This is a genomic window from Gammaproteobacteria bacterium (assembly GCA_016705365.1).
Classification (GTDB): Bacteria; Pseudomonadota; Gammaproteobacteria; order Pseudomonadales; family UBA5518; genus UBA5518.
This window is the reverse complement of record JADIYI010000008.1, coordinates 1,775,982-1,891,324: the sequence shown is the minus strand read 5'-3', so window position 1 is coordinate 1,891,324 and position 115,343 is coordinate 1,775,982. Positions and strand designations below refer to the sequence as shown.

Annotated in this window: 102 protein-coding genes, 1 tRNA gene and 3 pseudogenes (2 of these 106 cut by a window edge); 48 read left to right on the top strand and 58 right to left on the bottom strand. The window is 65.0% G+C overall.

Annotation, left to right across the window (positions count from 1 at the left end; translation table 11 throughout):
• On the top strand, window positions 1-71 hold the final stretch of the coding sequence (locus IPF49_16275) for a nuclear transport factor 2 family protein (protein ID MBK6289157.1). Its footprint begins 322 nt before the window's first position; only the last 71 of its 393 coding nucleotides appear in the window; the start codon falls outside the window, past its left edge; it ends in the stop codon at window positions 69-71.
• A gap of 79 nt (window positions 72-150) precedes the next feature.
• On the opposite strand, the gene truD is transcribed toward IPF49_16275, so the two are convergent.
• Genes truD through IPF49_16260 form a run of 3 tightly spaced genes read right to left on the bottom strand, consistent with a single transcriptional unit; the run spans window position 151 to window position 3,676 of the window.
• Window positions 151-1,167 (bottom strand): tRNA pseudouridine(13) synthase TruD, encoded by a 1,017-nt coding sequence (gene truD / locus IPF49_16270; GenBank protein MBK6289156.1) that lies wholly within the window; start codon window positions 1,165-1,167, stop codon window positions 151-153.
• Between the two features lie 32 nt (window positions 1,168-1,199).
• Window positions 1,200-2,165: a pyridoxal-phosphate dependent enzyme gene (locus tag IPF49_16265; GenBank protein MBK6289155.1), complete on the bottom strand. Its 966-nt coding sequence runs from the start codon at window positions 2,163-2,165 to the stop codon at window positions 1,200-1,202.
• Window positions 2,165-3,676, bottom strand: coding sequence for a Ppx/GppA family phosphatase (locus IPF49_16260; protein ID MBK6289154.1), 1,512 nt, complete (start codon window positions 3,674-3,676; stop codon window positions 2,165-2,167). Before IPF49_16260 ends, IPF49_16265 begins: the two co-directional genes overlap by 1 nt.
• Before the next feature lie 181 nt (window positions 3,677-3,857).
• Between IPF49_16260 and ppk1 the strand changes: the two genes are divergently transcribed.
• A complete protein-coding gene (gene ppk1 / locus IPF49_16255; protein MBK6289153.1) occupies window positions 3,858-5,927 on the top strand; it encodes a polyphosphate kinase 1 in 2,070 nt (689 codons plus the stop codon).
• A gap of 61 nt (window positions 5,928-5,988) precedes the next feature.
• On the opposite strand, the gene IPF49_16250 is transcribed toward ppk1, so the two are convergent.
• Window positions 5,989-6,306 carry a BolA/IbaG family iron-sulfur metabolism protein gene (locus IPF49_16250; GenBank protein MBK6289152.1) on the bottom strand — a complete coding sequence of 106 codons (318 nt, stop codon included), beginning with the start codon at window positions 6,304-6,306 and terminating at the stop codon, window positions 5,989-5,991.
• Window positions 6,307-6,411: 105 nt separating this feature from the next.
• On the opposite strand from IPF49_16250, the gene IPF49_16245 reads away from it, so the two are divergent.
• Window positions 6,412-7,740, top strand: coding sequence for a tRNA 5-hydroxyuridine modification protein YegQ (locus IPF49_16245; GenBank protein ID MBK6289151.1), 1,329 nt, complete (start codon window positions 6,412-6,414; stop codon window positions 7,738-7,740).
• Window positions 7,741-7,744: 4 nt separating this feature from the next.
• Here IPF49_16245 and trxA read toward each other — a convergent pair whose 3' ends face one another.
• From trxA to IPF49_16215, 6 genes and pseudogenes are all read right to left on the bottom strand, one after another.
• Window positions 7,745-8,599, bottom strand: coding sequence for a thioredoxin (gene trxA / locus IPF49_16240; GenBank protein ID MBK6289150.1), 855 nt, complete (start codon window positions 8,597-8,599; stop codon window positions 7,745-7,747).
• 29 nt (window positions 8,600-8,628) lie between these two features.
• Entirely contained in the window at window positions 8,629-9,129 is a 501-nt protein-coding gene (locus IPF49_16235) for a thioredoxin family protein (GenBank protein ID MBK6289149.1), read from the bottom strand.
• A 36-nt stretch (window positions 9,130-9,165) separates the two neighbouring features.
• A complete protein-coding gene (locus IPF49_16230; GenBank protein ID MBK6289148.1) occupies window positions 9,166-9,477 on the bottom strand; it encodes a hypothetical protein in 312 nt (103 codons plus the stop codon).
• 110 nt (window positions 9,478-9,587) lie between these two features.
• Complete coding sequence (locus tag IPF49_16225) at window positions 9,588-11,741, bottom strand: enoyl-CoA hydratase/isomerase family protein (GenBank protein MBK6289147.1); 2,154 nt, start codon at window positions 11,739-11,741, stop codon at window positions 9,588-9,590.
• Between the two features lie 40 nt (window positions 11,742-11,781).
• Window positions 11,782-12,983 (bottom strand): annotated as a pseudogene (locus IPF49_16220) (acetyl-CoA C-acetyltransferase).
• Between the two features lie 169 nt (window positions 12,984-13,152).
• The gene (locus IPF49_16215) at window positions 13,153-14,271 is read right to left on the bottom strand and encodes an AraC family transcriptional regulator (protein MBK6289146.1); all 1,119 of its coding nucleotides are present in this window, start codon (window positions 14,269-14,271) and stop codon (window positions 13,153-13,155) included.
• Between the two features lie 102 nt (window positions 14,272-14,373).
• Here IPF49_16215 and IPF49_16210 point away from each other — a divergent pair, with 102 nt between their 5' ends.
• Complete coding sequence (locus tag IPF49_16210; protein ID MBK6289145.1) at window positions 14,374-15,096, top strand: hypothetical protein; 723 nt, start codon at window positions 14,374-14,376, stop codon at window positions 15,094-15,096.
• A gap of 3 nt (window positions 15,097-15,099) precedes the next feature.
• Here the strand turns inward: IPF49_16210 and IPF49_16205 are convergent, their stop codons facing one another.
• The gene (locus IPF49_16205; GenBank protein ID MBK6289144.1) at window positions 15,100-16,488 is read right to left on the bottom strand and encodes a HAMP domain-containing histidine kinase; all 1,389 of its coding nucleotides are present in this window, start codon (window positions 16,486-16,488) and stop codon (window positions 15,100-15,102) included.
• Window positions 16,460-17,152 (bottom strand): response regulator transcription factor, encoded by a 693-nt coding sequence (locus IPF49_16200; GenBank protein ID MBK6289143.1) that lies wholly within the window; start codon window positions 17,150-17,152, stop codon window positions 16,460-16,462. The genes IPF49_16205 and IPF49_16200 overlap by 29 nt, the downstream gene beginning before the upstream one ends.
• 180 nt (window positions 17,153-17,332) lie before the next feature.
• Between IPF49_16200 and IPF49_16195 the strand changes: the two genes are divergently transcribed.
• From IPF49_16195 to IPF49_16090, 22 genes and pseudogenes are all read left to right on the top strand, one after another.
• Window positions 17,333-17,815 carry an RDD family protein gene (locus tag IPF49_16195; protein MBK6289142.1) on the top strand — a complete coding sequence of 161 codons (483 nt, stop codon included), beginning with the start codon at window positions 17,333-17,335 and terminating at the stop codon, window positions 17,813-17,815.
• Window positions 17,816-17,906: 91 nt separating this feature from the next.
• Window positions 17,907-19,412, top strand: coding sequence for a leucyl aminopeptidase (locus tag IPF49_16190; GenBank protein MBK6289141.1), 1,506 nt, complete (start codon window positions 17,907-17,909; stop codon window positions 19,410-19,412).
• Between the two features lie 3 nt (window positions 19,413-19,415).
• Entirely contained in the window at window positions 19,416-19,859 is a 444-nt protein-coding gene (locus IPF49_16185) for a DNA polymerase III subunit chi (GenBank protein ID MBK6289140.1), read from the top strand.
• A complete protein-coding gene (locus IPF49_16180) occupies window positions 19,852-20,094 on the top strand; it encodes a hypothetical protein (GenBank protein ID MBK6289139.1) in 243 nt (80 codons plus the stop codon). Before IPF49_16185 ends, IPF49_16180 begins: the two co-directional genes overlap by 8 nt.
• 62 nt (window positions 20,095-20,156) lie before the next feature.
• Window positions 20,157-22,919 (top strand): valine--tRNA ligase, encoded by a 2,763-nt coding sequence (locus IPF49_16175; protein ID MBK6289138.1) that lies wholly within the window; start codon window positions 20,157-20,159, stop codon window positions 22,917-22,919.
• 280 nt (window positions 22,920-23,199) lie between these two features.
• Entirely contained in the window at window positions 23,200-24,633 is a 1,434-nt protein-coding gene (gene ccoN, locus IPF49_16170) for a cytochrome-c oxidase, cbb3-type subunit I (GenBank protein ID MBK6289137.1), read from the top strand.
• A gap of 98 nt (window positions 24,634-24,731) precedes the next feature.
• Window positions 24,732-25,340 carry a cytochrome-c oxidase, cbb3-type subunit II gene (gene ccoO / locus IPF49_16165; protein MBK6289136.1) on the top strand — a complete coding sequence of 203 codons (609 nt, stop codon included), beginning with the start codon at window positions 24,732-24,734 and terminating at the stop codon, window positions 25,338-25,340.
• 9 nt (window positions 25,341-25,349) lie between these two features.
• A complete protein-coding gene (locus IPF49_16160; GenBank protein ID MBK6289135.1) occupies window positions 25,350-25,523 on the top strand; it encodes a cbb3-type cytochrome c oxidase subunit 3 in 174 nt (57 codons plus the stop codon).
• Window positions 25,516-26,394 (top strand): cytochrome-c oxidase, cbb3-type subunit III, encoded by an 879-nt coding sequence (gene ccoP / locus IPF49_16155; protein MBK6289134.1) that lies wholly within the window; start codon window positions 25,516-25,518, stop codon window positions 26,392-26,394. The genes IPF49_16160 and ccoP overlap by 8 nt, the downstream gene beginning before the upstream one ends.
• A complete protein-coding gene (gene ccoG, locus IPF49_16150; protein MBK6289133.1) occupies window positions 26,391-27,803 on the top strand; it encodes a cytochrome c oxidase accessory protein CcoG in 1,413 nt (470 codons plus the stop codon). Before ccoP ends, ccoG begins: the two co-directional genes overlap by 4 nt.
• Window positions 27,800-28,318, top strand: coding sequence for a FixH family protein (locus tag IPF49_16145; protein MBK6289132.1), 519 nt, complete (start codon window positions 27,800-27,802; stop codon window positions 28,316-28,318). Before ccoG ends, IPF49_16145 begins: the two co-directional genes overlap by 4 nt.
• 40 nt (window positions 28,319-28,358) lie before the next feature.
• Entirely contained in the window at window positions 28,359-30,755 is a 2,397-nt protein-coding gene (gene cadA, locus IPF49_16140; protein MBK6289131.1) for a cadmium-translocating P-type ATPase, read from the top strand.
• Entirely contained in the window at window positions 30,748-30,954 is a 207-nt protein-coding gene (gene ccoS / locus IPF49_16135; GenBank protein MBK6289130.1) for a cbb3-type cytochrome oxidase assembly protein CcoS, read from the top strand. The genes cadA and ccoS overlap by 8 nt, the downstream gene beginning before the upstream one ends.
• A gap of 65 nt (window positions 30,955-31,019) precedes the next feature.
• Window positions 31,020-31,652, top strand: coding sequence for a sulfite exporter TauE/SafE family protein (locus IPF49_16130; GenBank protein MBK6289129.1), 633 nt, complete (start codon window positions 31,020-31,022; stop codon window positions 31,650-31,652).
• Window positions 31,653-31,853: 201 nt separating this feature from the next.
• Window positions 31,854-33,254 (top strand): oxygen-independent coproporphyrinogen III oxidase, encoded by a 1,401-nt coding sequence (hemN, locus tag IPF49_16125; GenBank protein ID MBK6289128.1) that lies wholly within the window; start codon window positions 31,854-31,856, stop codon window positions 33,252-33,254.
• A gap of 123 nt (window positions 33,255-33,377) precedes the next feature.
• Window positions 33,378-33,915 (top strand): annotated as a pseudogene (locus tag IPF49_16120) (helix-turn-helix domain-containing protein).
• A 79-nt stretch (window positions 33,916-33,994) separates the two neighbouring features.
• Window positions 33,995-34,588 (top strand): DUF1282 family protein, encoded by a 594-nt coding sequence (locus IPF49_16115; protein ID MBK6289127.1) that lies wholly within the window; start codon window positions 33,995-33,997, stop codon window positions 34,586-34,588.
• 102 nt (window positions 34,589-34,690) lie between these two features.
• Window positions 34,691-37,768, top strand: coding sequence for a PAS domain-containing protein (locus IPF49_16110; GenBank protein ID MBK6289126.1), 3,078 nt, complete (start codon window positions 34,691-34,693; stop codon window positions 37,766-37,768).
• Between the two features lie 403 nt (window positions 37,769-38,171).
• Window positions 38,172-39,407, top strand: a complete 1,236-nt coding sequence (locus IPF49_16105; GenBank protein ID MBK6289125.1) for an EAL domain-containing response regulator — start codon at window positions 38,172-38,174, stop codon at window positions 39,405-39,407.
• Between the two features lie 3 nt (window positions 39,408-39,410).
• The gene (locus IPF49_16100) at window positions 39,411-40,598 is read left to right on the top strand and encodes a response regulator (GenBank protein ID MBK6289124.1); all 1,188 of its coding nucleotides are present in this window, start codon (window positions 39,411-39,413) and stop codon (window positions 40,596-40,598) included.
• 40 nt (window positions 40,599-40,638) lie between these two features.
• Window positions 40,639-41,541 carry a hypothetical protein gene (locus IPF49_16095; protein ID MBK6289123.1) on the top strand — a complete coding sequence of 301 codons (903 nt, stop codon included), beginning with the start codon at window positions 40,639-40,641 and terminating at the stop codon, window positions 41,539-41,541.
• A complete protein-coding gene (locus IPF49_16090) occupies window positions 41,448-44,690 on the top strand; it encodes a PAS domain S-box protein (GenBank protein ID MBK6289122.1) in 3,243 nt (1,080 codons plus the stop codon). The genes IPF49_16095 and IPF49_16090 overlap by 94 nt, the downstream gene beginning before the upstream one ends.
• Before the next feature lie 167 nt (window positions 44,691-44,857).
• On the opposite strand, the gene IPF49_16085 is transcribed toward IPF49_16090, so the two are convergent.
• The 4 genes from IPF49_16085 to fliS all read right to left on the bottom strand — a co-directional run bounded on the left by IPF49_16085 (window position 44,858) and on the right by fliS (window position 49,598).
• Window positions 44,858-46,246, bottom strand: a complete 1,389-nt coding sequence (locus IPF49_16085) for a sigma-54-dependent Fis family transcriptional regulator (protein MBK6289121.1) — start codon at window positions 46,244-46,246, stop codon at window positions 44,858-44,860.
• A 16-nt stretch (window positions 46,247-46,262) separates the two neighbouring features.
• Window positions 46,263-47,462, bottom strand: a complete 1,200-nt coding sequence (locus IPF49_16080; GenBank protein MBK6289120.1) for a PAS domain-containing protein — start codon at window positions 47,460-47,462, stop codon at window positions 46,263-46,265.
• Window positions 47,463-47,614: 152 nt separating this feature from the next.
• Entirely contained in the window at window positions 47,615-49,048 is a 1,434-nt protein-coding gene (locus tag IPF49_16075; GenBank protein MBK6289119.1) for a sigma-54-dependent Fis family transcriptional regulator, read from the bottom strand.
• Window positions 49,049-49,166: 118 nt separating this feature from the next.
• Window positions 49,167-49,598, bottom strand: a complete 432-nt coding sequence (gene fliS, locus IPF49_16070) for a flagellar export chaperone FliS (GenBank protein MBK6289118.1) — start codon at window positions 49,596-49,598, stop codon at window positions 49,167-49,169.
• Window positions 49,599-49,802: 204 nt separating this feature from the next.
• Here fliS and IPF49_16065 point away from each other — a divergent pair, with 204 nt between their 5' ends.
• From IPF49_16065 to IPF49_16050, 4 genes are all read left to right on the top strand, one after another.
• Complete coding sequence (locus IPF49_16065) at window positions 49,803-51,281, top strand: flagellin (GenBank protein ID MBK6289117.1); 1,479 nt, start codon at window positions 49,803-49,805, stop codon at window positions 51,279-51,281.
• A 103-nt stretch (window positions 51,282-51,384) separates the two neighbouring features.
• Entirely contained in the window at window positions 51,385-51,807 is a 423-nt protein-coding gene (locus IPF49_16060) for a flagellar protein FlaG (GenBank protein ID MBK6289116.1), read from the top strand.
• Between the two features lie 49 nt (window positions 51,808-51,856).
• Window positions 51,857-53,311 (top strand): flagellar filament capping protein FliD, encoded by a 1,455-nt coding sequence (gene fliD / locus IPF49_16055; protein ID MBK6289115.1) that lies wholly within the window; start codon window positions 51,857-51,859, stop codon window positions 53,309-53,311.
• Window positions 53,311-53,670: a hypothetical protein gene (locus IPF49_16050; GenBank protein ID MBK6289114.1), complete on the top strand. Its 360-nt coding sequence runs from the start codon at window positions 53,311-53,313 to the stop codon at window positions 53,668-53,670. Before fliD ends, IPF49_16050 begins: the two co-directional genes overlap by 1 nt.
• On the opposite strand, the gene flgL is transcribed toward IPF49_16050, so the two are convergent.
• The 12 genes from flgL to flgB form a co-directional block, all read right to left on the bottom strand.
• The gene (flgL, locus tag IPF49_16045) at window positions 53,667-54,896 is read right to left on the bottom strand and encodes a flagellar hook-associated protein FlgL (GenBank protein ID MBK6289113.1); all 1,230 of its coding nucleotides are present in this window, start codon (window positions 54,894-54,896) and stop codon (window positions 53,667-53,669) included. The genes IPF49_16050 and flgL overlap by 4 nt on opposite strands.
• Before the next feature lie 24 nt (window positions 54,897-54,920).
• A complete protein-coding gene (locus IPF49_16040) occupies window positions 54,921-55,478 on the bottom strand; it encodes a hypothetical protein (GenBank protein MBK6289112.1) in 558 nt (185 codons plus the stop codon).
• Complete coding sequence (flgK, locus tag IPF49_16035) at window positions 55,448-56,920, bottom strand: flagellar hook-associated protein FlgK (GenBank protein MBK6289111.1); 1,473 nt, start codon at window positions 56,918-56,920, stop codon at window positions 55,448-55,450. The genes IPF49_16040 and flgK overlap by 31 nt, the downstream gene beginning before the upstream one ends.
• Complete coding sequence (gene flgJ, locus IPF49_16030) at window positions 56,913-57,890, bottom strand: flagellar assembly peptidoglycan hydrolase FlgJ (protein MBK6289110.1); 978 nt, start codon at window positions 57,888-57,890, stop codon at window positions 56,913-56,915. Before flgJ ends, flgK begins: the two co-directional genes overlap by 8 nt.
• Before the next feature lie 3 nt (window positions 57,891-57,893).
• Window positions 57,894-59,000, bottom strand: a complete 1,107-nt coding sequence (locus tag IPF49_16025; GenBank protein ID MBK6289109.1) for a flagellar basal body P-ring protein FlgI — start codon at window positions 58,998-59,000, stop codon at window positions 57,894-57,896.
• Complete coding sequence (gene flgH, locus IPF49_16020) at window positions 58,997-59,677, bottom strand: flagellar basal body L-ring protein FlgH (GenBank protein MBK6289108.1); 681 nt, start codon at window positions 59,675-59,677, stop codon at window positions 58,997-58,999. The genes IPF49_16025 and flgH overlap by 4 nt, the downstream gene beginning before the upstream one ends.
• Before the next feature lie 15 nt (window positions 59,678-59,692).
• Window positions 59,693-60,478, bottom strand: coding sequence for a flagellar basal-body rod protein FlgG (flgG, locus tag IPF49_16015; GenBank protein MBK6289107.1), 786 nt, complete (start codon window positions 60,476-60,478; stop codon window positions 59,693-59,695).
• Window positions 60,479-60,522: 44 nt separating this feature from the next.
• Complete coding sequence (gene flgF / locus IPF49_16010) at window positions 60,523-61,266, bottom strand: flagellar basal-body rod protein FlgF (protein ID MBK6289106.1); 744 nt, start codon at window positions 61,264-61,266, stop codon at window positions 60,523-60,525.
• Between the two features lie 14 nt (window positions 61,267-61,280).
• Window positions 61,281-62,669: a flagellar hook protein FlgE gene (flgE, locus tag IPF49_16005; protein MBK6289105.1), complete on the bottom strand. Its 1,389-nt coding sequence runs from the start codon at window positions 62,667-62,669 to the stop codon at window positions 61,281-61,283.
• Window positions 62,670-62,733: 64 nt separating this feature from the next.
• Window positions 62,734-63,414 (bottom strand): flagellar hook assembly protein FlgD, encoded by a 681-nt coding sequence (locus tag IPF49_16000; protein MBK6289104.1) that lies wholly within the window; start codon window positions 63,412-63,414, stop codon window positions 62,734-62,736.
• Between the two features lie 15 nt (window positions 63,415-63,429).
• Window positions 63,430-63,867: a flagellar basal body rod protein FlgC gene (gene flgC / locus IPF49_15995; protein MBK6289103.1), complete on the bottom strand. Its 438-nt coding sequence runs from the start codon at window positions 63,865-63,867 to the stop codon at window positions 63,430-63,432.
• A complete protein-coding gene (gene flgB / locus IPF49_15990; protein MBK6289102.1) occupies window positions 63,867-64,265 on the bottom strand; it encodes a flagellar basal body rod protein FlgB in 399 nt (132 codons plus the stop codon). Before flgB ends, flgC begins: the two co-directional genes overlap by 1 nt.
• A 269-nt stretch (window positions 64,266-64,534) precedes the next feature.
• Here flgB and flgA point away from each other — a divergent pair, with 269 nt between their 5' ends.
• The 3 genes from flgA to IPF49_15975 all read left to right on the top strand — a co-directional run bounded on the left by flgA (window position 64,535) and on the right by IPF49_15975 (window position 66,188).
• Window positions 64,535-65,257 carry a flagellar basal body P-ring formation protein FlgA gene (gene flgA, locus IPF49_15985; protein ID MBK6289101.1) on the top strand — a complete coding sequence of 241 codons (723 nt, stop codon included), beginning with the start codon at window positions 64,535-64,537 and terminating at the stop codon, window positions 65,255-65,257.
• A 99-nt stretch (window positions 65,258-65,356) separates the two neighbouring features.
• Window positions 65,357-65,662: a flagellar biosynthesis anti-sigma factor FlgM gene (gene flgM / locus IPF49_15980; GenBank protein ID MBK6289100.1), complete on the top strand. Its 306-nt coding sequence runs from the start codon at window positions 65,357-65,359 to the stop codon at window positions 65,660-65,662.
• Window positions 65,663-65,726: 64 nt separating this feature from the next.
• The gene (locus tag IPF49_15975) at window positions 65,727-66,188 is read left to right on the top strand and encodes a flagellar protein FlgN (protein ID MBK6289099.1); all 462 of its coding nucleotides are present in this window, start codon (window positions 65,727-65,729) and stop codon (window positions 66,186-66,188) included.
• Here IPF49_15975 and IPF49_15970 read toward each other — a convergent pair.
• From IPF49_15970 to arsS, 3 genes are read right to left on the bottom strand one after another with little or no spacing between them, the layout of a single operon-like run.
• Entirely contained in the window at window positions 66,175-66,792 is a 618-nt protein-coding gene (locus IPF49_15970; protein MBK6289098.1) for a TIGR04282 family arsenosugar biosynthesis glycosyltransferase, read from the bottom strand. The two genes, IPF49_15975 and IPF49_15970, sit on opposite strands and share 14 nt — an antisense overlap.
• 1 nt (window position 66,793) lies before the next feature.
• A complete protein-coding gene (locus tag IPF49_15965; protein MBK6289097.1) occupies window positions 66,794-67,471 on the bottom strand; it encodes a TIGR04283 family arsenosugar biosynthesis glycosyltransferase in 678 nt (225 codons plus the stop codon).
• 6 nt (window positions 67,472-67,477) lie between these two features.
• Complete coding sequence (gene arsS, locus IPF49_15960) at window positions 67,478-68,437, bottom strand: arsenosugar biosynthesis radical SAM protein ArsS (protein ID MBK6289096.1); 960 nt, start codon at window positions 68,435-68,437, stop codon at window positions 67,478-67,480.
• 130 nt (window positions 68,438-68,567) lie between these two features.
• Here arsS and IPF49_15955 point away from each other — a divergent pair, with 130 nt between their 5' ends.
• The 3 genes from IPF49_15955 to IPF49_15945 all read left to right on the top strand — a co-directional run bounded on the left by IPF49_15955 (window position 68,568) and on the right by IPF49_15945 (window position 69,706).
• Window positions 68,568-69,194, top strand: a complete 627-nt coding sequence (locus tag IPF49_15955; protein ID MBK6289095.1) for a glutathione S-transferase family protein — start codon at window positions 68,568-68,570, stop codon at window positions 69,192-69,194.
• An 18-nt stretch (window positions 69,195-69,212) separates the two neighbouring features.
• On the top strand, window positions 69,213-69,611 hold the full coding sequence (locus IPF49_15950; protein MBK6289094.1) for a PilZ domain-containing protein: 399 nt from the start codon (window positions 69,213-69,215) through the stop codon (window positions 69,609-69,611).
• 20 nt (window positions 69,612-69,631) lie between these two features.
• Window positions 69,632-69,706, top strand: a tRNA-Arg gene (locus IPF49_15945).
• Window positions 69,707-69,861: 155 nt separating this feature from the next.
• Here the strand turns inward: IPF49_15945 and IPF49_15940 are convergent.
• Window positions 69,862-70,530: a PEP-CTERM sorting domain-containing protein gene (locus IPF49_15940; protein MBK6289093.1), complete on the bottom strand. Its 669-nt coding sequence runs from the start codon at window positions 70,528-70,530 to the stop codon at window positions 69,862-69,864.
• Between the two features lie 323 nt (window positions 70,531-70,853).
• Here IPF49_15940 and IPF49_15935 point away from each other — a divergent pair, with 323 nt between their 5' ends.
• The 4 genes from IPF49_15935 (at window position 70,854) to IPF49_15920 (ending at window position 75,875) form a co-directional block, all read left to right on the top strand.
• Window positions 70,854-71,468, top strand: a complete 615-nt coding sequence (locus IPF49_15935; protein ID MBK6289092.1) for a cation transporter — start codon at window positions 70,854-70,856, stop codon at window positions 71,466-71,468.
• Between the two features lie 263 nt (window positions 71,469-71,731).
• Window positions 71,732-72,994 (top strand): HAMP domain-containing histidine kinase, encoded by a 1,263-nt coding sequence (locus IPF49_15930; GenBank protein MBK6289091.1) that lies wholly within the window; start codon window positions 71,732-71,734, stop codon window positions 72,992-72,994.
• Entirely contained in the window at window positions 72,984-73,538 is a 555-nt protein-coding gene (locus IPF49_15925) for a response regulator transcription factor (GenBank protein MBK6289090.1), read from the top strand. The genes IPF49_15930 and IPF49_15925 overlap by 11 nt, the downstream gene beginning before the upstream one ends.
• A gap of 102 nt (window positions 73,539-73,640) precedes the next feature.
• Window positions 73,641-75,875, top strand: coding sequence for a TonB-dependent receptor (locus IPF49_15920; protein ID MBK6289089.1), 2,235 nt, complete (start codon window positions 73,641-73,643; stop codon window positions 75,873-75,875).
• A gap of 16 nt (window positions 75,876-75,891) precedes the next feature.
• Here the strand turns inward: IPF49_15920 and IPF49_15915 are convergent, their stop codons facing one another.
• The 4 genes from IPF49_15915 to IPF49_15900 all read right to left on the bottom strand — a co-directional run bounded on the left by IPF49_15915 (window position 75,892) and on the right by IPF49_15900 (window position 79,865).
• Window positions 75,892-77,103, bottom strand: coding sequence for an acyl-CoA/acyl-ACP dehydrogenase (locus IPF49_15915; GenBank protein MBK6289088.1), 1,212 nt, complete (start codon window positions 77,101-77,103; stop codon window positions 75,892-75,894).
• A gap of 391 nt (window positions 77,104-77,494) precedes the next feature.
• Window positions 77,495-78,898 carry a sensor histidine kinase gene (locus IPF49_15910; protein MBK6289087.1) on the bottom strand — a complete coding sequence of 468 codons (1,404 nt, stop codon included), beginning with the start codon at window positions 78,896-78,898 and terminating at the stop codon, window positions 77,495-77,497.
• A 2-nt stretch (window positions 78,899-78,900) separates the two neighbouring features.
• Complete coding sequence (locus IPF49_15905; protein MBK6289086.1) at window positions 78,901-79,560, bottom strand: response regulator transcription factor; 660 nt, start codon at window positions 79,558-79,560, stop codon at window positions 78,901-78,903.
• Entirely contained in the window at window positions 79,560-79,865 is a 306-nt protein-coding gene (locus tag IPF49_15900; protein ID MBK6289085.1) for a PepSY domain-containing protein, read from the bottom strand. The genes IPF49_15905 and IPF49_15900 overlap by 1 nt, the downstream gene beginning before the upstream one ends.
• Before the next feature lie 134 nt (window positions 79,866-79,999).
• Here IPF49_15900 and IPF49_15895 point away from each other — a divergent pair, with 134 nt between their 5' ends.
• The 3 genes from IPF49_15895 (at window position 80,000) to IPF49_15885 (ending at window position 81,880) form a co-directional block, all read left to right on the top strand.
• The gene (locus tag IPF49_15895; protein ID MBK6289084.1) at window positions 80,000-80,437 is read left to right on the top strand and encodes a DUF1924 domain-containing protein; all 438 of its coding nucleotides are present in this window, start codon (window positions 80,000-80,002) and stop codon (window positions 80,435-80,437) included.
• Window positions 80,438-80,481: 44 nt separating this feature from the next.
• Entirely contained in the window at window positions 80,482-81,012 is a 531-nt protein-coding gene (locus IPF49_15890) for a diheme cytochrome c (GenBank protein MBK6289083.1), read from the top strand.
• A gap of 139 nt (window positions 81,013-81,151) precedes the next feature.
• The gene (locus IPF49_15885) at window positions 81,152-81,880 is read left to right on the top strand and encodes a cytochrome b/b6 domain-containing protein (protein MBK6289082.1); all 729 of its coding nucleotides are present in this window, start codon (window positions 81,152-81,154) and stop codon (window positions 81,878-81,880) included.
• A 276-nt stretch (window positions 81,881-82,156) separates the two neighbouring features.
• Here the strand turns inward: IPF49_15885 and IPF49_15880 are convergent, their stop codons facing one another.
• The 12 genes from IPF49_15880 to IPF49_15825 form a co-directional block, all read right to left on the bottom strand.
• Window positions 82,157-82,717 carry a hypothetical protein gene (locus IPF49_15880; protein MBK6289081.1) on the bottom strand — a complete coding sequence of 187 codons (561 nt, stop codon included), beginning with the start codon at window positions 82,715-82,717 and terminating at the stop codon, window positions 82,157-82,159.
• A 1,988-nt stretch (window positions 82,718-84,705) separates the two neighbouring features.
• The gene (locus tag IPF49_15875) at window positions 84,706-86,523 is read right to left on the bottom strand and encodes a sulfotransferase (GenBank protein ID MBK6289080.1); all 1,818 of its coding nucleotides are present in this window, start codon (window positions 86,521-86,523) and stop codon (window positions 84,706-84,708) included.
• 13 nt (window positions 86,524-86,536) lie between these two features.
• On the bottom strand, window positions 86,537-87,763 hold the full coding sequence (locus tag IPF49_15870) for a glycosyltransferase family 4 protein (GenBank protein ID MBK6289079.1): 1,227 nt from the start codon (window positions 87,761-87,763) through the stop codon (window positions 86,537-86,539).
• Window positions 87,744-89,681, bottom strand: a complete 1,938-nt coding sequence (locus IPF49_15865; GenBank protein MBK6289078.1) for a glycosyltransferase family 2 protein — start codon at window positions 89,679-89,681, stop codon at window positions 87,744-87,746. The genes IPF49_15870 and IPF49_15865 overlap by 20 nt, the downstream gene beginning before the upstream one ends.
• Window positions 89,678-92,323: a glycosyltransferase gene (locus tag IPF49_15860; protein MBK6289077.1), complete on the bottom strand. Its 2,646-nt coding sequence runs from the start codon at window positions 92,321-92,323 to the stop codon at window positions 89,678-89,680. The genes IPF49_15865 and IPF49_15860 overlap by 4 nt, the downstream gene beginning before the upstream one ends.
• Complete coding sequence (locus IPF49_15855; GenBank protein MBK6289076.1) at window positions 92,323-94,053, bottom strand: polysaccharide biosynthesis/export family protein; 1,731 nt, start codon at window positions 94,051-94,053, stop codon at window positions 92,323-92,325. Before IPF49_15855 ends, IPF49_15860 begins: the two co-directional genes overlap by 1 nt.
• 4 nt (window positions 94,054-94,057) lie before the next feature.
• Entirely contained in the window at window positions 94,058-95,152 is a 1,095-nt protein-coding gene (locus IPF49_15850) for a chain-length determining protein (GenBank protein ID MBK6289075.1), read from the bottom strand.
• A 65-nt stretch (window positions 95,153-95,217) separates the two neighbouring features.
• A complete protein-coding gene (locus IPF49_15845) occupies window positions 95,218-95,883 on the bottom strand; it encodes an ABC transporter ATP-binding protein (GenBank protein ID MBK6289074.1) in 666 nt (221 codons plus the stop codon).
• Window positions 95,880-96,671, bottom strand: coding sequence for an ABC transporter permease (locus IPF49_15840; GenBank protein ID MBK6289073.1), 792 nt, complete (start codon window positions 96,669-96,671; stop codon window positions 95,880-95,882). Before IPF49_15840 ends, IPF49_15845 begins: the two co-directional genes overlap by 4 nt.
• A 230-nt stretch (window positions 96,672-96,901) precedes the next feature.
• Window positions 96,902-97,939 (bottom strand): hypothetical protein, encoded by a 1,038-nt coding sequence (locus tag IPF49_15835; GenBank protein ID MBK6289072.1) that lies wholly within the window; start codon window positions 97,937-97,939, stop codon window positions 96,902-96,904.
• Between the two features lie 55 nt (window positions 97,940-97,994).
• Window positions 97,995-98,768 (bottom strand): hypothetical protein, encoded by a 774-nt coding sequence (locus IPF49_15830; GenBank protein ID MBK6289071.1) that lies wholly within the window; start codon window positions 98,766-98,768, stop codon window positions 97,995-97,997.
• A gap of 344 nt (window positions 98,769-99,112) precedes the next feature.
• Window positions 99,113-100,948 carry a hypothetical protein gene (locus tag IPF49_15825; GenBank protein MBK6289070.1) on the bottom strand — a complete coding sequence of 612 codons (1,836 nt, stop codon included), beginning with the start codon at window positions 100,946-100,948 and terminating at the stop codon, window positions 99,113-99,115.
• Window positions 100,949-101,152: 204 nt separating this feature from the next.
• On the opposite strand from IPF49_15825, the gene IPF49_15820 reads away from it, so the two are divergent.
• Window positions 101,153-101,485, top strand: coding sequence for a hypothetical protein (locus IPF49_15820; protein MBK6289069.1), 333 nt, complete (start codon window positions 101,153-101,155; stop codon window positions 101,483-101,485).
• A gap of 27 nt (window positions 101,486-101,512) precedes the next feature.
• On the opposite strand, the gene IPF49_15815 is transcribed toward IPF49_15820, so the two are convergent.
• Window positions 101,513-102,415 (bottom strand): NAD-dependent epimerase/dehydratase family protein, encoded by a 903-nt coding sequence (locus IPF49_15815; protein ID MBK6289068.1) that lies wholly within the window; start codon window positions 102,413-102,415, stop codon window positions 101,513-101,515.
• Between the two features lie 276 nt (window positions 102,416-102,691).
• Between IPF49_15815 and IPF49_15810 the strand changes: the two genes are divergently transcribed.
• Window positions 102,692-103,567: a hypothetical protein gene (locus IPF49_15810; GenBank protein ID MBK6289067.1), complete on the top strand. Its 876-nt coding sequence runs from the start codon at window positions 102,692-102,694 to the stop codon at window positions 103,565-103,567.
• Window positions 103,568-103,576: 9 nt separating this feature from the next.
• Here IPF49_15810 and IPF49_15805 read toward each other — a convergent pair.
• Together IPF49_15805 and IPF49_15800 are read right to left on the bottom strand one after the other, a co-directional pair.
• Window positions 103,577-104,418 (bottom strand): annotated as a pseudogene (locus IPF49_15805) (sulfurtransferase).
• Window positions 104,419-104,421: 3 nt separating this feature from the next.
• The gene (locus tag IPF49_15800; protein MBK6289066.1) at window positions 104,422-105,174 is read right to left on the bottom strand and encodes a hypothetical protein; all 753 of its coding nucleotides are present in this window, start codon (window positions 105,172-105,174) and stop codon (window positions 104,422-104,424) included.
• Between the two features lie 29 nt (window positions 105,175-105,203).
• On the opposite strand from IPF49_15800, the gene rimO reads away from it, so the two are divergent.
• Both rimO and IPF49_15790 read left to right on the top strand, forming a co-directional pair.
• Window positions 105,204-106,529, top strand: coding sequence for a 30S ribosomal protein S12 methylthiotransferase RimO (gene rimO, locus IPF49_15795; GenBank protein ID MBK6289065.1), 1,326 nt, complete (start codon window positions 105,204-105,206; stop codon window positions 106,527-106,529).
• A complete protein-coding gene (locus IPF49_15790) occupies window positions 106,526-107,242 on the top strand; it encodes a 16S rRNA (uracil(1498)-N(3))-methyltransferase (GenBank protein ID MBK6289064.1) in 717 nt (238 codons plus the stop codon). Before rimO ends, IPF49_15790 begins: the two co-directional genes overlap by 4 nt.
• On the opposite strand, the gene IPF49_15785 is transcribed toward IPF49_15790, so the two are convergent.
• On the bottom strand, window positions 107,236-108,009 hold the full coding sequence (locus IPF49_15785; GenBank protein MBK6289063.1) for a helix-turn-helix domain-containing protein: 774 nt from the start codon (window positions 108,007-108,009) through the stop codon (window positions 107,236-107,238). The two genes, IPF49_15790 and IPF49_15785, sit on opposite strands and share 7 nt — an antisense overlap.
• A gap of 294 nt (window positions 108,010-108,303) precedes the next feature.
• Between IPF49_15785 and IPF49_15780 the strand changes: the two genes are divergently transcribed.
• A complete protein-coding gene (locus IPF49_15780) occupies window positions 108,304-109,668 on the top strand; it encodes an exodeoxyribonuclease VII large subunit (GenBank protein ID MBK6289062.1) in 1,365 nt (454 codons plus the stop codon).
• A gap of 126 nt (window positions 109,669-109,794) precedes the next feature.
• On the opposite strand, the gene IPF49_15775 is transcribed toward IPF49_15780, so the two are convergent.
• From IPF49_15775 to IPF49_15750, 6 genes are all read right to left on the bottom strand, one after another.
• Window positions 109,795-111,093 carry a beta-lactamase family protein gene (locus tag IPF49_15775; protein MBK6289061.1) on the bottom strand — a complete coding sequence of 433 codons (1,299 nt, stop codon included), beginning with the start codon at window positions 111,091-111,093 and terminating at the stop codon, window positions 109,795-109,797.
• Between the two features lie 31 nt (window positions 111,094-111,124).
• Entirely contained in the window at window positions 111,125-111,697 is a 573-nt protein-coding gene (locus IPF49_15770; protein MBK6289060.1) for a YtfJ family protein, read from the bottom strand.
• On the bottom strand, window positions 111,690-113,063 hold the full coding sequence (locus IPF49_15765) for a cytochrome P450 (GenBank protein ID MBK6289059.1): 1,374 nt from the start codon (window positions 113,061-113,063) through the stop codon (window positions 111,690-111,692). Before IPF49_15765 ends, IPF49_15770 begins: the two co-directional genes overlap by 8 nt.
• A gap of 23 nt (window positions 113,064-113,086) precedes the next feature.
• A complete protein-coding gene (locus IPF49_15760; GenBank protein ID MBK6289058.1) occupies window positions 113,087-114,343 on the bottom strand; it encodes an MFS transporter in 1,257 nt (418 codons plus the stop codon).
• 4 nt (window positions 114,344-114,347) lie between these two features.
• The gene (locus IPF49_15755; protein ID MBK6289057.1) at window positions 114,348-114,797 is read right to left on the bottom strand and encodes a hypothetical protein; all 450 of its coding nucleotides are present in this window, start codon (window positions 114,795-114,797) and stop codon (window positions 114,348-114,350) included.
• A gap of 77 nt (window positions 114,798-114,874) precedes the next feature.
• Window positions 114,875-115,343: the 3' end of a tryptophan--tRNA ligase gene (locus IPF49_15750; protein ID MBK6289056.1), read on the bottom strand. The gene runs 542 nt beyond the window's last position; only the last 469 of its 1,011 coding nucleotides appear in the window; its start codon lies beyond the right edge, outside the window — the gene reads right to left on this strand; it ends in the stop codon at window positions 114,875-114,877.

The following is a 115,343-nucleotide window of genomic DNA, read 5'->3' as shown; positions in this document are numbered from 1 at the left end:
GTTACCTCGATCAGCTCGGACGCTACCCGGAGGGATGGAAGCTACAGCACCGGCTGGTGGCGATGGGATGACGTACTTCGTACTCAAATACGATATGCGCGCCCCGCAGCCGGGCACGCCGCGCGCTCCAGGGCCCTGAGACCGGCGCGTTCAGGCGCCGGGCGCCGCACCGGCGTCGGTGCAGTCCAGCACTTCGTCGAGCACGGAGGTGGCATAGCAGCCGGCGTTGAGCCGAAAATCGATGCGCAGGGTGGCCGGATCGAGCCACTCCCAGGCCAGATCATGCGGCATCAGGCGCAAGGCCCGGCGCTCCTGCTGCAGCCCGACACGCTCCAGTCCGCCCGCCAGATCCGCATGCTCGGCGGCCAGCCGGCACTCGAGTTCGCCAACCCGCCCGGCGCTAGCCGGCCGAGAGCGCCCCCACAACGCACCGCTGGGGTGGATCTCGCCACGCACCACACGTTCGAGCATCAGCGCGTCCGGCTCATCGAGCGCAAAAAAGCTGCCGCGACCCTCGAGCATCATCAAGTCGCCCGCCAACGCCATGCACCACGACCCGTCGACGACCCGCGCCGCCAGAATCGAGTTGAAGATCTCCGCACGCGCAGCCGAGATCAGCAGGCCGCGCAGCTTGCGCTCGCGCACCTCGGCCCCGCCACCGAACCAGGCGCGCGCCTGCGCAAGGTTGCCGTCACCGCGACCAAAACGCTGCACGCCGAAATAATTGGGCACCCCCTGCAGGCCGATCGCAGCGAGGCGGGTGTCGAGCAGCGCCCGATCGCCCGCAAAGCCGCGCACCACGATCCGGAACCGGTTGCCACGCAGTCCACCCACCTGCAATTTGCGCAGGCGCCGCACCGACTCGAGGATTTCCACCGTCGGCGGCAGGTTCCAGCGCGGCGGGTCCGCGCGCCCCGGCAACTGCACGCTGAACCACTGCGTCGCAACGGCATGTCTGTCCTTGCGCCCCGCATAACCGACCGCGCGCGGCGCCACACCGGCGGCCTGCGCCAGCAGTTGCGCCACGTGCCCGGTGTTCTCGCCCGTCTTGCGCACCCGCAGCCACAGATGCTCTCCGCTGCCCTCGGGCTGCATCTCGATCCATTCGTCGACCGCGAAATCCGCCGCCTCGCTGCGAATCCGGCCGCTGCCGGCGGCGGTGCCCACCCGCGGGCGCCGCTGACCGGACCCCGCGCTGCTCACTGCGCCTGCCACGGCAACTGATCGAGATCGACATTGCCACCGCTGAGGATCAGGCCAACGCGCATGCCCGAAAAAAGCCGGGGTTCGGCCAGAACCGCCGCCAGCGCCGTCGCCGAGGAGGGCTCGATGATCTGCTTGGCGATCTCCCAGAACAGCCGCATCGCGGCGATGATCTGCGCATCGCTCACCGTGATCACCGCTTCCACATGCTGGCGTATCAGCTGGAAATTCAGTTCGCCGAGCCCGGCGCGCAAACCGTCGGCAATGGTCTGCGGGCTGGTTTGCGGCAGGCGGATGCCCGCGGCAAGCGAGCGACAGGCATCGTCGGCACCCGCGGGCTCGGCCCCGAACACGCGCAGCGATGCGCGCAGGCCCCGGGCCGCGATCGCGGTTCCCGCAAGCAAGCCGCCACCGCCGACCGGTGCGATCACGGCATCGAGATCGCGTGCCGTGGCGAGCAACTCCAGGGTCGCGCTGCCCTGCCCCGCGATTACCCGCGCATCGTCGTAGGGAGGTATCACCTGCGCGCCACTGCGCGCCGCAACTTCGGCCAGCATCGCCTCGCGCGCCGCGAGCGTGGGTCCGCAATCAACGATACGAGCCCCGTAGCGCAGGATATTGGCGCGTTTCGCGGCATTGGCGTTGACCGGCACCACCACCTGCGCCTCGATCCCGCGCAAGCGCGCGGCCCACGCCAGCGCCGCGCCGTGGTTGCCCGAGGAATGGGTCACCACGCCCGCGCCCGCGCCGCGCTCATCGAGACCCATCACGGCATTGCAGGCGCCTCGCGCCTTGAAGGCACCGGTTTTCTGCAGATGCTCGGCCTTGAAGAACAGCGAGGCACCGCTGATCGCATCCAGCGTGCGACTGCGCAGCACCGGGGTGCGATGAATCCACGGCCTGATGCGCGTCCAGGCGGACTGCAACATGGCCAGGTCCGGCAACTCCGCATTGCCGCGCATCACCCGCCCCCACCTGCGTTCCTGACGGTTGCTATCTTCAACGTTGTCCCGATCGCAGCGAGAAACTCGCTCTCGGCACGCAGGTCTTCCTCGACCAGCGGATGCTTGCGCAGCCAGTCGGCGGGAATCTCGAGTTTCCAACCCTTGCGCGCCGTACGCAGGCGCAGTGCCGGCAGGCGCTGATCGACCCGGATACGGTTGAACAGGCAGGCAAGACGCAGCACCAGCACCAGCGCCCAGTCCGGTTTGAAGCGATAGGTGTTCACTTCGGGCGTGCGTGGCTTGCGCCGGTGATTGAGCACCAGGAAGCTCAACATCTTCTGCTCGCGGCGCGAGAAGCCCGGCATATCGGCGTTTTCCAGCACATAGGCCCCGTGCCTGTGGTAACCGCCGTGCGAAATCGTCAGACCGAGTTCGTGCAGTTGCGCCGCCGCGCCCAGCACCTGCTGGGCGAACCGGAGTTCCACGCCGAGCCGGTCCGCGACCTGTGGCAAAAGCGACTTCGCGACGCGCTCGACGCGCGCCGCCTGGCGCCGGTCGATATCGAACTGCTTGGAAAGGTAATCGATGGTTCTGCGCCGGGTGTCCTCGTGCTCGCCCTGGTCGGCCAGTTCATAGAGCACGCCTTCCTTCAGCGCATAGTCCGAGACGTGCATGCGCTCGATCCCCAGCTCGAGAAACGCCGCATGCAGGATCGCAAGGCCGCCCGGAAACACCGGAATCCGATCGGCGCTGAGGCCGAGACCCTGCAGTGCGTCCGTCTTTTTCAGACCGAGCATGTGCTCGGCCACGCACTCGATGCCTTCGCGGGTGACCAGGTGATCGCAGGGCATCAACTTGTCGATCGCACTCTCGACATAACGCACGGTGCCCGAACTCCCGACCACCTCGTCCCAGCGGCCCACGCCGTATCCATCCGCGAGATGCCGGATTTCCGCCCGCGCCAGGGTCAATGCGCGCCGATAACGCGCGCTGCTGATCTTGCGCTCGGGAAAAAAGCGCTCGCTGAGCGAGACGCAGCCGATGAACAGGCTCTCGACCCGCTTGGCGGTGCGCTTGCCGACGATGAACTCGGTCGAGCCGCCGCCGATATCGATCACCAGGCGCCGTACGCTGTTGCTGGCATGCCCCTTGACGACCCCGAGGAAAATCAGACGCCCTTCTTCCTGTCCGCTGATCACGTCGATCGGCACGCCAATCACGCGCTCGGCCCGCTCGAGAAACACATCGGCATTGCGCGCCGCGCGCAGCGTGTTGGTGCCGACCACGCGCACCTTGTCGCGCGGCACCTTGCGCAACTGCTCCGCGAACACGCCGAGACTGTCCAGCGCCCGCGCCATCACCGCCTCATCGAGCAGCTCGTCGGCTCCCAGGCCCTGCGCCAGGCGTACCGTGTCCTTGCGGCGATCGACGGTGACGATGCGCCCCGCATCCAGCCGACCGATCAGCAGATGAAAGCTGTTGGACCCCAGGTCGAGCACGGCGCAGACCGATTCGGCATTCTGACTCATAAGCGGGTTTTCGCTGGCTTCATGGCGATCGCTGTTATAAAAATGTCATGAAAACGTGCTATGTGACTTTGTGGATCCGCGAATCGCAGGCTTCGGCGACCGGGCGGCCAAGTGTAAACGCTGGGCGAGTATTTTCAATTACCAGGGTATCTCGATGCCGAAACGCAAGAAATCTCCTCCCATGCTCTCCAAGGAGCTGAGCTGGCTCTCGTTCAATGCCCGGGTGCTGCAGGAGGCCGAGGATCCGAACGTACCACTGATCGAGCGGGTGCGCTTCATGGGGATATTCTCCAACAATCTCGACGAGTTCTACCGGGTGCGATTTGCCGATGTGCGCCGGCTCGCCGCATTTTCCAAGGGCAAGGAAAAAGCCGGCTACGAGCGGATGCTCGACGATATCCGTGACTCGGTAGGCGATCTGCAACAGCGTTTCGACCGCGTCTATCTCGGCTGCATGGCCGAACTGCGCAGCAACAACATCTATCTTGTCGACGAGCGTCAGCTCGACCCCCAGCAGCGCGCATTCGCGACCCGCTATTTCTACAGCAAGGTGATGCCCGAGCTTGCGCCGCTCATCATTTCCGACTCCATGGCACCACCGCAGCTCGAGGATGGCGCAATCTACCTGGGCGCACGCATCGTGCTCGGGAACCAGAGCGTGCGCTACGCGATCGTGAACATCCCGACCGACCGGCTGCCGCGGTTCGTGGTGCTGCCCTCGTCCAGCGCCCAGCCGCAGCGCCAGGTCATCCTGGTACTCGACAACATCATCCGCGCCTGCCTGAGCGATATTTTCCGCGGCGTGTTCGAAATCGCGCAGGCGGACGCCTATACGTTCAAGGTGACCCGCGATGCCGAGATCGAGCTCGGCGAGGGCATTACCCAGAGCCTGGTCGATGCGCTGTCGAGCGGCCTGAAAAAGCGCCGCAAGATGGGCGATCCGGTACGCATGATCTATGACCGGCGGATGCCGAGCGACATGCTCGACATCCTGGTCAAGCGCCTGCGTCTCGGCAGTTATGACAATGTCCTGCCCGGGGCGCGCTACCACAACTCAAAGGATTTCATCGACTTCCCCAATCTCGGCTCGAAGGCGCTCGAGAACCGCGCGCTGCTGCCATTGCAGGTGCCACGCATCGACCATCACCCGAATATCTTCGATGCCATCAGCGAACGCGATGTCCTGCTCAATTATCCCTATCACTCGTTCCGCTACACCGAGCAACTGGTCAGCAGCGCGGCACTCGATCCCGCGGTGCGCTCCATTTCGATCTCGCTGTACCGGGTCGCGCGCGACTCGCATATCGCACGCTCGCTGATATGCGCGGCGCTGAACGGCAAGGAGGTGATCGCGATCGTGGAGCTGCGCGCGCGCTTCGACGAGGCCACCAACATCGGCTGGGCCGAGCGCCTGACCGATGCGGGGGTGCATGTCATATTCGGCATTCCCGGGTTGAAGGTGCATTCCAAGCTGATCCTGGTCAGCCGCCAGGAGGGTGCGCATCTACGCCACTATGCGCATATCGGAACCGGCAATTTCAACGAGAAGACCGCGCGTATCTATACCGACATCAGCCTGTTCACCGCCAACCAGGAGATTGCGGTCGACGTGCGCAACGTGTTCGATTTCATCCGTCATACCTACCGTCGCCACAAGTTCCGTCACCTCGCGGTGTCACCGCTGTCGAACCGCTCGACCTTTCTGCGCCTGATCCACGCCGAGGTGCTGAACGCGCGCGCCGGCAAGCGCGCCGAGATATTCCTCAAGTGCAACAGCCTGGTCGACGAGGAAATCATCCTGCGCCTCTACGAGGCGAACCAGGCGGGGGTGAAGGTGCGCGTGATCGTGCGCGGCATGTGCTCGCTGGTCGCCGGCGTGAACGGCTACAGCGAGAACATCGAGGTAATCAGCATCGTCGATCGCTTTCTCGAGCACAGCCGCATCTACATCTTTCACAATGGCGGCAGCCCGCGCTACTACATCTCGTCGGCCGACCTGATGACCCGCAATCTCGATCATCGCGTGGAGGTCACGGCACCGATCTACGACGAAGCCGCGCAGCACCGGCTCCAGCGCCTGATGGACACCCAGTGGGCCGACAACGTCAAGGCACGCTTGCTGGCCGGGGACCAGGACAACAACTACCGCGAGCGCGGAACCCGGAGACGGTTGCGCTCGCAGGAAGTGCTGCACCGCTATTACAGCGATGACCAGCGTCGCGAGCAGGCCGCGCTCGACAGGGAGCAGTGAGCGGAGCCGCAACCGCCCCGGGTCAGGGCGCTGGCACCGTGCTCGCCAGGTCCCCGACAGCTCAGCCGGTGCGCTTGCCCCCACCCATGCAGTCCGGTGAATCCGGGGCGCCCGTTTGCCCGCGCCATTCGGCGGGTGTGCAGGTGTGCAGGGCCAGCGCATGCACGCCGCCCTGGAGTTGCTCGCTCAGCGCCGCATAGACCTGCTGGTGGCGTTGCACGCTGCGCCGGCCCTCGAACGCGGCACTGACCAGCACCACCTTGAAGTGGGTCTCGGATCCCGCCGGAACATTGTGTCGATGACTCTCGTTCAGCACCTCGATGTGCTCGGGAGCGAAGGCGGCAACGAGCTTCGTTTCAATGATTTCGCGGGTCGGCATGGTTTCCTTCTCCTGGGACGGACGGACCTGTTTCACTGGTTCCACAGGCATCGTTCCATGATAATACCCGGCCTCGCGTATTCGTGCTAAGCAGGTTTGCACCTCATGCCAACACCCGAACTCCTTTCTCCCGCCGGCACTTTCAAGTCGATGCAGTACGCATTCGCCTACGGTGCCGACGCGGTTTACGCGGGGCAGCCGCGCTACAGCCTGCGGGTACGCAACAACGATTTCAGCCAGCTCGAGCGCATCGCCGAGGCGGTCGCCTACGCACATGATATCGGCAAGCAGTTCTTCATCGCCAGCAACGTATCGCCGCACAACGACAAGCTGCGCAGCTACCTGCGCGACATGGAGCCGGTGATCGAAATGCGCCCCGATGCACTGATCATGGCCGACCCGGGGCTGATCATGATGGTACGCGAGCGCTGGCCCGACATGCCGATCCATCTCTCGGTTCAGGCCAACGCGGTCAACTGGGCCACCGTGAAATTCTGGAAGACGATGGGGCTCACGCGCATCATCCTGTCACGCGAACTGTCGCTCGAGGAAGTCGCGGAAATCCGCCAGGAATGCCCCGACATCGAGCTCGAGGTCTTCGTGCACGGAGCGCTGTGCATCGCCTACTCGGGTCGCTGCCTGCTCTCGGGCTACATCACCCACCGCGATTCGAACCAGGGCGCCTGCACCAACACCTGTCGCTGGAAATACCAGGCACACGAAGCCGAGGAAACCGCTTCCGGCGATGTGCTCGCCGTCTACCAGCCACCACCCGTGCCAGAGCCTGCCGCGCCTGACAACCGGATCTACCTGCTGCAGGAAGAGGGTCGTCCCGGAGAGTACATGCCGGCCTACGAAGACGAACACGGCACCTACATCATGAACTCCAGGGACCTGCGCGCCATCCAGCACGTGCAGCAGCTGATCGATATCGGCGTCGATTGCCTGAAAATCGAGGGGCGCACCAAGTCACATTATTACGTGGCGCGCACCGCACAAGCCTATCGCCGCGCCATCGACGACGCACTCGCGGGCAAGGCCTTCGACATGGAGCTGATGAACGAACTCGAGAAGCTCGCCAGCCGTGGCTATACCGAGGGTTTCTACCGCCGCCATCCGCCCGGTGAATTCCAGAATTACGAGCGTGGCGTGTCGCGCGGGGACTACCAGCAGTTTGTTGGCGAGGTCGTCGCGATCGACCGCGACCGGGGCATGCTGAGCGTATCGGTGAACAACCGCTTCGAGGTCGGTGACAAGCTCGAGCTGATGACCACCGGGGGCAACTGCGTGTTCACGCTGAACGAACTCAGCAACGAAAAGGGCGAACGCCGCACCGATGCCCCGGGTTCCGGGCACGTGGTGCAGTTTCCGATTCCCGAGACGGCAGTGCTGGCACCCGGGGAGCGCTACGCGATGCTCGCGCGCTACCTTTGAGGCCTCAGTACATCAGCGCAAACAGCTTGCGCTGGTACTCGGCGGCCAGCGGATCGCCCTTGCCGAGGGCGCGGATGATATCGAGCAGCGTCTTGCGCGCCTCGCCGTCGCGGAATTCGCGATCCTTGCGCACGATGCCGATCAGCAGTTCCAGCGCCTCGCGCGCGCGACCCGTCTGGCTGTACTGCACCGCAAGCAGATACGCGGTATTCATGTCGTCGGGGTCGCGCGCCTGGGCTTCCAGCAGCGCCTGGATCTCGGGCGTATCGGCCGCCTGCTGCTTCAGCTCGAGCTCCGCGATCAGCCGCTCGTAGTCGCTGTCCTGGTCAACCATCGGGATCGAATCGAGCACGATCTGTGCCTCCTCGAGCCGCGACAGATCGAGCAGCACCTGCGCATACAGCCTGGCGATATCCGGGCGTTGCTTCGACTCTTCATAGGCCCCGCGCGCCGGCTGCAGGGCGCCGGCCACATCGCCCGCCTCGAACAAACGCAGCGCTTCGGCGAACAGCGTATCCCAGGGCTTTGGCAGATGTTTCTCGAGCAGGGCGCGCACCGCCGGCTCCGGCTGCGCGCCGACAAAGCCGTCTACCGGCTGCCCGTCCTTCATCAACATCACCGTCGGCAGGCTGCGCACACCGAACTGGCCCGCGATCGCCTGCTGCTCGTCGCAGTTGACCTTGGCAAGCAACACCTGGCCGGCGTATTCGCGCGTGAGTTTTTCGAGTATCGGCAGCAGCATCTTGCAGGGACTGCACCAGTCCGCCCAGAAATCGACCAGCACCAGACGCTGGTGCGACTCGTCGATCAGCATCTGCTGCGCATTCGCGGGTGTGATCTCGACCATCAGTTCAGGCATCCACAATGCTCCCGTTGGATCCGGTGTGTTCAGTTGACCCGGCCGGCGGCGGCCAGGCGGGTGAAAAAGTCCATGATTGCCGCATCGCTCATGGATGCCGCCGATGACAACTTCCCGTGATTGACGAACAGGGTATTGCCCTCGGGATCGAGCAGCACCACCGACGGGATTCCCTTGTCGATGGGATCCTCGTAACGCGCGGTGATGTCGAGGTTGCGGTGAGACATGCCCACGTCGATATGCAATTCCAGGAACTCGCGCTGCAGCAGCCCGGTCAGCGCGGGGCTCTGATAATGACTCTCCAGCGCGCGCGAATCCGTGCACCAGTTGGCACCGAAAGTCAGCAGCACACGCTTGCGTGCGGGATTGTTGGCCAGCAGCGCGGCAATGGCGGCGTTCGCGTCGGCCTTCTCGTCGTAGGGACGGAACTCGTCGTAGGTGGCACGCGCGCAGGCGGACAACAGCAGCACCACGGCGGCAGGCACCAGCAGGCGCCGCAGCGGCAGGATTGCGGTATCGACCACCGACATACACTGGAACTCCGTCAGGCCGGGATGTCCCCGGGTTCAGTCCTCGGAATCGTCCTCGACCGGCTTGCGGGTACGCGAACTGGAGGATTTCTGCACAAAATGGTGGCTCTCGACATAATCGCGCTCCAGCCACCAGGCGGTCTGCTTGACCGCGCGGGTACGACGCTCGCTGGCCTGGCGACGGCTGTCGCTTACCGGCTCCTCGTCCTCGCGCCGGTCACGACCACTGCGTTTCTCGCCAAATATGGCGCCCGGCCCATCAGGCACATCATCGCTCTTGCCGACCACCTTCAACCCGGGTCGGTTGGCGCTGGCGCCTGCTTTTCCATCGGTGATTTTCCTGGCCATCGGATACTGCCGGAGGCGAAGTTTCTGGCCAAATTATAAGCGCACAACCCAAAACCGCCACCCCCCGGCCCGGGCATTTGTCCGGCTTCGGCAACAAACGCCCAAACGGGTCAGACAAACGGTTCGCCGCGCGCCGCCTTGTCGAGCAACAGTTTCGGGGGCTCGAAGTCGGCACCGTAGCACGCGGCCAGTTCACGTGCGCGCGCGATGAAACGCGCCAGGCCGCAGGCATTGATGTACTGGAACACGCCACCCGTGTGCGGCGGGAAGCCGATACCCATGATCGAACCGATATTGCCGTCCGCAGCGCTGCAGACGACACCCTCCTGCATCGCGCGCACCGCTTCGGTGCACTGCGCGTACAGCAAGCGGTCCCTGATGTCCTCGAACGGAATCACGCGATGCCCATCTGGCGCGAAATGCTCGCGCATTCCGGGCCAGATCCGCTTCTTGCCGGATTCCGGGTAATCGTAATAGCCACCACCCGCGCGGCGGCCCTTGCGCCCGAAATCCTCGACCATGCGCCGGATGAGTTCACCGGCCGGCTGTTCCTGCCAGATCTCACCGCGCGCCTCGACATCGGCCTTCATCTGCAGGCCGTTGCGGTAAGCGGTCTCCTGGCTGATCTCGTCGATCGCGGCAAGCGGCCCCACCGGTGAGCCATTGGCCCGTGCCGCCGCCTCGATCAGCACCGGATCAATGCCCTCCAGCACCATCTCCGCACCCTGCGAAATCGTTTTGGCGATCACCCGCGAGGTGAAAAATCCCGGTGCGTCGTTGACCACGATCGGCGTCTTGCCGAGTTGCTGCGCCAGATCGAAAGCCATCGCCAGCGCCTCGTCGCCGGTCTGTTCGCCGCAGATGATCTCGACCAGCGGCATTTTCTCGGCCGGCGAAAAGAAATGCATGCCGATGAAACTGGCCGGGCGCACCGAAGCTTCGGCGAGTTCGGTGATCGGCAGCGCCGAAGTGTTCGATGCCAGCAGGGCACCGTGCCCGAGCACCGCCTCGAGTTCGCGTACCACCGTGGCCTTGATGGCGCGGCGCTCGAATACCGCCTCGATCACGGCCTCGCAGCCGCCGAGATCCTCATAGCTGTCGCTCGGGCGGATGCGTGCGAGCAGGGCCTCGCGGCCCGCATCGTCGAGCCGCTTGTTGCGTTCGCTGGCCGTGCGCGCATATTCCTTGCCACGTTCGGCCGCGGCCAGGTCCACGTCCTTCAGCACCACGTCCAGGCCCTTGCTCGCCGCCATATAGGCAATTCCCGCGCCCATCTGTCCGGCACCGATGATGCCCAGGGTGCGGAACGTGCGCCGCGCCACCGCGGCGGGCCGGCTCGAACCCTTGTTGATCGCCGACATCTGCACGAAGAACGCCGTCATCATGTTGCGCGCGGTCTGGTCGAGCAGCAGGCTCAGGAAATAGCGCGCCTCGATTTTCAGCGCGGTATCGAAATCCACCCGCGCGGTATCGGCCACCGCGGCGAAAATGGCCTTCTGCGCCGGCATCAACCCCCGGGTCTGGTTCATGACATTGACCGGGCCGAGCATCAACAGGCCCTGGTTCGCCTTGTGCTCGGGGCCACCGCCGGGCATCCGGTAGTCCTTCCGGTCCCAGGGCTGGCGCGCCTCGGGATTGGCAAGCAACCATGCCCGCGCCTGCGCGTGCATTTGCGCCTCGTCTGCAACCACTTCGTCGAGCAGCCCTTTTTCCAGCGCCTTGCGCGCCGCCAGCCGGCTACCCTGGCTGACCAGGCCGATGGCTTCCTGCATCCCGATCAGGCGCGTCGTGCGCACCACACCGCCGGCACCGGGCATCAGCCCGAGCTGCGCCTCGGGAAGTCCGACCATCACGCCTTCGATCGCGATGCGGTAGTGGCAAGCCAGTGCAATCTCGAAACCGCCGCCGAGTGCCGCCCCGTTGATGCCCACCGCGACCGGCACGCCGAGCATCTCGAGCGCACGCAGCGTCGCCTGGGCACCGAGAATGCCCTCGAACAGCTCTGCCTTGCGTACGGCGTCGGGCTCGAGATCCATCTCGAGTATTTCCTTGATGTCACCGCCCGCAAAGAACTGTCCCGGCTTGCCCGAGCGCAGATACACCCCGCGCACGCCGCCCGCTGCAACCAGGCGCTGCAATTCGGCAACGGCCGCGCGCATCGCCGCATCGTATTCCACGCCCATGGTGTTGACGCTGGCGCCCGGCTGATCGAAAACCAGTTCCACGATGCCGTCGCCGGTTTGTTCGAGTTTGATATATCCCATGATCTGCTGCTCTCTCCGCTGGGGGCCGCGCGTACGCGACTCAGACCCGTTCGATGATGGTTGCTATGCCTATGCCGCCGCCGGCGCACAGGGTGCACAGGCCACGGCGCAGACCGCGGCGCTCGAGCTCATCGAGCAGGGTGCCGAGAATCATCGCGCCGGTGGCCCCGATCGGGTGGCCCATGGCAATGGCGCCGCCATTCACGTTGATGCGCTCGTCGGGGATTCCCAGCAGCTGCTGGTAACGCAGCACCACCGCCGCAAACGCCTCGTTCAGCTCGAACAGATCGATGTCAGCGACCGTCAGCCCGGCTTTGGCGAGCACCTTGCGCGTCGCCGGGGCCGGCCCCTCGAGCATGATCATCGGCTCGGTTCCGACCAGCGCGGTCTGCACGATGCGCGCGCGCGGACGCAGGCCGAGCTCCTTGCCGGCGCGTTCGTTGCCGATCAGCACCAGCGACGCGCCATCGACGATGCCCGAGGAATTGCCGGGCGTGTGCACGTGATCGACGATCTCGAGCTGCGGGTAACGCAACTTCAGCAGCTCGTCCTGGCCCCACTCGCCAAAAGCCGCGAACGCGGGTTTGAGCCCTGAGAGATCCGCGGCCGTGGTTTGCGGGCGGATCAGTTCGTCATGATCGAGAATCGTGAGCCCGTTCATGTCACGCACCGGCACGATCGACCGGAAGTGGCCCGCGGCACGCGCCGCGGCGGCGCGCTGCTGCGACATCAGCGCATAGCGATCCACATCCTCGCGCGAGAATCCGTTCAGGGTGGCCACCAGGTCCGCGCCCACGCCCTGCGAGATGAACAGGTTGTGCATGGCCACCCAGGGATCGCCCTGCGCGCCGCCACTGGCACCGATGCCGATACGCGACATCGACTCCACGCCACCGGCGGCCACCAGGTCCTCGAAACCGGAGGCTACCTTGGCGGCCGCCATGTTCACCGCATCGAGACCACCGGCGCAGAAACGGTGCAGCTGGGCACCGGCTGTCGCATCGTCCCAGCTCGAATAATTGATCGCGGTGCGCGCGATGTCCTGCCCCTGCTCGCCGACCGGCTCCCGCAGGCGATCAGCAGATCGTCCACGCGCGCGGTATCGAGATCGTTGCGCGTCTTCATCGCCTCGAGCAGCGTGACCAGCAACTCGATCGGCTTGACCTCGTAGAGACTCCCGCCGGGCTTGCCCTTGCCGCGTGGCGTGCGGATCGCGTCAAAGATGAATGCTGCTTCTGCCATGATGTCACCGCGTATTGCAAAAAGGATCTGCGGGCCGGCCCGCTGTCCGGCCCGTACCACCCCACGCAAGGGGGGCCGTACGGCTTGCACAGGATAGCGTCGCGCCGCCGCCCCTCAATGGCAAAACGGTTCAAGATCGGATAGCAATAGCGGTCAACGGACAGGCGTTTCAGAGCGCCTGCTGGGCACGGAATTCACCGGGCGTCAGGCCGGTCCATTTCTTGAAGGAGCGATAGAATGCACTCGGATCAGTGAAACCCATCAGGATCGCCACATCGTTGATCGACAGCTCCGGGCGATTCAGGTACGCGATCGATGCGTCGCGCCGGCAATTGTCCTTCAGCTCCTGGAACGTGGTGCCCTCGCGCTTGAGGCGCCGGCGCAGGGTCGGCGCCGACATGTGCAGCAAATCCGTGATGCGCTCGAAACTCGGGAAGCCGCGGCTGAAGTCGTGGCCGATCAGCGAGCGCACCTGGTCGACCAGGCTGAGCTTGCCCGGATCCGCCGGCATGATCAGCAACTGGTAAGGCGCGGTGCGCAGGAAATCGAGCAGCGAATCCTCGTTGTGCACCAGTGGATAGGCGAGGTATTCGGAAGGAAAACTGAAACCCGGCACCGCAGCGCCAAAACCCAGATCGCAATTGAACAGCTGCTGGTAACGCAACCGCGACCCGGGGGCCGTGCCGCAGAGGCTGACATTCGCGAGCGGCAGCGGCCGCCCGATCAGCCAGCCGAAAAAGCGGTGCCACATCGACAGGCAACAGGCCGACTGCACCGCCGACATCATTGCCCCCGGCTCCTGTGGCCCATCGAGTTGCGCCTCGGGCGCGACGAGCACCTCGAAGCGCGCGCCATCGTCCTGCCGATGCAGGCGCATCACCAGCTTGTGATCGAAGAACACCCGGTGGAACTCGCACAGGCGCCGGATTGCGCGCCCGAGGTTCGGACAGCCGAGCACGCAGTAGCACATCATGCGAAACGCGCCGGGATTCATCCCGACATCGCGGCGCAGCCCGAAGGTCTCGTCCTGCAACGCCGTCATCACGCCGCGATACAGCCGGCTGTAGGCGATGATCGGGATCTCGCTGCGATAACCCGGCGCACCGGGATCGAGCGGATCGAAATCGAGACCCGCCGAGGCGCAGGCCTCGGCGACATCGAGCCCGTGATCGCTCAACATCCGCAGCAGGGAACACGCAAACTGCGTGGGTATCTGCTCGTTGGGCTGCAGCGTGTCGCGGGTCCGGGTCGGCACTGAATGGAGGCCTCGATGCGGGCGGAGCGGCATTATGCCAAAGCCCGTGCGCGCTTGTCGTGGGACGGGAGGGGACCGGCGCTGGCGGCTTGGCTTATACTGCAAGGCAGCTTTTGCGCAAGCACGGGGACCGGCATGAAAGAGCTGCGTTATGACATCCTGTTCAACGGCGAGCTGCTGCCGGGTTGCGATTCCGCCACGGTTGCCGCAAATCTCGCCCGCCTGTTCAAGGCGAGCCACGCAACCGTCAGCCACCTGATGGACGGCGCGAGTCACGTGATCAAGCGCGACTGCGACAGGGAGACCGCCACCAGGTACCGCGGCGCGATGGAGCAAGCCGGTGCCCGCGCGATACTGCGCGAGATCGCGTCAGCGCCGGCGCCAGCGGCGGCGATCGAAACTACACCAGCGCCAGCGAGCAACCCGGACACCTCGTTGACGATTGCACCCGCGGGCAGCGATGTGCTGGCCGCGCACGAGCGCAGGACGGTTGTCGCGGCGGAGGTGAACACCGCCCACATCAGCCTGGTTTCCGCATTCGGCGCCGCACCGCAGGTGCCGGCCACGGCACCGCCACCCGCACCCGATACAACGCATATCAGCATCGCGGAAGCCGGTGCCGACCTGCTGCCGCATCGTGCCGGGGTGCCACCGCCACCACCGCCCGACACCAGCGCGATCACGCTGGCCGCAGCGGGCGCCCCGATGGCACCGCCCGCCGAACCCGTGACTGTCGATCTGCCCGATATCAGCGCCCTCACGCTGGCGCCACCCGGAGCCGATCTGGAACCATTGCGTGCCGAGCACCCGCTGCTCGAACCGGACACCAGCGCGCTTGGCATCGAACCGTTGAAGTAGGTGCTACGCGGCGGGCAAGCGCGGCAAAATCACGCTCACGCGCAGACCCGGCGAATTGTCGCCGAGCGTCACGCTGCCGCCGTGGAGGTTGATCACCGCCTGCACCAATGACAGGCCGAGACCGTTGCCGGGATGCAGGCTGCGACTGCCCTCAACTCGGTAGAAGCGCTGAAATACCTTCTCTCGTTCCGCCTGCGGTATTCCCGGTCCGTCGTCGCAGACCGCCACGCAGTGCTGCTGCGCTTCCTCGGTCAGTCGCACATCGATATGAGCACCCGGTGGCGCGTACTTGATTGCGTTGTCGAGCAGATTGGCGAAAGCCTGGAACAGCAGGTCGCGATCAAAGCTGCCGGCGCACACGGCGGGCAGATCGAGCCGCACCTGCTGATCCTTGTCCGCGGCGAGCGGTTCGTAGAACTCGCAGACATCGCGCAGGATGGTTGCGAGGTCGGTGGCGGCAAACGCCAGGCGCTTGTTCCCCGACTCGATCTGGGCGATGCGCAGCAGCGCATTGAAGGTCGCCAGCAGCGCGTCCGACTCCTCGATCAGCCCCGCCACCTGCTCGCGGGTCTCGCCGCGCTCGTCGAGTTCGAGGCTGGCCAGATTGTTGCGCAGGCGGGTCAGCGGTGTGCGCAGATCGTGGGCGATATTGTCAGACAGCTGTTTCAGTCCTTCCATCAGTTGCGCGATACGATCGAGCATGTGGTTGAAATTGACGATCAGCCGCGTGTAGTCATCGTCGGGGTGGCCGCCGGTGACCGGTATGCGCCGGCTGAGTTCGCCCCCGAGTATGTCCGTGATGCTGCGGTTCACCTGGCGCAGGCGGCGTTCGGTGATCAACACCTGCACCACCGCGCCGACGCTTCCAAGCACGATCGTGGTCAGCATGGTCTGCGTCAGCACCGTCAGGGTGAGCCGCAGGTATTCGCTGATATCCTGGTAATGACGCGCGACCAGCAGGCGCTCGCCGCCCGCGAATTGCGTGCTGCTGCCGACGAAGTCGACATCCTCCGCGGAGTCGATCCAGCCACGCAAGCTGTGCCTGACGCCGGCCCATTCCTCGCGCTGCCCGAGGCGCTCGGGCCAGTGCGCAAGATTGCCGCCGATCTTGCGACCCTGCGCGTCGACCAGCAGATAGAACAGCCGCGGCAAGCGCGGCTCCTGGATCCGCCGCGCGATCTCCTCCGACACCGCGGCTTCGCCCCCGGCCGCGTAACGCTCGTTGAGCATGCGCGTCTCGGCGCCGATCAGCGCGTTCATCTCGCCAAAAAACCTGTAGGTGAGCGAAGCGTAGATCAGCGCCAGGACGACGAATACGGCAACGCTGACCCCGATCAGGTAGCTCAGCGTATAGAGAAAAAGATTAGCCCGGAAAATCCGGCTCAGGTTCATCGAGCATATACCCCGCGCCACGCACCGTTTTGAGCAACGGCCGTTCGAATTCCTTGTCGATCTTCTGGCGCAGGCGGCTGACATGCACGTCGATCACGTTGGTCTGCGGATCGAAGTGGTAGTCCCACACGTTCTCCAGCAGCATGGTACGCGTGACCACCTGGCCGGCGTGTTTCATCAGGTACTCGAGCAGGCGGAATTCGCGTGGCTGGAGGTTCAGCGATTTGCCGGCGCGCGTGACCTTGTGCGACAGCAGGTCCATCTCGAGATCGGCAACCCGCAGCCGCGTGATCGTGGCCGAGGATTCCTTGCGCCGCAGCAGGGCTTCGATCCGCGCCAGCAGTTCCGCGAACGCAAACGGCTTGACCAGGTAATCATCGCCCCCGGCCTTCAATCCCTTGACCCGGTCATCGACTTCGCCGAGCGCACTCAGGATCAGCGCCGGCGTGTTGTTGTCCGCGCCACGCAAGGTCCTGATGATGGTGAGTCCATCCACGCCCGGCAGCATCCGGTCGACCACCAGCGCGTCGTATTTTTCCGCGCTGGCCCGGTACAGTCCGTCCTTGCCATCGGCCGCCTGATCGACCGCAAAACCGCTCTCGCGCAGGCCCTTGCTGATGTAGTCGAGCACGCTGGCATCATCCTCGATCACGAGAATGCGCATATTTTCCACTCCCTGACATCGCCGCATCGCCGCAATGAACTGCACCGGCTCGCCTCCGCTCGACCTCCCCGCATTGTGCCGGTGGACGGGTAAACGGCGCTTTGCCCTGCCCTTACCTTTTGGTAACTTGGCGCTACACTTGCGCTTTGCTGAATATTCAGACGCGACGGCAAGTCTAGCATGGCATCCCAGACAATCGACCCTCGACCCGGGCAGCAGTTGCCGCCCGCCGGCCTGCGCCGCCGCCTGGCCGCGATGCTATATGATTCGTTGCTGCTGTTCGCGGTCACCTGGAGCGTGACCGCGATCGAAATCGCACTGCGGGTGGCCAGCGTCGGTGATGCGGCGGTGCGCGCGAGCGAGCACGGCGCGGTTGCCGGTCCGCTGCTGCAGATTCCGCTGGCCTGTGCGGTGGTGCTGTTCTTTGGCTGGTTCTGGACCCGCTCCGGCCAGACGCTCGGCATGCAGGCATGGCGGCTGCGCATCGAGACGCTGGAGGGCGATCGCATCGGCTGGAGCCAGGTTTTGCTGCGTATCGGCGGCGCGGCGATTTCGCTGGCCTGCTTCGGACTGGGCTACCTGTGGATCCTGTTCGATCCCGCGAAACGCGCCTGGCATGATCGCATCTCGCGCTCGCGGGTCGTGGTGCTGCCGGCAAAATGAGCCTCCGGCCACGCATTTCGCTGGCGTATAATCCCGAGACCTCATGGCGCCGCATGGCCGCGCCCGCACAGGATCACTGCCCGGAGACCTCATGCATCTTTCGCTGAAAACCATCGCCGACCCTGCTGCCCATCGCTGTTCCTGCCTGGTATTGCCGGTATTCGAGGAGGGCAAGTTGCCGCTCGCAACCGCGGCCGTGAACAAGGTCTGCAACGGGCGCATCACGAAACTGGTGAAGAGCGAGCATTTCAGCGGCGCTCCCGGCAAGAGCGTGCTGCTGCATGCGCCCGCCGGCGTTGCCGCCGAACGCGTGCTGCTGATCGGCGCCGGCAAGGCGCAGGGCAGCGACCCCGGCGGGTTTCGCAAGATGATCAGCCATGCATTCTCGGCGCTGAAGACCACCGGCAGCAGCGATGCGGTGTTCATGCTGAGCGATGTCGACACCATCGGCCGTGACGCACTCTGGCAGGCACAGCAACTCGGCCTGCTTGCCACCACCGGCGACTATCGTTACACCAGAACCCTGTCCAGGCCCGAGCCCGGCCCCCGCCTGAACCGCGTCGTGGCGGGTTTGAGCAAGCCGTGCAGCGCCAAGGTCACGCGCGCGATGGCACGCGCGTTGGTCGAGGGTGGTGCGATCGGCGCCGGCATGAACATGACACGTGAACTCGGCAACCTGCCGGCCAATATCTGCACTCCCTCGTACCTGGCAAGCCAGGCACGCGCGCTGGCGCGCGGCAATGCCGCCCTTGGCTGCAAGGTGCTGGATGAGAAAAAAATGAAGGAACTGGGCATGGGCGCCCTGCTCTCGGTTACCGCCGGGACCCGCGAACCGGCGCGGCTCATCGTGCTCGAGTACCGCGGCGGCGCGCGCCACGCAGCCCCCCAGGTGCTGGTCGGCAAGGGCGTGACCTTCGACTCGGGTGGCATCAGCCTGAAGCCCGGCGCGGCGATGGACGAGATGAAATTCGACATGTGCGGCGCGGCCAGCGTGCTCGGTACCATGAGCGCGATCACCCGCCTGAAACCACGCCTGAACGTCGTCGGCATCATCGCCGCCTGCGAGAACATGCCGAGCGGCAGCGCCACCCGCCCGGGCGATGTCGTGCGCAGCATGGCGGGCATCACCATCGAGGTGCTGAACACCGACGCCGAGGGACGCCTGATCCTGTGCGATGCGCTGAGCTATGCGGCGCGCTACAAACCTGCCGCGATCATCGACATCGCCACCCTCACCGGTGCCTGCGTGGTAGCGCTCGGCAAGCATGCCAGCGGCCTCTTCAGCAATGACGAGGAACTCGCCAGCGAGCTGCTCGCTGCCGGCAACCTCGCCCATGATCGCGCCTGGCAGATGCCGCTGTGGGACGATTACCAGGAACAGCTCAAGAGCAATTTCGCCGATGTCGCCAATATCGGCGGCCCCGGCGCGGGCAGCGTCACCGCCGCCTGTTTCCTCTCGCGCTTCGCGAAGAACCAGCGCTGGGCACACCTCGATATCGCGGGCTCTGCCTGGGACAACGGCGCGGCAAAAGGCGCGACCGGCCGGCCGGTCGGATTGCTGACCCGCTACCTGCTGTCACAAGCCGCCAGGAGCTGAGCGGTGACCCGGGTGGATTTCTATGTGTTGCCGGTCAGCGAACCTCACGGGCGCCTGAGCTTTGCCTGCCGCCTGGCCGAAAAGGCCTGGCTGGGCGGACACAAGGTCTATCTGCACGGCGAGGACGACGCCGCCGCCCGTTCACTCGATGAGCTGCTGTGGAGCTTCCGCGACACCAGTTTCGTGCCGCATTCGCTGCAGCCGGGGGCATCCGCCACGCCGGTGCTGATCGGCAGCGGGGACGATCCGGGCGATCATCACGATGTGCTGATAAATCTCGGCGCCGCGATTCCGGAGTTTTTCAGCCGCTTCGAGCGGGTTGCGGAGATCGTGCTGAACGACCCCGAGTCGCTGCGCGCTAGCCGGGCGCGCTGGAGTTTCTACAAGGATCGCGGCTACCCGCTCGAGCACCACGACATGCAGCATATGAGGAGCGCCGGTGAGTGAGGATCGCGACATTCCGCTGCTGGTCGATATCGTCGAGCTCGCCTTGCCCGGCACCCCCGGCGGCCCGCCGCCGGCACCCGATGTGCAGGCGGCGCTGAGCATCGAGGCATCCTTCCTGATCGATGAACTGGTCGATGAGTACCTGCCCCGGATCGAGGCCCGGCTGCGCGAGCGCCTGGAAGCCCGCCTGCGCGAGCTGAGCACCACCGCCTTGCGGGAGAAGCCCCCGCGCTGAGCCCCACCGGGTTGGCGCGCCCCGCCGCCGGCCCTTATCATTTTTCAATTTTGTGCGACACCATGGACAAGACCTACAAGCCCGAGGAAATCGAGAACCGCTGGTACACCGAATGGGAACAGCGCGGGTATTTCCGTCCGGGCGGAACCGGCACTCCCTACTGCATCGCGATCCCACCTCCCAATGTGACCGGCAACCTGCACATGGGGCATGCATTCCAGCAGACCATCATGGACGCCCTGATCCGCCATCACCGGATGCGCGGCCACAACACCCTGTGGCAGGGCGGCACCGATCATGCGGGCATCGCCACCCAGATGGTCGTGGAGCGGCTGCTGGCGGCCGAAGGCAGCGACCGGCTCACGCTCGGGCGCGAGGAATTCACCCGCCGCGTGTGGCAATGGAAGGAGCATTCCGGCGGCAATATCACGCGCCAGCAACGCCGGCTCGGCAACTCGGTCGACTGGTCGCGCGAACGCTTCACGATGGACCCGGAGCTCTCGGAGGCGGTACGCGAGGTGTTCGTGCGCCTGTACCGGGAAGGGCTGATCTATCGCGGCCAGCGGCTCGTCAACTGGGATCCGCAACTGCACACCGCGATATCCGACCTCGAGGTCATCGCCGAGGAAGAAGACGGCAGCATGTGGCACCTGCGCTACCCGCTGTGCGACGGCAGCGGCTACCTGGTGGTTGCCACCACGCGCCCCGAAACCATGCTCGGCGATGCCGCGGTCGCGGTGCACCCGGAAGATGAACGCTATCGTCACCTGGTCGGACAGCGGGTGCAGTTGCCGCTCACCGGGCGCGATATCCCGATCATCGCCGACGCCTACGTCGACCCGGCTTTCGGTACCGGCTGCGTGAAGATCACCCCGGCGCACGACTTCAACGATTACGAAGTCGGCAAACGCCACCAGCTAGAGCTGATCAACCTGTTCACGATCGACGCCGAAATGAACGCGAACGCACCGCCGGCGTACCGCGGCCTGGACCGTTTCGCGGCGCGCGCTCGCGTGTTGTCCGACCTCGAAGCCGCCGGCCTGCTGGAGAAAACCGAGAAGCATCGCCTGAAAGTGCCGCGCGGCGATCGCAGCGGCGTGGTGATCGAGCCCTACCTGACCGACCAGTGGTTCGTCGCCACGCAGGCCCTCGCCGAACCCGCGATCCGCGCGGTCGAGGACGGGCGCATCGAATTCGTGCCGCGGCAATGGGAGAACACCTATTTTGCCTGGATGCGCGAGATCCAGGACTGGTGCGTCTCGCGGCAGCTGTGGTGGGGCCACCAGATCCCCGCCTGGTACGACGCGCAGGGCAACGTCTACGTGGGTCGCAACGAGCAGGAGGTGCGCGACACCTACGCCATCGGTGCGCTGGCGCTGCGCCAGGACCAGGATGTGCTCGACACCTGGTTCTCCTCGGCGCTGTGGACTTTCTCGACGCTCGGCTGGCCGCGCGAGACTGCGGAGCTGCGGACTTTTCATCCCACCGATGTACTGGTGACCGGCTTCGACATCATCTTTTTCTGGGTCGCGCGCATGGTGATGATGAGCCTGAAGTTCATGGACGAAGTGCCCTTTCGCAAGGTCTATGTGACGGGCCTGATCCGCGACGAACACGGCCAGAAGATGTCCAAGTCCAAGGGCAATATCATCGATCCGATCGACCTGATCGACGGCATCGGCAGCGACGAACTGGTGCAAAAACGCACCTCCGGCATGATGCAGCCGCAGCTGGCCGAGAAGATTGCCCGCGACACGCGCAATGAATACCCCGCGGGCATCGCCGCGCACGGCACCGATGCCCTGCGTTTCACGCTGTGCGCGCTGGCTTCCACGGGGCGCGACATCAAATTCGACATGGGTCGCCTCGACGGCTACCGCAATTTCTGCAACAAGCTGTGGAATGCCGCGCGCTATGTGCTGATGAACACCGAGGGCCAGGATTGCGCGACGGCAGCGGATGCCGATTACGCGCTGTCGTTGCCGGATCGCTGGATCCTGTCGCGGCTGCAGCAGGTGAGCGCGGAAGTCGAGCGCTCGTTCGCGCTGTTCCGCTTCGACCTCGCGGCCCAGGCGCTGCATGAATTCACCTGGAACGATTACTGCGACTGGTACCTCGAGTTTTCCAAGCCGCTGCTGGCCGGGGCGGACAGCGAGCCCCGGCTGGCGCGCGGCACGCGGCGCACGCTGCTCGGCGTGCTCGAAACCCTCCTGCGGCTGGCGCACCCGTTCATCCCGTTCATCACCGAGGAGATCTGGCAACGGGTCGCGCCGGTGGCCGGTGTGCGCGGTGCGACGATCATGCTGGCGGACTATCCGGTAGCCGATCCGGCGCTGATCGACCCCGCCGCGGCGGCCGATGTGGCGTGGTTGCAGCAGGTGATCGTGGCGGTACGCAATATCCGCGGCGAGCTGGACATCGCACCGGGGAAGCGCCTCGAGCTGTGGTTGCGCAATGGCAATGCCGAGGATCACGCGCGCCACACCGCGCACCGGGCGTTGCTGCATGCGCTGGCGCGCCTGTCGGACAGCAACTGGCTCGAAGGCGCGGACGCACCTCCGGCCGCAACCCAGGTGGTGGGGCAGCTTGAACTGCTGGTGCCGCTCGCCGGCCTGGTCGATGCCGAGGCCGAGCGCGCCCGGCTCGGGCGCGAGGACGAGAAGCTCGGCAAGGAGATCGCGCGGCTCGAAGCCAGGCTGGCCAACCAGGGATTCGTGGCCAAGGCGCCGGCCGAGGTGGTCGCAAAGGAACGCGCCCGGCTCGATGAACTCGGTGCCACCCGCGCAACCCTCGCGCAGCAGCTGGGAAAATTGCGTGCGCTGTAGCCCGGGAGAGGAGAAGTCCGGGGGGTTCCACCCGCTTGGCGCGGTCCAGCCCGGCCCCTGCAACGACACCGGCCGGCCATGTTAATCTGCGCGCTCGCGGGAGCGATCCACCGGGCAAAAGCAGAGTGCCGGTTGCAGCTTGATGCGAGTCATGGATAAAGTCGTATTCTTCGCGGACAATGCGCGCGGCTCATCGATCGCGCCTCGTGCATGAATCAGGGGCGATCGGGACCCGCACTTGGGCGGTCTCCCGGAACCATCACACATACTGGAAGGCGCAATGAGTCACTCCACTGCTTCGGAACACCCGGCGTACAACTACACGGTGGTTCGCCAATTCGCGATCATGACGGTTGTCTGGGGGGTGGTCGGCATGATGGTTGGCGTGCTCATCGCCGGGCAGCTGGCCTTTCCGGTGCTGAATTTCGACCTGCCGTGGTTCAGTTTCGGGCGCCTGCGCCCGTTGCACACCAACGCCGTGATTTTTGCCTTTGGCGGCAGCGCGTTGATTGGCACCTCGCTGTACGTGGTGCAACGCACCTGCCAGGCACGGCTGCTTTTCGACCGGCTTGCGGCCTTCGTATTCTGGGGCTGGCAGCTGGTGATCGTGCTGGCCGCGATCACGCTGCCACTGGGCTATACCTCGACCAAGGAGTACGCGGAGCTCGAATGGCCGATCGATATCCTGATCGCCGTGGTCTGGGTGTCTTATGCGGTCGTGTTCTTCGGCACCATCATGAAGCGCAAGACCTCGCATATCTACGTGGCGAACTGGTTCTATGGCGCGTTCATCCTCACCATCGCGGTTCTGCATATCGTCAACAGCCTCGCGATACCGGTCACGCTGACCAAATCCTATTCCATCTACGGCGGCACCATCGATGCGATGGTGCAGTGGTGGTACGGGCACAATGCGGTGGGCTTTTTCCTGACCGCGGGCTTTCTTGGCATCATGTATTACTTCGTGCCGAAGCAGGCCGGACGACCGGTCTATTCCTACCGTCTGTCGATCGTGCACTTCTGGGCCCTGATCACGATCTACATGTGGGCCGGCCCCCACCACCTGCACTACACCGCCCTGCCCGACTGGGCCCAGAGCATCGGCATGGTGATGTCGCTGATACTGCTGGCGCCCAGTTGGGGCGGGATGATCAACGGCATGATGACGCTGTCCGGGGCTTGGCACAAACTGCGCTCCGACCCGACGCTGCGCTTCCTGGTGGTGTCACTGTCGTTCTACGGCATGTCGACCTTCGAAGGCCCGATGATGGCGATCAAGACCATCAACTCGCTGTCGCATTACACGGACTGGACCATCGGCCATGTGCATTCGGGCGCGCTCGGCTGGGTCGCGATGGTCTCGATCGGCGCGATGTACCACCTGATTCCGGTCCTGTGGGGCCGCAAGCAGATGTACAGCGTGTCGCTGATCAACACCCATTTCTGGCTCGCGACGATCGGTACGGTGCTTTATATCGCCTCGATGTGGGTCAACGGCATCATGCAGGGACTGATGTGGCGCGCCTACAACAACGACGGCACCCTGACCTACAGCTTTGCCGAATCGGTCGTGGCCAGCCACCCGGGCTATGTGGTGCGCCTGATCGGCGGCGGCATCTTCCTCCTCGGCATGCTGATCATGGCCTGGAATACCTGGAAGACCGTTGCACCCGGCATCGCGCCGCAGGCAGCAGCGCAGCCCCAGGCAGCCTGAATCACGGAACCGGGCAGCACCGATGCAAGCGGATGACACGAACACACTGAGCCATGCGCCGGCAGCGCGCTGCGCCTGGCAATTCAAGGAAACGCTCCATGCAGCATGAGAAGATCGAGAAGAATATCGGGCTGATGATCGTGCTGACCCTGCTCGCGATCAGTTTCGGCGGCCTGGTCGAGATCGTGCCGCTGTTTTTCCTGAAACAGACCACCGAGCCGATCACCGGCCTGAAACCGCTCACCGCCCTCCAGCTCGAAGGACGCGATATCTATATCCGCGAGGGTTGCGTTGGCTGCCACTCGCAGATGATCCGCCCGTTACGCGCCGAGACCGAACGCTACGGTCACTACTCGGTGGCGGGCGAGTCGGTCTACGAGCACCCGTTCCTGTGGGGCTCCAAGCGTACCGGCCCCGATCTCGCGCGCGTGGGCGGTCGCTACAGCGATGACTGGCAGCGCGCACACCTGTTCAATCCGCGCGATGTGGTACCCGAATCGAACATGCCGGCTTTCCCGTGGTTGTTCGAGAACACGCTCGACGGCGCGCACACCGCCGCCAAGATGCATGCATTGCGCACGGTCGGGGTGCCGTACACGGACGAGGACATCGCGGGCGCGGCACAAGCGGTTGCCGGGCACAAGGAAATCGACGCCCTGATCGTCTACCTGCAGCAGCTCGGCACCCTGCTGAAAAGCGAACGCTGAGGCACACGCATGGACCAGGGAGACTGGATGGGCATAGGCACGCTGCTGGCGTTTATCGCGTTCATCAGCATTTGCGTGTGGGCCTGGAGCGGCAAACGCAAGGCACGATTCGACGAGGCGGCGCAATTGCCGTTCGCCGACGAACACCTCGGCGGCATCAAGAAAGGTAAATCCGATGAGTAGTTTCTGGAGTGCATACATCGTCATCCTCACGATATTCACGATCGTGGCGACCGGCTGGCTCCTGTTTGCAAATCGCACCCGTCCCGCGGATTCGGAAGCCAAGACCGGGCATGTTTACGATGGCATCGAGGAATACGACCACCCGCTGCCGGCGTGGTGGTTCCATATGTTCGTCATCACGATCGTGTTTGCGATCGGCTATCTCATCGCCTACCCCGGACTCGGCAATTTCCGCGGCCTGCTCGACTGGACCCAGATCGATCAGTGGCAAAACGAGGTGGAGGCAGCCAAGGTCAGGTACGAGCCGGTGTTCGCGGGCTATCGAGATCTCCCGGTCGAGGAACTGGCGAAAACCCCCGCCGCCGTGCGCATGGGCCAGCGAATCTTTGCTGTCAACTGTGCCCAGTGCCATGGCGCGGATGGCCGTGGCAGCCGCGGTTTCCCCAATCTCGCGGACGGCGACTGGATCTGGGGTGGCAGCGTGGACGCCATCCACACGACCATCGAGAAGGGACGTCAGGCCGTGATGCCGCCCTGGGTGGCGGTGCTTGGCGAAGACGGCGTGAACAACGTCGCCCACTATGTACTCACCCTGTCCGGCACCCTGCCCGCCGGCGCCGAGAGCGCGGCCGGAGAGACACAGTTCAAGACCATCTGCGCGAGTTGCCATGGTCCCGAGGGTAATGGCAACCCGTTGCTGGGCGCACCCAGGCTTAACGACACCACCTGGCTTTATGGCAACGAACTGGAGCAGATCAAGCACACGCTCCGCGCGGGCCGCAACGGCAAGATGCCAGCCTTTGGCGAGCAGCTCGGCAGCGACAAGATTCACCTGCTGACCGCGTACGTGTACAGCCTGTCCGCACCATGAGCAAGGACAGGATTCCGGTGCACGAGTACGCACCGGCGGAGGTCGGTGACCTCGATCTGTACCAGAAGCGCGAGCGAATCTACACGCGCAAGGTCGAGGGCTTCTTCCAGAAGCTGAGGCTCTACACCGGCTGGCCCTTGCTGATCCTTTATTTCGCGGCGCCCTGGCTCAACTGGGACGGACGCCAGGCCATCTGGTTCGACCTGCCGGAGCGCAAATTCCATATCTTCGCGATCACGTTCTGGCCACAGGATTTTCCGTTGCTGGCCTGGCTGCTGGTGATCGCCGCGTTCGCGCTGTTCACGGTGACGGTGTTTGCCGGTCGCGTATGGTGCGGCTACACCTGCCCGCAAACCGTCTGGACCAGCATTTTCATGTGGGCCGAGCAGATCAGCGAGGGGACCCGCAACCAGCGTATCAAGCTCGACAAGGCACCCTGGAACGCCAGCAAGCTCGCCCGCAAACTCCTCAAGCACACGTTGTGGCTCGGCTTCGCGGCGCTGACCGGCATCAGTTTCGTCGCCTATTTCACGCCGGTTCGCCAACTGGTGCTGGATCTGCCGACCGGGCGCAGCGGATTCTGGGAGTATGCCTGGGTGATCTTCTTCACCCTGGCGACCTATATCAACGCCGGCTGGCTGCGCGAACAGGTCTGCATGTTCATGTGCCCCTATGCGCGTTTCCAGTCGGTGATGTTCGACCATGAAACGCTGATCGTCTCCTATGACGGCAAGCGCGGCGAACCACGCGGCTCGCGCAAGCGTGGCCAGGACCGCCCCGGCGGGCTCGGCGACTGCATCGACTGCGAACTGTGCGTGCAGGTATGCCCGACCGGCATCGACATCCGCGACGGCCTGCAATACCAGTGCATCACCTGCGCGCTGTGCATCGATGCCTGCGATTCGGTGATGGACCGGATGGAGTATCCGCGCGGACTGATTCGTTACACCACGGAAAATGCGCTCGAGGGCAAGCCCAGCCGGGTGCTGCGTCCGCGTCTCATCGGTTACTGCATTGCGCTGCTGGCGATGATCGCGCTGTTTTCCAGCGTACTGTTCAACCGCATTCCGGTCGGCATCGATGCCATTCGCGAGCGAGGACAGCTGTTCCGCGAAATGCCCGATGGCTCGATCGAAAACGTCTACACCCTGAAGATCCGCAACATGGGCGAACACGAGCGCAGCTATCGCCTCTCGGTCAGCGGCATTGCCGGGGCAACCATCGTCGGCACCAGCGAACTCACCCTGCGATCCGGTGACATCGTCGCCCTGCCGGTCGCCGTGCAGGTGCCGCGCGAAGCGCTCCCCGCCGCCAACTCCGCGCTGCTGTTCGGGGTCGAGGCTCGCGATGACGCGCAGATCCGGGCCAGTGCCGAGAGTCGCTTTCTCGCGCCGGTCCCGCCGCGTTGAGCAGCGCCGACGGAAAAATCGTACCCTGGTACCGACAGGGATGGCCATGGTTCCTGATACTGCTGCCGGCCACGGTGGTGGTGGCCTGTTTTTTCACGCTCTACCTCGCGATCCGCCACCAGGATTCGCTGGTGCGTGATGATTACTACAAGGAAGGCCTGGCAATAAACCGTGACCTGGCACGCGCGCAGTACGCGCGCGAACACGCCATCGCGGGCGTCCTGAGCTTCGATGCCGCAACGCTGGCCGTTGAATTGCAGCTCGACAACGCATTGCCGACGACGCCCGGCCTGCGTCTCGAGATACTGCACCCGACCGACCAGGCACGCGACCAGGTACTCACACTGCTGCGTGCCGGCGACAACATTTTCAGCGGCAAGGCCGCCGCTTCCCTCGACGGCAAATTCCATCTCCTGCTGGAGCCCGCCCGCGGCGAGGCCCACCTCTGGCGCCTGCGCGGCACCCTCGTGGCCGATGTCAGCGGCATCTCGACGGCACGCCTCGGCGCAGACTGAGCCAATGGAGCCAGCTGGCTGCTTTCACTGTGGATTGCCGGTGCCACCGGGCAGCAATTTCAGCGTGCTCATCGAGCAGCAACCACGACCCATGTGCTGCGCCGGCTGCGCCGCCGTCGCCACACTGATCGCGGCCGGTGGCCTGTCCGGTTATTACCGCCACCGCGACGCCCCTTCCGCGGTCGCCGCCGACACCGGCAGCGGCGCCGCCGAGTACGCATTGTTCGACAACCTCGACGCGCAGGCGGAATTCGTGGCCACGCAAACCGACGGCCATTGCCGGGCCGAACTGGCCGTGGATGGCATTCATTGCGCCGCCTGCACCTGGCTGCTCGAACACCATCTCGCGCGTCGGGACGGCATCGACAACATCAGCGTGAACCTGTCCGAGCGTCGCGCCAGCGTCCGCTGGCATCCGGAGGTACTGCCGCTGAGCCAGCTGATGGCCGCTATCCGCGAACTGGGCTATCGACCCCGCCCCTACCTCGGTTCCACCCGCATCCAGTCCGAGCGCGGCGAGAACCGCCGCGCGCTGCGCCGACTCGGGGTGGCCGGAATCGTGCAGATGCAGATCGGCATGTTCGCGATCGCGCTCTATGCCGGGGCCTTCGGCGACATGGAGCCGCAGTACCGGGATTATCTGCGATGGGCGAGCCTGCTCCTGTGTATCCCGGTGGTGTGCTACTCCGCCTCCCCGTTCTTCAGCGGCGCGCTGCGCGGGCTGCGCCACGCGGCACCCGGCATGGACCTGCCGATCGCGCTGGCGATCGGGCTGGCCTTTGTCAGCAGCGCCTGGTTCACGGTGCGCGGCGGCGGCACGGTGTATTTCGATTCGGTGGCGATGTTCACCTTCCTGGTGCTGCTCGGGCGTTACCTCGAAATGCGTGCACGCCATCGCGCCGGCATGGCCAGCGGCGACGTGCTGTCGCTGGTGCCGGCGGCCGCGACCCGGGTGCTCGAGGACGGACAGCGATTCGAGCTGGTGCCGGTCGGGCGCCTGCGCCAGGGTGACCGGATCCTGATCCGCCCGGGCGAAGCCCTGCCCGCCGACGGCCGCGTGGCCCTCGGCAGCAGCCATGTCGATGAATCCAGCATCAGCGGCGAATCGATGCCGATCAGCAAGACGGCGGGCGATACGGTGAGCGCCGGAACCCTGAATATGGAGGGCTCGCTGACCGTGGAGGTGAACGCCACCGGCCTGCAGACCCGCCTCGGCGCGATCCTGCATCTGGTGGACCGGGCGCAGCAGGAGAAGCCGGCGATCGTGCAACTCGCGGACCGCGCCTCTTCCTGGTTCGTGGTGACCGTGATCGTGCTGGCCACCCTGACCGGCTGGTACTGGTATGTGCACGACAGCGCACGGACGCTGGAAATCGTGCTCTCGGTGCTGGTCGTCAGCTGTCCCTGCGCCCTGTCCCTGGCAACGCCGGCCGCGGTGACCGCGGCGACCACCGCCTTGAAGACGCGCGGATTCCTGGTGACCCGAGGCCACGCGCTGGAGGCACTCGCGAACGCCGATACCGTGGTGTTCGACAAGACCGGCACCCTCACCACCGGCAGTATCCGGCTGGCCGCGGTGGAGCCGCTCCACGGCAATGCCGACGCCCTCCTCGACATTGCCGCCGCGATGGAGGCGCACTCCGAACATCCGATCGCGGGCGCCTTCGACACCCCGCCGACGTTGGCGGTCGAGGATTTCCGGGCATTCCCCGGCGACGGCATCGAGGCCCGCATCGAGGGCACGCGTTATCGCCTGGGCAGCGCCGCGTTCGCAACACCTTCCGGCCTCGCCCCGGGCGTTGCTCCGGGCGCGGGAAAATGGATCCTGCTGGCCTCGACCACCCGCGCGCTCGCGTGGTTTCGCCTCAGCGACAGCGTGCGCGACGATGCGCCGCAGGCGATCGCGGAACTGGCACGGCTCGGCCTGTCCGGCGCCATGCTGAGCGGCGACAACAATGCCGAGGCCGGGCGCATCGCCACGCTGCTCGGGCTGCAGCAATGGCAGGGCGAGTGTGCCCCCGGGCAGAAACTCGCCGCGGTGCGCGCGATGCACGCCGCCGGCAAACGCGTGGTGATGGTGGGCGATGGCATCAACGACGTGGCGGTCCTCGCCGGCGCCGGTGTTTCCGTCGCGATGGCCAACGCCGCCGACGTGACCCGGGCCAACGCCGACTGCATGCTGCTCGGCAGCGGCTTGCTGCGCATTCCGGAGGCGATCCGCGTGGCGCGCCACACCCAGCGCGTCATCCGCCAGAACATCGGCTGGGCGCTGCTGTACAACTTCAGCTCGATCCCGTTCGCGGCCGCGGGCCTGGTGCCTCCGTGGCTCGCCGCAATCGGCATGTCGGCCAGTTCGCTGGTGGTGGTTGCCAACGCGTTGCGGCTGCGCCAGCATGGCACATCGAGCAAAGCCGGGGAGCTTGCCGCGCATGGATAGTATCTACGTGCTGATACCCGTCACCTTCGTGCTGCTCGGCTTCGCGCTCGGCGCTTATCTGTGGTCGGTCAGCAGCGGGCAGTTCGATGATCTCGAAAAGGCCGCGCACAGCATACTTTTCGACGACGATATCCCGCCGGCTGCGGAGCTGCCCTCGCCAGCGCCCGGCAGCCAGGACAGCGCGCCGAAGCCACCGTGAACCACGCCCCCGATATCGCCGCCGCGCTGCTGCTCGGCCTGCTCGGCAGCACGCATTGCGTCGGCATGTGCGGTGGCATCAGTGCCGCGCTGGCCTTTGCGTTGCCGCGCGCCAGCGGTGCGCTACGGCGTCATGTGCTGCTGGGACTCTACAGTTGCGGGCGCGTGACGAGCTACGCCGCGATGGGCGCGATGACCGGGGCGCTGAGCGGCCTGTTGTCCGCCGAGCACAGCGCGGCGCTTGCCTGGATCCGCATCGCCGCCGGCGCGTTGCTGGTCCTGATGGGTCTGTATCTGGCCGGATGGTCGCAGGCACTGGCGCTGCTCGAGCGCGCCGGCCACGGGGTGTGGCGCCATGTGCAGGTACGTGCGGCACGCCTGCTGCCAATCGACAGCGCGCCAAAGGCCCTGCTGGCCGGTGCTGCCTGGGGTTGGCTTCCCTGCGGCCTGGTCTACAGCACCCTGGCCTGGACCGCGAGCAGCGCCAGCGCGCCACGTGGTGCGCTGCTGATGCTGGCGTTCGGCGTGGGTACCATGCCCGCGGTGATCGCGAGCGGGGTGCTGGCAGCGCAGCTGCGGGCGTTATTGCAACGCCGCGGGTTGCGCATCGTGGCCGGTTTGCTGGTAATCGCGTTCGGTATCTGGACCATGGCCGTCGTCCTGCTGGCCGGCGGCCATGCCGAGCACCACCATCACTGAGAATCCTGAGCAGACGACCCCCCACGCAAGTACGACGCAAGCTGATTGATCTCCATCAATATTCCATTGACCACACGATGGAAACGGGGAAAATTCGCAGTGCCCAAAGCGTTGACGTGTATCAACGACAAGATGGAGCGGCGGCGTAAACTCCTCTCAATGCAACCCGTTGACCCCATAATATGGCCGCACGAAATGGAAATGCCCGTCACCTATCGCGGACGTGATGACCGTGTAAGCTGGGACCCCGCGCTGATCCGCAAGTACGATATCGCCGGACCGCGCTATACCTCGTACCCAACCGCGCTCCAGTTCCACGACGCATTCGGATCACGCCAGTACGAACGCTACCTGCTCGAGCGCCCGCCCACGATCGGCCCGCTGTCGCTGTACGTGCACATCCCGTTCTGCCGCAACATCTGTTACTACTGTGCCTGCAACAAGATCATCACCCGCGACGCCGAGGTCGCGGAACGTTACCTGGTTGCGCTGGAGAAAGAGCTCGAACTGCTCGGACGCCACTTCGATCGGCGGCGGCGCGTGACCCAGTTGCACTGGGGTGGCGGCACACCCACGTTTCTCTCCAACTCCGAGCTCACCCGCCTGATGCACAGTCTCGCGGTGCATTTCAATCTCAATGATTCACCGGATCGCGAGTACTCGATCGAGATCGACCCGCGCAGCGTGAACACCGAAACCATCGCCCTTCTCAAGGGCCTCGGGTTCAACCGCGTGAGCATGGGAATCCAGGATTTCGACCCTGACGTGCAGCTTGCGGTGAACCGGGTGCAGCCCTATGCAATGGTCGAGACCCTGGTCGATGCGGTGCGCGGGCACCGCTTCAAGTCCATGAGCTTCGACCTGATCTATGGCCTGCCCAGGCAAAGTCCCGCGAGCATGGAGAAAACCCTGGCCCAGGTGATATCACTGGCCCCGGATCGCATCTCCTGCTACAGCTACGCGCATCTGCCCGAAGCGTTCAAGAGCCAGCGCAGCATCGACCGGCTGCAGGTGCCGGGCGCCGACGCAAAGCTCGAGATCCTGCACACCATCATCGAATCGCTCACCGACGCCGGTTATCTCTACGTGGGAATGGATCACTTCGTGAAGCCCGGGGACGAACTCGCGCACGCGCTGCACAACGGCACGCTGCAGCGCAATTTCCAGGGCTATTCCACCCAGCTCGCGCCGGAATTGCTCGGCATCGGCGTGTCCTCGATCAGCAGCACCGGCGATCTGTACAGCCAGAACGTCAAGACCATCGACGAATACTATGCCCGCCTGCACGAGGGAAAGCTGCCGGTGCAGCGCGGCCTGCTGCTGAGCGCCGAGGATCGGCTGCGGCGTGACGTGATCATGGAGCTCATCTGTCGCATGGGCCTCGATACCGGTGCGATCGGATTGCGTCACGGCATCGATTTCAACAGCCATTTCGCCCGTGAACTCGCGATCCTCGCCGGCATGGAGCAGGAAGGGCTATTGGCCAGCGAAGGCGATCGCATCGTGGTCACGCCCGCCGGACGGCCACTGGTACGTAATATCTGCATGGTATTCGACACCTATCTCGATCTATCAAGGCAACGTTTCTCCCGCACCATCTGAAGCGGGCGGACCTGTTGTTAATGCACGGCCAAGGTATTTATACTCTGGTTATCGGGGCGTTATTGCCCGTGACCAGCGGAGCCGTGTGTGAGCGAACCTGCGAACTATTCCGAACAGCCGGTCATCGGGCAGCGTTGCCCCCACGATTACCAGACCAACTGCGGTAATTGTCGCCTGAACAGCATCTGCCTGCCGCTCGCGCTCGATTTCCACGAAGTCGAGCAGCTCGACCGTATCATCCAGCGCAGCCGGCCCCTTCAGAAAGGCGAGCATCTCTACCGCCAGGACGAAATATTCAGCTCGGTCTACGCGGTACGCTCGGGCAGCGTAAAGGCCTATTCGATCACCGACAATGGCCAGGAGCAGGTGACCGGGTTTTACTTCCCCGGCGAAATTCTCGGCATGGACGGCATCGCCAAGAACAAGCATGCAAGCTCGGCGTTCGGCACGCAACAAGCGCCGCAAGCTCTCGGCCGCGAATTTCCGCCTGCCGATGTCGCGTACCGATATCGGCAACTACCTCGGGCTGACGGTCGAGACCGTGAGCCGGGTTCTCAGCCGCTGCCAGAAGATGGAAGTGCTGGGGGTCGACAACAAGGAGATCACCATCATCAACGCCGACGGTCTGCGCTCCATCGCGGACGGCAGCGAGGCTCTCTGATTTCCGCGCCCAGGCGCCTGCCGAGTTGTCTTGGCACGCTGGAAGGGCATTCTGTTTTTGCAACGATACGAGCACCAAGATGATAAATCACGCTGCAGGCCTGTTGTTCAGTCCCACTCGCGAATGGCAGAAAATCGAAGTCCGCGGGGACCGCGGCGGCAACATCTTCTACTTCCTGGTGCTGGCGTTGCTGCCGGCGGCCGCCTGGTATTACGGAACCACGCAGATCGGCTGGAGCGTCGGCGATGGCGAAGTCACCCGGCTGACCGCTGCCAGTGCGTTACGACTGATCGTGTTGTTCTACCTGGCGATGGTGATATCGATCGTCCTCATCGGCTACTCGATCCACTGGATGGCCATCAGCTATGGTGCCACATCGAGCCTGCTGCGCGGGATTTCAGTCGCGGGCTTTACCGCCACGCCATTGCTCCTCGGCGGGTTGATCGGTTTCAGCCCGGTGCTGTGGGCGGCACTGCTGATCGGCATCGTGACCGTGAGCTGGAGCCTCTATCTGCTGTATCTCGGCATCCCGATCGTCATGCACGTTCCCGAGGACCGCGGCTTCCTGTTCGCGAGCGCCGTGGTGGCCGTGTGCCTGGTCATCCTGATCGGGATCATGGGCGCCAGTGTGATCCTCTGGGACATGGGCTTTGCACCCGAGTACACCAACTAGCCGCTCACGGGACACCCTTCGCCAGCGGATCGGTCTCGAACCCCATGGACCACCGATATTGGCAGTCCATGGCGGACAAACCATGGGCCAGGCGACCTGCGCATGACTGAGAACAAAACAGACGCCAGCAGATTCACCCAGCATATGGGTGTTGTTTTCAGCCTCCTCGCGCTGCTGGTGGTGACGGGCTACGTGTTGGTGAAGCAGCCGCTGCGCGCAATACAGGGAGATTTCCAACTCACTCTGCAACGCCAGGGTGCACTGGATGACGCGCTGCATCATGTCGAGGCCGCACAACTGGCACAGCAGGCTTATCTGCTGACCGGACAGGAATCATACCGCGCAACGAGCATCTCGGCACTGGATGCGCTGGGTGGCCGCGCAAACGCATTGTCCCGCCCTGGCGGCGCAAAGCAGCCCGGTCATGCGACGCCGGAACTTTCCGCGCTGGTGGCGCAGTTCGGCGCCGCACTGGAAGCACAGGCGCACGCTTACCAACTCGGCGAGTTGCCGACGCAAGCACTGATGCAGATTCCCGAACCCGCGGCGCAACAGCTGGTGACCGTGATCAAGGGCCAGATGAGCCTGGAACGGGAGAAACGCGATGCCGAAACGCTGAAATTTCGTCGCAACGCCATCTGGGGCATGATCGGCCTGGTGGTGGTTTCGCTGCTGGCCATCGCCATGACCTTTCGCGATCTGTACCTGCTGCGACGCGAGATCGACGCGCGCACCAGGGCCGAACGCGCGCTGGAGCGCGCCAATGAGGAGCTGGAAAGGCAAGTCGAGGAGCGTACGGCGGCACTGTCCGCGAGCGCTGAGCGACTGCGTCACAGGGAGGCAATGCTCAACGATGCCCAGCAAGTCGCGGCGGTGGGCAGCATGGAATGGGACCCGCAAACGGATCAGATGGACTGGACCGACGAGCACTTCCGGCTGTGGGGGCTCGAACCGGGTTCGGTGCCTGTAACCAACGAGCTATTGTTTCAGTCGGTACACGCAGATGACGTCGTAAAAGTGAATGCAGCCTGGCAGGCTGCCCTGGCAGGCAAGCCGAAATATGACATCGTGTACCGAATTCACCGCGCCGACGGCGAGGAGCGCTGGATCCACACCCGCGGCAAGATGTCACTCGATTCGCGCGGCAAACCCGTGCGCTTCTCGGGCACCGTTCAGGACATCACGGAACGAATGCGGCACGAGACGCGTATCCGCGTGCTGTTGGAGCGGCTGCAGCTCGCGACCCGGAGCGCGAACATGGGCGTCTGGGAGCGCAATGTGCAGACCGGCGAGTTGTTCTGGGACGACATGATGTTCGAACTGTATGAGATGAAGCCCTGCGAAGCGCAACAGATCCATCGGGAATGGCGCGCGCGCGTTCATCCGGATGATGTCGATGCGGCGGCGAAATCCGTGCGTGACGCTTTGCTCGGCGAGCATTTCTACAACTCGGAATTCCGCATCATCCTGTCCGATGGCGCGCTGCGCTGGATAAAAGCCCGCGGTGGGGTGCACCGCGATGCGACGGGCCAGCCTTCGCACCTGATAGGTGTCAACTGGGATGTCACGGAGATGAGGAATGCGCAGCTCGAGGCCACGCATAGCCGTGATCTGGCGGTACGCGCCAATGCTGCCAAGGATATCTTTCTGGCGACCATGAGCCACCAACTGCGCACGCCCATGAACAGCGTGCAGGGGATGCTGGAACTGCTGAGCCTGACGCCGCCTGGCGCATCGCTGACCGAGATCGTGGGCGCCGCGACCGAAGCAAGCCACAGTCTGCTGCGTATTATCGATGATATGCTCGACCATGAAAGCATCGTTCGCGGCACTCTCGCCATCCGCCTGAGCCCGGTTTCCATCGCCGCCCTTTTGCAGCATATGCAGACCATGTACACCCCGTTGGCCAAGGCCAGCGGGATTACCCTGACACAGCACTCCGACCCGCACCTGAGCCCCGCCCTGCTGACGGATCCGGCGCGCCTTTCCCAGGTGCTGTTCAACCTGATCGACAACGCCATCAAGTTCTGCCCCGGCGCCAGCGTGGACCTCCGCGCAGAGTTGATCGAGACCGGCAGCGACTGCGACACCCTGAGCATTACCGTCGCGGACACCGGCTGCGGCATGGATGAACAAACCCTGCGCCGCGTGTTCACTGACGAGCAACCGTCGGACCTGAGCGCCGCGCGGCTCGAGGGTGGCGCCGGATTCGGTCTGGCACTGGCCCGCAAACTGGTGCACCTGATGGGTGGCACGATCACTGCCGACAGCTCACCGGGACACGGCACCAGGGTCCGCATCACCCTCGACCTGAACCACGCCGCAGACACCGGGAGTCCGCCCCACAGTGGCGAACCGCAGGCCACGTCTGCACCCTGTGCAAGCGCGGACACCGCGCGGGTGCTCGGCGTGGACGATCACCCCCAGAATCGCAAGTTGCTGGCGCACCAGTTGATGCAACTCGGCGTGCAACTGGAGATGGCCGAGAACGGTGAGCAGGCCCTCGGATTGTGGCGCGAAGGTCGGTTCTCGGTATTGCTGGCGGATCTGAACATGCCCGGCATGGATGGCTTCGCGCTGGCGCGCGCGATCCGTGAGATTGAAGCCAAGGGCGGGCTTCCCCGTACCCCGATCATTGGCTGGACCGCGAATGTGATTGACGGCACGCTGGAGCGCTGTCACGCCGCGGGGATGGACGAGGTGCTGAGCAAACCCACCTCGCTCGATACGCTGAAACGCACGCTGGACAAGTGGGCGCAGCCTGGGCAATCGGCGTCAACGAGCCCCGCGGAAGCCGCATCCGCCACACTGGCGACACCTGCCGCCGGTGCGGCGGCGGTGGACACTCGGGTGCTCGAGGCCCTGGTCGGCGATGATACCGAGGTCCTACGCGAGTTCCTGCTCGATTTTGGTGACGGCGCCGCAAGCATCGCGCGTGAAATCGCCACCGCCAGTGCCCAGACGCAGGCACAGGATGCCGGTTTGCTGGCACACAAGTTGAAATCCTCCGCCCGCGCCGTGGGTGCGCTGGTGCTCGGTGATCGCTGCGAGCTTATCGAACAGGCGGGCAAGGCCGGCGATAACCGGGCCGTGGCAGAACTACTGGCCGACTTCGATCGGGAGTTGGCGGCGGTACAAGCGTATATCGACCAGAACTGGGACAGGAAAGCGAGCAATTGAGCGGCATTCTTGGCTACCAAGGGCGAGTGTGGCAATGCCTTCTTGAAGGAACCTGATGTATTTCCGCTGCTCTAATGCTATAACACACGAACGGCGTCGGGAATGCGAATGCGAATTGCTCCGGAAATCGTGCTGACCGACGAGGAGCGAGCGGAGTTTACTCGCTTGGCAGGGTGTCCAGAGTTGGTGGGCAGGATCTACGTCTGCGCCGTAGTGTATTCACCAGCGTACCGGAACTGGTCAAAGCGATCGATGAATACATCGTGCATCACAACACCAAACCCAAGCCATTCATCTGGACCAAAAGCGCCCGCGGCATCCTGCAGAAGGTATGCAGGGCAAACAAGCGCTTAAGTTCCAAAAGGAATACAACACTACGCTGATATGGAGAACTGGAGAACTCATGATCGATACCCCGTCGCTGCGCGTTCTGATTCTGGATGACGAGCCATTCATGCTGAAGTTGCTCGCTCACCAGTTGACGATCCTTGGCTTCAGCGAGATTATCACCTGCGAGAACGGCTTTGCGGCGCTCGCGGTCATCGACGCCAGCGGGCCTGCAATCGGGCTCGTTGTTTGCGATCTGAGCATGCCGGAAATGGACGGTGTGGAGTTTATCCGTCACCTCGTCGCGCGGGATTTCCAGGGCGCCTTGATCCTGGCAAGCGGCGTCGATATCCGCATCCTGCAAGCGGCCGAACAGCTGGTGAAAGCGCATGGCATGACACTGCTTGGCGTGCTGCAGAAACCGGTTTCGCCGCAATCGCTGAAACTGCTGCTCGAGCAATCGTTGCCGAGTCTTCCGCGCAACCACATCCGGTCGCGCGCGGTTTTTACTGCGCCCGAAATCCGCGACGCAATCGATGACAAGCAGTTTATCAACTACTATCAGCCAAAAGTGGGAGTCCCCGGCGGAGAATTGCTCGGAGTGGAAGCGCTGGTGCGATGGAAGCACCCGATAAGCGGGCTGATTTACCCGGACCAGTTCATTGCCGAGGCCGAATCCCACGGCCTCATCGATGTGCTGACGAATCTGGTACTCGCAAACGCACTGAGCGATGCCGCTGCATGGCGCTGTTCCGGGCTGGCGCTGCCGGTCGCGGTCAATATTTCGATGGACAGCATGAGTGATCTGGACTTTCCGGACCGGGTGGCGCAACTGGCTGCCGACGCGGGCGTGACGAGCGGCGACATGGTGCTCGAGATCACGGAGTCGAGGGTGGCGAGAGATGCCCGTACCGCACTCGATGTTCTCACCCGGCTGCGTCTGAAGGGCTTTTCCCTGTCGATCGACGATTTCGGCACCGGGCATTCGTCCATGGCTCAGTTGCGCGACCTGCCGTTCAACCAGATGAAGATCGACCGCAGCTTCGTGCACGGGGCCCATGGCAACAGCACCACCCGGGCAATCTATACTTCGAGTCTTGCAATGGGCAAGGAGTTGAACCTCGATATAGTCGCCGAAGGGGTCGAGACCTTCGCGGATTGGACATTTTTGACGCGCACCGGCTGCCACGTCGCGCAGGGGTTTTTCATAGCCAGACCCATGCCGACCGAGGAACTGCCGAACTGGCTGATGGCGTGGGACGACCGTGTTCTACGGGAACTTTCCAACCCTATTGAAGCTGAAGCTGAATGAGACATGGCGACGACGTTCAATACCAAATCCAGGATACTGATTGCAGCGGACAGCGCAGCCAACGCATCGCTGGTCAAAAAGCTGCTCGAGGATGAATTCGGCACCATAGCGATATCGACCAATCCGGAGCGGATCGTCGAGGAATACCAGGAAGCCCAGCCCGATGTGCTGGTCCTCGCGTTCAACGGGATGGACAAGTCGCAGCGCTATTGCCTTGGTCTATACCGCCTCGGCAGCGAGATCCAGCAACGTCCCATCCGCATCATAATGCTGTGTACCAAGGAAGAAGTGCGCCATGCCTATGTGCTGTGTCGCGATGGCTTGTTCGACGACTACGTGCTGTTCTGGCCGGTCTCGAACGACGCCCCACGGTTGCTGATGGCAGTGCACCATGCAACGCACGAGCTGGCCTCAATGGCCACTCAGCAGCCACGGGCAGTGGAATTTCTGGCACAAGCGCGGCGCCTGGCGGAACTCGAAACCCTGCTTCAGGAGCGTATCGCCGCCGATGACGCGTCACTCGCATCAACCAATACTGCGCTGAAGAACACCGAGCACGATATCAGTGTGGCGCTCGACGGTTTTTCGCGCCGCATCACCAGCGGCGGCATGCACGGTATGCTCGAGGTAAAGGATGCCGCCGGGCTCAAGAGCGAGTTTGCCCACTTCAGGCGCGAGGCGATCAGCGCACCACTCGAGGCGCTGACGCAATCGGTTCAGCCCCTGGCACGGCAGGCAGAGCAGTTTCGCGCCTCCTGCACGCCGTATATGGAATCGATGCGCGCACTCTCTGCGCTGGCCGACCGGGTGCAGCCGACATTGCTGGTGATCGATGATGACGAGTTCCAGTGCAAGCTGGTTGCCAAGGCACTTGAAGCACAAAATTACGAGCTGGCCTTTGCCCACAGTGGTCGCGACGCGCTTGCGATCCTGCGCCGCCTGCGCCCCGACCTGATCCTGCTCGACGTGATAATGCCGCTCATGGACGGCATCGAGATGGCGCGCCAGATTAGGCTTGTCAACTGGCTTGCCAATATACCGATCATCATGCTGACCGGAAGAAGTGACAAGGACACGGTGCACGAATGTCTCAAGGCGGGCGCGAAAGACTATATCGTGAAGCCCTTTGACCGCTCCACGCTGGTGGCAAGAGTTGCGCACGCCTTGGGTACAGCGCCGACGGGCACTTAGCGGTGATTACATATCCGGCCTGAAGGGGGACGGTATTTGCATGGCACACAATGAGTCGCGCAGGCACCTGACCCGATGGGAGTGGGTGACCGTAACCTACAGCGTAGTGGCGATGCTCGTCGGCACACTGGTCTTGGCGGGCTGGATACTGGAGATCGATACGCTCAAGCGCGTGGTGCCGGGTCTTGTCTCGATGAACCCGGTAACGGCAATTGCGTTCATTCTGGCGGGCCTGTCACTCGGGTTTCGTTTTCGAACACCTGACCCGCAGGGCAGCGCTTGGGCGGCGCCGCGGCACGCCGTCTCGCTGCTGGGCGCGGCAATGGTGTCGGGCATTGGTGTGCTCGGCGTGATCAATGCCATTGATGGTGGCGACTGGGGCATCGATCGATTGCTGTTCGCGCAAAGACTCGCCCATGATCTCCCCGGGATCCCCAATCGGATGGCACCCAATACGGCGATCGGCTTTGTTTTCCTGGGGTTTGCTTTGCTCGTGCTCGACCAGACGACTCAGAATGGACGCCGTCCTGCCGAACTCTCGGCGCTCCCTGTGTTGTTCATTGCACTGATGAGCCTGATTGGATACATCTACAACGTCAGGGAACTGTCCGGCATAACTACGTTTATCCCCATGGCCTTGCACACGTCGGTGGTATTTTTGCTGCTCGCGATCGGCACGTTCAGCGCGCGCCCCCACGCAGGAATGATGGGCATAATCACCGGCGACCGCTTCAGTGAAGTCCTGTTGACCCGGATTCTCCCCCTCATAGTCATCGTGCTGACCACGCTGGGGTGGCTTTCCCTCGAGGCGGAATGGCGTGGACTCTTCGGCCACACACGCTTGTCGCGATGCGAACCCTCGCCACCATCATCATCGTCGGCGGGATCCTTGCGTGGAGCGCCGCGTTGTTGCGGCGCGCGGCTGCCGTTAGCCAGCGACTGAAAAATGAACGTACCCGCTTTTTCGACCTGACCCACGACTTGGCCTGTATTGCGGGGACGGACGGGTATTTCAAGCAGGTCAATGCCGCGTTTGTCACGACGCTCGGGTATACCGAGCACGAATTGCTGGTGCGCCCGTTTATCGATTTCGTGCATCCCGAGGACCAATTGGCCACCCGCGCGAAGGCGGATCATCCTGATGAATCGGCGGCGTGGTTTGTGAATCGCTATCGCTGCAAGGATGGCTCCTGGAAAACTCTGTCATGGTCAGCACGTGCCGCACCGGAGGACGGCGTTTTTTATGCTTCAGCGCACGACATAACCGAGTTGCAGGCGTTGCAAAATTCCCTGTACGCTCGCGAGGAAGAACTCGCGATCACGCTGCAATCCATAGGCGATGCCGTATTGTGCACCGACATCCATGGTCGGATCACGCGGCTCAATGTCATGGCCGAACTCCTCACGGGCTGGACGGAGCGCGAGGCCAGCGGCCTCCCGGTCGCCACGGTTTTCCGGATCATCAATGAACGGACCCGCGTGCCGGCGCCGATTCCCGTCCTGGAGACCCTGGCAAGCGGCGCTGTCCGCGGGTTGGCCAATCACACCGTGCTGGTGGCACGCGACGGCCTCGAGCGACCCATCGCGGATAGCTGTGCCCCCATCCGCAGCCGCACGGGTGAGGTGGTCGGCGCCGTACTCGTGTTTCGGGATATCACGGAGGAGCGCCGCGCCGCCCGGGAACTGCAGGATGCGCTTCGGTTTGCCAAGTCGGAAAGCGCCCGGCTGCAAATCATATTGGACACGGTGGTTGACGGGATCATCAGCATCGATATCGAGGGTTGCATCGACGCCTTCAATCCGGCGGCCGAACGCATTTTTGGCTATCACCGCGCCGAGGTGCTCGGGCGCAACGTCAACATGCTGATGCCTGAGCCCGACAGGAGCGCGCACGACGGCTATCTCCGGAATTACCGCGAAACCCGTCAACGCAAGGTTATCGGCACCGGTCGCGAGGTCACTGGCCTGCGCAAGGATGGTTCCCTGTTTCCGATGGAGCTGCACCTCGGCGAAACGAGCGACGAGAGCAGGTTCATCGGGGTGGTACTCGATGTGAGCGAGCGAAAGCGGTTCATCGCTGAACTGCAATCCGCCCGACAACGGGCGGATGCCGCCAATTCCGCCAAGTCGGCCTTCCTCGCCGCGATGAGCCACGAGATCCGCACCCCGATGAACGGGGTGATCGGCATGATCGATGTGCTGCATCAGACCAGCCTGAAAGGCTATCAGGTGGAGATGGTCGGTCTCATCCAGGATTCGGCCGCCTCCTTGCTCACGATCATCAACGACATTCTCGATTTCTCGAAGATCGAGGCGGGAAAACTCGCCGTGGAGCACGAACCGCTCGATCTGGCGCAGCTCGTCGAAAGCGTCTGCGTGATGTTGAACCGCCTGGCTGAAAAGCAAGGCGTCGAGCTGACCGTCTTTGCCGACCCCGCCATCCCTGGCGCGGCGCTGGGCGATGGCCAACGCATTCGCCAGGTGCTGATCAACGTGATCAACAATGCGATCAAGTTCTCGAGCAACCAAGATCACCAGGGGCTTGTTTCGGTGCGGGCCGAATGCGTCCGGGGTGACACCGAGGACATCACGATCGAATTCCGGGTGCAGGACAATGGCATTGGCATGGATCCGGATACGCAAGCCTTACTGTTCAGGCCGTTCATGCAAGCCGATACCTCGACCAGTCGACGATTCGGGGGGACTGGTCTCGGTTTGGCGATCTCCTACCAGCTAACGCAGCTCATGGGCGGCGAGATCCGGGTCGAAAGCACCCTGGGGGTCGGCTCCACGTTCTTCTTCCGACTGCCCCTGCGCTCCGTGCCGGACGCCCCGACAAGCCCTGACGCGACCAGCGATGCCGCCGGGCTGGCGTGCCTGGTCATCGGCACCGCCCACGGGCTGGCACCCGATCTGGCCACCTACCTGGTGCATGGCGGCGCGCGAGTGGAGCGCATCGAGGAGTTGAGTCACGCCCGGGAATGGGCGCGCCGCGGCGCATCGGGTCTGTGGGTGTGGGTCATTGATGCCGGGGATACGCACCCGAGCGTGGCGGAGCTTGAAGCCGCCATGGACCTGCGACTCAATCTGGATGTACGGTTTCTGGCGGTCGTGATCGAACGTGGCAAGCGGCGCAACCTGCGCCAAACGGGTGCCGGGGTTTTCACGGTCGATGGCAATGCGCTATGCCGGCGAACCTTGTTGCGTGCAGTCGCGGTCGCCGCCGAACGCAAACCATTGGCAGAAGAGCCGCACTCGTCGCTCGGTGCAAAATACGGCGAAGGCATCCGGCTGCTATCGCGGGAAGAGGCCCTTCAATGCGGTCGCTTGATCCTGGTGGCCGAGGACAATGAGACCAATCAGAAGGTGATTCGGCATCAACTGGCATTGCTCGGTGTAACCGCCGACATCGCCGACAACGGTTTGGAGGCGCTGGCGTGCTGGCGCCTGGGGCACTATCCATTGTTGCTGACCGATCTGCATATGCCGGGTATGGACGGGTATGAGCTCACGGCGGCGATACGCGCGGAAGAAGGCGACACGGCGCATATCGGCATTGTCGCGCTCACCGCAATTGCGGTCTCCAGCGAATCGGAGCAGTGCCTCGCCGCGGGCATGGACGGATATCTGAGCAAGCCCGCGCGGCTCGAGGAAATCGATGCCGTCCTTGGCAAATGGCTGCCGGCACTGGAGATCGAGCAGCCAGACGCCGCACAAGCCAGCACGGAGCTAGCGCGACCTGCAAGCGCTGCGCACGCGGCTGAACAGCCGGTGGATATCAGCGTACTGCAGGCGTTGGTGGGCGATGATCCGCAGATCGTGCGCGAATTTCTTGAAGATTTTCGGCGCAGCGCAGCGCCGATCGCGGCAGAAATGCACAACGCCCGGCAATCCGGCGAGCTCGCAGGCGTCGGTGCGGCGGCCCACAAGCTCAAATCGTCGGCGCGGACCATTGGCGCACTGGCATTGGGAGATTGCTGCGAGCGCATCGAAACGGCCGCCAATAACGGACAACACGCCGGGATTGACGAATTGCTGCCTCCATTCGACGCGACGTTCGCGGCCGTCAATCAGTTTCTGGATGCTTACTGAACTCTCCGATCGGCTTTCAGTGTGTGCGCTCGACCGAAACGTGATGCGCCGCCGAAACACTGATGCACACCATGGCGCACGTGACGGGCCGGACGGCATGCGTGGCACCTTCGAGCGCGCCGGCGCCGGCATGCTCGTGGCTCTCGGGTCGCGACGGTATTCGCGGCTCAGGACGCGGCGCGCAGCGCTTCGTCCACATCGAGGCCGCACTCGCGCATTTTCGCCAGCTTGTAGCGCAGCGTGCGCGCGCTGATCCCGAGGCGTTCGGCGGCGCCGCTCCTGCTGCCACGAGTATCCTTCAGCACGTTCACGATGATCTGGTATTCGCGCAATCGCAGATCGCTGCCCAGATCGCCGCCCTGCTCACCCTCGGCCAGGGCCGGTTCCGCCGCCGGTGCCTCGGCAAGCGCCGCCGCCGTGAGCGCGGGGAGCGAGCCACGCGGCGGCACGAGACGCAGATGGGGCGCCGAAATCACACAGCCGTTCTGCAGAATCAACGCGCGTTGCAAGGCATTGTCGAGTTCGCGGACATTGCCCGGCCACGGGTGGGCGAGCATCGCGCGCAGCGCCGAATCGTCGAAATACACCGCGCCGTGGTGCATCTTCGCGGCATGTGAACGCACCAGCCGCTCGGCCAGCGGCACGATATCGGCCGGGCGCTCGCGCAGCGCCAGGCAGTGCAACGGAAACACGCTGAGCCGGTAGTAGAGATCCTCGCGGAATATGCCGTCCTCGACACAGCCCAGCAGGTCGCGGTTGCTGGTCGCGATCACCCGTACATCCACCGCGATCGGCTTGCGCCCGCCGAGTCGCTCGACTTCGCGCTCCTGCAGCACCCGCAGCAACTTCGCCTGCAGCGAGGCATCCATCTCGGAAATCTCGTCGAGCAGCAGGGTGCCGCCCTCGGCCTGCTCGAACTTACCGGGCATGCTGGCGTAGGCCCCGGTGAATGCCCCCTTCTCGTGGCCGAACAGCAGCGCCTCGAGCATGTTTTCCGGAATCGCCGCGCAGTTGATCGCCACGAAAGCGCGCTCGGCGCGCAGCGAATGGCGGTGGATATAGCGTGCCAGCACTTCCTTGCCGCTGCCGCTCTCGCCGCTCAGCAATACCGTCGAATCGGTGCGCGCCACCCGTTGTGCGAGTTGCAGCAGCTCGACCGAGCCGCGCGCGACCGCGACCGGGTCTTCCTCGCCGAGCAAGTTGCCGGCACCGTAGCGCGCCACCGCATCGAGCAGCAGTGCCGGTGCGAACGGCTTGACCAGGTAATCGGCGGCGCCATCGCGCATGGCCTGTACCGAGCGCTCGATGCTGCCGAACGCGGTGATCAGCACCACCGGCACCTGCGGATGGATTTCGCGGATACGACGCAGCAGGGCGTGCCCGTCCATGCCGTCCATGTTGACATCCGAGACCACCAGGTCGACGCCCTCCGTGGCCAGCGCCTGCAGCGCCTGGGCACCACCGGCGACCGCGATCACCCGCGTCCCGGCCAGCTCCAGCGTATCGCTGATCGCCTCGCGCAGATCGGCATCGTCTTCCACCAGCAGTATCCGCATGCCACAGATTCTGTTGTCAGCCATGAACACTCGCCTCCGTGACGCCCGCATTGCGCAGCAACGGCAATACCACGCTCGCCCGCGTTCCCTGGCCCGGTCGCGACTGCAGCTCGAGTCGTCCCCCGTGGGCTCTTGCCACCGACCTGACCACCGCCAGCCCGAGCCCGGTTCCCTGTGCCTTGGTGGTGAAGAATTCCTCCTCGATCCGCGCCAGCAGGAGCTCGCTCATGCCCGGGCCATCATCGCCAACGGTGATCACGATCTGCTGCTCGCGGCGCTCGATCGCGAGTCCGAGCACGCAGCCCCGTCCCCCCGCCTCGAGCCCGTTGTTCACCAGGTTCAGCACCGCGCCGATCAGCGCCTCGCGATTGCCCTGCAGCACCAGCGTGGTATCGCAGCCGAGCCGCCACTCGCAGCGTGCCTGCGCCGCCGCCAGCGGCGCCTCGAGCGCGGCCTCGATACCCCGCACCAGCTCCTCGATCGTCACGGCCTGGGTCGGTTGGGCATCGCCGCGCACGAATACCAGCATGTCGCGCACCTGCTGCTCCATGTGGCTCAGGCGCGCCAGGATCCGCGCGGAGAATTTGCGGGTCTGCTCGGGCGGCAGATCCGCCTCGCAGAGATTCGCGGCGTAAAGCATCGCGGCGGCCAGCGGCGTACGGATCTGGTGCGCCAGCGCGGCCATCATCCGGCCCATGGCGGTCAGCCGCTGGTGGCGGCTCAGCCGATCCTGCAACTCGCGGGTCTCGGTCTGGTCGGTCAGCAGCACGACCTGGCCCCAGTCGCGATCGAGCGAGCGGGTCGCCACACTCACCCGGCGCCCGCTGGCAAGCGAGATTTCGTGACCATCGTCGGGGCGTGGCGCAAAGGCACGGCGGATCACGTCGACCCATCGCTGCCCCGCCAGCTCGACCTGCAGCATCTCGCGCGCGGCCGGGTTGCAGTCACAGACCACACCCTGCGGATCCAGCACCACCACGCCGCCCGGCAGCAGGTCGAGCAGACTGCGCAGGCGCTGTGACAGACGCTCCCGCTCCTCGAGTTCGCGCAACCGTGCACGGTCCACCTGGTCGAGTTCGGTGGAAAGCTGCTCCACCCGCTGCTCGAGCAGGCGATAGGAATCAGTGAGTTCGCCCGAGACGCGGTTGAACTGCGCAAAGGCGGCCTGCAATTCGTTGCTGTCACGAATTGCCGGCGCCCGCGCAGGGGCGCTCATGGCACCACCATGGGCAGCGGGATATTGTGTACAGCGTGCGTCACGCCGGGGGCCCTCCGGAATCTTGACGTTTCGCGGAGGCAAAGCAAATCTGATGCCGTATTTTTTTATTCTTTTAATTCAACAGGTTATTGATTGTAAAGTTCAATTCGTCAAGCTTCCGCCGCATCACCCCGATTGAGCAGATCGTATTTACGCATTTTCTCCACCAAGGTCGTGCGCCGCAGCTGCAACCGCTCGGCGGCGCGTGCGACCACCCCGACACAGTCATCGAGCGCCTGTTCGATCAGGCTCCTCTCGAGACCCTGCAGGTACTCCTTGAGGTCGAGTCCGCTGATCGGCAGCAGGCCCGATTGCGAGTCGAGAGCCGCGACAGGTGCCGGCGTACAAGGCACCGCGGGCACATGTGCGAAGTCTTCCTCCGGCTCCTCGACATGGCGAAACTTGAGCGGCAGGTCACGCGCCCCGACCACCGCGCCGGGATAGGTGATGGCCATCCGTTCGACGAGATTGGCCAGCTCGCGCACATTGCCCGCCCACGGGTGCCTGGCGAGCGATTCGATCGCCGAGGAGGTGAAGCTGACCGAGCCGCGTTGTTCGCGCTCGAGCCGCGCGACCAGTTCGTTGACCAGCAACGGCAGGTCCTCGCTGCGTTCGCGCAATGGCGGCATCTCGATCGGAAACACGTTGATCCGGTAGTAGAGATCCTCGCGAAAGCTGCCCTGCGCGATCATCTCGTCGAGATTCTTGTGGGTGGCACAGACGATACGCACATCGGCCTCGAGCGTCTGGTTGCCGCCGACGCGCTCGAAACTGCGCTCCTGCAGCACCCGCAACAGCTTGACCTGCATCGCGAGCGGCATATCGCCGATCTCGTCGAGAAACAGGGTGCCGCCGCGTGCCAGTTCGAAACGTCCGCAACGGGCACTCACGGCACCGGTGAACGAGCCTTTCTCGTGCCCGAACAGCTCGCTTTCGAGCAGCTCGGCCGGCACCGCACCGCAGTTGAGCGGCACGAACGGCCCCGCGCGGCGACGGCTGTTCTGGTGGATTCCGCGCGCCACGACTTCCTTTCCGGTCCCCGATTCCCCCAGCACCAGCACCGTCGCGTCGGTGTCGGCAACCTGCGCCATCAGGTGGCGCACCACCTGCAGCCCCGAACTGATGCCGACCAGCGAACGAAACAGTTTCACTTCCTGCTGGGCACGGCCACGGCTGGCCGCGTACTGCTCGCGGTAAATGCGCGCGCGGTGCATCTCGTCGATCAGGCGCCGGTGCTGCAGTGGCCATTCGAGCCGTCCGATCAGGTTTGCCGGGCTCGCCGACGCCCCGTCGGTGACCTCCTCGCCGCCCAGCAACAGCACCGGCAGCCCCGGGTCGCGGCGCTGCAGTTCGGCCAGCAGCACATCGATGTCGGCCGCCGCCTGGCCGGCGGCAACCAGTGCCATGGTGGGTTCGTTCAGCGCGGACTTTGGCAGTTGCGGATAGGTTTCGTGGTGTTCGCCGAGAAAGCGCAGGATGGTCGCGGCTTCACCGCGACGGGCCGGTTCCGGATCGATCACCAGTATGCGACAGCTGCTTGTCATGCGCCGAGAATCCCCTGCCTGCTGTTATATGCTTGCGGCGAGAGTATAGACGGGACAGACCGGGTTTCGACAGAAAAAAGACTGGCAATGGCAAATATCCAGTCAATAAAACGTCAATTCAGGCGATGCTGGCCTGCTCGCGAATGCCTTCCCAGCCGCTCTTGATGGTGCCGAGCAGACCGCCGACTTCATCCAGGGGGGTGGCCTTGCGCTCGCGGTGAACCGCCAGCAGGCGCAACGTCATGTAGTCGTAAAGGCGATCGAGGTTTTCCGCGATCTCGCCGCCGTCTTCCTTGTTGAGGGAGGCCTGCAGGCCGCTGATGATCCCCAGCGCCTTGCCGAGCGCCTCGCCCATCGCGGCCGCGTCACCGGCAGCGAGTGCACCCTTGGCCTGGGCGATACGATCCAGCGCGCCATCGAGCAGCAGCTGGATCAGGCGGTGCGGATCGGCGTCAACGATTCCGGTCTGGGCATTTATCTGCTGATACTGGGAAAGCGCGGACTTGTTGTACACGGACTGGAACCTCCGGGCGGACGATTGGTTTGGCATGGCATCGAGCGTATCGGCAGTCGGTGGCCACACTTTAACCCGGACTCGTCGCACAAGCCCGGAAAAACGATTTGAATAATTTTTCTAAAGTTTGGCGGGCAGGCGTCGATAACGATCACGAATGCCGAATTTGCCGGCAGGTGTTTCAAGACGGATATCAACCAGCAGCCCCGGGCACGGGGTGTTGTACCAAGGAGATGCACAATGCCCCAGATCATCAATACCAACATTCCTTCGCTCAATGCCCAACGCAACCTGAACACCACCCAGCAGTCGCTCTCGACCTCGCTGCAGCGGCTGTCCTCGGGTTTGCGTATCAACAGCGCGAAGGACGATGCGGCCGGTCTTGCGATCAGCAACCGCTTCACCTCGCAGGTGCGCGGCCTGAACCAGGCGGTGCGCAACGCCAATGACGGCATCTCCCTGTCGCAGACCGCGGAAGGCGCATTGTCGGAGACATCCGAACTGCTGCAGCGGGTTCGCGAACTGTCGATCCAGTCGGCCAACGGCACCCAGTCCAGCGTCGAGCGCTCGGCACTGCAGGCGGAAGTCGCGCAGATCCAGCAGGAAATCAACCGGATTGCCGAAACCACCACCTTCGGCGGTCGTAAACTGCTCGACGGCACCTTCGGCACCGAAACCTTCCAGGTCGGCGCCAATGCCAACGAGACCATCTCGATCAGCATCGCGAATGCCCGTGCCACCAATATCGGTGCCAATACCGTCACCAACACCGGCACCGCGAACGCGGCTGTCGCCTCTGCCGCCACCGCACCCGCCAACGTCACGGCAGCCCAGAACCTGACCCTGTCGGGCGCACTCGGCAGTTCTGTCATCGCGGTCGCCGCGGGCACCAGCGGCAACACGCTGGCGCAGCAGGTCAAGGCAGTCAATGCCAGCACCGGCGTCGATCTGACCGCGCGCACCACTGCCACCTTGGGCGCGATTTCCGAGGCGGGCACCGTGAGCTTTACCATCGGTACCCGCAGCGGCACCACGGCGAGCAACACCGCGTACACCTCCGCAATCAGCGTGCAGGTAACCGACGTGTCCAACCTGCAGGGGCTGGCCGATGCGATCAACGCCGGCTCGGCGGCGAGCGGCGTGTCCGCGACCGCCAACGGCGCGACCATCTCGCTGGTCAACGCCGAGGGCCGTGACCTGTTCATCCAGGACTTCAACAACAGTAGCGCCACCAAGACCGCCACCCTGACCGGCGGCTCAGGCGCAGCCGTTACCCTCACCGGCGCAGGCAACGACTCGAGCGCGGTCGGTGCAACCCTGAGCTTCACCAGCTTCCAGGCATTCTCGGCGGCCACCAGCGTGACCGGCACGATTTTCACCGCGGCCACCACCGCGAGCGCCCTGAGCAGCGTGGCTGCGATCAACATCGGTACCCAGACCGGGGCGCAGAGCGCGATCGCGGTTGCCGATGCGGCGCTGCAGTTCATCGACAACGCGCGCGGCAGCCTCGGTGCCGTTCAGAACCGCCTGCTCAGCACGATTTCCAACCTGAGCAATGTGGCGGAGAACGTGACCGCGGCGCGCAGCCGGATTCTGGATGCGGACTTCGCGGCGGAAACCGCCAACCTGACACGGGCCTCGATCCTGCAACAGGCCGGCATCTCGGTACTGGCCCAGGCCAATGCGCTGCCGCAGGCCACGCTGGCACTGCTGCAGTAAGAAGCAGCGCCCTGGTGACACCGCGGGAGGATGAGTCGTGACTCGGACTCCTGCGGTTATCGTTTTTTATACGCCATGATTTGGTACTGATGACATGGAGACAGTGCCTGTACAAAACCTGATTCGATCGCCCTCCCGCGATCCGTTGCCGGCCGCCTCGGTCAATGCCGCGGCAAGCGGCAACGGCCGTACCGCACCGGCGCAATCGGCGCCGGCTGCACAACAAGCCGCTCGCTCCGTACCCTTGGCAGATCAACGCGCACGCGAACTGAGCCAGGAGTCCCTGCAACAGCTGGTCGCGGAATTCGAGCAGCAACCCGCGGTGCAGAGCCGCTCGCTGTCGTTCGTGGTCAACGAGGACACCGGCCGCACCATCGTCTCGGTGTTCGACCGCGAGACCGATGAGCTGATACGCCAGATACCGTCCGAGGAAATCGTGCGCGTTGCCAAGGCCCTGCAGGATCTGCGCGAACAGAGCGGATCGAGCCTCGGCGGTAGCGGCCTGTTGCTCGAGGAGCAGGCCTGAGGTGTAATGTGCGCCAATGAGCGGTGCCCGGCAGGCGAGGATCCAGTAGATGGCAGTTGGCGCGGTAGGTGTGGGTTCGGGGCTTGACCTCGAGAGCCTGATCAACAATCTGATCGCGGCCGAGCGCACCCCGAAACTCAACAGCCTGGCGGCCAAAGAAGCCACGATCCAGGCCAATATCTCGGCCTTCGGCGGCCTCAGGAGTGTACTCGACCAGTTCAGGAACGGCCTCGCCGGCCTGCTCGATGCCGGGGCCTTGCAGGCGCGCACCGCGACCTCCAGCATCCCTTCGTACTTCTCGGCCAGCGCCGACAGCACCGCGCTGGCGGCGCAATACGATGTGCAGGTCCTGAACCTCGCTCGCGCGCACAAGCTGGTCAGCACCGCGAACTTTGCCAGCTCCACCGCCACCGTCGGTGCCGGCACCCTGGACATCAGCTCGGGCACCACCACCTTCCAGGTCACGACCACGGCCACCACGACGCTGGCCGAACTCGAGGGCCTGATCAATAGCGCGCCGGGCAACCCCGGCGTCACCGCCTCGCTGATCGTGGTGGCGGCCGACCCGCTCGATGCCGGTGCCGGAACGCTCACGCGCCTGGTGCTGGGCGGTGCGGGCACCGGCGCGGCCAACACCATCGGCATCGCGGTCAATGACGGCGACGGCAATCACACCGACAACCAGGGGCTGTCGCGCTTCCACTTTTCCGCCACGGACCTTCCCGGCAGCCAGCTGGCGCAGCAACAGGCCGCTGTCGATGCGCGGATCGCGGTCGATGGCTTCACCGCGTTCAGTAGCAGCAACAGCTTCAGCGGCGTGATCGCCGGAGTGACGATCACCGCCCAGCGCGAGCCCGCCGATCCGCTCGCTCCGGAGGTCGCGCAGCTCACCGTGGCGCAGGACCGCGCGCAGCTCACGAGCAAGGTGCAGGCCTTCGTGAAGAGTTACAACGAGGTCGTGAACACCATCAGCGAGGTGTCGCGCTACGACGCCGCGACCGGGACTGCCGGGCCGCTCAACGGCGATTCGACGGTGCGCGGCATCGCGTTTCGACTGCGCGGCATCATTTCCTCCAGCGTCGAGGGAACCAGCACGTTCGGCACGCTCGCCGAACTCGGCATCAGCACCCAGAGCGATGGCACGCTCAAGCTCGACACGACGCGCTTCAACACCGCGCTGGACAGCAACTTTGCCGATGTGAGCCAGTTGTTCGCCTCCGAGAACGGCGTCGCCAAGCGTCTCGACGACGCGCTCGAGAGCTATATCGGGCGCGACGGAAGTCTCGCCACGCGCAGCGAGGGCTTTGACCGCCAGATCAAGTCGATCGCGGACCAGCGCGACCAGCTGGAACTGCGGCTCGAGAAAATCGAGAAGCAGTACCGCGACCGTTTCACCGCGCTCGATGCGCTGGTCTCGCAGCTGCAATCGAGCGGCGACTTCCTGCTCGCACAACTGCAGACCACCGCCAACATCATCGGCGGCAATACCGGCGGCAATAACTGATGAGCGAACCCATGGCGCGGTTGCCCGCCAATCTGCAGGCCGCCTGGGAGCGGATCGAAGAGCTCGGCAAGCGGCTTGCCGCAGCGCTCCAGGACGATGCCGCGATGGACGCCCGCGACCTTGCCGTGCAGCGCCATCGCGAGGTCGTCGGATTTTTCGAGGCCTGGCCCGCCGATGCGCGCAGTGCATCGTTGCGGCTGTCGCTGCTGCACGGGCTGAATGCCGCCAACGAGAAACTCGTGCACCGCGGCAGGGTATTGCTCACCGAAGCCGCCGGCACCTCGGCGAGCACGCGCCACAAGCAGCGCGCGATCACCGCCTACCACGCCCAGGAACTCCAGCCCGGATCGCGGCCCTAACGCAGGAAGTTGAACAGACTGAGATTGGCGAACTTGGCAAAGCTCTGCTGTGCCGCCTGCAGCACGAAGTTCTGGAATGCCAGCCGGCTGGCCGCCTCATTGAAGTCCACATCGACCGTATCCGATAGCAGGCCCTGCTGGATCAGCGCAACATCCTGCTGCTCCGCGCGCAGATCATCGACCAGGTCAAGCCGCGTGCCCAATTCGGCGCGCGAACCAAACACGGATTGCTCGGCCAGATCGAGATTGTCGAGCGTTTCGGCCACCACGCGCGCGCGTTCCGCGGCCCCTGCCGTGGTATCGGGGGATGCCTTCAAGCCGTCGACGAATCGCTGTACGGTCTCGAGCAGGGACTGAGTTGGCGAGGAATTGATCCGGAACCGGTCACCCGCCGCCGGACTGCCGCTGATGCGGGTCTCGGTACCGGCCAGCGTGATGATCTGGCCGGTCACGAAGGGTTGTGCGGTGGCGAACACCGTCTGGGTGCCGTTGGCATGGTTGCGCCGCACCACCGAGTAGGTGGTGGGCGGGTTGTCGAAGATCAGCAGCAGGTCATCGGGGTAGAGCGCATCGAACGCGGCCTGGTCGACGACGCGACCGGTGCTGATATCCCCGGCACCGGAGTTGGCCCCTGTCCTGTGCGCGGTAAAGTTCTGGTTCGCGGCAGGCACGTCGACGAACAGCTTTTGTCCGCTGTCGCTCACCGCGACTTCCACGCCCGGCGCCACCGCGAGCTTGCGCTGGCCCTGGTCTCCGGCATAGGTCACCGCGCCATTGTCGCGCTCGACAAACGGCATGGTGCCACCGGACGCGCCGGCGAACATGTAGTCGCCGCTCGCGGTGCGGGTATTGAAAATCCCCAGCAGCTGCTCATGCTTCTGCTCCGCCTCGATCACGATCGCGCCGCGCTCGGCCACCGATAGCGCGCCGTTGCCGGCCAGCACCGCCAGTTCGCGCAACCGGAACAACACGTTCTCAACCGCCTCGAGCTGGGTTTCCTCCTGGCGCAGGTCGCGCTCAGCGAAGTCGGCATTGCGCAGATACTGCTCGTTCAGCGCCAGGCTCTGCTCGATCTGCAGCGCCAATGCCGCCGCGGACGGATCGTCCGCGGGCGTGATCACCCGCTTGCCGGAGGAAATCTCGGCCTGCGAGCGTTGCACCGCGGCCTGCGCATCGTTCATCTGGCGCACGCCCGCGTTGTATACCTGCAGCGAGGATATTCTCATCGTACGATCCCCGACCGCGCTCGCTCAACGGAACGCATCGAACAGCGACTCGATGGTGGAGCGCGCAATCGCAATCACCTGCGCGGAGGCATTGTAGGCCTGCTCGAAGCGGATCAGGTTGGCGGCCTCCTCGTCCAGGTTGACACCGGAGATCGACTCGCGGGTCTGGCTCGTCTGTTCGAGCAGCGCCTTGCCGGCATCGGTCTCGATCCGCGACTGACGCGTCACCGTGCCGACGAAACCCGCCAGCTCACCATAGGCGCTCTGGTAGCTCGCACTGCCCCCGGCCAGTCTATCGGCCGTTTGCAGCGCGGCTAAAGCCAAGCCGTTGCTGTTATCCGCGGTCCCGCCGGTGTTGTACTGGACATTGAACAGATCGCCGGCAACCGGGCTGCCGCTCAGCGTGAGCTGGAAGCCGAAATAATCGGGGTCTCCGGGGTTGGTGCTGAACAGCGTGTTCGTGGTACCCGGCGAATAGGGCAGGTTCGACGCCAGCACGATCGGGGCTCTCGCATCCCGCACCTCGTAACTGGTCGCGCTGGTGAAGCGGATCAGCAACGGCGGCGTGAGCGCGCCCGGCACGGCAAAATCGGCGTTGTCACGTCGAAGGTCGTATCGGTCGCAATGACGCCGTCGCCGATATTGCCGATATCGTTGCCGGCCCGTACCGGCTGGGCGAAGGCGAAATCCTCCGGGCGCGTGATCACAGCGCGGAAGGTATCGCTGCCGCGCCGCGTCGGCTCGATGATGAAGCTGTCGCCGGCAACGAAATTTCCCGGCGGTACTTCGCTCAGGTTCAGGTCTACGGTAAAGCCATCGACCGTCACCAGGGTGTCGGTGAGCGGGCCGGCACCGCTCGCCACGATGTTCGAGTCCGATAACCGGAACAATTGCCAGGAGCCGCCAGCACCGATGTCGAGCTGGTAGTTGCTGGTGGTGAGCAACGCGGGATCGTCGATGAAGATCCGTACGCCGCCGGTCGAGGCGGGATCGTTGTCCGCGGCGGCGCGGGCACGAAACCGCGCCGCTTCGGGATCGTTGACGTCACTGAACACCAGTGCGCCGAGATCGCCGTCGAGATCCATGCCGAGCTGGTTCTGGCGGTTCACATCGTCGGCAATTCCGATCGCCACCCGCCCGATTGCGTTGAACGACTCGTCGAGCACCTGCTCGCGGAACTGCAGCACGCCACCGAGCTTGCCACCGGTGGTGTCATTGGTGACCACGCGGCTCGCGCCATTGAGCACCAGCGCCAGCTGCTTGCGGGTCGGGTCGAAATTGTCGGTCACGCTGACCGCCTTGTAGGCCAGTGAGCCGACCACCAGTGCCTGGCCCTTGCCGAGAAACAGGTTGGTCGATTTGCCCTGGGTCACGACCTGCACATCGACGATTTCCGCGAGTTGCTGGATATAGCGCTCGCGCTCATCGAGCAGGTCGTTGGGCTGATCGGCCACCACCCCGCCGACCGCAACCTCTATCTGCTGATTCAGCCGTGCGATATTGCCCGCGAGCCCGCTGATATCGTCCGCAAACGTGTCGATACGGGCGTTCAGGCTGGAGTTGATATCCGCGAGTCGCGTATAGAGCGCGGAGAAGCGCGACTGCAATGCCACCGCTTCGCTGACCGCGACCTGGCGCCCGGGCAGCCAGCGCGGATCGGCGGATGCCGCCTGCACGCTGTTGAAAAAGCTGTCGATGCGCTTCGACAGGCCGACATCCGGATCGGCCAGGATGCTGTCGATCTGTTCGTTGTAGAAGCGCAGCGTATCCGCCTGGTTGTAGACCCAGGCATCGGTGCGCAGCTGGCTGGTCACGAACTCATCGACCACTCGCGTCACGCTGTCGAGCAGCACACCGTTGCCGATGTAGGAACCGCTGAGGAACTGTGCCGGCTGGGTGGCGAATTCCGCGCGCTGGCGGCTGTAGCCCTCGACGCTGGCGTTGCTGACGTTGTGCCCGGCGGTCGCGAGCGCGCCTTGGTAGGCAACCAGCCCCGAGGTGGCGATGCGCAGCAGATCAGCCATCGTGCCACTCCGTACCCGAAATCGCGTTGTCGCGCAGCAGGCTCATGACCTTGGTGGCATAGGCCGGGTCGGTTGCGTAACCGGCGCGCTGCAGGCCCTGGATGAACAGACCCGGATCGCCGGCGTTGGCCAACGCGCCCTGGTAACGACCGTTTTCGCGCAACAGCCGCGCGTAATCCGTGAAACTTTCGGCAAACGACGAGTAGGCGCGAAACCGTGCCTGTTGGGGCCGCGGGATGCCATTGCGGAATTCCAGCGTGCGTACCCCGACACTGCGCCCCTCCCAGAAACTGCCGGCCTTGATATTGAACAGGTTGAAGCTGCTGCGCCCGGCCGAATCACGAATCACCGACTGACCCCAGCCGGTTTCGAGCGCCGCCTGTGCCACCAGCACCCGATGATCGACCCCGAGTTCCGCCGCTACCCGCCGCGCCTCCGGCAGCACCGCGCGCACGAAGCTCGCCTTGTCGGTGAATTCGCCCGGCGCCTCGGCGCGAGCGCGAACCTGCTGCACGATCGGCTCGATCAGGTTCAGTGCGTTGCGCACCACCGTTGGCACCTTGCGCGTGCTGGCGTGCATCGGTGCGCGCTCGATACGACGCTCGCCGAGACCGCTCTGATCGAGTGCGTGGCGCACATCGGGCTCGGCATCGGCCCCGAACTGCTGGCGCAGCTGGCGCTCGAACACGCTCGCCAGCCCGAGTCCTTCACCTGCGGTCAGCGAAACGCTCAACTGCTGGTCGAGCATCTCCTGGCGAAACTGCATCTCGTTCGTGTTCATCGGGTCACCGTCGGCGAACAACTCGTTGGCCGCGCGCATCCCCTTCAGCAGCTGGGCCACGAAAAACGACTCGAACTGCCGTGCCACCTGCCCCAGCGCGGCGCCGCCGTCGGTTTTCGCCAGCGTGTTGATCGACTGCAGACCGCGCAACTCGCTGAAGGTGTTTGCCGCGCTGACACCCGGGTTCATGACTCAGATCACGATCAGGTCGGCACGCAGCGCGCCGGATTGCTTCAACGCTTCGAGGATCGCCATCAGATCACCCGGCGCGGCACCGACGGCATTGACCGCCTGCACCAGCTGGTCGAGCGTGGTGATCGAGCCCATCTGCCACATATGACTCGATTCCTGCTGCACATCGATATTCGATTGCGTCGTCACCGTGGTCTGCCCCTGCCCGCCCAGCATCCCCGGCTGGCTGACCTGGGTGTTCTCGGTGACCACCACGCTCATGCTGCCATGGGTGATCGCCACCGGCTCCACCGTCACGTGATTGCCGACCACGATGGTGCCGGTGCGCGAATTGATGACCACGCGTGCCGGCGCCTCGCCGGGATCGACCTCGAGGTTTTCCAGCAGCGACATGTAGGAGACGCGCTGGTCGATATCCTGCGGCGCCTGTACCCCGATCGAACCCGCATCCAGCGCGTTGGCCACGTCCGGTCCGAGCAGCTCGTTGATGCGCGCGGCCACGCGCTTGGCGGTGGTGAAGTCGGCCCGCAACAGATTGAACACCAGCTCGCCGCCCTGGGTGAACGAGGTCTCGACGCTGCGTTCCACCGACGCGCCGTTGGCGATGCGCCCCACGCTCGGCACATTCACCGTGATTTTCGAACCATCCAGACCCTCGGTGCCGAAACCTCCGACCACCAGGTCACCCTGCGCCAGTGCATACACCTGGCCGTCGATGCCCTTCATCGGCGTCAGCAGCAGCGTGCCACCGCGCAGGCTCTTGGCATTGGCGAGCGAGGAGACCGTCACATCGATGTTCTGCCCGGGCTTGGCGAAGGGCGGCAACTGGGCATGCACCGCGACCGCGGCCACGTTCTTCAACTGCAGCCGCACGCCGTCGGGCATCGCGATGCCAAACTGGCGCAGCATGCTGAGGAAGGACTGCGAGGTGAACGGCGCCTGGGTGGTCTGGTCACCGGTACCGTCGAGACCCACCACCAGTCCATAGCCGATCAGGTGGTTGCCGCGCACGCCCGCCAGGGTGGAAATATCCTTCAGCCGCTCGGCCTGTGCCGTGACACTGGTGAACAGCAGGACGACGGCAAGAAAGCCGCGCAGGGTGCTCATAACGGCCACCAGCCGCCGTTGAAGAACTTGCCCAGCCAGCCCATATTGTTCGACTGCGCCAGTTCGCCGGTTCCGCTGTAGCCGATCCGCGCATCGGCGAGTTGGGTCGATGCCACCGAGTTGTCGGGTCCTATGTCTTCCTGGCGCAGCAGGCCGGTCAGGCGGATATACTCGTTGCCACGGTTGAGCTGCAGCCACTTCTCGCCGCGCACCCGCAACAAGCCGTTGGGCAGCACGTCGATCACGCTGACCGCGATGCTGCCGGTCAGGCTGTTGCTCTGGGAGCTGGCGGCCTCACCCTTGAAATCGCGTTTCTGCTCGAGGTTGGTCTCCAGGCTGTGGTCACCCACGTTGACGCTGTCGCCGAGCAGCAGGCCCTCGTTGAACTGGACCCCGCTGTCCTTGTTGATCTGGGTGTCGGCGTCCTTGCTGGCCTGGGTCTTTTCCTGGAGGCGCACGGTGATGATGTCGCCGATCTGCGCGGCACGACGGTCCGAGAACAACGAGGTGCCGAAGCGCGCGTACTGGATGGAACCCTTGGATTGAAACTCCGGCAGTGCCGAATTTGCCTCGAAGGGCGCGTAATTCGGATCGTCCGGCATCTCGCGCAGCACCGGCGCCGCGCAGCCCGCGAGCAGCACGAAGCCCGTCAGCGGAATCAGCAACAACAACTTCATGACTCAGGGCGTCCTTCAGAGATTCTGCGTGATGTAGGCCAGCATCTGGTCGCTGGTCGAGATGACTTTGGCGTTCATCTCGTACGCACGCTGGGTGGTGATCATGTTGACCAGCTCCTCGACCACCTCGACATTGGAATTCTCCAGCGAGCCCTGCACCAGGGTGCCGAGACCGTCGAGGCCCGGCGTCCCGTTGGTCGGGCTGCCCGAGGCCGTTGTCTCCAGGAACAGGTTGCCGCCGATCGCCTCGAGCCCCGCCGGGTTGATGAAGTCGGTGACGGTGAGCGAGCCGATCTGTTGTGCGGCCGCCTCACCCGGCAGCACCACGCTGATCACGCCGTCGTTGCCGACCGTGACCGAGCGCGCACCTTCCGGGATCGTGATCGCCGGCTGGATCACCAGGCCGTCGGCATTCACCACCTCGCCATCGCGGCTCAGCTGGAACTGGCCATTACGGGTATAGGCGGTGGTGCCATCGGGCAGCAGCACCTCGAAGAAACCGCGGCCGTTGATCGCGATGTCGAAGGCGTTGTCGGTCACCTGCAGGCTGCCCTCGGTGAACTCCTTCTGGGTCGAGACGATGCGCACACCGGTACCAATCTGCATGCCCGATGGCAGCTGCGTGTTCTCGGAGGATTGGGCACCCGGCTGGCGGCGGATCTGGTAGAGCAGATCCTCGAAGGTCACGCGATCGCGCTTGAAACCGACGGTGGCCACGTTGGCGAGGTTGTTCGAAATCGTGGCGAGCTGGGTGTCCTGCGCACTCAGCCCGGTCTTGCTCACCCACAGGGCGGTCATCATGTGCGCTTACTCCTTGGCAACTGCAACGAACGGCATCCGGCACATCAAGCGACCTGCAACAAGCGTGCCGCGGCTTCGCTGTCCTCATCGACGGTCTTCATCAGCTTGACCTGCATCTCGTACTGGCGCGCCAGGCTCAGCATCTCGGTCAGTGCCTCGACCGCGTTCACGTTGCTGCCCTCGAGAAAACCCGAGACCACGCTGACCTGCGCATCCACCGGCGCGCGCTCGCCGTTGCGGTAATACACCAGCCCGTCCTCGCGCTTGACCAGGTCCCGCTCGGGGGGATTCACCAGGCGAATGCGATTGATCTCCGACAGCGATTCGGGACCCTGACCCAGGGCGCGGACCGTGATGGTGCCGTCGCCGCCGATCTCGATCTTGCTGGAATCGGGGATCGCGATCGGACCGCCGTTGCCGCGCACCGGCAAACCGTTGCCGGTCAACAGTTGTCCGAGTGGCGTGATCTGCAGGTTGCCGGCCCGGGTGTAGGCTTCCTTGCCGTCCGGCGCCTGCACCGCGATCCAGCCCTCGCCGCTCACCGCGATATCCAGATCGCGCCCGGTTTCGCGCAGCGTGCCGACTTCGAAATCGGTGGCCGGACGTTCCGCCAGCGCATGCGCGCGGGTCGGAAAGCCGTCGCCGTAATAGATCCCCATGCTGCGCGCCGTCACGTAATCGCGGCGGAACCCGTCGGTACTGACGTTGGCCAGGTTGTTGGCATGCACCGTCTGCGCGATCGTGTTGTGCTTCGCGCCGGTCATGCTGGTGTAGAGTGCCTTGTCCATCGCAATGCCCCGGATCAGCTCCTGATGTTGATGATGGTCTGGGTGATCGCGTTGTTGGTCTCGATGGTCTTGGCGTTGGCCTGGAAATTACGCTGCGCGATGATCAGGCCCACCAGTTCCTCGGAGATGTCGACGTTGGAATCCTCGAGCGCACCCGATTGCAGCGCACCGAAAACCCCCGCCGTCGCCAGCCCGCGCACGGCCTGCCCGGATTCGAAGGACTCGCCCCACTTGGTGTTGCCGAGCGGTGTCAGTCCCTGCGCATTCTGGAAATCCGCGAGCAGGATCTGCCCCAGCGTCAATGACTGGCCGTTGGTGTAGCGCGCGAACAGGATCCCGTTCTCCGACACCTGGGTGCCGACCAGCTGCCCCGGCCCATAGCCGTTCTGGGAGACCTGGTCGATATTGAAATCGTCGCCGAACTGGGTCGAACCGGAAATATCGATCATGAAATCCGAGGTCCCCGCGTCCACCACGCCATTGAAAGTCGGGGTCGCCGCGCCACCGAGCGGTCCCAGCGGCTCGGCGTTGGAATCGAACACGCTTTGGATCTGCAGCGCCGGTACCCAGTCATCGACCATCAGGTGGTTGGTGGCGGGATCGAGCTTCCCATCCTCGTCAAAGCGCACCAGGTAGGCACTGTTGTTGCCATTGATATCAAGCGGCGCGTTGACCGGGTTGGCCGGGTTGCCCGCATTCACCAGCGTGCCATCGATTTCCAGCCATACGAACCAGTCATTGTTCACCCCGGTTTCAATGGCCGGGTCGGGCTGGTCCTTGCGGTAGTACATGGTGCCCACATGCGGGATACCTTCGGAGTCGTACAGGCTCACGGAGGAGGCGTGGTTGAAGGTGCGCTGGTCATCGGGGTCGAAGGCCGGAAACGTCGCTCCGTCCGGTGCCGCGGCGGAGGCATCGAGGTTGAAGCCGAGCCGCACTTCGGAGGTCTGCAGCGGCGGCAGGTTGAAGGCCTGGATGCGCAGATCCACCTCGTTGCCCAGATCGACCTCACCCTCGCTGTTGGCGGCATAGCCGACCAGGCGGCCACCGGTGTTGCTGGTGACGTAACCGTCCTTGTCGACCCCGAACACACCGGCACGGGTGTAGGTGCGCTCGCCGTTTTCGTTGAGGATGAAAAACCCGCGCCCGTTGATCGCCAGATCGAGCTGGCGCTGGGTGAAGGAGATATTGCCCTGGGTGAACTGCTGCGCCACCTTCTGCAGCAGCACGCCGGCACCGATGGTGCGCGAACCCGACTCCGAGAGACTGGCCGCGTACACATCGCCGAATTCCGCCCGCGACTGCTTGAAGCCGACCGTGCTGGCATTGGCGATGTTGTTGCCGGTCACGTTGAGATCCGCGGTTGCGGCCCGCAGGCCGCTCAAACCGGTGTTGAATGACATGGTCGTTCTCCTTCTTGCTGTCTCGGTGGTCTACGGTTGCTTGAATATTCGTCAGGGGCGTCGATCAGAGAATTTCCTTGACCGCATCGATACCTAGCGGGCCAACGCCATCCACGTTGAGCGTCATGTCGCCGTTGAGCCCGATCGTCACGCTGTTCACATTGGCCCCAAGCGTGGTCACCAGGCCGCTGGTCGCGCCCTCGATCAGGCCGAGCGCCTCGAAGTGGTACAGACCGGGTGGCTGCGATTCGCCGGCCTCGTTGCGCCCATCCCAGGCAAAGCGCAACTCGCCCGGATCCTGCCTGCCGAGCAGTTCCTGGCGCACCAGCACACCGTTCGAATCAAAGATGTTGAGCAGCGTGTCGTCGGTGGCCTTGTCGATCGTGATCGAGCCGAGAATCTCGCCGGCGTTGTTCAGCCGTGCGGTGGGGGTATCGACGAACACGGTGTGTCCGACCAGCGCCGAGGCCTGGATCGCCTGGTTCGACTTGAGGCTGTTGTTCATCGAGATGAAATTGCTGTTGAGGTCCTCGACGCCCTGTACCGTGCTGAACTGCGCCAGCTGCGCCACGAACGCGGTATTGTCCATCGGCGACAGCGGATCCTGGTTCTTGAGCTGCGTGATCAGCAGCTGCAGGAAGTCTGCCTGCCCCAGCGACTTGTTCTCTTTTTTCGCCGGCTCGGTCTTGAACGACAACTGCTCGAAAACGCTGTCGCTGACCTTGAACCCGTTGAATTCATTCATTGCTGCGGTTACCGGTTATTGCCCGAGCGCGAGCACGCGCTGGGCGAGTGTCTTGGCGGCCTCGACGATCTGTACATTGATCTGGAATGAGCGCGAGGCCGACATCATGTCGGCCATCTCCTCGACCACGTTGACATTGGGGTAATAGACATAGCCATCGGCATCGGCCAGCGGGTGATGCGGCTCGTAGCGCGGCTGCAGCGGCGCATCGCTCTCGACGATGCCAAGCACCTGCACTCCGGCCCCGGCCTCGGCGGAGGGATCGGCGGTGAACCCGTCAGCAAGCGCGCTGCGATAGAGCGGCGCGAACACCGGATGGCGGCCGCGGTAAGTGCTGTTGATGCTGCTGCTGGCGGTCTGGGCGTTGGCGATATTGCTCGCCACCGTGTTGAGCCGGATGCTCTGGGCGCTCATGGCCGTCGCGGCCACGTCAAATATCGCGTTGATCGACATCATTCACCCCGGATCGCGGCTTTGAGCCCGCGGAACTTGCTTTGCAGGAAGGTCAGGCTGGCCTGGAAATCGAGTGCGTTGCGCGAGAACTCGGCCATCTCCATATCGCTGTCCACGGTGTTGCCATCGAGCGAGGGCTGCATCGGGGTGCGATAGAGCAGGGCACCGGGATCACTGAAGGAGGCGTTGCCGATGTGGCCGCTGCGGGTGGTCTCGAGCACGGCGCCATTGCGTTGATCGAGCGCCTGGTTCACCAGCGCGCGAAAATCGAGATCACGGGCCTGGAAGTACGGGGTATCGGCATTGGCCAGGTTGGTGGCCAGGATCTCGGCACGGCGTTCACGGATGAGCAATGCCTGCTCATGAACGCCCAGCGCGGAGTCGAAACTGATTGCCATCTGTGATTGCCGCCGTTGCGCAGTGTTGCCATGGACCGCTCGAAATAAAGCAACGCCTGTGCCACCCGAAACAAATTCTTTTTTATCATGGTGTTGGGCTATTTTTCAGGCTACCGGTGGCCACCTGGGCGGCAATCACTGGCCGCTGCCTGCCGCCCGCAACGAGGCGCGCTGCGGCAAAAAGCCGCCATGCCTGCCGCTGGGGCAAGCGGCACGGGAATTGCTGCCTTCTGCTCCCGAAGCCCGCAACCGCCGGAAACCTGTCGCCGATGCTCGCCAGACCCCCTGCCATCCTGATGCTTGGCCTCGCGCTGTTGCTCGTGGTCTCGAGCGGCGCATCGCGGGGTGCCGAAAGCAGCATCGGGCCGACCGCGATCGTGGACCTGGTCGAACAGCGTGTGCTAAGACAACTCGAAGAGGCACCGATGGCCCAGGACGCGTTGCGCCTGGAAGTGGTCGCGGGCGCACTCGACTCGCGCCTGCGGATGACGGCCTGCGATCACCCGATCCTGGTCGAGGCCGATCTTGGCCGCGAGCAGAGCCGGGTCAATGCCAAGGTCAGCTGCGCCGCCCCGACCCCGTGGTCGATCTATGTACCGGTGGAACTGCGCATCTACCGCAACGTGGTGGTGGCGGCGCGCGCCCTGCAGCGCGGCGACTCGCTCACGGCCGATGACCTGAAGATCGAAGCCCGTGACGTGCTGGCGCCGGGCTCTCCCGCGCTGACCCGACTCGACGATGCCATCGGCAAGAACCTGCGCCGACCGCTCGCGGAAAATACCGTACTCACCGCGAGCGTGGTCGAGTTCCCGATACTGATACGGCGCGGCGACCGCAGCAGCATCAGCTCGCACAACGGCGGCATTGCGGTGCGCGCCAATGCCGAGGCCCTCGACAACGGCCGCTACGGCGAGCGCATCCGGGCACGAAACCTGCAATCCGAAAAGGTCATCGAGGTCACGGTGACCGGGCCCGGCGAGGGTGAAACATAGCAATTGACGGTAACCGGCGCTAAAGATCTAGAATGGGTGGCCGATACAGGTATCGATCACCCGAGTCCGGGGATCGGCAACATACGACGACAAGGTGTCATGGTTTCAGATATCAAGGGTTTGAATTCGCGCGAGACCACCGCTGCCCGGCAGGGCGAGGCCGGTGCGGTTCGTGCCGATCAGCGCGCCCGCAACACCGCCCGGACCGGCGATGTGGCACGCGATGACACGGTGGAACTGAGCGGTCTGGCCGAATTCATCCGTACCACGGCCAGCAAGCTGGCCGCGCAACCGGCAGTCGACGAGAACCGGGTGCGCGATATCCGCAATGCCATTGCCAGCGGGGAGTACCAGATCGACTCCCAGCGTGTCGCCCGGAAGCTGATCGAAGCGGACAACCTGTAACAGGACGAAGCGGTTTCCAGGCGGCGATTCCCCGTCCGCGCAGACCGCTCGAGAGGGTGATCGAATGCCAGCCGATGCTGAACTGGCCGCGCGTGCCATTATCGAATCCGACCGCCACGGCGTGGAACAACTCCGCGAGCTGCTGCTCGAGGAGCGTGCCGCGCTGAGCGCGCGCGATGCCGCACAGCTCGAAATCACCGTGCAACAGAAACTGCTCTGCCTGCAGGCGCTCGATGCCAACGAGGCGCAGCGCCGGCAGTTGCTCGCGCGCCAGCACGCCAATGACTGGCCCGAGTTGCTGCGCGGCATGGACGCGGCGCTGGCCAAGGACTGGAGCATGTTGCTGGAGCGGCTGCACGAAGTCGCACAACTCGGGGAAATCAACGAGCGCATCGTCAACCGCAGCAGCCGCACTACCAGCCGCATGTTGGCGCTGTTGCGCGGCCAGATCGCCCCGGTCGGAGTCTACGACCGCAGCGGGCGTACCCACGCCTGCGGCGACAACCGCCCGATCACCAGCGCCTAGCGAAATCCTCACCGAGCTGCCAAAGGTCCTCGGGCCGATCGATATCGGCGCGCGACGGCAGTTCTTCCCAGCCGAGTCCGAGCGCCTGCAGCCGTGTGCGCTGCACTGCGAGCACGTTGTCGCTGCCCCAGCGCGGACCCTCGAACACCGCCTCGTGCATGCGGCTGAACCCGATCAGCACATAACCGCCGTCGCGCGCCGGTCCCAGCACCGCATCCGTGCGCGCGAGGATTCGCGTGGCCTCCAGCAGGTAAGCAGGGTCGTAGCCGGGGCAATCGCTACCGATCAGGATCGCTGCCGGGTAGTCGCGCAACGCATGCGCCAGCGCCCGCTGCATGCGCTGCCCCAGATCGCCCGGGCCCTGCTCATGGACAACGCGGCCATGGCGCGCCGCGAGCTCGCGCAGGAACGGATCTTCGGGCTCATCGGCAACGAGACAGACATCCCAGCCGCACGGCGCCGCATCCAGCGCCGAAGCAACGCGCGCGCTCAATGTACGGGCCACCGCAGCCGCGCGTGACGGCGTCAGGACCGGTTGCAGACGGGTCTTGACCGCCCCCACGCGCGGCGCCTTGGCAAACTGCAGAAAACAGCCTTGCTGCATCTCAGGTCCGGTAGTAACGGCGGTGCAGCGCGGCGGGGCTGGCACCGAGAAAATAGCGCAACCGCAGCCACCACATCAGCACGATGGTGCGCAAGGCGCCATCGCGATCCCAGCGCCGCCCGGAACCCTGCAACTCGATATCGATTGCCCGCCCCGGCATCACGGCACCGAGACGCCGGCAGATCTCGATATCCTCCATCAGCGGTTGCGCGGGGTAGCCACCCACCGCAGCGAACAATTCGCGGCTCACGAACAGCCCCTGGTCGCCGGTGGCGATGCCGCTGATACGCGAACGCCACCACATGCAGCACGCCACCACCGGCAGCAGCCACGAATGCCCGCACAGGCGCACGCGGAAAAAGCCCCAGCCTCCGTCGCTAGCGCCGAGCGCCGCGATCGCGCGCGCCGCGGCGGGCGATACCCGGGTGTCGGCATGCAGAAAAACCAGCGTTGCGGCGTGCGTACAGGCGGCTCCGGCAGCGAGCTGGCGCGCACGCCCTGCTTCGCTCGTCAGCAGCTGGTCGGCAAGACCCTCGGCCCGGGCGAGCGTTGCATCGCGGCTGCCGCCATCGACCACGATGATCTCGACATCGGGCGCGCGCAGGCACTGCAGGTCGGCGAGCAGCAGCGGCAAGGTCTCGGCCTCGTCGCGCGCGGGGATCACGATGCCGAGGCGCATCGGCAATCAGGCCGCCAGGGCCCCCGAGCAACTGCTGCCCTGCCCCGCCGTGCAAGCGAAACAATGCTCGCCGGTGGTAATCGACGCGCCGAGCGGCAATTCGTCGAGCAGGTCGCGCAGATGCAGGCGCCGGTCAGTGGCGAGCAGCGGCAGGTCGAGCATCTGGTTGAAATCGCAGTCGTACACGAAACCGCGCCAGTCCACGCTGAGCAGGCGCCGGCACATCACCTCCGCGAGGTTGTGCTCGACATAATTATGCTTGAGCAGCGCGATGTAATCGTGAAACTGGTTCTGCGCCAGCAGCACCGCGCCGAAGCGGCTGACCGGCAGGTTGGTCAGCGTCAGCAGGCGATCGAACACAATGCCGAAGCGCGCCAGCAGCTCGCGCTTGTAATCCTGCTCCAGCACCTGCTGCGGCGGCGGCAGCACCGGCCCGAGCGGGTTGTAGACCAGGTTCAGCACCAGCTCTCCACCCTTGCCGTAGCCGAGCTCGTTGAGACGGCGCAAACCCGCGACGCTGCGCGCGTAAACGCCGTGCCCGCGCTGGGAATCGACATTGGTCTCGAGATAACAGGGCAACGAGGCCGTCACCGCGACCCGCTCGGCGGCGAGAAATTCCGCGAGGTCTTCCTGCCCCGGCTCCTGCAGGACCGTCAGGTTGCTGCGATCGATCACCGCGATCCCGCTGGCGCGTGCCGCGCGCACCAAGTGGCGGAAACGCGGGTGTCGCTCGGGCGCCCCGCCGGTGACATCGACCGTCTTTATGCCGTGCCGGCGCCCCGCCGCGAGCGCCCGCTCGATCTGTTCGAGCTCCATCGTCTCGGTGCGCGTGGGCCCGGCATTGACGTGGCAATGGGTGCAGCTCTGGTTGCAGCGATAGCCGAGGTTCAACTGCAGCGTGTCGACCGCGAGCCGTTCGATGGCCGGAAACGCGGAAGCGAGCAGCAGCGGGCGGGTATCCTGCATCGGTGAACTCTCCTCGATAAAGCGCGCAGAACATCACGATTCGGCATCACGCGCAAGCGTCGCGACTTGATCTCGCGCCGCGCGCTACCGCAGAATCACCCGCTCTCATCCGCAACCGCGAGCCGCATGCATGAAACTCTACCAGTCCATTGGCCCCAACCCCCGCGTCGTCAACATGTTCATCGCCGAAAAGGGCGTGCATATCGTGCGCGAGGAAATCGACATCATGAAGGGCGCCAATCGCCAGGCCGAATACCTGCGGGTCAACCCGGGTGGACAGTCGCCGGCACTGGTGCTGGATTCGGGGCAGGTGATCAGCGAGGTCACCGCGATCTGCGAATACCTCGAGGAGCTTCACCCCGAGCCGGTGCTGATCGGCTCCGACGCCGCGCAGCGCGCCCTCACCCGCATGTGGACCCGGCGCATCGACCTCAATATCACCGAACCGATGACCAACGGCTTTCGCTTTGCCGAAGGCCTGCCGATGTTCAGGGACCGCATGCATTGCATTCCGCACGCAGCGGCGGACCTGAAGGAAATCGCCCAGCGCGGGCTGCGCTGGCTGGACGCCCAGATTGGCAACGCGCCATTCATTACCGGCGAGCGATTCTCGCTGGCCGATATCCTGTTGTTCTGCTTCGTGGATTTTGGCGCCAGTGTCGGCCAGCCGCTCGACCCGAACAATCGCAACATCATGCGCTGGTACGACAGCGTCAAGGCGCGTCCGTCCGCGGCGGCAAGCGTGCACCGCGCCTAGCGCACCGACCGGGCCGCGGTGGCGCTGCCCCCGACCGATCGCCGCTTCGCTCCGCGTTTCGCTGTTGCGATCGAGGCGCGGCTGCTGCGCGCCGATGGCAAGGGCTTCGCGGCAACGGTATGCAATATCTCGCACTCCGGCCTGCTGGCGTGCGTAGCGGCCGCCGATGTCGCCGCGCTGCTGCCAAACGTCGCCCGCGAGCTGCGCCATCTGCCGGTCGGGTTGCAGGTGGGATTCATGGCGGGCGCGGCCCGGATTCACGTCGAATGCGGCATCGCGCACCTGCGGCGCATATCCGCAACGGGCTGCGAGATCGGGCTCGAGTTCCGCGAGTTCCGCGATGACGGCGCCGCGCGGCTCGAGGAATTCTGCCTCCAGCTCGGCGCCGCGTTTGCGCACCCCGAAGCCGATCCCTAGAATGGCGCCCGGCGCGCCATGTCCCCATAGTTCAATGGATAGAACGGGGTCCTCCTAAGACTCAGATGCAGGTTCGATTCCTGCTGGGGGCACCAGATAATTCGTAACCGTCACCGGTGAGCGCAGCCCGAGACGCAAGGCGCTTGCTGCGTCGTGCCATCCGCTGATTTCAGGTTCGCTGAAGGGCTATTCGTGACGAATTCTTTAAAAAAAACCCGCCGAAGCGGGTTTTTTTCAGCTCGGACCGGCCTCAGGCGTGCTTCTTGCGAACCGCGCCGAGACCAACCAGGCCCAGACCGAGCAATCCGAGGGTGCCGGGAAGCGGTACTTCGGACACGCTGATGCGTGCGACCGAGAAATCGCTCCGGGCATTGCTCGTGGTGAAGAAGCGCAGCGTCTGCCCGACAACCGGCTGGGAGAGACTGAACATCAGGTAACCACCGATGCTGTCGCCACTGCCATCAGCCGCGCCGCGGAACGCATCGAAGATCGAACCCCCATCGATGCTGAACTGCGCATGCTCCGACTTGCCACCCTCGTTCGCGTTGTTGAAGACATCGAGAAACTCGACGCTGTTGACGCGATAGGCCTTGCCGAGATCGACCGTCAGGACTTCCCGTCCGAAGGTCACTTCGTCATCGCCGATGCCAACGCCGTCACCAAGGCACGCAAGACCCGCACCCGCCGCAACGCAACCGCTGCGCTCGCTGGCACTGGTATTGCTGGTGACGTTGCCACCAAACGCCGACACGCTGACTGCACCAAGCGATGCCGGGTCGGTCAGGTCAATGTGGCTGGCCATTACCGCAGCGCTGGCCATAGTCAAAGCGACTGCGACGGTGTGCTTGAGGTAGTTGAACATCTGCGTATCTTCCCTTCGGTTCCATGACGTCAAACTCACCCTAAACAAAGCAAGCATCAGGCCATAAAAGGAAAATGTTTATAAACCAGATAGATAGAGAATGTTTCAGGTTTCTCGTAGAACCCATATGTAAAATTTTTCGACGTGCTTACTATGCCCCGAAACCGCGCATTTGCGGCTGTGATCAGCCTTCGCGCCACCCGTTCCGGCGCCCGCCCCCCCCTTTTTGCACTGTTTACATTCAGAATCAGTTGATGATTTGTTTCTACCGCGTAGCGGCTTGGTTCAACAACTCGTTCCAGCCGACGTCGGTGTCGTCGCTTCGCTCCTCGGCCGCCGCGGCTGAGCTTAGTCGTTGGGTTGCCAATGAGGTTTAGGAAATGAGTGGTTGCTGTAATGACAGTTGCGCTGTTGACGCCCTTGGCGAGAGACAGCGGGGAACGCTGAGAATTGTGCTCGGCGTCAATGCCATGATGTTTCTGGTTATTGCGGTGGCCGCGCTTCATGGAAAGTCAACGGCACTGCTCGCGGACAGCCTTGATAACCTTGGAGATGCTTTGACATATGGTCTTAGCCTGTACGCTGTTTCCAGGGGAGCCGCCGTAAAGGCCAAGGTCGCGCTGTTTAAAGGCGGCTTGATTTTCTTGGCAGCATGTGTCGTGGCTGCCCAGGTTGCCTACAAGGGTTTCGTTCCAAGCGTCCCCATCTTCGAGATCATGGGCGCGTTCAGTCTTCTCGGTCTCGTCGCAAACGCACTCTGTCTTTACCTGCTTTGGCGGCATCGGCACGACGATGTAAACATGAGTTCGGTGTGGGAGTGTTCACGAAACGATATCGCAACAAATCTCTCGGTTTTTGTCGCGGCTGGAGCGGTTTGGATCACCGGTTCGGGTTGGCCCGATATTTTGGTTGCACTAGGTCTCGTATGGTTGTTGATACGTTCTTCGATTCGAGTCATTTCATCAGCCACGGCAGAGCTTCGTGCAGTAAGCTGACGAATCAGGATAAATCCCCTCCCTGCATTCCCCTCCCAGCACGCCAAGCCAGCCGCACGGCGCAAGGCGGTTGCTGCGTAGCGAACATAAAGGACCAGCGCCGAGCGAGGGACAGAGACTGCGCAGCAGGCTCGGGACTGAGTGAGGGTAGCCCGGAGGGCCGCCAGTCCAGTGAGCGGAGCAGCAACCGCCTTGCGTCGGGCCGCTCGAAAAAATAAATCTGTCCCCTTTTAGAGCCCTACAATGCGTCGATGAGCCTGCCAATGCCCCCATCGAGCAACGCAATCAACCTCCGGCGCCTGAACGGCGCGCGGATGATCGTGCTCGGCGCGGAAATGCTGATGGCCTGGCTCGTACTGACACGGCTGAAGCTCATGCTGCCGCTGCGGCCGCTGCTCATGCTGTTCGCCGCGGTTGCAGTGCTGGCCCTGCTCACAGCGCTGCGCCTGCGCCTCCAGCGCGCCGTCGCCGATGGCGAATTGTTCCTGCACCTGACGCTGGAAGTGCTCGCGCTGACCGTACTGCTGTATCTCACCGGCGGGGCCAGCAACCCCTTCGCCCCGTTCTACCTCCTGTCGCTGACGCTCACCGCGATATCGCTGCCGGGCTCCTACGCTTGGGCGATGGTGGCGCTGACGATGAGCTGCTACGCCCTGCTCAGCTATTTTCACCTGCCCCTGCCGGCGGTGCATTCCGGACACGGCGGGGGCGCGGTCGGGCTTGGCCTGCACGAGCTCGGCATGTGGTTCGGCTTCGCATTCAGCGCCCTGCTGATCGCCGGCTTTGGGGTGCGGATGGGACGTTCGGTGCGCGATCGCGACCACATGATCGCCGCACTGCACGAACAGCAACTGCAGCAAGACCACGTACTGGCGCTGGGAACGCTGGCCGCGGGTGCCGCGCACGAACTCGCGACACCGCTGTCGACGCTGGCCGTGGTGCTGAAGGACGTCGAGCCCGGCGAAGCGCTGGGCGCACAGCGCCTCGAACTGCTGCGCGGACAGGTCGCGCGCTGCAAGGAAATCCTCGGCTCGCTGGCCGCGAGTGCCGGCGGCTGGCGCGCCGAATCGGGCAGCGCGCGCGATCTCGAGCACTGGCTGCGCGAACTGCTGGAGCGCTGGCGCGGCGGGCGCCCCGAGGTGCAGCTCGAAGCGGTTCTCGAAGGCACACGGCCGGCACCGCGGCTGGTGATCGAACAGACCCTCGAGCATGCCCTGCTGAACGTACTCAACAATGCCGCCGACGCCTCGCCGCAGGCGGTGACGGTGACCGCGCACTGGAGCGCCGACGAACTCGCCATCGAAGTCTGCGATCGCGGCAGCGGCGTGGCGCCCGAACTCGAGGGCCGCATCGGCACCGCGGGGGTGAGCACCAAGCACGAGGGCATGGGGCTCGGGCTGTTCCTGAGCCTGCACACACTCGCGCGCTTCGACGGCGAGGCCCGGCTGATCGAGCGCCAGGGTGGCGGCACCTGCTGCCGGGTGCGGCTGCCACTCGCCGCGCTGCGGATCGTCGATGAACGCTGAGCAAGCCGCGCTCGAGCGCCCGAGCCTGTTGCTGGTCGATGACGACGAGATCTTCGGCTCGGTGCTGGCGCTCGCCTTCGAGCGCCGCGGCTACAACGTGCGCGTCGCCCTCGACAGCGGGCAGGGAATCGCCCTGGCGCGCGAGGATCCGCCCGAGTTCGCGGTCATCGACCTGCGCATGCCGGGCGCCTCGGGGCTGGAACTGGTGCGCGCGCTGAAGGAGCTCGACGAGAACACCCGCATCGTGATGCTGACCGGCTATGCCTCGATCGCCACCGCGGTCGAGGCGATCAAGCTCGGCGCGGTGCACTACCTCGCCAAGCCGGCCGATGCCGACGAGATCCAGGCCGCGTTCCACCGCGACCAGGGCGATGCCGGCGTCGACATTCCCGAGCGCCCGCTGTCGGTGAACCGCCTCGAGTGGGAACATATCCAGAAGGTGCTGCAGGAGTGCGAGGGCAATATCTCCGAGACCGCGCGCCGCCTGAACATGCACCGCCGCACCCTGCAGCGCAAACTGCAGAAACGCCCGCTGCGCAGCTGACAACGCAGCGACGCGACAAAATGTCGCATTCCCGGGACGCAGTTCTTCGGCCACACTCGCGGCCTTTTTGAACGTCGGGGAAATAGCATGCAAATCAAGCGGATGAGCTTTCTGATCGCGATCGCGCAGATTCCGGGCGCGCTGGCCGATCCTGCGGCCACGAGCGAGCTCGAGGAAGTCGAAGTGCGCGGCACCCGGCTCGAGGCACCACGGGCGGTCGGGGCCTACACCGTCGATGGCGCGAGTCTCGCGCGCATGCGCGCATCCTCCAGCGACACCGCGAAGATGCTGCAGAACATCCCTGGCGTGCACGCCTACGGCGCCGGCGGTGTGTCCAGCCTGCCGACGGTGCACGGTCTCGCCGACGACCGGCTGCGGATCAAGGTCGACGGCATGGACCTGATCGCCTCGTGCCCGAACCACATGAACCCGGCCCTGTCCTACCTCGACCCGGCACAGGTCGGCACGCTGCGGGTCTACGCCGGCATCGCGCCGGTCAGCGTCGGCGGCGACAGCATCGGCGCGACGATCGTGGCCGATACCGCGGCGCCGCTGTTCGCCGCGCCCGGCGAGGGCAATCTGCTGCAGGGCGAGGTCGGCGCGTTCTACCGCAGCAACGGCAATGTCAGATCGGGCAACCTCGCCGCGACCTGGGCCAGCGAGAACGTCTCGGTGTCTTACGGCGGCGCGACCTCGAAGGCGGACAACTACGAGGCAGGCGACGCATTCAAGACCACCTACGAGACCGGCCGCCCCGGCCATACGCTCGATCTCGACGAGGTCGGCTCCACCGCCTGGGAAACGCGCAACCACAACCTGAGCGTTGCGCTGCGCAACGAGGATCATTTGCTGCAGCTGAGCCTCGGCTACCAGGACATGCCCTACCAACTCTACCCGAACCAACGCATGGATCTGCTCGACAACGATCAGCGGCGCCTCAACCTGCGCTATATCGGCGAGTTCGACGGCTTCACGCTGGAGGCGCGCGCGTATCGCGAGAAGGTCGAGCACTTCATGGATTTCGGCCCCGACAAGCGCTTCTGGTACGGCACCAGATCGGGCATGGGAACGCCGTGTTCGCCGATCGGCTTCTTCAACGACCCCACCGGAACCTGCGCCGGCGGGATGCCGATGCACACCGAGAGCGAGACCACCGGCGCCTCGGTGCGCACCGACATCACCCTCTCGCCCAATGATCTGCTGCGCGTCGGCGCCGAGTACCAGGGCTACGATCTCGACGACTGGTGGCCGGCCTCCGGCGGCGGCATGGGTCCGGGAACATTCTGGAACATCCATGACGGCGAGCGCGATCGCAGCGCGCTGTTCGGCGAATGGGAGTCACATCACGGCAGCCGCTGGATGAGCTCTCTCGGGCTGCGTTACGAGCGCGTCGCGGCGGACGCGGGCGATGTCCAGGGTTACAGCACCGTGCCGAGCGCGCCCGGGGGCCAGTACCTCGAGAGCACCGCGTTCAATGCCCGCGACCATGATCGCGACGACAACAACTGGGATGCCTCCGCGCTCGCACGCTACAACGTATCCACGACGCTCGATCTCGAGTTCGGTTATGCGCACAAGGTGCGCTCGCCGAACCTCTACGAGCGCTATCCGTGGTCGAGCTGGGCGATGGCGGCGACGATGAACAACTTCGTCGGTGACGGCAACGGCTACATCGGCAACCTCGACCTCGATCCCGAGCAGGCAGACACCTTCTCCGCAGCGCTCGACTGGCACTCCGGCGACGGGTCGCGGCAACTGCGGATGACGCCGTTCTACACCCGCGTGGATGACTACATCGACGCGGTTGCACGACCCGGATTCGTCACCGAGCGCTTCAACGTGCTCGGCTACGAGAACCAGTCGGCGCGCCTCTACGGCATCGACGTCTCCGCACGGATGACGATCGCGCAAACCGGCGCCGGTGAGCTCGGCATCGAGGCGATCGTGAACTACACCGACGGCGAGAACCGCGACAGCGGCGACGATCTCTACAACATCATGCCGCTCAACGCCAGGCTGGCGCTGACCCAGCGCCTCGGCGGCTGGGACAACTCGATCGAGGTACTGATCGTCGACGGCAAGGACGATGTCTCCGATGTGCGCAACGAGATCCCGACCGCGAGCTACGAGCTGCTGAACCTGAACGCCAGCTACTCATGGTCGCGGCTGCGCGTGGACCTTGCGATCGAGAACGTGTTCGACGAGTTCTACTCGATGCCGCTCGGTGGCGCCTATACCGGCCAGGGCATGACGATGAGCATGAACGGCATCCCGTGGGGAATCGCGGTTCCCGGAATGGGCCGCTCGCTCAACGCCGGCATCACCCTGAAGTTCTAGCAGCCTGGCGGGCGGCTCAGTGGCCCTGGAGCCGCGCGCCGGCGATCAGGCCCAGCATCTCGTTGCAGCCGTCCTCGATCATCGAGGCGCGCGCATCGCGCAACAGCTTCTCGACCGGGTACTCGCGGGTCAGCCCGTTGCCCCCGAAGATCTGCAGCGCCTCGCTGGCGACCTCGAACGCGGTGTTGGTGGCGAACACCTTGGCCGCGATCGCGTGCTGGATCGAGGGCGGCTTGACCGCGAGATAAAGCGCCGTGCGACGCGTCAGCGAGCGCGCCGCCTCGACCTTCATGAACATCTTGAAAAGCCGGGCCCGGACGCTCTGGTGGCGCGAGATCGGCAGTCCGCCCTGCACCCGCTGCTCGGCGTATTCCAGCGCATGATCGAGCGCCGCGCGTGCCACGCCGATGAACAACTGGCTCATTCCGGCGTTGCCGTGGCAGAGCATTCCCTCGAGTGCCATCGGGTAGAACTCCGGTCCCACCACGAGGTGCGAGGCCGGAACACGCACATCACTGAAGAACATCTGGCCCTGGTTCAGCGAGCGCTGGCCGATCTTGTCGAGCGGAGCGGGGCGATCGACGCCGGGCGCATCGAGCGGCACCAGTATCACCGCCCCGCCGCTGAATCCCTGCGCGGGATCCAGGGTGCAGAACAGCACCGCGATATCGGCGATGCTGCCGTTGGAGACCCACGCCGCCTTCTGGCCGTTGATCACGTAGTGCTCGCCGTCCTTGCGCGCGATGCAGTTGGCGCGCACCGCGGGATTGGTGACGCAGGGTTCGGTGAATGCGACCGTATCGCTGCCGTGGTCAGGTTCGGTGAGCGCCCAGCAGCCGATCGTGGGCCGCGCCGGATCGCAGAAGCGCGCGTGCAGCGCCGCATCGCCGCTCTGCTCGATCCACGGCTGGTGAAAATGCGACAGCCCTAGGCTGATCGCGAGCCCCACGTCGCCCCATGACAGCTCCTCGTTGATCACGCACATCATGCGTGCCTTTGCGAGCGAATCGATCGTGGTGTCGGCGAAGACCGCGCCGAGCCCCAGTTCGCGGTACTGGCGAAAGACATCCCAGAGCAGCGAATCGCTCGCGATGACCCGTGCGGGATCCTGCAGGCGGTCGAGCTCGCGGCCTGCGGGGCGCAGCACCTCGAGTGCGAACTTGTGGCAGGTCTCGCGGATCGCTAGGTCCTCCTCACTCAATTCGACATCGATATCGGGCAATGTCATCACCGTCTCCCCTGATCGTGATTGCCGCCGCAGGGTGTGCCGCGGTACTGGTTGCATCGTCGGCCAGAGGCTACGACGCCCCGCGGCAGGTGGTCAACCGCAATTCGCGATGGCAATGAATCGGTAATCTCCCAAAAGGGGACAAGCAAAAAGGGGACAGCAAAAAGGGGACAGATTTATTTTCTTCAATACGCCAAGCCAGCCGCACGGCGCAAGGCGGTTGCTGCGTAGCGAAGATAAAGGACCAGCGCCGAGCGAGGACCGGAGACTGCGCAGCAGGCTCCGGGCGGAGAGAGGGCAGCCCGGAGGGCCGCCAGTCCAGTGAGCGAAGCAGCAATCGCCTTGCGCCGGGCCGCACGCAGTAAATAAATCTGTCCCCTTTTTAGAGGGCTCATGCCGCCGCCGGTAGGCGGATCACCACCTGCAGGCCGCCCAGCGGCGACGGGTCGAGCGCGATCGTGCCTCCGTAGGCGATCACCAGGTCGGCCACGATCGCCAGTCCCAGGCCCGAACCGGGTACCGACTCATCGATGCGCGCACCCCGCGCAAGCACCGCGTCGCGCTGCTCCGGTGCGATGCCGGGCCCGTCGTCCTGCACCGTGATCAGCAACCGTGCGGGCAGCGCAGCGCTCTCCAGCCGCGCCTCCATCGACACCACCGTGCGCGCCCATTTGCAGGCGTTGTCGAGCAGGTTGCCCAATATTTCCTGCAGATCCTGTTCCTCGCCGGCAAACACCAGGTCGGCGCCAATGGGCGCGCAGCGCAGCTCGAGCGCACGCGCCGCGTGCACCTTTTCCATCACTCGCAGCAACGCGCGCAGCACCGGCTCCAGCACGACGCGCTGGCCTGGCAGCCCTTGTCCACCGGCGGCGCGGGCGCGCGCAAGGTGCCAGTCAACCTGGCGCCGCGCCAGTACCACCTGCTCCAGCACCAGCCGCGCAAGACCACCATCGCTTGCCGCGGAAGCGGCGTGCGGCGAGCTCGCGACGAGCGCTTCGGCCGCCTGCCCCAGCACCGCCAGCGGCGTCTTGACGGCGTGCGCCAGGTTGCCGGCCTGCTGCCGCGCACGCTGCATGACCTGATCGTTGTGCTCGAGTACCGCGTTGAATCCGTCGACCAGCGGCTGCACTTCGGCCGGCGCCGGCCCTTCCAGTTTGCGCGTGCGCCCCTCGCGAAGCGCCACCAATGCACGCTGCAGCGCACGCAGCGGCGCCAGACCCAGTGCCACCTGCGCCCACGCCGCCAGCAACAGCAACGTCAGCAGCACGGCCAGCGACAGGGCCAGCACGCCGCGGAATCGCATCACGGAATCCTGCACGGCCCGGGTGTCGGCCGCCACCAGCAGATGCCAGCGCAGACCGGCAAATTCCACCGGCCGCACGACGCGCTCCAGCACCAGCAAGGGCGCCCCCTGCGGCCCCGCTGCCGCATGCGCATGCACCGCACCGTCACCCGGGTCGTCGGCGGCGTTGGCCAGGCTTGCGTCCCACAGCGAACGCGAACGCAACAAAGCCGCCTGGTCGGCATCGTTGATCTGCCAGTACAGCCCGGAATACGGTCGTTGCCAGCGTGGATCGGACAAGCTGGCCTCGTCGACCAGCGGCTGACCGCGGGCGTCGAATCCCACCCGCGCGGTCAATTGGTCCAGCTGTTGTTCCAGGGAGACGCGGAACTGGCGCATCACCTCGGCGCGGAACAGCTCGCCGAGCATCGCCCAGGCCAGCAGCAGCGCCAGGCTCAGGCCGAGCGCCGTCAAGCCCAGCAGCCGCAACCGCAGCGACGCTGCCTGGCGCATCATCACGGCAGCGCCAGACGGTAACCCAAGCCGCGCACCGTCTCGATCATGGCCGGTGGCAGCTTCTTGCGCAGCCGTGCAATGAAGACCTCGATCGTGTTGGAGTCGCGGTCGAAGTCCTGGGCGTAGATGTGTTCGGTCAGTTCGGCGCGCGAGACCACGGTATCGGGATGGTGCATCAGGTAGGCCAGCACCCGGTATTCATGGCTGGTCATGGGCACCGGGTGGCCATCCAGCGTGACCCGGCTGCTGCGCGTGTCGAGGCTCACCGGACCGCAATGCAGCACCGGCGAGGCCAGGCCCCGGGCGCGCCGGATCAGCGCACGCAGCCGTGCCAGCAGTTCCTCGCTGTGGAAGGGCTTGGCCAGGTAGTCGTCGGCCCCGGCATCGATTCCCGCGACTTTCTCGTGCCACTGGTCGCGAGCGGTCAGTACCAGCACCGGAGTGCTGAGGCCCTCGAGACGCCATCGTTTGAGCACGCTCAGGCCATCGAGCACCGGCAGACCGAGGTCGAGCAATATCGCATCATAAGTCTCCACGGCGCCCATCTGCCAGGCATCGCGACCGTTGGCGGCCGCATCCACCGCGTAGCCGGCGTCTTTCAGCGTCTGGCGCAATTGCGCCGCCAGCCGCGGCTCGTCCTCCACCACCAGGATGCGCATCAGTCGTGTTCGACGCTGTGTTCGAGAACGGTTGCGTCGCTTGCATCGACCTCCAGTTCGACCAGCACACCGTCACTTTCGAGCAGCTTGAGCTCGTAGATCCAGCGGCCGCGCTCGTGTTCGAGTTCAACCCCCAGCACCTGGCCCGGGTGCTGCTGCGCGACGCGCTCCAGGATGGTGGTCAACGGCAGCACCTCACCGGCCTCCAGCGCAGCGCGCGCGCGGTCATGGTCGCGCTCCCCGCCGGCGACACCACCCGCGGCCAGCGCCAGCACCGCAAACAACACGGCAAAGGTCCTGCGCATCGGGCGATTCCTCCCGTGGTTGATGTCCCCACATGCTGCGCGCTGGCGCCTGAACGCCGGATGAACGCGACTTTCAGCCCCGGTACAGGCCCGCGGGCCCAACATTTGCCCCGTCCCCATCAACCGGAGTTCCCATGACAAAGCTTCTTGCCACCCGATCGGCCCGGATCATCCACCCAAGCCTGGCGCTGCTGCTCGGCGCGGCCGCAGCCACCTTGACCCTGCCTGCCATGGCGGGCGACACCAGCGCCGCGCAACAGCTCGAGCGCTGGAGCGCGCAGGCCGGCACGCCGGGCAATGCCGAGCAGGGCCGCGACTTCTTCAACGCGCGCCACGGCGGCGAATGGTCGTGCAGTTCCTGCCACGGCAATCCGCCGGTCAAAAGCGGGGAACACGCCAGCACCGGCAAGGATATCGCACCGCTGGCGCCGGCCTTCAACGCCCGCGCATTCAGCGACACGGCCCACATCGACAAATGGTTCCGGCGCAACTGCAACGATGTTCTCGAGCGCGAATGCAGCACTGCCGAGAAGGCCAATGTCTTGGCCTACCTGATCGGACTCAAACCCTGAACCGCCACCGTGCATTTTTTTCCCGCTCACCCAGGAGCCAACCCATGAAGCCCGAATCTTCACACTCGCATATTCGCACCCGCCTGGCATTCGCCGGCGCCCTGTCGCTCGGCCTGCTTGGCGTGGCCCACGCCGACGGCAAGCACACGCAGCCACGCGAGGTGTTGCCAGCCTACCAGCAGGAATGTGAATCCTGCCACCTCGCCTACCCCACCCGCATGCTGCCGGCCAGTTCGTGGCACCGCATCATGGGCGGCCTGGACCAGCACTACGGCAGCGACGCTTCGCTCGATGCCCCGACCGCGGAGCAGATCGACGCCTGGCTGCAGGCGCATGCCGCCACCAGCCGCCGTGCCAGCCAACCACCACCAGAGGACCGCATCACGCGTTCGGCCTGGTTCGAACGCGAGCACCGCGAGATCGACCCGGCAGTGTGGCAACACGCCAGTGTCAAGAGCGCGGCGAATTGCGCCGCCTGCCATGCCGGGGCCGCCAGGGGTTCCTTCGACGACGATCGCCTGCGCATCCCGCCCGGGCTGGACAAGCGCTACCAGCGCGCCTTCCACGACGATTGAAGCCGCCGGATTCCCCATTATCAAAAAGGGGACAGATTTATTTTTCTGGAAAACGGAAAAATAAATCTGTCCCCTTTTTGGGAATCTGTCCCCTTTTTGGGTCCCCTTTTTGGTCCCCTTTTTGTTTCAGGAGTTGTACATGAATACTTCCAGCCCCACGCTACCCTTCCCGAGCCGGGCCACGGCCGCCCCGACGCGCAGGGTCATCGACGCGCCGATGCGCATGTTCCACTGGCTGTTCGCGCTGTGTTTCGTCGGCGCATATGCCAGCGCCGACGGCGAACACTGGCGCATGCTGCATGTCACGCTGGGTTACACGCTGGCCGGACTGCTGGCATTTCGCCTCGTCTACGGCCTGGTCGGTCCGCGCCAGGCGCGGCTGGCGCTGCTGGGGCGCAGGCTCGGCGGCCTGTCCGGATGGGTGTCATCGCTCAGGACCAGCACGCCCGGCAACCTAAACTGGCGCAAGGGCCAGAACCTGCTGATGGCGCTCGCGCTCGTGGCGCTTCTGGCAGCCGTGGTACCGGTGACCCTGAGCGGTTACGCCATCTACAACGACTTCGGCGGTGAATGGCTGGAGGAACTGCACGAGTTCGCCGGCGAAGCCTTCCTGTGGCTGGTACTGAGCCACCTCGCACTGCTTCTGGGCCTGAGTGTGCTGCGGCGCAGGAACCAGGCGCTGCCGATGCTGAGCGGGCGTATCGAAGGCGCGGGAACGGACCTCGCAAAACGCAATCACGGTGTTCTGGCAATGTTGTTGCTGAGCGCGGTGCTGGTCTTCATGGCCGCGCAGTGGCAACAAAGCCCCAAGGGCCTGCTGCCCGGCTATGCCTCGATGATCTCGCGCGCTCACGCACATGACGACTGAGAGCGATCGCCTCCAAAAAGGGGACGAAGCGCAAAAAGCGCGCAAAAAGGGGACGGATTTATTTTTTCTGGCGCAAAAAGGGGACGGATTTATTTTTCCAAGGCACCAACAGAAAATAAATCTGTCCCCTTTTTAGTCCCCTTTTTAGCCCGAAAATAAATCTGTCCCCTTTTTAGCCCGTTTTTGCTAAAGCCTAGACGCTAACTCGTTGATTGCAAATCGATGTTTGTGGGGATACATCAGAATCTGTCCCCTTTTTAGAGGCAAATCCGGCTATCAGGCCAGGAAGCTGTATCCGAAACGCTCGATATCCTCGGCGAAACACTGGGCCACGATGTCACGGGTCGGGGCGTCGTAGAACTCGCGCCAGGATCCCGTCGGGCGGGCCGAGGCTTTTGCGTGCGGCAGCTCCAGGCGCTGCCCGAGGTGCAGGCACACCGTGGCGAAATCGCGCTCCAGGTGCTCGAAGCGACAGACCTGGTCGACCAGGATGGTGCCATCGTTGTCGGCGATCCAGCGCAACTGCGGCATGAACATCCGCGGCGCATCGTAGAAGCGCAGATCGTGTTCCGCGTAGGCCAGGCGCACCCAATCGCAAAAGCCCGGCGTCGCCTCGCCGAGCCCGCTCTGGTTGGTCGCCACGCGGTAATGGTAATGCGAGGCTACCTTGTCCCAGGGATTGCGCACCACCGCGAAGGTGAAACGCCGCTCCCAGTTGCGCCGCCCCAACTCGCGGATCTTCTCCAGCGCGGTGCGGTGTTCCAGCGGCAAGCCCAGCGCCCGCTCGACACTGCTGCCGCCGGTCTTGTTGATATGGATGAACACGAACTCGCGGATCGCCACGCGCGCCTCGGGATCGGTGCTGAAACGCGCCTGCGCCGCGGGCGGCGCACTGCCGGTCCAGGTCTCCAGAAATGCATTGACGCGCGCCGCGACGCCGGGCTTTTCATCCGCCTTGCCGGCGAAGCGGCTGCCCTGCTGCGCATCGCGCGAGACCGCCGCGGCGAGTTCCGCACGCAGCGGTGCCGGCAGCTCGGCGCTACCGGTCAGCGCGCCGAACACCAGCTCCGGCTCCGGCGCGAAATCCTCGTAGCGCAGCGCCACGTAGGGGATGCGCGCGTTCTCCAGCGCCAGCAGCGCGCGGTGCGCCGCGAGCAGCGAATTGTGCAGCTGCTCGCGTGACCAGTTGAACTTCGCAATGAACGAATGGCTCCAGTCACGCAGGTTGCGGCTGAGAAAGATGTAGCGCGCCTGCGGGAATGCCGCGATGAATTGCGCGATCGCGCCGTTGGTGCCCGAGCGCAGCTTGATGCAGACGCGCTCACCCGCCACCCCCGCGTGCGCAACGAACGCACTCATCGCGCAATGCAGGATATCCGCGGTGCGCGGATCGTCGCGGTAGCGCCCCACGCCGGAAAAGATATCCGGTTCCGAATAACTCACCAGCCCCGAGACCGCTCCGAGACGGCTGAACAGCGTGCTGCCGCAGCGACCGATCGAGAACACCAGCACCGGGTCCTGGTCCCCGGCACCGGCTGCGCCTTCGGTGAGCGTGCGCATCAGCGGCAACGGCACCCGCAGCACCGAGCCCGCGAGGCGGAACTGGGCCTGGTACAGGAAGGGCTCGTCGAGTGCCGCGCGCGGCGTATCGACCAGCAGGAATTCACCGCGCTCGTAGTCGAAGCAATAGGGCAAAAAAGGGGACAGATTTATTTTCTCGGAAAATAAATCTGTCCCCTTTTTTGCGAGTGGTATCGGCACCCCGGGTGCGAGCCCGAAATCGCCGGGCGCGGCCTGCGCCAGCGGCGCCTTGGCGCGGGCGTGGATCTCGTGACGAGTACAAAAAGGGGACAGATTTATTTTCTCCTCGAAAAATAAATCTGTCCCCTTTTTAGTCGTCCCCTTTTTAGTCCCCTTTTTATGGTTGCGGGCGAACCAGTTGGTTATGCCCTGCTGCAGGAGTGCCTGCACCCGCGCATTGTGGGTGGCGTCGGTGCCGCAGGTGGCGTGGCGCGCAAGGCGGCGCAACTCCCCTGCCCCGTTCAGCACCGCGCCGAGCTTGCGGCTGAAAGCCTGCTCGAAATCATCGGCATACAGCGCCGGATGCACCACGCAACCATCGGGAATCTCGGCCGCCGCATCGGGCCACAGGTACGGGAAGCGCACCGAGAAATGCTCGAAGGCAGCGGGCTGCACGGCGCACAGGTCGGCGCAGCTCAGCCCGAGTTTCATCGCCGCGGTGGCGACGAAGGATTCGTCGTTCGGATAGACCGCGGCCTTCAGCCCGGCGCCGCCGAAGCGCCCCGAGAGTTGCTGGCGCTCGAGCAGTAGGCGATCAATCGCGCCGGCGCCGAGACGCGAGAGCGGGAACGCGCAACCGTGGACCTGTTCGGCAATGATCAGCGCGGGGACGTACCAGTCCCAGCCGCGCTGCCGCTCGCCGAAGCGGCACAACAGCACCGCAGTCGGATCGCGCTCGAAGGGTGCAAAGAAATCATGCAGCCGGGCGTGGGTAAAACGCAGGTCCGGCTCGATCAGCCAGTAGTGGTCGGCCGCGACCGCCGCGCGCAGCGCGTAGTAAAAATAATCGCCGCATAGCCAGCCGATGCGCGGATGTTCGGCGAACAGCGCGCGCGCCTCGAGCGCTGCACGATCGAAAGCGACCTTGTTGAACTCCGTCGGGACGCTGACGTGCTGCTCCGTTTCGTCGAGCACGATGAAGATGTCCTCGGCGTGAAAGCACTCGCGCAGCGCGGCGTACAGATCGCGCTCCGCGCGCCCGAAACGATGACTGCGAATCCCGACACAGACGCGCGGCACCTCCGTCATGCCTGTTCCGTCGCCATCAGCGTGGCAATTTCGCGCACCAGGAGCGTCAGCATTGCATCGGGCGGAGTCGCGGCGACGTTGCGCTGCATCACCTGTTGCGCGAGGCTCCAGTCGTAGCTCCCCTCATCGAGGCCAAGATGCGCGAGCATACTCGCCGTGACTTCCCGCGGTGCGGATACCAGGCGCTCGTATTCAACGATCAAACCGGCCGCGGGCCGCTTCTCCAGGAATTCGTCGTAGGCGCGATACTGGGTGTCGATCTCGCCCAGCATGCGACGGATGCGGCGGGTTTGTTCCGCGGGCGGGAAGCGCTCCCAGTTGGACTCCTTCACGAAGGCGTGCACCTTGCTGCGCGTGACCTCGAGGCGGTCGCGTTTGACGAAGATGAAGCGCCCCTGCGGAAACAGCCGTGCCAGCGCCACCAGCACGGCAGGCGCGTTGTAGAGGATTTCCTTGAAACCCCAGCGCTGCCCCGGCGCCAGCCGGCCGGCGAAATAGCCGCTGATGAACTGGCGCAGCTGGGTGGCGAATTCTTCCGCCGAACAGGGATTCACCCACTCCAGCGCCGCGCCCGGATCAACGAGCGTCGGCACCAGCTGCCTCCACGCCTGCTGGCCGGGTGCGAACATCGTCGCCTGGCGGTGCCCCGGTTTGCTCATCTGCGTGTAGGCGCCAAGCAGGCTGGCGAGAAAGCCGTGATGCTCGCCCCACACCACCAGCGCCGGATGGCAGTTCAACAGACGCTGCACCAGGGTGCTGCCGCTGCGGCCGGTGGAGATCACGAACACCGGGCGCAACGCTGCGGCATCGGGCGCGCGGGCGCCGGGTTGCGCGGGGCTGGGGCCCGCATGCTGCTCGAGTTCCGCGAGGCGGCGCGCCTGCTGCGCGGTGTGCTGCAGCGAGAGCTCGAGCACCCGCTCGACATCGATCGCCGGTGGCGTTGCCGACAGCGGCGCATCATCGAGCGGCGGCTGGCCGCAGTCCGCGAGAATGCGGTTCAGCGCGGCGCGGTCAGTGGCCATGTGCGCGCGCACCGCCGCCAGTTCCTCGGCGCCAGGCAGCAGCTTTTCGAGGACCGTCGTCAGCGCCGCCGGCGCGGCTCCCCTGCCCGCGGCGCGATCGTTCTCGAGCACCCGCAGCAGCAGTTCCTCGGCCGAAGGCGCCTCGTTGACGCGCACGCTCTCGAGACCCGCGCCATCGAGTCCGGTGAGTTGCTGGAAATCCGCGACCACGTCAGCGATCGCATCGAAATTGCGCACCGCGCAACGCTCCGGGAAACGCTCGATCCACGGCGCAAGCTGGGCGGCAAATGCCATCGCCTCGTATTTCAGCCACTGCGCGAACGGGCGCGTTTTGCCGGGATAGCGCTTGTCCTTGATGCCCCACTGGATATAGGCCGAGCGGGCCCAGGCATCGTGGCGCCGCACATAGGAGACGATCTGCACCTCCAGCCCGGATTCGGCCAGCGCGCTGACGGTGTCGATCACGAAACCGGTGCGCTGCAGGAACCACTCGTTGCTCCAGACGATGGTATGGCAGCCCGCCTCGCGGATCGCCGGCAGGCTGGCGCGGAACACTTCCAGCAGCTGGGCGTTGGCGAGCTGTTTGTCGAGGGCCACGAACTCCGGCGTGCCGGTGATCTTCTGCCAGTGGTAGCGTTGCACCGGTGCGTGCTCGAGCATCATCCCGAGATACCAGCAGCCCTGCCCGAGCAATGCGTCGCGGCGCGCGCGCAATGCGCTCTGGATCGCGGTGGTGCCGGTCTTGCCGGGGCCGAGGTGGAATACCAGGCGAAGAGCTTGCGCGGCGTTCATCTAACGGGGCTGCTCAGGACGCGGCGTAGAGCGCGAGATGGGAATCGACGCATTGCTGCCGCGGCGCCACGGCGGGCAGCGTATCGAGCACCCGATCAAATTTCGCCGGATCCTCGACCAGGGTGCGGATCAGGCCCGCCAGCGCGACCGGATCGCTGGCGCGGTAGTGATAACCGCCGCTGCCATCCTGCACCTTTTCCGCCATCCCGCCGATACCGGGGCAGATCACCGGGCGCCCGGCGCGGAATGCCTCCTGGATCACCAGCGGCGAGTTCTCCCACCACACCGAGCCCATCAGCACCCAGTCGATGCCGGCCAGCAGGTGTTCCATCTCGTGCGGTTCGTAGGCGCCGTGCAGGCGCACCGTGCGCGCATTGTCCGCGAGCAGTTCCGTGACCCGCTCGCGGTAAACCGCGGGCTGGCTGTCGAGCCCCGAGCCGAAGATATCGAGGCTCATGCGCCGGCGCACGCGTTTGGGCAGCAGCGCGATCGCCTCGAGCAGCACATCGACGCCCTTGAACGGATTGATCTGCCCGAAATAGGCAAAGCGCCCGCGCGCCTCGTCGGCGGCGAGTGTGCGCGGCGGCTGGCGTTGCCCGTCGGGGATGCCGTTCTCGAGCACCTCGATGCGCACCGCGGGAAGGCCCCAGGCCACGTAGCGTTCCTTCAGGAAGCGGCTCGGCGAGATGAAGCGGTCGACGAGATCGAAATGCGCCTTGATGTAGCGCTCGCGCAGGAAGAAATCCTCCGGCGCGCGCTCGGGAAAACACTGCGCGCATTCGCGCGGGCTGTAACGGTGGCACAGGCGTCCGTCGGTCTTGAGCATCTGGCCGCTGTTCATGCAGATCGCGATGTACTCGTGCAGCGTCAGCACGATTTTCGCATCGGGGCAGGTGCGGCGCGCGGCGCGGATCATCTCGAGGCCGAGATGCACGTAGTGCTGGAAGTGGATCACGTCGGGGCGGATCGTGCGCAGCAGCGCGGCGAAATCGCTGTCCGGACCGAGCGCGATGGTGGCGCAGAGATCAGGAATCTCGGCGTTGCCGCCGATCAGGTACTCGCGCTCGTTCAGGGCCGCGACCGGGGTGCCGGGATGCAGCATCTCCCTTGGGGCGCGCGCGATGAACCAGGCCTGGTGCGCGCCGCCGGCATTGATGCCTTCGAACAGATGCCACGCGGCCAGCTCGCCGCCACCCTTGCTGAAGCTCGGGTGGCCGTGGCTAAAGATCGCGATGCGCATCGGCGGTTCCATCGGTTTCGGGGTTGGCGATGATCCCCGCGCGGATCCTGCCCTGGTAACGCCAGCCGTTGAACAACGTCAGCAGCTGGCGAAAGCCGGCGCTGGCGTTGGCATTCTGCGACTGGCGCTCGAGATGCCACAACCGCGCGCGCGGCACCAGCCACAGCGTGCGCGCGCGCTGGCGCAGCGCCAGGCACAGGTCGCTGTCCTCGAAATCCCCGACCAGGTAGCCCTCGTCGAGACCACCGCAGTCGAGGTAATCGGCCTTGCGCAGCATCAGGCAGGCCGCGGTCAGCAGCTCCTGTTGCGCGGGCTCCTCACCGCCGTTCCACATCTGCCCCTTGCCGGGATGCACATTGAGCAGGAAACCCGGCACGAAGGGATCGCGTTGGGGGCACATGCCGGCGTGCTGAATCGAATCGTCGCAGTACTGCAGCAGCGGCCCGACCGCGCCGGCACCGGGCAGTTCGTCGAGCGCGCGTTGCAGTGCGCCGAGCCAGCCACGGGCGCGCGGTATCACGTCGGAATTGAGCAGCAGCACGGTGTCTGCGCGCGCCAGCGACACGCCGACGTTGTTGGCGCCGGCAAAGCCGAGATTGCGCCCGTAATGCACGAGGCGGAACGCCGTGCCAAGCAGCTCGTGGTACGCGACGGCGGTATCGAGCGCCGCGAGTGTGATCGCGGGATCGTCGACCACGTAGATCAGGTCGACCGCGACAAAATCCGGGTCGTCGGCAAAATGCACCAGCTGGTGACGCAGGAAATCGTAACGCCCGTACAAGGGCACGATCACGCTGACCGTGGGGTTGGCGGGCGGCGTGCCGAACTGCTGGCAGACGGGCACGGGCGGCGTGCCGCGATCCGCGCGCGCGGTGGCCTCGATCGCCGCGCCGAGGCCGCGTTCGTAGATCGTGTGCAGCTGGTGGCGCAATTTCTCCGGCGAGGGAATCGATTCGAGAATCTCGCGCACCAGCGCGAGCCCGCTGCGATGCGGCTCGTCGGTCGGCAGTTTCAGCCACACTTCCTGCTCGTCGGCAAAACGCAGGCACAATGCGCGCGCATCGCCCGGGAAGGTCGCCAGCGGCACGAAACCGAAGAAGCCGCGCATCTCGCCGACATCGGGGTAACGCTGGTGCAGCTGCTCCAGCACATCACGGCGCTGCAGCGCATACAGCGCATCGCTGACATCGCAGCTCAGGCCCGCGGGTCCGTGCACGCTGATCGAGGCCAGTGTCGCGGCCGGCTCGAAATGCCAGCCGAAGATCACCAGCCCGGCATCGCCGAGACAGAACGCCTGATCCATCGCCGCGAAAGCGCGGCGCGGATCGCGCAGGAACCGCGTCATCGAGGGATACAGCTCGTCGAACTGCGCCAGCTGGAACTGATCGATCAGCGCCAGCAGCGCGGCATCGGCGCCCAGACACATGCCGCGCACGCTGGCGCCGGCATGCGGCCAGCAGGCACGCAGGCCATTGGCCAGTTCGGCCGGGCGGGTTTCGAGTGTGAATCCGAGCGTGCCGGCCTGCTCGTCGAGCAGCACCGCGAGGCTGTACTGCTCGAGACGCCCCGGCAACAGGATCACGAAACCGTGCTGGTGCGTGGACGTCTCGGCGGCACCCATCGCGGCGCTGACATCGGGCCGCGCGGTGGTGACGATCCGCACCCCGTCCTCGCCGTCGCGCAGCGGGATCGCGACGCTCTCGCCGCGACCCTTCGCGCCGAGCGCCGCCAGTCGCGTCTTGTTGGCGCCCGGATCGTACAGCCAGCCGATGATGATGCGCCCGCGCTGCGGCCCCGGCGAAAAGGCCAGTTCCACGTGCGCGCGCACACCGGAGCCGAGTTCCTCGAGCGGCTTTACCTGGTCGCGGGTGTAGCTCGTGACGGAGCTTCCGGGTGCGGTTTTCTGCTGCATCGTCATGCCACTCCCACCGCGGGCAGTTCGCTACAGCGCGCGCGAAACGCGAGCAACCGACTGTTGATCGCGCGCGGATTGCGCTGCAGCGACAGCGGCAGCAGGTTGGCCTGCTGGCCGATTGCGGCGAGACGCCGGCCGATCGCGCCGATGTCGAAGGCAGACACCGGGTAGCCGCCCTGCAGCGCCAGCGACAGCGTGTAGCTGTAGGTCTCGGGCCACAGCGAGGGCAGCCACACGAGGTGCGGGTGCAGTGCATCGAGCTTGTCGTGGCCCTCGTGCTCGAGGTAGCGGCCGCTGACCTCGACGCCTGCCTGCAGCAGCTGGGCATCGTTCATGCTGTAGCCGAGCACCGCGAAGCGCAGCGGCAGGCGCCGCTGGCGTGCATCGCGCGCGCACTCGAGCAGCACCTCGAAGCCCTTGACCAGGCTGATCGCACCGATCACCACGACCCGCAGCGGCTCGTCGGCGTGCAGCAGCGGCTCGCGCAGCTGTACCGTTTCGGCGTTGATCTCCTCGTGCGGCGCCACCGCGATGCGCAGCTCCGGGTGATAGCGGTGCAGGCGCTCGCTGACATCGGGGTCCGGCACCCAGATCCGGTCGGCGGCGCGCAACAGCTGCGCGTTGGCCTCGCGCCAGTCGCGGATGCTGCGCGCGGCGTGCCGGTTGCCGAGCGCTCCGAGGCAGTTGTCGCAATCGCGCTCGGCGGGTTCGCCGCAATAACGGCCGCTGTCGTCGGCGAGATTGATGCGCGGACAGATCACGTGGTAGTCGTGGATATCGAGTTCGAGCGTGGCACCGAGCGCCTCGCCGAGTTGCACCAGCTGGCCCGGCGCAGCGGCGGTGAAATCCACCGTGCCATGCACGTGGATGCTGCTGATGCGCAGTTGCGCGAGCGCGCCGGCCAGCAGCGCGGTGTTCTCGAGCGCGAACACCGGCTGGTTGGGCAGCAGGATGTTCCGGGCCGCGTTGATGCGCACGTGGTGCGGCTGGCCCGCGACCGGGCGCAGGTAGAACACCCCGTAGCCTTCCTCGAGCAGCCGGGCGCTGTCCTCGCGCAGGTGGCGCTCGGCGCCGCCACCGCGGTTGTGGCAGACCATCAGCACGTTGCGCTCGCGCGCGAGCAGCGCGAGCCGGGCCCAGTCGAGCTTCTGGCGCGCGCCGGCGACGGGATCCTCCTCGATGAATTGGCGCACATCGCGCTGGTAGCCGGGATGACGCCGGTCCATCACGCCCATCGCCGCAGCCACGCGCTTGGCGCGCTCGCCCTGGAACGACACGCTGCCGAGATGGTGCACGAACACATCGGGGGCGATGATGTTGCGCCAGCCAGCCGTGATCGCGCGCTGGCACAGATCGTTTTCCTCGCCGTAGCCGCGCCCGAAGGCCGCGCCGTCGAACAGCCCCACCTGGTCGAGAAAATCGCGCCGCAGGTACAGGCAGAAACCGACGCCGGTGGGTGTCTCGATCTCCAGCCCGTGATTGACCCGCGCCGCGAGGGCGTCGAGTTCGCCGAACGGAACCTCGAGCGGATAGGGGTTGTCGTGCAGGAAACGGGGATAGCTCGCGATGGTGGCGTTGTTCGACAGCGGCGTGACGGTGGCGGTGCGCGAATCGCGGCGCGCGCTGGCACGCAGGCGATCGAGCCAGTCGCCGAAGACCTCGGTATCGGAGTTCAGCAGCACCACGTCGCGGCGCGGGTGCAGCGTCATGCCGCGGTTGGCGCTGGCGACGAAACCACGATTGCCGTCGTTGTCGAGCAGCGTGAAATAGCCGAGCCCGGCCTGGCGGCGCAGGGCCTCGACGAGTTCCTCGTCGGGGCTCGCGTCATTGATCACGATCAGCTCGTGCGGGGTCTCGTTCAGCGCCAGCAGCACGCTGCGCAGGCAGCGCAGGGTCTCGCCCTTGCCCTTGTACACCGGCACCACCACATCGACCAGCGCATCGTCCAGGCGCGGGCCCGGCTCCAGGTCGGCCCAGTTGTCCGGCACCACCGCCGGCACATAGGGCGCGGGCTCCGCGGCCCCTCCACCCAGGCCGGAGGCGGTGACCGGGCGCCCCTCGAGGCGCCCGTAGCGAAGGTAGTGCATCAGCGGGTTGACGCCGGCCTCGGCGACATCGGGATTCGCCAGCAGGTAGAACGCCGAATCGAACTGGCGACACGGCGAGCGGCCATCGCTGCCGCCGCAGCCAAGGTAGTGAAGCAGCGGATCGATGCCGGCGCGCGCCACGTCGCGGTTCTGGCGCAGGTAGTACTCGACATCGAACCAGGCGCTCGGCGAGGTCTTGAAAAAGCGTCCGAGCAGGCGGTAATGCAGCAGCGCGTTGAGTTCCAGACCCGCGCCGCGGGCATGGGCGCGGTAGTACGGGGGATCGAACAGCGGTATCGGCGGGCGCCCCTCGTGATCGCCGTAGCGTACATAGTGCAGCAGCGGATCGGCGCCGTCCTGGCGCACGTCCGGGTTCATGCTCAGGTACCAGTCGGCATCGAACAAGCCGGTGCCGCGCACCAGCGCGCCGAGGTGACGGTGGTACAGGTTGCGCAAGCCGAGCGCGCCGCTCGCGCGCTGCACCAGGCGCAGCCACCCGAGCAGCAGCCGGCCGCGCCAGATCTGGGTCTGCTTGCGCACGTGATAGCCGGCCCGCATCAGATATCCACCACAACCTTCGCGCTGACCGCAATCTGGTACATGATCTGGGTGAGGTCTTTCCAGATCTGGCGCGACTTCACGTCGATCTTCGGCAATACCAGGATTTCATCCCCGGCACGCACCTCGGCGCTCGCGGGCCCGGAGCGGAACAGGCTCTTCTTGCCGGTGGCCTCGTTGAAGCTGCCGTCGCGATGCGCCACCACCACCCGCGCCAGGTCGGCGTTCTGGGTATAGCCACCGGCGCTCAGCACGTAGTCCCCGAGATCCAGCGCCTCGTCGAAGGCGATCGCGTTCGGGAACAGCACCTCGCCACTGACCAGCACCAGGCCATCGCGAGTCGGCACCCGCAGCAGGTCGCCGTTCTCGAGCAGCAGCTCGTCACGCTGGCTGGCGCCGGCGATCAGCACCTGCCCCAGCGGCTCGATCGCGCGCGCGCGATCCACCCACTGCAGCAGCAGCTCGGCCTCGTCCTTGCGCAGCCGTGCCTCGTCGCTGGTGCCCGAGCGCGCGGTCAGCGCCGCGGCCTCGAGGCTTTTCAGCGCGGTCTGCAGCATCTGCTTCTGGCGATCCTTCACGCTCAGCCGGAACAGCTGGATGCTCTGCTCGTCAGAGCGCTCGGAGAACTGGATCTGCCCGAGCAGCTCGCCCATGCGCGCGCCGTAGGGGAGCACGTATTCCTGCGCACTCTGGTGCTCGCCCTCGACCCGCACCGTGATCGTGCCCTGCTTCTTGTCGGCGGTGAAGGCGAGTTCGTCGCCGTTGAACAGCGTGACCTGCTGCGCCTCTTCGAGCGCGTAGTATTCGACGTTGCGGGTGCTGCCGGTATTGCGCACCACCCGCACGTGGTTCGCCTGCGGCTGCGGCTTGGCGAGGCGCGACAGGGCACCGACGGTGAAGACGCCGTCGGCGAACTCGAAGCGATTGGCGTTCTGTGCCATTCCGGTGACCAGCACCGAATTGCGCCGCGGCTTGACGAAGATCACGTCACCGTCGGCGAGTTGTACCAGCGGCATGCGCCCGTCGAGCAGGAAGTCATAGAGGTTGACCTCTGCCCGCACCGTTTCGCCGCGCTTGACCTGCACCGCGAGAAACGAACCGCGCTCGGCATCGATGCCACCGGCCTGGTCGAGATAATGCAGCAGGCTGTCCATGCTGGTGCCGTTGTAGAGACCGGGGCGATTCACGAAACCGCCGACGAATATCCGCACCGGCTGCGCCGCGGCCAGGCTCGCATAACTGTAGACATTGGCGCGAAACACCCGCGCCACCGCCGATTCCACCACCCGCTGCAGATCCTCGTTGCGCACCCCGAGCACCTTGATCGGACCGACGTGGGGCAGGAACAGGTTGCCCTTGGGGTCGACCAGCAGCAGGGAGTCGAAGTCGAAACCGCCCCACAGGCGGATCTGGATCTGGTCGCCGGTCGCCACCACGTAATCCGGGTTGAACTGGGTCGCGCCCACGCGCGCAAAACTGCCGGTGAAGAGCTGGGCGCCGAACACATTGCTGTTCAGGTTCACCGAGTAATCGAATGCGGGCGCGCTGTTGGCAACGATCCCGGGGGCGGCGGTGGCGTCCTCGGGCGGCACGGATTCACGCGGTGGCGCCTGCTCGGCGGCCGGGGCACTCAGACCGAGCGTCTGCGACAAATCGAACGGCGAGTAATCGGCGGCGAAAGCCGGGCCGCACAGCCAGGCGAGGAGAACGAGGGTAATCAGCCGTGGCATGTGTTCAGTCCCTGTGATCGCGGATGATGACGGCAACGAGATTCAGCACGCCGGCCAGCAACAGGCTGACCAGCAGGAATACGATGGCGTTGTAGATGCGCCGTGGCTGCAGCGGGTATTCCGGCTGGCTCGGCTTCTGCAGCACCGAGACTTTCTTCAAGGTGCGGGTGGCCTCGATGCGACCTTTCTCGAGCGCGACCAGCGAGGTCTTGTAAACATCGTCGGCGAATCCCGCATCGGCCTCGATACGCTGGAATTCCTCGATGGTGCGGTTCAGTGTATTGCCGTCGGGGGAGGCGAGCTTGGCCTGCTCGCGGGCAATCTGGTCACGCGTCGCGCCGATCTCCAGATCGATCTCGGTGATGCTCGGGCTGTCGGACACCAGGTAACCGAGCATCGCGCCGCGGCGGGTCTGCAGGTCGGTGAGTTGTGACTCGAGCCGCGCGATGATGCCTTCGAGCGTCTGCGCGGCGGCAGCCGGCGAGGCCAGGCTGTTGCTGTTCTGGAAGGCCAGCACGGCCTGGCGGGCTTTCATGGCCCGCTTGCTCATGGCGGCGACCTGGCGCTCGAGGAACGCGACCTGCTCGTTGGCGAGTTCGTGCGCCATCGCATTCATGTGCCGCTCGCCCTCCTCGACCATCAGCGCGGCGATCGCGTGCGCGGTATCGGGATCGTAGGCCTGCGCCTTGATCACCAGCACCCCGGTGTACTCGTCGAAATCCACGTTCACCCGCCCGAGGAAATAGTCCTGAAACTTCTCGATCGGGGTGTCCTCGAACCACATCCGCGACAGCGGATCGCGCCGCCAGTTGCTGTAGTGTGCGCGCAGGTCGAGCTTTTCATCGAGCGCGCGCAGCATGTCGAGCGACAGCAGGTGATCGCGCAGCAGCAGTTGGTCGGCCGTGTTGCCGCCGACGTTGCCGAGCAGTCCCGAGAAATCCACGGTCTGTCCGCTGACCAGGTCGGTGCGCTGGATGATGATGTGCGCCTCCGAGACGTAACGGTCCGAGGCGATCAGCAGCCAGTAGAATGCCGCCAGCAGCGACAGCAGCAGCGCGCCGGCAAAAATATTGCGCTGCAGATCCGCCGGCGCGAACAGCTTGCGCGCGAACGCCGTGGCCTGCGACGTATCGAGCCGGGGCGGTGTGTATTTCAGCGATTTGTTCATGCCGCGATACTTTTCCTGTAGGCCGCGAGTGCGTCGTCGATCGCATCGAACCAGTAGGCCTTGCCGCCGCTCAGCAGGATGCCTGCCGAGCAGAATTGTTTCAGCATTTCCTCGCCGTGCGAGACCATGATCAGCCCGGCACGGTCCACCAGCTCGCGAAACGCGAGCGAGGCCTTGCGGCGAAACGCGGCATCGCCGGCCGCCGTGACCTCGTCGGAGATATAGACTTCGAAATCGAAGGCCAGCGACAGCGCAAACTGCAACCGCGATTTCATGCCCGAGGAGTAGGTCTTCACCGGCTCATCGAAGGAGCGACCGAGCGCGGCAAACTGCTGGATCCCCTCGAGGCGCTCGTGCATATCGTCCTCATGACCGTGGATGCGGCACACGAATTTCGCATTCTGTCGGCCGGACAGTGCATTCTGCAAGCCGCCGCCCCGACCCATCGGCCATGATACGCGACAACGGCGTTCGATATGCCCGCGCGTGGGCTGGTCAATGCCGCCGATCAAACGCAGCAGGGTCGATTTGCCGGCCCCGTTGCCACCGATCAGGCCCACATTGGTGCGCGGCGGAATCGTGAAATTGACCCCTTCGAGCACCCACGGCCCGGGGCCGTGCGCGGTCTGGTAGCGCTTGTACACGTCCTGCACCACGATCATTGCGTCACCATCCGCTTGGCGAAGGCGATCTGCAGCGACAGCCCGAGCAGCAGCAGGCTGAGCGCGCACAGGTACAGGTAGGAAACGCTGAGACCGGGCACTTCGTGATAGTACGGCGCGAAACCGAGCCGCACCGCGTCGATGCCGTGCACCATCGGGTTGAGCAGCAACCAGTCGCGGTAGGGCGGGGGGATCGAGGCAACCGGAAAGATCACCCCGGACAGGATGTAGAGCGGGCGCATCAGCATGCTCAGCAGGCGCCCGAATTCGGGCACCATCTCGACCGCCACCGAGGCCGAGGCACCGAGACCGAGACCGAGCAGCCACATGCCGAACAGCGCCTCCAGCACCAGCAGCGGATCGGCCGGGATCACCGCGAGTCCGAACAGTCCGCCACCGGCAAACAGCAGCACGCAGACCACGATCATGATGACGCCCTCGAGGCCCGCGCGCACCAGCACCGAGTCGACCGGCAGCACCTGGCGATAGACGAACAGCGGGAAATTGGCCCCGACCGCGTTCATCGACTGGCGGCTCGCACGCTGGAACATGAAATACGCGACCAGCCCGATCATGATCCACAACGCCGTCGCGATGCCACCGACATGACGCACCCGCACCACGGTGAAGATCAGCATCAGGTAGCCGACATGAAACAGCGGTTCGAGCAGCAGCCAGAACCACGCCGCGCGGCGCCCGAACAGACGCCCCAGGGCCTCGCGCAGCAGCAGCGCCTTCCACACCGAGAGGGTGATGACGAAAGCGCTGCGCGGGATGACTTCAGGCATTGGGAGCTGTGGATTTTTCCAGCGGTTGATCAATCACCAGCGGTGACGCGATCCTTCTTGATCCGATGAAGCGTTCGATCCCTCATCACCTGGCTTGGCCGGGGATCATACCTGCTATGCCGATACAGGGGAATGAGGGATGGCGTGCGGATTGCCGCTCTTCACAACGGCTGGCCCGGGCACTCCGGCGCGCTGCCGTTGGGCCCCGGCGCGCGATCCGTGGGCGCGATCTACAGGCCCAGATTCGATTTGCGACCCAGCCGGGCGCCGTCGAGAATCAGTTGCCTGACCGCCAGCGCGAATCCGTTCTCGGCAAAATAATCGGGCTCTGCCTCGACCCCGGGCGCCGGCGCGGGGGTCGCGAACGGCGACGCATCGACGCCGTCCATGAACTCGCGGCGCAGCAGCCGGTTGGAGGCTTCGAAATCGCTGCCGGCAATCGCTGCGATCTGTGCCGGCGAGAGACACTGACGGCTGCGCAGCGGCACCTTGTCGCCGTAGACGAGATGCGCCCATTTGTAGATCGTCAGGAACTCGTCCTCTGCCACCCCGAGCAGCAGCATCTCGTGCAGCACCCGGGTGGCACAGGCGGGCAGCGTGGGGTGACGCGAGGCGCGTTGCGTCGGGACGTTCAGCGCCGCCCCGAGCCCCGCGCTCACGATGAAATTGCGCACCGCGTCCTGGCGCGCCGGCGCGCCCTTTTCATAGCTCTGGACCACGACCCGCGTCTGCGGGAATGCGGCCTGCCAACGGCTCGCGATGCGCTGATAGTCGAGCACCCGCAGCAGCTTGTCGGCAAGGTACTCCCGCGGACCGAGCAGCGCCCGCACATGCCCGACCATGGTGTAGTACATCGCGTTGACGAAATCGGCCTGGTTCCTGACGCTCATCAGCACCAGCACCTCATCGGCGGCGAACGCGGAACCGAGCAGTGCCGGGTTCTCCAGCGAGCAGAAATCCTCGGCCGAGAGCAGCAGGGCCTGCGGCGCGCAGGCCTCGGCCTCGGCCCGCAATTGCGCCATATCGGGCGACTGCCACAGCCGACCGCCATCGCTCGAGTTGCCGAGTGCGGCCACCGCCGCGGCGACCGCGTGGTGGCCCGGGATCGGCATGCCTCTCATGTGGCGACAGGCTTTGGGGTAGAGCACACCCGCGCGCGCCAGTTCCGCCTCGCGTGCACACAGGAATTCCTGGATCGAGGTGGTTCCGGTCTTGTACATCCCGATATGCAGGATGAGTTTCGGGATTCGCAGTGCGGGCAGGCTCATGGGCAAGGCTCGTGTATCAAGGGATCAGGGCTCTCTGTGCGCTTCGCAACGCGTGCTATTCGGCCAGCTGCGGGGCGTATCCGGTAGCGGAAAAATATTCGAGCACTTCATCGTGGTTGAGGATCGCATCCCGCAGCTTGGCGCCGGTGATCTTCTTCGTCTGGTCGTTGTCGGTGACGTCGATCGAGGCCACGCCGATCGCGGCAAAGATGCGCTCGAAGAAGGCCTGGCGGTCATTCAGCGCGTCTTCGTAGACCAGCTCGACCCCACCCGGGGTCTTGCCGCGGATGTTGTCGAGCAGCAGGTAATCGTTCTCGAGGGTCTCGAGCATGACCTCCAGTTGCACCGGGTTGATCCGTATTTTTTGCGATTGCCCGAGCCCTCCGGCGAGCTTTTCATCGCGCAATTGCGCGGCCCCCACGGCGCCAGGACCGGATACCCGCTTGCGCTCGCGCGCCCGCAACACCGAGACGATCTGCTTGACGCGGTTGCGCCGGTACAGGAAAAAGCGCGCGCCATCGTAATCAGCGCACACCTTGATGAAGCGCCCGACGGCCTTGAGTTGCGGCTCGGAACGCAGGATCTGCACCTTGAATCCGCGCGCGACATCGGTCGCGATCGGGGCATCCTTGCGGTAGCTGCGCCAGTACTTGCGCAGAAACGCGATCTGGTTGTCCGCGGTCTGTTCCATTCCGCCCGGCAGCACCTTGTTGGCGAACACATCGGCACGGGCCATGATCTGCGGATGCTTGCGCAGCGTGACAATGATGAAGGTCGATCCCGATCTTGCGGTGGAGTGGATCACGAAACCTTTTGCTTCGGTACTCATCGTGCTCCTCGGGTGGGGTCGGGGCGGTGATGCCGCGCTCCTGTGCATGGCGCTGCTGCAGTGGTCCGACGCAAGGCAGTTGCTGGCCCGCTCACTGGAGAACGGCCCGACGCAAGGCGCTTGCTGCTCCGCTCACTGGACTGGCGGCCCTCCGGGCTGCCCTCTCTCCGCCCGGAGCCTGCTGCGCAGTCTCCGGTCCTCGCTCGGCGCTGGTCCTTTATGTTCGCTGCGCAGCAAGCGCCTTGCGTCTCGATGTGGTGCGATCCACTCGGGTAATCGTCAACCTGATGTCTGCGCGGCAAGCACCTTGCGTATTCAGGGAGTGTCATCGGCTTGCGTGCTGCTCAGTGGTGTGCCAGGAAGTCCGCGACCTTGGCGATTTCCTGGGCGTAGTCAACGGTGTGCTGCGCCTGCGCGTTGGCGAAGCGTGCCTCGAGATCGGCGCTGTCGCGCATCGCCTGCAGGATGCGCCCGGGCATCTGCGCGAGTGACAGCGCCGAGGGCACGATATTGGCCGACTGCGCGCGCAGGCTTGCGGCAGTGCGGATCGCGCTGGTGTTGGTGACGGTGGACAGGCCGAAGCTCGCCATCTGGAAATGGATGATTCCCGGGTGCGGGGTGGAGATCAGCGAGATACCGACATCGGATTCCTTCAGCAGGTTCTCGTAGTCGTCGACCGGCATCTTGGGCCGGATATCGACACTGTAGCCCGGCACGATCTCGTAGGCCTCGCAATAGTGCAGCGATCCGACACCGAGGATCCGCCACTTGTCGCGGTCGAGCTCGCCGTCCTCGATCAGCTTGTGCAGCGACAGCATGATGATCGCGAACTCGTTGCGCGCCGCGTGGGCCTCGGGACGCGCATAGATAACGATGGTGCGGCGGCGCTTGTGCGCGTGGCGGGCAATGAACTCGGCCTGGCTGTCGGTGAGTGACTTGATCTCGTTCTCGAAGCTGCACCAGCGATAGCCCTCGCCGAACTGCTGCGGGCGCATCGCGCGAAAGTGCGCAACGAGGATCGCGGAATTGTAGATGCCGATATGCGGGATATCCCAGGCGCTGCGGATGAAGCTGCGCAGCGATCCGGCACCGTGAAATTCCGATTCGTCGTCCTGGATCAGGAAATAGGGCAAGCGACCGCTCAGCGCGCCGATCTGCGCGGCGAGATAGTGGGTGTGGCAGGCATAGGACAGCACGTCCCAGCCCGCGGACACCACCAGGTGGCGGTCATTCGGCACGTGCTCGATCGACTCGAACAGCTCGTGCACGCCGGGGTACTGCAGGCGCATCCGGTGCACGTTGGCATAGGCATCGGCCGGGTTGATCTGCTTCATCACCACCAGGCGCAGGCGCAGCCCGTGCTCGTGTTTCAGCACCTCGAGAATCCGGAACAGGCAGTGGTAGCCGCCGAACAGGATTTCCGGCAGGAAATCGGGAACGATCACCGTGAAACCGTGGCCGCTCTCCTCGCGGGTCTCGAGGTCGAAGCGGTCGATGTAACCGCGGATGTGCTTGATGTACTCGATTTCGACTGGATGGGTGATCTGCGGCAGATTTTTTTCCAGCGCCTGCTTGTTGGCCTCGACCGCCTGGCGCGCGGCGAGACGCGCGAACTCGCTGACGCTGCAGATCCTGCGACCCTCGGCCAGCCCGGTGGTGAGGAAATGGGCGAATCCGCAGCCGACGATCGGATCGCGGTTTTTTCTCGCCTCGACCACGTCGGGGTGGAAATAAAGGTAGCCGCGCTCGGAAAAGAGCGGATTGGGATCGATGTCGGTGCGGCGCGATTCGATGAAATAGAAGTCGTAGGTCGACAGGTAGCGCGCGGGATCGATGCGATGCTGCGCCTCGAGATAGGCGCAATCGATATGGAAGTAGGCCTGCTCGTAGAACTGGCGCCCAAGGGGCGCCTTGGGGACCGCGAGTCGGCCCTCGGCGATGCCGTGCTGCAGATAGTGGTGAAAGCCGCTGGAGTAGGCGCCGTCCTGCAGCGCCTGGGCCACGTCGTCATATTCGGCGCGATAGAACAGTTCGCTGAAATCGGCATGCGGATCGTGGCCGAGACGCCAGCCCTGTGCCATGTAATAGTCGAATGGCGTGCCGTCGAAATCCTTCAGAAACGTCTTGTAGCGCGCCGCATACCAGCCTTCGTTGAACTTTCTGCGGATAGCCTCCAGCATAGCGGTCTCCGGTTGGGTGCACGCGGCGTGCCTGCAATGCGAGGGGTAACACAACACGGAGCGCAGCCCGTTGCCCGACGCAACACCCCCTGACGAAGCGCGCAATCTTAACCCACGGGGCGAGCGCCGCGCCAGACTGACAGCGCTTCCCTGCGCGCGACGGGTTCGGGCGTTACGAAGATCGGCGCGCACCAAATCGAACAGTTGCACGACGCCTGCGAGAGCGCCCCGCGCGAAGACATACCGGGCGATTTCGTCGGGACTGGCGTGTGGCGCGGCGGCCCGACCCAAGGTGCTTTCTGCTTAGTCCACGCCACCGGAGCGCACGGCATCGAGACGCAAGGCGCTTGCTGCGTAGCGAACATCAAGGACCAGCGCCGAGCGAGGACCGGAGACTGCGCAGCAGGCTCCGGGCGGAGAGAGGGCAGCCCGGAGGGCAGCCAGTCCAGTGAGCGGAGCAGCAAGCGCCTTGCGTCGGGGGTAGATGCAATTGAGCAGAGCAGCAAACGCCTTGCGTCGGGTCCCTCGAAAAAATAAATCTGTCCCCTTTTTGAGCGCTGCCGTTCAGCCACTGTTTCCGTTCGCCCAGAAATCCGCCATGCCGGCGCGCAACGCCACCCGCGGTTCCCAGCCGAGCACGGTCTTCATCTTCGTGATCTCGAGCCGGCTGTGGCTTACGTCCCAGGCAAAGGGCTCGCGATAGCGGACCGCGAAATCGACGCCACTCAGCTCGCGCACCAGCGCGATGATTTCATTGACCGAATGGGTGGTGCCCGAGCCGATATTGAAGGTGCCGGTGGCGCGCGACTCCAGCACCGCGACCACCGCGGCACAGAGATCGGAAGCGGACAGGTAATCCTTGGTGGCGCTGCCATCGCCCCAGACCTCGAAGCCCTGGCGCTTGCGTGCGCTGTCCAGCAGGTGCGCGATCAGGCCCTGGGGTTTGGCCGGTTGCATCAGGTAGCCGTAGGGATTGGAAACCCGCAGGATCGCGCAATCCAGGGCGCAAGCCACTGCAAACGCGTTCAGCAGCTGCTCCGCGGCAAGCTTGCCGCGCCCGTACCAGCCGATGGGGTGACAGGGATCGTCTTCGCGCCTGCCGCGCGGCGCGGGCGCTTCACCGTAGACCGTGCCGCCGGAAGAGAAAAACACCAGGTGCGGGCGCTGCGCCGCGGGCAGTTGTGCCGCAGCGCGCAGCAGGCGCGCGAGATACGGCAGATCGACTTCCCATTCGCTGCCGGGAAGCTGCTCGGCAGTGGCCGGGACCGTGCTCCATGCCAGATGAAGTACCGTATCGAAGGAAGCCAGCGTGGCGGGGGAAACGAGCTCGCGGTAATCCACGAAGCGCTCGTCGGCGATGCGCGAGGCGCGCTGCACCTCGAACCCGCGCTGCCCGAGCATAGGGCCCAGCAATCCGGCGATGCGGCCGCGGCCTCCGGTGATCAGGAGTTTGAGTCTGGAGTTCATGGTCGGGACAGTGGGGCCGCAAGCGCAAAGGGCGTCATGTTAGCGCACAAACCCGGGCTCGCCAGCGGCAAACGTTGCTTTTCCAGGGTGCGCGGCGCGCTGCAATGCGCGGATTCCGATCCATCGGTGGCAATCTGGCGTTTATTTGCGACAAATAGTAACAGTCAGGCCTTTTGGCAATTCCCCGGGCGACAGGTTTTTTTATACTGTGTTCAATTCAGGCACCGTGGCCGTTTGCGCCCTTACTCTATGAACGAAGCAGTCAAGGACGGGACATTGAATGTCCTCGATGGCAAGCCGGTCATCTACTACGACGGTTACTGGATCCGTTACTACGCTCCCCCCGAGAACTCGCTCGCCGAGAAGAAACTGCTGATCGACCAGATGACCAAGCGCGCCTTCCACCACACCGAGGAAGGCATCAACACCCCGGGCAAGAAACTCGACCGCGCCCGCGCGGCATGGGAGGCCGAGACCGACCCGGCACGCAAGCGCGTGAATGCGGCGATGCTGGCCGGCGCACTGTTCAACCGCGCCACCGATCTGTTCACGACCATCGTGGAACTCGGCGAGATGGGAGTCGCGATCAGCATGGACAACGAGCTGATGAAGCAGTGTGGCGAGTGCTTCAAGGAGGCGCTCGAGCTGGGGCATTTCGTGAAGCACTACAGCGGCGAGGAAGGCATCGACGAGCTCTGGGGCGAACCGTTCAAGGCCTTCACGCTGCCGATCGCCACGGTGTACGAAAGCCGCTACATGAAGGTTGCACGCGCGATGCGCGATATCGACGGCCTGGCCGACAATCTGGAAAAGGCGGTCTGCACCCTGCCCGGCTTCGATGCGCTGGTGCCCTGCATCCACGAACTGGCCGCGGCGGCACGCCTCGAAAGCGAGACCATGAAGAGCGACCCGGTGATTTTCCAGGTATGGCCGCGCTTCGTGGCCGCCTGCGAATCCGTGCTGAGCTTCCGCCCGCAGTTGCAACACGCGATCGACGAGGAGTGCCAGCGCCGGATCGACGAGGCACTGCGCCTGATTGCCGACGGCAAGCGGGTCATCGAATACCTGGCCGGTGCGCGGGTGCCGATGCCCAAGACCACCGCCGCCTATCACCGCCGTTGCGACGCGTTCCGCACCACGCTGGAAAGCTGAATCACGGTTCTAGAATCCCCTTGCGACCGGCACACCCGGGCGACTGCACCAGTCGCTCCAGCTGCCCGGATAGAGTCGGGCACCGGGTATCCCGGCCAGTTCGAGCGACAGCAGGTTGACGCAGGCCGTGACTCCGGAACCGCAATAGACAACGGGCTCGGCAGCGCGTGGCAGGTCGCGCCAGCGCGCGGCCTGCTCGTCGGCGCCGAGAAAACTGCCGTCCTCGCGGGTGGCTTCGATCCAGGGTCGGTTGCAGGCTCCCGGGATATGGCCGGCGAGCGGGTCTATGGGTTCTTCCAGCCCCGCGAAACGGCGCGCCTCGCGTGCATCCACCAGCACCGTGCCGGGCGCCGCGGCAACCACGAATTCGAAATCGACCCGCATCCGCGGGTCCGGGCGCGCCGTGAAATTGCCCGCGCGGGCCAACGGCGGATCGGCACTCAACGGCAGGCCCTGTTCGCGCCACACGCGCAAGCCACCGTCGAGCACTCGCACTTCGCCGTGTCCGAAATAGCGCGCCAGCCACCACAGCCGCGCGGCGAACGCCGCACGCGAGTCATCGAGCACCACCAGCAGGCGATCGCTGTCGAGCCCGATCCGGCGCATCACGGCGGAGAATGCCGCGGGCTCGGGCAAGGGATGGCGCCCCCGGTGGCGGCGCGCGGCCCGGACAGATCGCGTTCCAGGTGCAGATAATGGGAACCGGGAATATGCGCCTCGCGCCAGCCCTTCTCGCCCGCACCCGGATCGGCCAGCGCGAAGCGGCAGTCCGCGACCACCGGTGGCGCGGCGCTGCCCAGGCGGCGCGCGAGTTCCGCGGCCCCGATCAACAGCCGTGTCTCATCCCCCATCGCTCACCTCACCGTGAATTCGATATTGCCGAGGCTGCCGCACTCGGCCACGTAGGCGCCCGCCACGCCCGGCGTCATGCCGGCGACCGCGCCGCTCAGCAATATCTGCCCGGCACGCAACGGATAACCGCGCGCCAGCGTGTCACGGATCAACTGCAGCGCGGCTTCGGCCGCGCCATTGCCATCACCCTCGAGCACGATGGCATCACCGCGGCGCAGGCGCATGGTGACGCTGCGCTGCAGCAGCACGATCGGCAGGCGTGGCGCACCGAGCAGGTAGGCGCGGGTGCCGATATTGCTCGCGATGTAATCGAGGCCGGTGGCTGGCGCCGGGGTATCGAGAGCCAGTTCCGGCAGCTCGATGGCCGGCATCACGGCGCTGATATACGGCAGCAGCGCCATCACGCTGTCCGGCGCCTCGACGATGTCCGCGACGAGTTGCAACGCGATCTCCAGCTCGATGACCGGTTGCCGGTAGCCCGTGAATTCGACCACGCAAGGTTCGGCCCGCGCGGCGCAGCGCTCGCCGGAGGCCGGCAGCACCGCCATCGCCGGCGCCGCGAGGCCGAACCGCTGTTGCATGGCCGGCTGTGTGAAGGCGCTCTTGTAGCCGGCAACGCGTTCGCCCGCCGGCCAGGCCTGCACCAGGCGATCCTGCACGGTCTCGGCCCGCGCGAGATCCCCGGCGGCGGGCGTCGCCAGCGCGGCCGCGGCCCACAGCCACAACAGCGCGCCAAACGGTTTGCTTGGGTACAATGCGCGTCTCCCTGATTCCGAGCACTCGAATGAATCAACCAAAAATCGGTTTCGTCAGCCTTGGTTGCCCCAAGGCGCTGGTCGATTCGGAACGCATTCTGACCCAGCTCAAGCTCGACGGCTACAGTATCGTGCCGCGCTACCAGGAAGCCGACGTGGTGGTGGTGAACACCTGCGGTTTCATCGACAGCGCCAAGCAGGAATCACTCGATGCGATCGGCGAGGCACTGCACGAGAACGGTCGGGTGATCGTCACCGGCTGCATGGGCGTGATGGAGGAGGAGATCCGCAGGGTCCATCCGCGGGTGCTGAGCGTGACCGGACCGCAAGCCTATGAAGCCGTGGTCGGTGCCGTGCACCAGCATGTTCCACCGCCGCCGCGCGACCACGACCCGTTCCTCGACCTGGTGCCGCCGCAGGGCGTGAAACTCACCCCGCGCCACTATGCCTACCTGAAGATTTCCGAGGGCTGCAACCACCGCTGCAGCTTCTGCATCATCCCGCAATTGCGCGGCGACCTGGTGAGCCGCCCGATCGGCGAGGTGATGGACGAGGCCGAGCGGCTGGTGAAGGCCGGGGTGCGCGAGTTGCTGGTGATCTCGCAGGACACCAGCGCCTATGGCGTCGACCTGCACTACCGCACCGGGTTCTGGCAGGGCCGCCCGCTGCGCACCCGCATGCAGGAGCTGTGCGAGGCGCTCGGCAGCCTCGGCGTCTGGGTGCGGCTGCACTACGTCTATCCCTACCCCCACGTCGATCAGCTGATACCACTGATGGCCGGGGGTCGGATCCTGCCCTACCTCGATATCCCGTTCCAGCATGCCAGCCGGCGCATCCTCAAACTGATGAAGCGCCCCGGTAATGCCGATGGCGTGCTGGAGCGGATCCGCGAATGGCGCGCCATATGCCCCGAGCTCACGCTGCGCAGCACCTTTATCGTCGGCTTCCCGGGCGAAACCGAGGACGAGTTCGAGGAGCTGCTGGACTTCCTCGACGAGGCGGAACTCGACCGCGTCGGCTGCTTCCAATATTCCCCGGTGGCCGGCGCGCCGGCCAACGAGTTACCCGACCCGGTGCCCGAGGAGCTCAAGGAAGACCGCTGGAACCGGCTGATGGCATTGCAGGCCGATATCAGCGCCGAGCGCCTGCAACGGCGTATCGGCAGCACCATCGAGGTGCTCGTCGACCGGGTCGAGGGCGACTGCGCGGTGGCGCGTTCGGCCGCGGATGCGCCGGAAATCGATGGCGTGGTGCATATCGGCAATGCCGCCGGTCTCGCCAGCGGCGAGCTCGTGCGGGTGCAGGTGACGGCCGCCGATGCCTACGATCTGCACGCGGTACCGGCCAGCGGATGAACCTGCTGCTGCTCGAGCGCGAGGATCTGCTGGCCGAGGATTTCGCGGTGCTCGATGCCGCGCGCTACCCGGTGCGCGGGGATCTGTGGCCACCGCAACCGGGACGGCGGTTGCGGGTCGGCATGAGCGACGGGCTGGTCGGCGAGGCGATCGTCGAGCGGGTGGCCCAGGGTGGTGTGTACCTGCGTTTCGTCTGCCACGCCGAGCCGCCCCCACCGCTGCCGCTGATGCTGGTACTGGCGTTGCCGCGCCCGAAGATGCTGCGCCGGGTGCTGCGCTCGATCGCCGAACTCGGCATCAAGCGCCTGTGCCTGGTCAATGCCGCGCGGGTCGAGAAAAGCTATTGGCAAAGCCCGCTGCTGCAGGCCGCGGCGCTGCGCCGGTACCTGGTGGCCGGACTCGAACAGGCCTGCGACACGGTGTTGCCCGAGGTGAGCCTGCACCCGCGGCTGCGACCGTTCGTCGAGGATGAACTGCCCGCGATGAGCAAGGGCTGCGAGCGCCTGCTGGCACACCCCGCGGCCACCGAACCGGGACGCGCCGCGCGCGGCAGGAAGGTTGCGCTCGCGGTGGGACCGGAAGGGGGGTTCACGGATTTCGAGCTCACGCTGTTCGGCAGCGCCGGTTTCAGCGCATTTACCCTGGGGCCGCGCATCCTGCGGGTGGAAACAGCGTTGCCGGCACTCGCCGCGACCCTGTTCCCGGCTCAGTAATGCAATAGCGGATGGCTCAGCGTGGCATCATCGAGCAACGCCTCGCGACTGCAATCCGCCACCAGGTCTTCCGGCGTGAGCATGCTGAGCAGCAGCCGTGGTTCGCCCACATAGGGCGTGGCACCGACCGTGTTCACGGTGTTGAGATAGCTGCGCGGGTTGCCGTCCGGCATCCGTACCTGCATCCTGAAGCTGTGCTGATGCGCGATCTCGGCCCCACGCCGGCGCCAGTGCTCGGGTATCGAGGGATATTCCAGCAACTGCGCGAGCAGCACTTCGGCGCCGCCATCACCGCTCAGCAGCACCTCCTGCTGCAAGGTCATCAGCAGGCGGCAGGCAACGTCCTCCCACTCCACCAGGTGCGGGCGCAGGCCGTTCTCGGCAAACAGCAGGTGATAGCTGTTTACCGGCGGCTGCAGCGCTGCGGCCGAGACCAGCGCGCGGTGCATCGCCAGCCAGCCGCGATTGACCAGATGGAGGGTGCCGTAGCGGTCGTGCACCGCGGCCGGCCACGGATCGAGTGCGCGCATGTGCAGGTCGAGGGATTTGTGCAGCCAGCGCAACGCCGGCTGCCCGAGGTCGACCGGGTCCGGATCGGCGGCAAAACCCGCCGCGACCAGCAGCGTGTTGAGATCCTGCGGCGCCAGCTCGAACACCCGCGCCAGGCTAAGCACCATGGTGCGTCCGGGCTGCGAGCGCCCGGTCTCGAGAAAACTGAGATGACGCGGAGACACACCGGTGTCGAGTGCGAGTTCCTCCTGGCTCATTGCAAAGGTTGTGCGCCAGAAACGCAGCAACCGCCCGAAAGGGCCTGGTTGATGAAGACGCGGGGATTCTGGTTTGATCACGTTGTGTTCCGTTGGGGCAGCGCGATGTTACCCGGCAGGTAATGATCGGTACAAGCGGACCTCGCTGCTCATCAGCCACGGCGGGCGGATGCGGCGCGGTGGTGCTCCGGGCGCTCGCCGAGCACCTGGCCGAGGAACAAAACGCCGGGAAGCCCTTCCACATTCCCTGCCTGCGACGTATGTTCCACTCCTGAACCACCGGGCGCAGGCAACATGCAGCAGGACGAACGCGGGCGATGCGTATTCAGCGTCGGCGAGATCAACATGCAGAGCAAGCAATTGCTCGAGTCCGCGTTCCCCTCGGTGTGGGTCGAAGGCGAGATCTCCAATTTTTCCGCGCCAAGCTCCGGGCACTGGTATTTCACCCTGAAGGACAGCCATGCCCAGGTGCGCTGCGCGATGTTCCGCAACCGCAACCTGCGCGCGAAGCTGCGCCCGGGCAACGGGGAGCATGTGCAGCTGCGCGCCGGGGTGAGCCTCTACGCGGCGCGTGGCGACTACCAGCTGATCGTCGAGGAACTCGAGCCGGCCGGACTCGGCGCGCTGCAGCGTGCGCTCGAGGCGCTCAGGCGCAAGCTCGCCGCCGAGGGGCTGTTCGCGGCCGAACGCAAACGCCCGCTGCCGCCGTTCCCGGCCCACCTCGCGGTGGTCACGTCCGCCAGCGGCGCCGCGCTGCACGATATCCTGACCGTGCTCAAACGCCGTTATCCGCCACTTGCGATCACGGTTTTCGCGGTCCCGGTGCAGGGCGCGGGCGCTGCGGCCGAGATCGCTGCCGCGATCGGGCGCGCCAACCGCCTCGCCGCGACGCTCGATCCGCCGCTCGAGGTGATGATCGTCGGGCGTGGCGGCGGATCGCTCGAGGATCTGGGGGCATTCAACGAGGAAGTCGTGGTGCGCGCGATTCACGCCAGCACCTTGCCGGTGGTTGCGGCGGTCGGCCACGAAACGGATATCACGCTGGCGGACCTGGTGGCCGATATGCGCGCGCCAACACCCTCCGCGGCCGCCGAGCTGGTAAGCCCCGATCGCGCGAAGCTGCTCGCCGCGCTCAACGCCACGCGCGCCCGACTCGAACAACTGGTGCAGCGGGCACTGGAATCACGGCGCCGCCAGCTGCAATGGCTGCTGCCGCGGGTGCGTCACCCCGGTGCGCGTCTGCGCGAACAGGCGCAGCGCCTCGACGAACTCGAATCGCGCCTGCGTATCGCCCACCGTCATCGCCTGCACCATGCCGAACAGCGTCTGCAGCGGGTCCGCGCCGCGCTGGCCGCGCAGGCGCCGCTGGCGCGGCTCGGCGAACATCGCGCGCTGCTGGCACAACTCGACAAGCGCCTGGCCACCGCGATGCGCCAGCAACTGCGCGCACGCCAGGAACAGCTCGGCACGCTGGCGCAACTGCTCGACTCGGTGAGTCCGCTGGCGACGCTGCAACGCGGCTATGCGATTGTCAGCAGCGAAAGCGGTACGCTGCTGCGCAGTATCGGCGCGGTGCGCCAGGGCATGCGGGTGCGTGCCCGCCTGGCCGACGGGGCGCTCGAATGCACCGTGGACGCGGTGATCCCCGCGACCGGCTGAATCAGGGCAGGTCGAAATCGCCGCATATACCGGCGTGACCGCGCCCGCCGGCAAAACGCGCCGCACCGGCCCGGATATCGGTCGGCGTGATCGTGGCGACCCGGCCCTCGATTTCGCTGCGTACCGTCATGCGCTCAGGCTGCTGCGCGGGCAGGCCGAGGAGATACGCGCCATCAGCCTTATCAGCGCCCCGATATTGCCGGCCAGCAGCGGAATGCCACTGACCAGCAGCGCCACGCTGATCGCGCGCTCCGGATCGGCCCAGGTCACGTTGTTGACCAGTCCGATATGGCCGTAGGCGTTGTGCGAGCGGCTGCCGAACAGGCCGAAGGGTTCGCCACCGAGCATGAATCCCTGGCTGAAGCGCAGCGGTATCCCGATGGTGCGATCGAACACGTGCGGCCCGACCTCCATCGTCGCGCGCTGGATCGTTTCGGCTCGCAGGATCTGGCGACCGTTGCAGCGGCCGCCGTCGAGCAGCATCTGGTAGAACCTGCTCGCTTCCTCGGCGGTGGTCACCATGTTGCCGGAGGGAATCACCGCGCGGTAGAAGTCCGCGGTATCGACCAGTTCCATCACCTCGCCGAACGTTGCGCCGAGCGCACCGCGCGCGAAATCATCCACCAGGCTGCAGCCCTGGATGCCGGTCAGCGCCTCCCGGGTCATGCGCGCGCGCACCCGCTCGCTGGCGCCGTAATCGAGCACTTTCAGGCCCATCGGCTCCTTGAACCAGGTACGCCACGCCTTGCGGATATCCATGCCGCTGACGCGCTTGACGATTTCCGCGAGGATCACGCCACCGGTGACCGCGTGATAGGCCTGGCGTCTTCCGAGCAGGTGCAATGGTTCGGCCTCGCACAGCAGACGCAGGCTCTGCTCGTGATCGAGCACCACGCGCGGGTCCGTCACCCCTTCGATACCGGGAATGCCGGCCCGGTGCGAGAGCAGGTGATAGATCGTGGTGCGTTCCTTGCCATGCCTGGCGAACTCGGGGATGTAGTGGCTGATCGGGTTCAGCAGGTTGAGCTGGCCATGCTCTTCCATGCGGTGCATCACCATCGCGGTGATGGCTTTCGAGGCCGAGAACAGGCAGCTCGGGGTGGACGGCGTGGCGAGCACCTTGGGCGCATCCGGTTCGTCCAGCGGCGCATTGCCCCGCACGTGACCGAGCGAACGGTTGAACACGATGCGCCCCTGCCGGCGCAGGCAGAACATCACCGCAGGATAGTAGCCGGTGCGGTACAACGCCTGTACTGCCTGCCAGATCGATTCGGCCTGCGCATGGCCGATCCCGGCCTCGAGCGGATCGCATTCGCTGGCGCTGTCGATCCCGGTCACGGAGTCGATATCGGCCGGTACCCGGATGCGATGCATGAAGCGGCGCATCTTGCCGGCGGGAAGAGACAGCGAAGAGGAAACGCCCATGTAATACCCCGTGCGCGTTGGTGAAAGGGAATCAGCGCGCGGCAAGCTCCGCGGTGCCGTCACGCAACAGTTGCAGTGCCGCGGCGATTTCGTCCGCCGACAGCGCTCCATCACGGAAAAATACCACCCGCCCGTCCGCGTCCACGATGATGATGGCGCTGGATTCTGGCGCCAGCTGCCAGGTCCGCAGACCGAGGCCACGGGCATCGGCAACGATGCTCGACAGGTAGTAGCGCTTCTTGTTCGATTCGAGTTCCGACTGCACGAATCCGCGGGTACCGAACAAGGCGTCATCGAGATTCACGATGGTCGTCACGTGGTAGCGATCGAGCGGCAGGCCGGCCGCCTCGAGCTGGTCGGTAAACGGCTTGTTGAGCGATTTGGAGGAGAGCCGCGCCGCCAGGTACTGGATCACGTTCAGCTTGCCGAGCAGCGCGCGGCTGTCCCAGGCGGCGTAGCTCAGCTGCTCGTCGTGGAGCTTGAGCTCGCCGAGTTCCTCGACCCGCACCCCGGGCAGCGCCTGCCCGGATTCCAGTGCATTGGCTCCGCCACCGCACAGCAGCGCCAGCAGCAGCGCGAGCGCCGGCACCAGGCGCTCAGCCACGGCGGCGCGGCTCCAGCCGCAGCGGCAGATCATCGGTCAGCTTGGCAAACGGGAAGTGCATGATCGAGGGTGGCTCCGGGTAGGCATCGGGGAGACGGAAGCTGTAGTTGCGCAGCATCTGGCTCATCACACACTTGAACAGCATATCGGCGAAATGCAGCCCGATGCACTTGTGGGCACCACCGCCGAAGGGCACCCACAGGTACGGGTGCTGCTTGTGTTCCTCGCGTTCGGGACCGAAGCGATCGGGGTCAAAGGTGTGCGGCTCCTTCCAGTACTCTGCCATACGATGGCAGTAAATTGGCGAAATCGCCACCATCGTGTGCGCCACAATCGGGTAGCCCCCGAGCTCGGTCGCGCGAATGGTGCGGCGCATCATCTGCGGCACCGGCGGGTGCAGGCGCAGGATCTCGTGGAATGCCTGCTCCAGCAACGGCACATTGGCCCCCACATCCTCGTAGCCGAGGTTGCGATCCAGCGCATCGACCTCGGCGCGCAAGCGCTCCTGCCATTGCGGATGACGCGCGAGATAGTAGCTGGCCATGGTCAGCGCGCTGGTGGTGGTGTCATGCGCCGCCAGCAACAGGAAGATCAGGTGATCGGCCACCACCTTGTCGGGGTAGAACTCGCCGTCCTCGGTGCGCTCCTTGCTGAAGTGGCTCATCATGTCGAGGCCGTCATCGAGACGCTTGACCGGCACCAGCGCCTCGAACGCCTGCTCCAGATAGCGCCGCCCGTTCATGCCCTTGCGGTAGCGCAGCCCCGGCCAGTCCTTGCGCACGATCGCCAGCGTTCCGGCCATCATGTCGAGAAATGCCTGGTTGAGCCGTTCGATATCACCGTCGAGACCGACACCGACGAACACCCGCGCCCCGATCTCGAGCAACAGTGTCTTGATATGCGGATAGAAATGAAAATCCGCGTCCCGGTGCCAGCCGCGGATCGCGCCCTCGGCCAGTTCGTTGACACTGTGGATATAGTGCTTCATCGAGCTGGTCTTGAACGCGGTCTGCATGATGCGGCGGTGGAACTTGTGATCCGCGAAATCACGCACCAGCAGGCCGCCGGCAAAAAAATCGCCGAGCGGTGCGTCGTAACCCATGCGCGCGGAATAGATCTGCTGCGGGTCCATCACCAGTTCGCGGTTGTAGTCGGGCCCGATCGCCCACACCATGTTCTGGCCCGTGAGCCGGGTACGCGAGACCGGTCCATAGCGCTGGAAATGGCCATCGACCACCGTAAATGGATCTTTGAGCAGCGGGATCATGTGCCCAAGATAGGGCAGCCCGTAAGAGCCGGGCAGGTGCCCGAGGTTCTTGTTGTCCGGGTGCAGAACATAATCCTGCCCCATGTTCGCTGCGTTCATCGTGTCTGTTCCCGCAATACCGATCATCGGCCCGTGGCGCCCGGCAAGCGCAATTGCGCCAGCGCCAGCAGCGCGACGAGCAGCGCGACGCCGAACACGGTGAACGCCAGCGTGTAGTCACCCGTCACGTCGAAGATCCAACCGGCAAAGGGCGAGCCGAACACGACGAGCGGCATCATCACCGGACTCATCAGGCCCATCGCACGACCATAATTCGCGGTGCCGAAAAGTACCGCCATCAGCGAGCCCCATACCGGCAGCATGCCGCCTGCGGCAATGCCCACAAAGACACTGGCGACAAGCAGGTGCAGGTAGCTATTGCCCACGCCGTAGATCGCCAGGCCGAGCAGCAGGAGCACGATCGCGGCCCCCAGCCCGAGCCGCAGTTCGATGCGATCGGCGATCACGCCGAACAGCAGCTTGCCGAGCATGCCGAACATCGCGATGATCGAAATCAGCAACGCGGCCTGCTCACCGCCGAAGCCAAGGCCGGTGGCAAATGGCACCAGGTTGCTGAGCAGGCTGGCGTAGACCGAGAACAGCACGCCGCAGACTGCCGCAATCATCCAGAAATTGCGCTGTGCGAAAATTTCCCGGGTGCTCGAACTGCTCGAGACCGCGCCGGTTGGTGGTGACGGCAATGTCCCGGTCGCGCCATCGGGCGCCAATCCGCGCAAATGCGGATGGTCCGTCACGAACAGCCAGGCCATGGGCAACAGCACCCCGAGGACTCCGCTGCCGAGCAGTTGCAGCATGGTGCGCCAGCCCACCATCTCGATGCCGTACTGCAGCAGCGGCGGCAGCACCAGACCACACATCGATGTGCCGAGTGCCGCCACGCCCATCGCGGTACCGCGACGACGACTGAACCAGCGCGCCAGCAGCACCCCAACCAGCAAGGTGCCCATCAGTACCATGGCCGGACCCATGAACAACGCATAGACGAGCGTGACCTGCCACAGCGTCTGTACCACCGACAGCAGCAGCAGGCCGCTACCCAGCAACAGCACACCCACGCTGGCAATACGACGCAGCGGATAACGATCCATTGCCACGCCGAAAAACGGCGACGATACCCCTGCGACCAGGGTGCAGGCGGTGACACCGAGCATCATTTCGAATCGACTGGCCGAGAATTCTCCCGCAATCGGTGTGAGTACGATCCCATAGGAATAACTGACTATCCCGACCACCACGCCCTGCAGCAGGAAGCCGACGCCTACCAACCACCAGCCATGGAAAAATTTCGGGTTCGCGGGAGCAGGTCTGTTGCTGTTCATGAATTCAATCGATGCGCTGGTTCCAGGCATCCGCGCCCTCGCGACGGTCATCGCCCTTGCGCCGGTCATCCTTGAAGCGCACATCGTCGCGCCGGTCCGTGGTCACGCGGCGCGGCCCGCGGCGCCTTCCAGTCACGGGATGCAACTGGCAATCACAACTCTCGCGATCGCAACCGGGCACCGGGATTTTCGGAATACGCGCATCGGCGTAGGTATGTCCGCGCAGCTTGGCGATCGCCTCGCAGGCTTCCTTCTGCGGGAACAGCATCGCGCCACGAAACAGGTCGGGGCCCTCCGAGGGCGCCTTGGCGCGCTTCGCGGCAGACAAGGTCTCGCGCCGCTGAGCCAGCCTGCGAGTCAGATGCTTGCTGCGGCCCTTGCCGCGTGAGTGGCGTACCAGCACGATGATCACGATCACGACCACCGTGAGGCCAATCAATATCCACGTCGACATCACGCTCCCCTTCCCGGCTCCGCGGGTGCCGGCATTTTGTCCCGAACGGATGAAGTATAGGACAAGCTTCCCGCCACTCAGGTATCGAGTGCCCGCAGACCGATCGCCTTGCGGACTTCGACCAGCTTGGGACGGCTGTAGGAACGCGCCCGCTCACCCCCCTCGATCAGCAGCCTCTCCATGCGCGAGGGTGAGGCCATCAATTCGTTGTAGCGCTCGCGCGGCGCGGCGAGCTGGGCGTTCAGCAACTCGAACAGACGCCGCTTGGCTTCACCCCAGCCGATGCCATTGGCGAACTCCGTACGCATCTCGAGAGTCTGCTCGGGATGTGCGAATGCCTGCCAGATCTGGAACACCGCGGACTCGTCGGGGTTTTTCGGCTCGCCGGGCTCCTGCAGGTTGGTCTTGATGCGATTGATCTGTTTCTGCAACTGCTTTTCGGGCAGGAACAACGGAATGATATTGCCGTAGCTCTTGCTCATCTTGCGGCCGTCGAGCCCCTGCAGCACCGCCACGTTGTCATCGACCACCGCATTCGGCAGCACG

Excerpts from the sequence above, each read along its gene's own strand:
- IPF49_15760 (MBK6289058.1), bottom strand. The coding sequence starts at position 114,343 with ATGAACAGCAACAGACCTGCTCCCGCGAACCCGAAATTTTTCCATGGC.
- flgJ (MBK6289110.1), bottom strand. The coding sequence starts at position 57,890 with ATGAACCCGGGTGTCAGCGCGGCAAACACCTTCAGCGAGTTGCGCGGT.
- trxA (MBK6289150.1), bottom strand. The coding sequence starts at position 8,599 with ATGCCTGAACTGATGGTCGAGATCACACCCGCGAATGCGCAGCAGATG.
- arsS (MBK6289096.1), bottom strand. The coding sequence starts at position 68,437 with ATGCAGGATACCCGCCCGCTGCTGCTCGCTTCCGCGTTTCCGGCCATC.
- IPF49_15835 (MBK6289072.1), bottom strand. The coding sequence starts at position 97,939 with ATGAGCCTGCCCGCACTGCGAATCCCGAAACTCATCCTGCATATCGGG.
- IPF49_16215 (MBK6289146.1), bottom strand. The coding sequence starts at position 14,271 with ATGCCGCTCCGCCCGCATCGAGGCCTCCATTCAGTGCCGACCCGGACC.
- IPF49_16130 (MBK6289129.1), top strand. The coding sequence starts at position 31,020 with ATGTGCGGTGGCATCAGTGCCGCGCTGGCCTTTGCGTTGCCGCGCGCC.
- IPF49_15845 (MBK6289074.1), bottom strand. The coding sequence starts at position 95,883 with ATGATCGTGGTGCAGGACGTGTACAAGCGCTACCAGACCGCGCACGGC.
- IPF49_15840 (MBK6289073.1), bottom strand. The coding sequence starts at position 96,671 with ATGCCTGAAGTCATCCCGCGCAGCGCTTTCGTCATCACCCTCTCGGTG.
- IPF49_16175 (MBK6289138.1), top strand. The coding sequence starts at position 20,157 with ATGGACAAGACCTACAAGCCCGAGGAAATCGAGAACCGCTGGTACACC.
- flgG (MBK6289107.1), bottom strand. The coding sequence starts at position 60,478 with ATGATGACCGCCCTGTGGGTGAGCAAGACCGGGCTGAGTGCGCAGGAC.
- IPF49_15905 (MBK6289086.1), bottom strand. The coding sequence starts at position 79,560 with ATGCGCATCCTGGTGGTGGAGGACGAGCCGCGGCTGGCGGCGCAATTG.
- flgB (MBK6289102.1), bottom strand. The coding sequence starts at position 64,265 with ATGGCAATCAGTTTCGACTCCGCGCTGGGCGTTCATGAGCAGGCATTG.
- IPF49_16050 (MBK6289114.1), top strand. The coding sequence starts at position 53,311 with ATGAGCGAACCCATGGCGCGGTTGCCCGCCAATCTGCAGGCCGCCTGG.
- IPF49_15780 (MBK6289062.1), top strand. The coding sequence starts at position 108,304 with ATGCAGCAGGACGAACGCGGGCGATGCGTATTCAGCGTCGGCGAGATC.
- IPF49_16260 (MBK6289154.1), bottom strand. The coding sequence starts at position 3,676 with ATGAGTCAGAATGCCGAATCGGTCTGCGCCGTGCTCGACCTGGGGTCC.
- flgK (MBK6289111.1), bottom strand. The coding sequence starts at position 56,920 with ATGGCTGATCTGCTGCGCATCGCCACCTCGGGGCTGGTTGCCTACCAA.
- rimO (MBK6289065.1), top strand. The coding sequence starts at position 105,204 with ATGAATCAACCAAAAATCGGTTTCGTCAGCCTTGGTTGCCCCAAGGCG.
- IPF49_16210 (MBK6289145.1), top strand. The coding sequence starts at position 14,374 with ATGAAAGAGCTGCGTTATGACATCCTGTTCAACGGCGAGCTGCTGCCG.
- fliD (MBK6289115.1), top strand. The coding sequence starts at position 51,857 with ATGGCAGTTGGCGCGGTAGGTGTGGGTTCGGGGCTTGACCTCGAGAGC.
- IPF49_15865 (MBK6289078.1), bottom strand. The coding sequence starts at position 89,681 with ATGACGATGCAGCAGAAAACCGCACCCGGAAGCTCCGTCACGAGCTAC.
- ccoN (MBK6289137.1), top strand. The coding sequence starts at position 23,200 with ATGAGTCACTCCACTGCTTCGGAACACCCGGCGTACAACTACACGGTG.
- IPF49_16000 (MBK6289104.1), bottom strand. The coding sequence starts at position 63,414 with ATGAATGAATTCAACGGGTTCAAGGTCAGCGACAGCGTTTTCGAGCAG.
- IPF49_16025 (MBK6289109.1), bottom strand. The coding sequence starts at position 59,000 with ATGAGCACCCTGCGCGGCTTTCTTGCCGTCGTCCTGCTGTTCACCAGT.
- flgF (MBK6289106.1), bottom strand. The coding sequence starts at position 61,266 with ATGGACAAGGCACTCTACACCAGCATGACCGGCGCGAAGCACAACACG.
- IPF49_16200 (MBK6289143.1), bottom strand. The coding sequence starts at position 17,152 with ATGCGCATTCTCGTGATCGAGGATGATGCCAGCGTGCTCGACTACATC.
- IPF49_16225 (MBK6289147.1), bottom strand. The coding sequence starts at position 11,741 with ATGGGATATATCAAACTCGAACAAACCGGCGACGGCATCGTGGAACTG.
- IPF49_15915 (MBK6289088.1), bottom strand. The coding sequence starts at position 77,103 with ATGACATTGCCCGATATCGATGTCGAATTGAGTGAGGAGGACCTAGCG.
- IPF49_15940 (MBK6289093.1), bottom strand. The coding sequence starts at position 70,530 with ATGCTTGCTTTGTTTAGGGTGAGTTTGACGTCATGGAACCGAAGGGAA.
- IPF49_15825 (MBK6289070.1), bottom strand. The coding sequence starts at position 100,948 with ATGCTGGAGGCTATCCGCAGAAAGTTCAACGAAGGCTGGTATGCGGCG.
- IPF49_15920 (MBK6289089.1), top strand. The coding sequence starts at position 73,641 with ATGAGCTTTCTGATCGCGATCGCGCAGATTCCGGGCGCGCTGGCCGAT.
- IPF49_16190 (MBK6289141.1), top strand. The coding sequence starts at position 17,907 with ATGCATCTTTCGCTGAAAACCATCGCCGACCCTGCTGCCCATCGCTGT.
- IPF49_16265 (MBK6289155.1), bottom strand. The coding sequence starts at position 2,165 with ATGCGCGGCAATGCGGAGTTGCCGGACCTGGCCATGTTGCAGTCCGCC.
- IPF49_16230 (MBK6289148.1), bottom strand. The coding sequence starts at position 9,477 with ATGGCCAGGAAAATCACCGATGGAAAAGCAGGCGCCAGCGCCAACCGA.
- IPF49_15790 (MBK6289064.1), top strand. The coding sequence starts at position 106,526 with ATGAACCTGCTGCTGCTCGAGCGCGAGGATCTGCTGGCCGAGGATTTC.
- ccoP (MBK6289134.1), top strand. The coding sequence starts at position 25,516 with ATGAGTAGTTTCTGGAGTGCATACATCGTCATCCTCACGATATTCACG.
- IPF49_15895 (MBK6289084.1), top strand. The coding sequence starts at position 80,000 with ATGACAAAGCTTCTTGCCACCCGATCGGCCCGGATCATCCACCCAAGC.
- IPF49_15935 (MBK6289092.1), top strand. The coding sequence starts at position 70,854 with ATGAGTGGTTGCTGTAATGACAGTTGCGCTGTTGACGCCCTTGGCGAG.
- IPF49_15890 (MBK6289083.1), top strand. The coding sequence starts at position 80,482 with ATGAAGCCCGAATCTTCACACTCGCATATTCGCACCCGCCTGGCATTC.
- flgL (MBK6289113.1), bottom strand. The coding sequence starts at position 54,896 with ATGAGAATATCCTCGCTGCAGGTATACAACGCGGGCGTGCGCCAGATG.
- IPF49_16090 (MBK6289122.1), top strand. The coding sequence starts at position 41,448 with ATGCGAACCCTCGCCACCATCATCATCGTCGGCGGGATCCTTGCGTGG.
- IPF49_15925 (MBK6289090.1), top strand. The coding sequence starts at position 72,984 with ATGAACGCTGAGCAAGCCGCGCTCGAGCGCCCGAGCCTGTTGCTGGTC.
- IPF49_16085 (MBK6289121.1), bottom strand. The coding sequence starts at position 46,246 with ATGCGGATACTGCTGGTGGAAGACGATGCCGATCTGCGCGAGGCGATC.
- fliS (MBK6289118.1), bottom strand. The coding sequence starts at position 49,598 with ATGCCAAACCAATCGTCCGCCCGGAGGTTCCAGTCCGTGTACAACAAG.
- ppk1 (MBK6289153.1), top strand. The coding sequence starts at position 3,858 with ATGCTCTCCAAGGAGCTGAGCTGGCTCTCGTTCAATGCCCGGGTGCTG.
- flgC (MBK6289103.1), bottom strand. The coding sequence starts at position 63,867 with ATGTCGATCAACGCGATATTTGACGTGGCCGCGACGGCCATGAGCGCC.
- IPF49_15970 (MBK6289098.1), bottom strand. The coding sequence starts at position 66,792 with ATGCAGCAAGGCTGTTTTCTGCAGTTTGCCAAGGCGCCGCGCGTGGGG.
- IPF49_16095 (MBK6289123.1), top strand. The coding sequence starts at position 40,639 with ATGGCACACAATGAGTCGCGCAGGCACCTGACCCGATGGGAGTGGGTG.
- flgM (MBK6289100.1), top strand. The coding sequence starts at position 65,357 with ATGGTTTCAGATATCAAGGGTTTGAATTCGCGCGAGACCACCGCTGCC.
- IPF49_16105 (MBK6289125.1), top strand. The coding sequence starts at position 38,172 with ATGATCGATACCCCGTCGCTGCGCGTTCTGATTCTGGATGACGAGCCA.
- IPF49_15830 (MBK6289071.1), bottom strand. The coding sequence starts at position 98,768 with ATGAGTACCGAAGCAAAAGGTTTCGTGATCCACTCCACCGCAAGATCG.
- IPF49_16205 (MBK6289144.1), bottom strand. The coding sequence starts at position 16,488 with ATGAACCTGAGCCGGATTTTCCGGGCTAATCTTTTTCTCTATACGCTG.
- IPF49_16100 (MBK6289124.1), top strand. The coding sequence starts at position 39,411 with ATGGCGACGACGTTCAATACCAAATCCAGGATACTGATTGCAGCGGAC.
- IPF49_15855 (MBK6289076.1), bottom strand. The coding sequence starts at position 94,053 with ATGCCACGGCTGATTACCCTCGTTCTCCTCGCCTGGCTGTGCGGCCCG.
- IPF49_16075 (MBK6289119.1), bottom strand. The coding sequence starts at position 49,048 with ATGACAAGCAGCTGTCGCATACTGGTGATCGATCCGGAACCGGCCCGT.
- IPF49_15755 (MBK6289057.1), bottom strand. The coding sequence starts at position 114,797 with ATGTCGACGTGGATATTGATTGGCCTCACGGTGGTCGTGATCGTGATC.
- flgE (MBK6289105.1), bottom strand. The coding sequence starts at position 62,669 with ATGTCATTCAACACCGGTTTGAGCGGCCTGCGGGCCGCAACCGCGGAT.
- IPF49_15785 (MBK6289063.1), bottom strand. The coding sequence starts at position 108,009 with ATGAGCCAGGAGGAACTCGCACTCGACACCGGTGTGTCTCCGCGTCAT.
- IPF49_16235 (MBK6289149.1), bottom strand. The coding sequence starts at position 9,129 with ATGTCGGTGGTCGATACCGCAATCCTGCCGCTGCGGCGCCTGCTGGTG.
- IPF49_15870 (MBK6289079.1), bottom strand. The coding sequence starts at position 87,763 with ATGCGCATCGCGATCTTTAGCCACGGCCACCCGAGCTTCAGCAAGGGT.
- hemN (MBK6289128.1), top strand. The coding sequence starts at position 31,854 with ATGCCCGTCACCTATCGCGGACGTGATGACCGTGTAAGCTGGGACCCC.
- flgA (MBK6289101.1), top strand. The coding sequence starts at position 64,535 with ATGCTCGCCAGACCCCCTGCCATCCTGATGCTTGGCCTCGCGCTGTTG.
- IPF49_15875 (MBK6289080.1), bottom strand. The coding sequence starts at position 86,523 with ATGAACGCCGCGCAAGCTCTTCGCCTGGTATTCCACCTCGGCCCCGGC.
- IPF49_16115 (MBK6289127.1), top strand. The coding sequence starts at position 33,995 with ATGATAAATCACGCTGCAGGCCTGTTGTTCAGTCCCACTCGCGAATGG.
- IPF49_15860 (MBK6289077.1), bottom strand. The coding sequence starts at position 92,323 with ATGCGGGCCGGCTATCACGTGCGCAAGCAGACCCAGATCTGGCGCGGC.
- ccoO (MBK6289136.1), top strand. The coding sequence starts at position 24,732 with ATGCAGCATGAGAAGATCGAGAAGAATATCGGGCTGATGATCGTGCTG.
- IPF49_15885 (MBK6289082.1), top strand. The coding sequence starts at position 81,152 with ATGAATACTTCCAGCCCCACGCTACCCTTCCCGAGCCGGGCCACGGCC.
- IPF49_15910 (MBK6289087.1), bottom strand. The coding sequence starts at position 78,898 with ATGCGCCAGGCAGCGTCGCTGCGGTTGCGGCTGCTGGGCTTGACGGCG.
- IPF49_15930 (MBK6289091.1), top strand. The coding sequence starts at position 71,732 with ATGCCCCCATCGAGCAACGCAATCAACCTCCGGCGCCTGAACGGCGCG.
- IPF49_16080 (MBK6289120.1), bottom strand. The coding sequence starts at position 47,462 with ATGAGCGCCCCTGCGCGGGCGCCGGCAATTCGTGACAGCAACGAATTG.
- IPF49_15975 (MBK6289099.1), top strand. The coding sequence starts at position 65,727 with ATGCCAGCCGATGCTGAACTGGCCGCGCGTGCCATTATCGAATCCGAC.
- IPF49_16110 (MBK6289126.1), top strand. The coding sequence starts at position 34,691 with ATGACTGAGAACAAAACAGACGCCAGCAGATTCACCCAGCATATGGGT.
- IPF49_15775 (MBK6289061.1), bottom strand. The coding sequence starts at position 111,093 with ATGGGCGTTTCCTCTTCGCTGTCTCTTCCCGCCGGCAAGATGCGCCGC.
- IPF49_15900 (MBK6289085.1), bottom strand. The coding sequence starts at position 79,865 with ATGCGCAGGACCTTTGCCGTGTTGTTTGCGGTGCTGGCGCTGGCCGCG.
- flgH (MBK6289108.1), bottom strand. The coding sequence starts at position 59,677 with ATGAAGTTGTTGTTGCTGATTCCGCTGACGGGCTTCGTGCTGCTCGCG.
- IPF49_16245 (MBK6289151.1), top strand. The coding sequence starts at position 6,412 with ATGCCAACACCCGAACTCCTTTCTCCCGCCGGCACTTTCAAGTCGATG.
- ccoS (MBK6289130.1), top strand. The coding sequence starts at position 30,748 with ATGGATAGTATCTACGTGCTGATACCCGTCACCTTCGTGCTGCTCGGC.
- IPF49_15815 (MBK6289068.1), bottom strand. The coding sequence starts at position 102,415 with ATGAACTCCAGACTCAAACTCCTGATCACCGGAGGCCGCGGCCGCATC.
- IPF49_16160 (MBK6289135.1), top strand. The coding sequence starts at position 25,350 with ATGGACCAGGGAGACTGGATGGGCATAGGCACGCTGCTGGCGTTTATC.
- IPF49_16250 (MBK6289152.1), bottom strand. The coding sequence starts at position 6,306 with ATGCCGACCCGCGAAATCATTGAAACGAAGCTCGTTGCCGCCTTCGCT.
- IPF49_15965 (MBK6289097.1), bottom strand. The coding sequence starts at position 67,471 with ATGCGCCTCGGCATCGTGATCCCCGCGCGCGACGAGGCCGAGACCTTG.
- IPF49_16195 (MBK6289142.1), top strand. The coding sequence starts at position 17,333 with ATGGCATCCCAGACAATCGACCCTCGACCCGGGCAGCAGTTGCCGCCC.
- ccoG (MBK6289133.1), top strand. The coding sequence starts at position 26,391 with ATGAGCAAGGACAGGATTCCGGTGCACGAGTACGCACCGGCGGAGGTC.
- IPF49_15955 (MBK6289095.1), top strand. The coding sequence starts at position 68,568 with ATGAAACTCTACCAGTCCATTGGCCCCAACCCCCGCGTCGTCAACATG.
- IPF49_16065 (MBK6289117.1), top strand. The coding sequence starts at position 49,803 with ATGCCCCAGATCATCAATACCAACATTCCTTCGCTCAATGCCCAACGC.
- IPF49_15765 (MBK6289059.1), bottom strand. The coding sequence starts at position 113,063 with ATGAACGCAGCGAACATGGGGCAGGATTATGTTCTGCACCCGGACAAC.